This window comes from Pollutimonas bauzanensis, from assembly GCF_900129885.1.
In the GTDB taxonomy this organism is placed as follows: Bacteria; Pseudomonadota; Gammaproteobacteria; order Burkholderiales; family Burkholderiaceae_B; genus Pollutimonas; species Pollutimonas bauzanensis.
Genome location: NZ_FQXE01000006.1, coordinates 136,742 through 252,084 on the forward strand (window position 1 = coordinate 136,742; position 115,343 = coordinate 252,084).

104 protein-coding genes and 1 tRNA gene (2 of these 105 running past the window's edge) are annotated in these 115,343 nt (G+C 62.2%); 54 read left to right on the plus strand and 51 right to left on the minus strand.

Annotation, left to right across the window (positions count from 1 at the left end):
• From BUB23_RS12890 to nusG, 15 genes are all read right to left on the minus strand, one after another.
• On the minus strand, positions 1-502 hold the start of the coding sequence (locus tag BUB23_RS12890; protein WP_073103602.1) for a DegT/DnrJ/EryC1/StrS family aminotransferase. 695 nt of this gene lie to the left of the window's left edge; 502 of the gene's 1,197 nt are visible here — the first part of the coding sequence; it begins with the start codon at positions 500-502; its stop codon lies beyond the left edge, outside the window.
• A 4-nt stretch (positions 503-506) separates the two neighbouring features.
• Positions 507-1,166 (minus strand): acetyltransferase, encoded by a 660-nt coding sequence (locus tag BUB23_RS12895; protein WP_073103604.1) that lies wholly within the window; start codon positions 1,164-1,166, stop codon positions 507-509.
• Positions 1,163-1,795 (minus strand): sugar transferase, encoded by a 633-nt coding sequence (locus BUB23_RS12900; protein WP_073103606.1) that lies wholly within the window; start codon positions 1,793-1,795, stop codon positions 1,163-1,165. The genes BUB23_RS12895 and BUB23_RS12900 overlap by 4 nt, the downstream gene beginning before the upstream one ends.
• A 12-nt stretch (positions 1,796-1,807) precedes the next feature.
• Positions 1,808-2,941, minus strand: a complete 1,134-nt coding sequence (locus BUB23_RS12905; RefSeq protein ID WP_073103607.1) for a glycosyltransferase family 4 protein — start codon at positions 2,939-2,941, stop codon at positions 1,808-1,810.
• The gene (locus BUB23_RS12910) at positions 2,938-4,155 is read right to left on the minus strand and encodes a hypothetical protein (RefSeq protein WP_073103609.1); all 1,218 of its coding nucleotides are present in this window, start codon (positions 4,153-4,155) and stop codon (positions 2,938-2,940) included. Before BUB23_RS12910 ends, BUB23_RS12905 begins: the two co-directional genes overlap by 4 nt.
• A gap of 5 nt (positions 4,156-4,160) precedes the next feature.
• On the minus strand, positions 4,161-5,543 hold the full coding sequence (locus tag BUB23_RS12915; protein WP_073103611.1) for a phenylacetate--CoA ligase family protein: 1,383 nt from the start codon (positions 5,541-5,543) through the stop codon (positions 4,161-4,163).
• 31 nt (positions 5,544-5,574) lie between these two features.
• Positions 5,575-6,717, minus strand: coding sequence for a glycosyltransferase family 4 protein (locus tag BUB23_RS12920; protein ID WP_084136005.1), 1,143 nt, complete (start codon positions 6,715-6,717; stop codon positions 5,575-5,577).
• Positions 6,718-8,676 carry an asparagine synthase (glutamine-hydrolyzing) gene (gene asnB / locus BUB23_RS12925; RefSeq protein WP_073103613.1) on the minus strand — a complete coding sequence of 653 codons (1,959 nt, stop codon included), beginning with the start codon at positions 8,674-8,676 and terminating at the stop codon, positions 6,718-6,720.
• Between the two features lie 21 nt (positions 8,677-8,697).
• Positions 8,698-9,843 carry a glycosyltransferase gene (locus BUB23_RS12930; RefSeq protein ID WP_073103614.1) on the minus strand — a complete coding sequence of 382 codons (1,146 nt, stop codon included), beginning with the start codon at positions 9,841-9,843 and terminating at the stop codon, positions 8,698-8,700.
• Positions 9,844-9,865: 22 nt separating this feature from the next.
• Positions 9,866-11,032 (minus strand): polysaccharide pyruvyl transferase family protein, encoded by a 1,167-nt coding sequence (locus BUB23_RS12935; protein ID WP_073103616.1) that lies wholly within the window; start codon positions 11,030-11,032, stop codon positions 9,866-9,868.
• A gap of 56 nt (positions 11,033-11,088) precedes the next feature.
• On the minus strand, positions 11,089-12,564 hold the full coding sequence (locus tag BUB23_RS12940; protein WP_073103618.1) for a lipopolysaccharide biosynthesis protein: 1,476 nt from the start codon (positions 12,562-12,564) through the stop codon (positions 11,089-11,091).
• Between the two features lie 3 nt (positions 12,565-12,567).
• Positions 12,568-14,799, minus strand: a complete 2,232-nt coding sequence (locus BUB23_RS12945) for a polysaccharide biosynthesis tyrosine autokinase (protein ID WP_073103619.1) — start codon at positions 14,797-14,799, stop codon at positions 12,568-12,570.
• A 46-nt stretch (positions 14,800-14,845) separates the two neighbouring features.
• Positions 14,846-15,289: a low molecular weight protein-tyrosine-phosphatase gene (locus BUB23_RS12950; protein WP_073103621.1), complete on the minus strand. Its 444-nt coding sequence runs from the start codon at positions 15,287-15,289 to the stop codon at positions 14,846-14,848.
• Positions 15,290-15,300: 11 nt separating this feature from the next.
• The gene (locus BUB23_RS12955) at positions 15,301-16,464 is read right to left on the minus strand and encodes a polysaccharide biosynthesis/export family protein (RefSeq protein ID WP_245801258.1); all 1,164 of its coding nucleotides are present in this window, start codon (positions 16,462-16,464) and stop codon (positions 15,301-15,303) included.
• 289 nt (positions 16,465-16,753) lie between these two features.
• Positions 16,754-17,317 (minus strand): transcription termination/antitermination protein NusG, encoded by a 564-nt coding sequence (gene nusG / locus BUB23_RS12960; RefSeq protein WP_245801259.1) that lies wholly within the window; start codon positions 17,315-17,317, stop codon positions 16,754-16,756.
• A gap of 677 nt (positions 17,318-17,994) precedes the next feature.
• Here nusG and BUB23_RS12965 point away from each other — a divergent pair.
• Positions 17,995-18,291: a hypothetical protein gene (locus tag BUB23_RS12965; protein WP_073103624.1), complete on the plus strand. Its 297-nt coding sequence runs from the start codon at positions 17,995-17,997 to the stop codon at positions 18,289-18,291.
• A gap of 114 nt (positions 18,292-18,405) precedes the next feature.
• On the opposite strand, the gene BUB23_RS12970 is transcribed toward BUB23_RS12965, so the two are convergent.
• From BUB23_RS12970 to BUB23_RS12985, 4 genes are read right to left on the minus strand one after another with little or no spacing between them, the layout of a single operon-like run.
• Positions 18,406-19,401 (minus strand): ABC transporter substrate-binding protein, encoded by a 996-nt coding sequence (locus BUB23_RS12970; protein ID WP_073103626.1) that lies wholly within the window; start codon positions 19,399-19,401, stop codon positions 18,406-18,408.
• A gap of 26 nt (positions 19,402-19,427) precedes the next feature.
• The gene (locus BUB23_RS26695; protein WP_073103628.1) at positions 19,428-20,243 is read right to left on the minus strand and encodes an ABC transporter ATP-binding protein; all 816 of its coding nucleotides are present in this window, start codon (positions 20,241-20,243) and stop codon (positions 19,428-19,430) included.
• A 3-nt stretch (positions 20,244-20,246) separates the two neighbouring features.
• Positions 20,247-21,032: an ABC transporter permease gene (locus BUB23_RS26700; protein WP_073103803.1), complete on the minus strand. Its 786-nt coding sequence runs from the start codon at positions 21,030-21,032 to the stop codon at positions 20,247-20,249.
• Positions 21,033-21,073: 41 nt separating this feature from the next.
• A complete protein-coding gene (locus BUB23_RS12985) occupies positions 21,074-21,850 on the minus strand; it encodes a GntR family transcriptional regulator (protein ID WP_073103630.1) in 777 nt (258 codons plus the stop codon).
• A gap of 398 nt (positions 21,851-22,248) precedes the next feature.
• Here BUB23_RS12985 and BUB23_RS12990 point away from each other — a divergent pair, with 398 nt between their 5' ends.
• The 6 genes from BUB23_RS12990 (at position 22,249) to BUB23_RS13015 (ending at position 27,697) form a co-directional block, all read left to right on the plus strand.
• Positions 22,249-23,217 carry a Bug family tripartite tricarboxylate transporter substrate binding protein gene (locus tag BUB23_RS12990; protein ID WP_084136006.1) on the plus strand — a complete coding sequence of 323 codons (969 nt, stop codon included), beginning with the start codon at positions 22,249-22,251 and terminating at the stop codon, positions 23,215-23,217.
• A gap of 15 nt (positions 23,218-23,232) precedes the next feature.
• Positions 23,233-24,159 carry an amidohydrolase family protein gene (locus BUB23_RS12995; RefSeq protein ID WP_073103633.1) on the plus strand — a complete coding sequence of 309 codons (927 nt, stop codon included), beginning with the start codon at positions 23,233-23,235 and terminating at the stop codon, positions 24,157-24,159.
• 64 nt (positions 24,160-24,223) lie between these two features.
• A complete protein-coding gene (locus BUB23_RS13000) occupies positions 24,224-25,129 on the plus strand; it encodes a LysR family transcriptional regulator (protein WP_245801260.1) in 906 nt (301 codons plus the stop codon).
• Between the two features lie 330 nt (positions 25,130-25,459).
• The gene (locus tag BUB23_RS13005; protein WP_073103635.1) at positions 25,460-25,975 is read left to right on the plus strand and encodes a thiamine pyrophosphate-binding protein; all 516 of its coding nucleotides are present in this window, start codon (positions 25,460-25,462) and stop codon (positions 25,973-25,975) included.
• A 13-nt stretch (positions 25,976-25,988) separates the two neighbouring features.
• On the plus strand, positions 25,989-26,672 hold the full coding sequence (locus BUB23_RS13010; protein ID WP_073103637.1) for a thiamine pyrophosphate-dependent enzyme: 684 nt from the start codon (positions 25,989-25,991) through the stop codon (positions 26,670-26,672).
• Positions 26,669-27,697 (plus strand): hydroxyacid dehydrogenase, encoded by a 1,029-nt coding sequence (locus BUB23_RS13015; RefSeq protein ID WP_073103639.1) that lies wholly within the window; start codon positions 26,669-26,671, stop codon positions 27,695-27,697. The genes BUB23_RS13010 and BUB23_RS13015 overlap by 4 nt, the downstream gene beginning before the upstream one ends.
• 144 nt (positions 27,698-27,841) lie before the next feature.
• Here BUB23_RS13015 and BUB23_RS13020 read toward each other — a convergent pair.
• Positions 27,842-27,915: transfer RNA gene (locus BUB23_RS13020), tRNA-Cys, on the minus strand.
• Between the two features lie 103 nt (positions 27,916-28,018).
• The gene (locus tag BUB23_RS13025; protein WP_073103641.1) at positions 28,019-28,879 is read right to left on the minus strand and encodes a BUD32 family EKC/KEOPS complex subunit; all 861 of its coding nucleotides are present in this window, start codon (positions 28,877-28,879) and stop codon (positions 28,019-28,021) included.
• A gap of 299 nt (positions 28,880-29,178) precedes the next feature.
• Between BUB23_RS13025 and BUB23_RS13030 the strand changes: the two genes are divergently transcribed.
• On the plus strand, positions 29,179-29,364 hold the full coding sequence (locus tag BUB23_RS13030) for a hypothetical protein (RefSeq protein ID WP_073103642.1): 186 nt from the start codon (positions 29,179-29,181) through the stop codon (positions 29,362-29,364).
• 63 nt (positions 29,365-29,427) lie between these two features.
• On the opposite strand, the gene BUB23_RS13035 is transcribed toward BUB23_RS13030, so the two are convergent.
• The gene (locus BUB23_RS13035) at positions 29,428-29,973 is read right to left on the minus strand and encodes a TetR/AcrR family transcriptional regulator (protein ID WP_073103644.1); all 546 of its coding nucleotides are present in this window, start codon (positions 29,971-29,973) and stop codon (positions 29,428-29,430) included.
• A gap of 76 nt (positions 29,974-30,049) precedes the next feature.
• On the minus strand, positions 30,050-30,676 hold the full coding sequence (locus tag BUB23_RS13040) for a pseudouridine synthase (RefSeq protein ID WP_073103645.1): 627 nt from the start codon (positions 30,674-30,676) through the stop codon (positions 30,050-30,052).
• 229 nt (positions 30,677-30,905) lie between these two features.
• Between BUB23_RS13040 and BUB23_RS13045 the strand changes: the two genes are divergently transcribed.
• The 7 genes from BUB23_RS13045 to BUB23_RS13075 all read left to right on the plus strand — a co-directional run bounded on the left by BUB23_RS13045 (position 30,906) and on the right by BUB23_RS13075 (position 37,674).
• On the plus strand, positions 30,906-31,697 hold the full coding sequence (locus BUB23_RS13045; RefSeq protein WP_073103647.1) for an SDR family NAD(P)-dependent oxidoreductase: 792 nt from the start codon (positions 30,906-30,908) through the stop codon (positions 31,695-31,697).
• A gap of 70 nt (positions 31,698-31,767) precedes the next feature.
• Positions 31,768-32,727 (plus strand): Bug family tripartite tricarboxylate transporter substrate binding protein, encoded by a 960-nt coding sequence (locus BUB23_RS13050; RefSeq protein ID WP_073103649.1) that lies wholly within the window; start codon positions 31,768-31,770, stop codon positions 32,725-32,727.
• 13 nt (positions 32,728-32,740) lie between these two features.
• Positions 32,741-34,024, plus strand: coding sequence for a CaiB/BaiF CoA transferase family protein (locus BUB23_RS13055; protein ID WP_143160972.1), 1,284 nt, complete (start codon positions 32,741-32,743; stop codon positions 34,022-34,024).
• Positions 34,021-35,160, plus strand: a complete 1,140-nt coding sequence (locus tag BUB23_RS13060; protein ID WP_073103653.1) for an acyl-CoA dehydrogenase family protein — start codon at positions 34,021-34,023, stop codon at positions 35,158-35,160. Before BUB23_RS13055 ends, BUB23_RS13060 begins: the two co-directional genes overlap by 4 nt.
• Positions 35,161-35,196: 36 nt before the next feature.
• Complete coding sequence (locus tag BUB23_RS13065) at positions 35,197-36,018, plus strand: enoyl-CoA hydratase/isomerase family protein (protein ID WP_084136008.1); 822 nt, start codon at positions 35,197-35,199, stop codon at positions 36,016-36,018.
• 12 nt (positions 36,019-36,030) lie between these two features.
• Positions 36,031-36,873: an N-acyl homoserine lactonase family protein gene (locus BUB23_RS13070; RefSeq protein ID WP_073103655.1), complete on the plus strand. Its 843-nt coding sequence runs from the start codon at positions 36,031-36,033 to the stop codon at positions 36,871-36,873.
• An 18-nt stretch (positions 36,874-36,891) separates the two neighbouring features.
• Positions 36,892-37,674, plus strand: a complete 783-nt coding sequence (locus tag BUB23_RS13075) for an enoyl-CoA hydratase (RefSeq protein ID WP_073103657.1) — start codon at positions 36,892-36,894, stop codon at positions 37,672-37,674.
• 38 nt (positions 37,675-37,712) lie between these two features.
• On the opposite strand, the gene BUB23_RS13080 is transcribed toward BUB23_RS13075, so the two are convergent.
• Positions 37,713-38,783, minus strand: a complete 1,071-nt coding sequence (locus BUB23_RS13080) for a PA0069 family radical SAM protein (protein WP_073103659.1) — start codon at positions 38,781-38,783, stop codon at positions 37,713-37,715.
• A 102-nt stretch (positions 38,784-38,885) separates the two neighbouring features.
• A complete protein-coding gene (locus BUB23_RS13085; protein WP_178372311.1) occupies positions 38,886-40,040 on the minus strand; it encodes a winged helix-turn-helix domain-containing protein in 1,155 nt (384 codons plus the stop codon).
• A 195-nt stretch (positions 40,041-40,235) separates the two neighbouring features.
• Here BUB23_RS13085 and BUB23_RS13090 point away from each other — a divergent pair, with 195 nt between their 5' ends.
• The 7 genes from BUB23_RS13090 (at position 40,236) to BUB23_RS13120 (ending at position 46,762) form a co-directional block, all read left to right on the plus strand.
• Positions 40,236-41,363: an aminotransferase class V-fold PLP-dependent enzyme gene (locus BUB23_RS13090; RefSeq protein WP_073103810.1), complete on the plus strand. Its 1,128-nt coding sequence runs from the start codon at positions 40,236-40,238 to the stop codon at positions 41,361-41,363.
• Between the two features lie 57 nt (positions 41,364-41,420).
• Positions 41,421-41,801 (plus strand): RNA-binding S4 domain-containing protein, encoded by a 381-nt coding sequence (locus BUB23_RS13095; RefSeq protein WP_073103661.1) that lies wholly within the window; start codon positions 41,421-41,423, stop codon positions 41,799-41,801.
• Positions 41,802-42,013: 212 nt separating this feature from the next.
• Positions 42,014-42,991, plus strand: a complete 978-nt coding sequence (locus BUB23_RS13100; protein ID WP_073103663.1) for a tripartite tricarboxylate transporter substrate binding protein — start codon at positions 42,014-42,016, stop codon at positions 42,989-42,991.
• A gap of 22 nt (positions 42,992-43,013) precedes the next feature.
• Positions 43,014-43,652, plus strand: a complete 639-nt coding sequence (locus BUB23_RS13105; RefSeq protein WP_073103664.1) for a GntR family transcriptional regulator — start codon at positions 43,014-43,016, stop codon at positions 43,650-43,652.
• 73 nt (positions 43,653-43,725) lie between these two features.
• On the plus strand, positions 43,726-44,763 hold the full coding sequence (locus BUB23_RS13110) for a Bug family tripartite tricarboxylate transporter substrate binding protein (protein WP_245801262.1): 1,038 nt from the start codon (positions 43,726-43,728) through the stop codon (positions 44,761-44,763).
• 25 nt (positions 44,764-44,788) lie between these two features.
• On the plus strand, positions 44,789-45,850 hold the full coding sequence (locus BUB23_RS13115) for an isocitrate/isopropylmalate dehydrogenase family protein (protein WP_073103666.1): 1,062 nt from the start codon (positions 44,789-44,791) through the stop codon (positions 45,848-45,850).
• Between the two features lie 60 nt (positions 45,851-45,910).
• Positions 45,911-46,762 carry an amidohydrolase family protein gene (locus BUB23_RS13120; RefSeq protein WP_245801263.1) on the plus strand — a complete coding sequence of 284 codons (852 nt, stop codon included), beginning with the start codon at positions 45,911-45,913 and terminating at the stop codon, positions 46,760-46,762.
• 22 nt (positions 46,763-46,784) lie between these two features.
• Here BUB23_RS13120 and BUB23_RS13125 read toward each other — a convergent pair whose 3' ends face one another.
• Complete coding sequence (locus BUB23_RS13125; protein ID WP_245801264.1) at positions 46,785-47,780, minus strand: Bug family tripartite tricarboxylate transporter substrate binding protein; 996 nt, start codon at positions 47,778-47,780, stop codon at positions 46,785-46,787.
• Positions 47,773-49,068, minus strand: a complete 1,296-nt coding sequence (locus BUB23_RS13130) for an amidase (protein WP_084136009.1) — start codon at positions 49,066-49,068, stop codon at positions 47,773-47,775. The genes BUB23_RS13125 and BUB23_RS13130 overlap by 8 nt, the downstream gene beginning before the upstream one ends.
• A gap of 114 nt (positions 49,069-49,182) precedes the next feature.
• Here BUB23_RS13130 and BUB23_RS13135 point away from each other — a divergent pair, with 114 nt between their 5' ends.
• Positions 49,183-50,097 carry a LysR substrate-binding domain-containing protein gene (locus BUB23_RS13135; protein WP_073103668.1) on the plus strand — a complete coding sequence of 305 codons (915 nt, stop codon included), beginning with the start codon at positions 49,183-49,185 and terminating at the stop codon, positions 50,095-50,097.
• A gap of 144 nt (positions 50,098-50,241) precedes the next feature.
• Here the strand turns inward: BUB23_RS13135 and BUB23_RS13140 are convergent, their stop codons facing one another.
• Positions 50,242-51,165 (minus strand): LysR substrate-binding domain-containing protein, encoded by a 924-nt coding sequence (locus BUB23_RS13140; protein WP_073103670.1) that lies wholly within the window; start codon positions 51,163-51,165, stop codon positions 50,242-50,244.
• 312 nt (positions 51,166-51,477) lie between these two features.
• Between BUB23_RS13140 and BUB23_RS13145 the strand changes: the two genes are divergently transcribed.
• The 6 genes from BUB23_RS13145 (at position 51,478) to BUB23_RS13170 (ending at position 58,372) form a co-directional block, all read left to right on the plus strand.
• On the plus strand, positions 51,478-52,608 hold the full coding sequence (locus BUB23_RS13145) for a mandelate racemase/muconate lactonizing enzyme family protein (protein WP_073103672.1): 1,131 nt from the start codon (positions 51,478-51,480) through the stop codon (positions 52,606-52,608).
• Positions 52,605-53,696 carry a mandelate racemase/muconate lactonizing enzyme family protein gene (locus tag BUB23_RS13150; RefSeq protein WP_073103674.1) on the plus strand — a complete coding sequence of 364 codons (1,092 nt, stop codon included), beginning with the start codon at positions 52,605-52,607 and terminating at the stop codon, positions 53,694-53,696. The genes BUB23_RS13145 and BUB23_RS13150 overlap by 4 nt, the downstream gene beginning before the upstream one ends.
• Before the next feature lie 79 nt (positions 53,697-53,775).
• Positions 53,776-54,969 carry an ABC transporter substrate-binding protein gene (locus BUB23_RS13155; protein ID WP_218598978.1) on the plus strand — a complete coding sequence of 398 codons (1,194 nt, stop codon included), beginning with the start codon at positions 53,776-53,778 and terminating at the stop codon, positions 54,967-54,969.
• Positions 54,970-54,985: 16 nt separating this feature from the next.
• Positions 54,986-55,843 (plus strand): branched-chain amino acid ABC transporter permease, encoded by an 858-nt coding sequence (locus BUB23_RS13160; RefSeq protein ID WP_073103676.1) that lies wholly within the window; start codon positions 54,986-54,988, stop codon positions 55,841-55,843.
• Positions 55,843-57,660, plus strand: coding sequence for a branched-chain amino acid ABC transporter ATP-binding protein/permease (locus BUB23_RS13165; RefSeq protein WP_218598980.1), 1,818 nt, complete (start codon positions 55,843-55,845; stop codon positions 57,658-57,660). The genes BUB23_RS13160 and BUB23_RS13165 overlap by 1 nt, the downstream gene beginning before the upstream one ends.
• Positions 57,641-58,372, plus strand: a complete 732-nt coding sequence (locus BUB23_RS13170; RefSeq protein ID WP_073103678.1) for an ABC transporter ATP-binding protein — start codon at positions 57,641-57,643, stop codon at positions 58,370-58,372. Before BUB23_RS13165 ends, BUB23_RS13170 begins: the two co-directional genes overlap by 20 nt.
• A 55-nt stretch (positions 58,373-58,427) precedes the next feature.
• Here the strand turns inward: BUB23_RS13170 and BUB23_RS13175 are convergent, their stop codons facing one another.
• On the minus strand, positions 58,428-59,366 hold the full coding sequence (locus BUB23_RS13175; protein ID WP_073103679.1) for a LysR family transcriptional regulator: 939 nt from the start codon (positions 59,364-59,366) through the stop codon (positions 58,428-58,430).
• A gap of 124 nt (positions 59,367-59,490) precedes the next feature.
• Between BUB23_RS13175 and BUB23_RS13180 the strand changes: the two genes are divergently transcribed.
• Positions 59,491-61,044 carry a CoA-acylating methylmalonate-semialdehyde dehydrogenase gene (locus BUB23_RS13180; protein WP_073103820.1) on the plus strand — a complete coding sequence of 518 codons (1,554 nt, stop codon included), beginning with the start codon at positions 59,491-59,493 and terminating at the stop codon, positions 61,042-61,044.
• A 59-nt stretch (positions 61,045-61,103) separates the two neighbouring features.
• Here the strand turns inward: BUB23_RS13180 and BUB23_RS13185 are convergent, their stop codons facing one another.
• The 3 genes from BUB23_RS13185 to BUB23_RS13195 form a co-directional block, all read right to left on the minus strand.
• Positions 61,104-61,964: an HpcH/HpaI aldolase family protein gene (locus BUB23_RS13185; protein WP_073103680.1), complete on the minus strand. Its 861-nt coding sequence runs from the start codon at positions 61,962-61,964 to the stop codon at positions 61,104-61,106.
• Positions 61,965-62,004: 40 nt separating this feature from the next.
• Positions 62,005-62,742, minus strand: coding sequence for a PIG-L deacetylase family protein (locus tag BUB23_RS13190; RefSeq protein WP_073103682.1), 738 nt, complete (start codon positions 62,740-62,742; stop codon positions 62,005-62,007).
• Between the two features lie 142 nt (positions 62,743-62,884).
• The gene (locus tag BUB23_RS13195; protein WP_084136010.1) at positions 62,885-63,880 is read right to left on the minus strand and encodes a tripartite tricarboxylate transporter substrate binding protein; all 996 of its coding nucleotides are present in this window, start codon (positions 63,878-63,880) and stop codon (positions 62,885-62,887) included.
• A 102-nt stretch (positions 63,881-63,982) separates the two neighbouring features.
• Here BUB23_RS13195 and BUB23_RS13200 point away from each other — a divergent pair, with 102 nt between their 5' ends.
• Positions 63,983-64,897 carry a LysR family transcriptional regulator gene (locus tag BUB23_RS13200; RefSeq protein WP_084136011.1) on the plus strand — a complete coding sequence of 305 codons (915 nt, stop codon included), beginning with the start codon at positions 63,983-63,985 and terminating at the stop codon, positions 64,895-64,897.
• A 16-nt stretch (positions 64,898-64,913) separates the two neighbouring features.
• Here the strand turns inward: BUB23_RS13200 and BUB23_RS13205 are convergent, their stop codons facing one another.
• Together BUB23_RS13205 and BUB23_RS13210 are read right to left on the minus strand one after the other, a co-directional pair.
• Entirely contained in the window at positions 64,914-66,959 is a 2,046-nt protein-coding gene (locus BUB23_RS13205) for a heavy metal translocating P-type ATPase (RefSeq protein ID WP_245801265.1), read from the minus strand.
• A 13-nt stretch (positions 66,960-66,972) separates the two neighbouring features.
• The gene (locus tag BUB23_RS13210) at positions 66,973-67,251 is read right to left on the minus strand and encodes a metal/formaldehyde-sensitive transcriptional repressor (RefSeq protein WP_073103684.1); all 279 of its coding nucleotides are present in this window, start codon (positions 67,249-67,251) and stop codon (positions 66,973-66,975) included.
• A gap of 325 nt (positions 67,252-67,576) precedes the next feature.
• Between BUB23_RS13210 and proP the strand changes: the two genes are divergently transcribed.
• From proP to BUB23_RS13235, 5 genes are all read left to right on the plus strand, one after another.
• Positions 67,577-69,109, plus strand: a complete 1,533-nt coding sequence (proP, locus tag BUB23_RS13215) for a glycine betaine/L-proline transporter ProP (RefSeq protein WP_073103686.1) — start codon at positions 67,577-67,579, stop codon at positions 69,107-69,109.
• Between the two features lie 231 nt (positions 69,110-69,340).
• Positions 69,341-70,318 (plus strand): Bug family tripartite tricarboxylate transporter substrate binding protein, encoded by a 978-nt coding sequence (locus BUB23_RS13220; protein ID WP_073103688.1) that lies wholly within the window; start codon positions 69,341-69,343, stop codon positions 70,316-70,318.
• Positions 70,319-70,329: 11 nt separating this feature from the next.
• On the plus strand, positions 70,330-71,448 hold the full coding sequence (locus BUB23_RS13225; protein ID WP_073103690.1) for a mandelate racemase/muconate lactonizing enzyme family protein: 1,119 nt from the start codon (positions 70,330-70,332) through the stop codon (positions 71,446-71,448).
• Positions 71,449-71,469: 21 nt separating this feature from the next.
• Positions 71,470-72,447, plus strand: a complete 978-nt coding sequence (locus BUB23_RS13230) for a Bug family tripartite tricarboxylate transporter substrate binding protein (protein WP_084136014.1) — start codon at positions 71,470-71,472, stop codon at positions 72,445-72,447.
• Between the two features lie 62 nt (positions 72,448-72,509).
• Positions 72,510-73,658: a mandelate racemase/muconate lactonizing enzyme family protein gene (locus tag BUB23_RS13235; protein WP_073103694.1), complete on the plus strand. Its 1,149-nt coding sequence runs from the start codon at positions 72,510-72,512 to the stop codon at positions 73,656-73,658.
• 15 nt (positions 73,659-73,673) lie between these two features.
• Here BUB23_RS13235 and hpaR read toward each other — a convergent pair whose 3' ends face one another.
• The gene (gene hpaR / locus BUB23_RS13240; protein WP_245801266.1) at positions 73,674-74,162 is read right to left on the minus strand and encodes a homoprotocatechuate degradation operon regulator HpaR; all 489 of its coding nucleotides are present in this window, start codon (positions 74,160-74,162) and stop codon (positions 73,674-73,676) included.
• 169 nt (positions 74,163-74,331) lie between these two features.
• Between hpaR and BUB23_RS13245 the strand changes: the two genes are divergently transcribed.
• The 7 genes from BUB23_RS13245 (at position 74,332) to BUB23_RS13275 (ending at position 80,133) form a co-directional block, all read left to right on the plus strand.
• Positions 74,332-75,003: a fumarylacetoacetate hydrolase family protein gene (locus BUB23_RS13245; protein ID WP_073103696.1), complete on the plus strand. Its 672-nt coding sequence runs from the start codon at positions 74,332-74,334 to the stop codon at positions 75,001-75,003.
• On the plus strand, positions 75,000-75,773 hold the full coding sequence (locus tag BUB23_RS13250; RefSeq protein WP_073103698.1) for a fumarylacetoacetate hydrolase family protein: 774 nt from the start codon (positions 75,000-75,002) through the stop codon (positions 75,771-75,773). Before BUB23_RS13245 ends, BUB23_RS13250 begins: the two co-directional genes overlap by 4 nt.
• Positions 75,774-75,857: 84 nt before the next feature.
• A complete protein-coding gene (hpaH, locus tag BUB23_RS13255) occupies positions 75,858-76,661 on the plus strand; it encodes a 2-oxo-hept-4-ene-1,7-dioate hydratase (protein ID WP_073103700.1) in 804 nt (267 codons plus the stop codon).
• A 15-nt stretch (positions 76,662-76,676) separates the two neighbouring features.
• On the plus strand, positions 76,677-77,483 hold the full coding sequence (hpaI, locus tag BUB23_RS13260) for a 4-hydroxy-2-oxoheptanedioate aldolase (protein ID WP_073103701.1): 807 nt from the start codon (positions 76,677-76,679) through the stop codon (positions 77,481-77,483).
• A gap of 27 nt (positions 77,484-77,510) precedes the next feature.
• Positions 77,511-77,987 (plus strand): RidA family protein, encoded by a 477-nt coding sequence (locus BUB23_RS13265; protein ID WP_342743843.1) that lies wholly within the window; start codon positions 77,511-77,513, stop codon positions 77,985-77,987.
• A 127-nt stretch (positions 77,988-78,114) separates the two neighbouring features.
• On the plus strand, positions 78,115-79,164 hold the full coding sequence (locus BUB23_RS13270; protein WP_073103703.1) for an NAD(P)-dependent alcohol dehydrogenase: 1,050 nt from the start codon (positions 78,115-78,117) through the stop codon (positions 79,162-79,164).
• Positions 79,165-79,209: 45 nt separating this feature from the next.
• Positions 79,210-80,133 carry a DMT family transporter gene (locus BUB23_RS13275; RefSeq protein WP_245801267.1) on the plus strand — a complete coding sequence of 308 codons (924 nt, stop codon included), beginning with the start codon at positions 79,210-79,212 and terminating at the stop codon, positions 80,131-80,133.
• Positions 80,134-80,232: 99 nt separating this feature from the next.
• Here the strand turns inward: BUB23_RS13275 and BUB23_RS13280 are convergent, their stop codons facing one another.
• The 7 genes from BUB23_RS13280 to BUB23_RS13310 form a co-directional block, all read right to left on the minus strand.
• Positions 80,233-80,850, minus strand: coding sequence for a hypothetical protein (locus tag BUB23_RS13280; RefSeq protein ID WP_073103705.1), 618 nt, complete (start codon positions 80,848-80,850; stop codon positions 80,233-80,235).
• Between the two features lie 454 nt (positions 80,851-81,304).
• Complete coding sequence (locus BUB23_RS13285) at positions 81,305-83,593, minus strand: FAD-dependent oxidoreductase (RefSeq protein ID WP_073103707.1); 2,289 nt, start codon at positions 83,591-83,593, stop codon at positions 81,305-81,307.
• A 165-nt stretch (positions 83,594-83,758) separates the two neighbouring features.
• Positions 83,759-84,052 carry a hypothetical protein gene (locus BUB23_RS13290; RefSeq protein ID WP_143160974.1) on the minus strand — a complete coding sequence of 98 codons (294 nt, stop codon included), beginning with the start codon at positions 84,050-84,052 and terminating at the stop codon, positions 83,759-83,761.
• A gap of 597 nt (positions 84,053-84,649) precedes the next feature.
• The gene (locus tag BUB23_RS13295) at positions 84,650-85,621 is read right to left on the minus strand and encodes a tripartite tricarboxylate transporter substrate binding protein (protein WP_073103710.1); all 972 of its coding nucleotides are present in this window, start codon (positions 85,619-85,621) and stop codon (positions 84,650-84,652) included.
• 38 nt (positions 85,622-85,659) lie between these two features.
• Positions 85,660-86,643, minus strand: coding sequence for a quinone oxidoreductase family protein (locus BUB23_RS13300; protein WP_073103712.1), 984 nt, complete (start codon positions 86,641-86,643; stop codon positions 85,660-85,662).
• A gap of 23 nt (positions 86,644-86,666) precedes the next feature.
• Positions 86,667-87,476 carry an enoyl-CoA hydratase gene (locus BUB23_RS13305; protein WP_073103714.1) on the minus strand — a complete coding sequence of 270 codons (810 nt, stop codon included), beginning with the start codon at positions 87,474-87,476 and terminating at the stop codon, positions 86,667-86,669.
• Positions 87,476-88,666, minus strand: coding sequence for a CaiB/BaiF CoA transferase family protein (locus tag BUB23_RS13310; protein ID WP_073103716.1), 1,191 nt, complete (start codon positions 88,664-88,666; stop codon positions 87,476-87,478). The genes BUB23_RS13305 and BUB23_RS13310 overlap by 1 nt, the downstream gene beginning before the upstream one ends.
• Before the next feature lie 177 nt (positions 88,667-88,843).
• On the opposite strand from BUB23_RS13310, the gene BUB23_RS13315 reads away from it, so the two are divergent.
• Entirely contained in the window at positions 88,844-89,524 is a 681-nt protein-coding gene (locus tag BUB23_RS13315) for a GntR family transcriptional regulator (RefSeq protein WP_073103718.1), read from the plus strand.
• A 40-nt stretch (positions 89,525-89,564) separates the two neighbouring features.
• Here the strand turns inward: BUB23_RS13315 and BUB23_RS13320 are convergent, their stop codons facing one another.
• Positions 89,565-90,014 carry a MarR family winged helix-turn-helix transcriptional regulator gene (locus tag BUB23_RS13320; protein ID WP_218598981.1) on the minus strand — a complete coding sequence of 150 codons (450 nt, stop codon included), beginning with the start codon at positions 90,012-90,014 and terminating at the stop codon, positions 89,565-89,567.
• Positions 90,015-90,106: 92 nt separating this feature from the next.
• On the opposite strand from BUB23_RS13320, the gene BUB23_RS13325 reads away from it, so the two are divergent.
• The 9 genes from BUB23_RS13325 to BUB23_RS13370 all read left to right on the plus strand — a co-directional run bounded on the left by BUB23_RS13325 (position 90,107) and on the right by BUB23_RS13370 (position 103,545).
• The gene (locus BUB23_RS13325; protein ID WP_073103720.1) at positions 90,107-91,048 is read left to right on the plus strand and encodes a quinone oxidoreductase family protein; all 942 of its coding nucleotides are present in this window, start codon (positions 90,107-90,109) and stop codon (positions 91,046-91,048) included.
• Positions 91,045-92,499, plus strand: a complete 1,455-nt coding sequence (locus BUB23_RS13330; protein ID WP_084136015.1) for an efflux transporter outer membrane subunit — start codon at positions 91,045-91,047, stop codon at positions 92,497-92,499. Before BUB23_RS13325 ends, BUB23_RS13330 begins: the two co-directional genes overlap by 4 nt.
• Positions 92,496-93,620, plus strand: a complete 1,125-nt coding sequence (locus BUB23_RS13335) for an efflux RND transporter periplasmic adaptor subunit (RefSeq protein WP_073103722.1) — start codon at positions 92,496-92,498, stop codon at positions 93,618-93,620. The genes BUB23_RS13330 and BUB23_RS13335 overlap by 4 nt, the downstream gene beginning before the upstream one ends.
• Positions 93,621-93,631: 11 nt before the next feature.
• Entirely contained in the window at positions 93,632-96,694 is a 3,063-nt protein-coding gene (locus BUB23_RS13340; RefSeq protein WP_073103723.1) for an efflux RND transporter permease subunit, read from the plus strand.
• A gap of 135 nt (positions 96,695-96,829) precedes the next feature.
• Complete coding sequence (locus BUB23_RS13345; RefSeq protein WP_073103725.1) at positions 96,830-97,492, plus strand: response regulator transcription factor; 663 nt, start codon at positions 96,830-96,832, stop codon at positions 97,490-97,492.
• Positions 97,489-98,880, plus strand: coding sequence for a sensor histidine kinase (locus BUB23_RS13350; RefSeq protein ID WP_073103726.1), 1,392 nt, complete (start codon positions 97,489-97,491; stop codon positions 98,878-98,880). The genes BUB23_RS13345 and BUB23_RS13350 overlap by 4 nt, the downstream gene beginning before the upstream one ends.
• 511 nt (positions 98,881-99,391) lie before the next feature.
• A complete protein-coding gene (locus BUB23_RS13360; RefSeq protein ID WP_073103729.1) occupies positions 99,392-100,192 on the plus strand; it encodes a MipA/OmpV family protein in 801 nt (266 codons plus the stop codon).
• A 1,076-nt stretch (positions 100,193-101,268) separates the two neighbouring features.
• On the plus strand, positions 101,269-102,324 hold the full coding sequence (locus tag BUB23_RS13365; protein ID WP_073103730.1) for a LacI family DNA-binding transcriptional regulator: 1,056 nt from the start codon (positions 101,269-101,271) through the stop codon (positions 102,322-102,324).
• Positions 102,325-102,591: 267 nt separating this feature from the next.
• Positions 102,592-103,545: a tripartite tricarboxylate transporter substrate binding protein gene (locus BUB23_RS13370; RefSeq protein WP_073103732.1), complete on the plus strand. Its 954-nt coding sequence runs from the start codon at positions 102,592-102,594 to the stop codon at positions 103,543-103,545.
• Positions 103,546-103,591: 46 nt separating this feature from the next.
• Here the strand turns inward: BUB23_RS13370 and BUB23_RS13375 are convergent, their stop codons facing one another.
• The 8 genes from BUB23_RS13375 to BUB23_RS13410 all read right to left on the minus strand — a co-directional run bounded on the left by BUB23_RS13375 (position 103,592) and on the right by BUB23_RS13410 (position 114,063).
• Positions 103,592-104,905: an amidase gene (locus BUB23_RS13375; protein WP_073103733.1), complete on the minus strand. Its 1,314-nt coding sequence runs from the start codon at positions 104,903-104,905 to the stop codon at positions 103,592-103,594.
• Between the two features lie 242 nt (positions 104,906-105,147).
• Complete coding sequence (locus BUB23_RS13380; protein WP_245801268.1) at positions 105,148-106,461, minus strand: amidase; 1,314 nt, start codon at positions 106,459-106,461, stop codon at positions 105,148-105,150.
• Positions 106,439-107,488 carry an ABC transporter substrate-binding protein gene (locus BUB23_RS13385; RefSeq protein WP_073103736.1) on the minus strand — a complete coding sequence of 350 codons (1,050 nt, stop codon included), beginning with the start codon at positions 107,486-107,488 and terminating at the stop codon, positions 106,439-106,441. Before BUB23_RS13385 ends, BUB23_RS13380 begins: the two co-directional genes overlap by 23 nt.
• 84 nt (positions 107,489-107,572) lie before the next feature.
• Positions 107,573-108,637 carry an ABC transporter ATP-binding protein gene (locus BUB23_RS13390; RefSeq protein ID WP_073103738.1) on the minus strand — a complete coding sequence of 355 codons (1,065 nt, stop codon included), beginning with the start codon at positions 108,635-108,637 and terminating at the stop codon, positions 107,573-107,575.
• Positions 108,638-108,699: 62 nt separating this feature from the next.
• Positions 108,700-110,409, minus strand: coding sequence for an ABC transporter permease (locus tag BUB23_RS13395; RefSeq protein WP_073103833.1), 1,710 nt, complete (start codon positions 110,407-110,409; stop codon positions 108,700-108,702).
• A gap of 12 nt (positions 110,410-110,421) precedes the next feature.
• Entirely contained in the window at positions 110,422-111,465 is a 1,044-nt protein-coding gene (locus BUB23_RS13400) for an extracellular solute-binding protein (RefSeq protein ID WP_073103740.1), read from the minus strand.
• Between the two features lie 160 nt (positions 111,466-111,625).
• Positions 111,626-112,855, minus strand: coding sequence for a pyridoxal-phosphate-dependent aminotransferase family protein (locus BUB23_RS13405; protein WP_073103742.1), 1,230 nt, complete (start codon positions 112,853-112,855; stop codon positions 111,626-111,628).
• A gap of 32 nt (positions 112,856-112,887) precedes the next feature.
• The gene (locus tag BUB23_RS13410) at positions 112,888-114,063 is read right to left on the minus strand and encodes a mandelate racemase/muconate lactonizing enzyme family protein (RefSeq protein WP_073103743.1); all 1,176 of its coding nucleotides are present in this window, start codon (positions 114,061-114,063) and stop codon (positions 112,888-112,890) included.
• 1,189 nt (positions 114,064-115,252) lie between these two features.
• Here BUB23_RS13410 and BUB23_RS13415 point away from each other — a divergent pair.
• Positions 115,253-115,343, plus strand: partial view of a helix-turn-helix transcriptional regulator gene (locus tag BUB23_RS13415; RefSeq protein WP_073103744.1) — the beginning only. 173 nt of this gene lie beyond the right edge of the window; the window shows 91 of its 264 coding nt (coding positions 1-91); it begins with the start codon at positions 115,253-115,255; its stop codon lies off the right edge, out of view.

Here is a 115,343-nt window from a genome sequence, read left to right on the forward strand (position 1 = left end):
GGCCTTTGTACAGGGCGCCGTGGGCCTGGGCGCAGTCTTCGATCACATGTATGCCGCGCTCGTCGGCCAGCTCCATGATGGGGTCCATGTCGCAGGGCCAGCCGGCAAGATGGACGCAAATGATGGCCCGCGTGCGCGGGCTGAGGACGGGGAGTATGGTCTCGGCGCTGATGTTTTGCGAGTCGCGGTCGACATCGGCAAAGATGGGTGCGGCGCCCGCGTTGACGATGCATGAAACCGACGCCAGAAAGGTGCGCGGCGTAACCACCACCTCGTCGCCGGGGCCAACCCCCAGGGCCTTGAGCGCGACATCCAGGGCGAGCGTGCCATTGCTCACGGCGACGGCGTGCGCGCAGCCGGCCCAGCGGGCGAAGTCCTGCTCGAACTGGCGGCATTCCTGGCCGGTCCAATAATTCACCTTGTTCGATAGGACGACATCGCGCACGGCATTGGCTTCTTCCTCGGTAAAGGAAGGCCAGGCGGAAAAGGAGGTATTCAACATACTCTTACTTCCTTACAAGACGGGTAGCGGGATTGCCGACGACGGTGGCGCCGGGCGGCACGCTGCGCGTGACGACCGCGCCCATGCCCACGACGGCGCCGCGCCCGATGACCAGCGGCCGGTCGGGCTTGCCTTGCTTGATCACGGCGTCGGCGCCGATATAGGCATGGTCATGGATGTGGATATTGCCGTTGCATTTGACGCCGGGCGCGAAAGTGACGAAATCGCCGATGACGCAATCGTGTTCCACGTAGCTGTAGAGGTTGGCGTGAAAATGCCGGCCTATGCGGATGTTCGAGGTCAGGGTTACGAAGGGGCTGAGCGCCGCGCCTTCGCCCAGCGTGACGTCGTCCATGGTGATGACGTTGGCGGCGCGCACCGTCCAGGGCTGCACGCCATCGGCGGCGCAGCGCTGCGCCAGTTTTTCGCGGACGACGCTATTGGCGATGGCCAGGATCGCATAGCGCGACCCGGCGTCGTGGGCCAGGAATTCGTCATAGGTCAGCACGCGGTGGCCGTTGATCAGCCCGGCCGCGGGCGAGTCGTCGATGAACACCAGCCTTGCGGCATCGATGCCCTGCTCATGCAACTGGGCTTTGGCCAAAGGCATGATGCCGCGGCCGCAGCCGCTGGCGCCGTAGACGGCATACAAGGGTGATTTCATGTCTGGCGCCTTTTCTGTTCGGACGGCGCCCCGGAAGGCGCCGAGCCCGTGTAGCGGGCCACTGTGGCTTCGCCGTCGGCGCTGATGCCGTCGCGGGCCAAAACTTTTTTTATCGTCAACAAAAGTATCCTCATATCCAGCCAGAACGATTGATGCTCCACGTACCAGACATCCAGCCTGAACTTGTCCTCCCAACTCAAGGCATTGCGGCCATTGACCTGGGCCCAGCCGGTCATCCCGGGGCGCACTTCATGGCGCCGGTACTGCTGCGGGCTGTACAGGGGCAGATATTCCATGAGCAGCGGGCGGGGGCCCACCAGGCTCATGTCTCCCTTGAGGACATTCCACAAGCCGGGCAGCTCGTCCAGGCTGGTCGAGCGCAGGAAATCGCCGAACGGCGTAAGCCGCTGGTCATCCGGCAGCGCCTGGCCGTCGACATCGGAGGCATCGCGCATGGAGCGGAACTTGATCATTTCGAAGGGCTGGCCATGCCGGCCCGGACGCAACTGGCGAAAGAGCACGGGCGAGCCCAGCTTGCGGCCGACCTGCCATGCCACCACCCCCATGACGGGGGCAAGCAATAGCAGGGCGGATGCCGATACCGTTATATCGAGCAAGCGCTTTAACATTTACTTCCTTTTTTAATCATCGGCGATATTCATCTCGCGCAGCATGATGGCGTTGACCTTGTGCACGTCGTACTTGCTTTCGGCGATCTCGCGCGAGCGGGCGCCCATATCGCGCGCCATTTGCGGATCGTCCAGGAAACGCTGCATGGCGGCGGCCAGCGCGTCGACCGATCTGACCGGAACCAGATAGCCATTGACGCCGTCGACGACGGTTTCGCGGCAGCCGGGCGCATCGGTGGTGATCACCGCCCGTCCCATGGCCATGGCTTCGAGCACGGTGCGCGGCGTGCCTTCGCGATAGGAAGGCAGCACATAGACGCTGCATGCCGCAATGGCGGGCCGCACGTCGCTCAAGCGGCCCCAGTAATTCAGCGTGCCCTGGCTGGTCCAGGCTTCCAGTTCGGCCGGGGCAATCGCATCGGGGTTTTCATCTATCCATCCCGCCAGGCTGAATATCACATCGGGGCGCCGGAGCCGGATGCGGGCCGCCGCCTGGGCATATTCGCGCACCCCCTTGTCGCCCAGCAGGCGGGCGATCAGCAGAAAGTGGGGCGCCGCGGGCAGGGCCGCGGGCTGGTGTTCGGCCACGTCCACGCCCGAGCCGTTCACCACGCAAGCGCGCGCGCCGGGGCGAAGAATCCCCAGCTTCCGGAACAGGGCTTCGTCGTCGGGATTCTGGAAGAACACCTTGCGCACCCTGCGCAGACCCAGCGCATACAGCCCCTGGACCAGGGAACGCAGCAGGCGGCGCGCGCCGGCGTCCTCCTCCCGCCCCTGGAAGGCATAGCCCAGGCCGGTGATCAGGGCGAATCGCCGCGGCACGCGCGCCAGCCAGGCGGCCAGCGAGCCATAGATGACCGGCTTGATGGTATAGCCCAGGACAAACTGCGGCCGTATCCGGCGCATGAGCCGCCACAGGTACAGCATGCATTTCAGGTCGGCGGCGGGATTCATGCCCGTGCGGCGCAGCGGGATATCGTGCACCACCAGGCCCCGGGCTTCCAGCCGCTGACGCATGGCGTCGCCCGCGGGAAGACCGGGGGCCGCCACATGCACCTGCAGGTCCGCCGCGAGCAGCGCATCGATCAGGGGGCCGCGAAACTGCAGCAGCGAGTCCGGAAAACCGGCGATCAGCAGGAATTTCATGATTCGGGCACCGTCGCCGCGCGAGTGCCAGCGCCTGCGCCGGAGCTGGGCGGAAGCTTCCTGGCGGGCGCGGCGGCTTGGCGCCGCTGCCGCGATTTGCCCAGCAGGGAAATGAACAGGAAGATCAGCATCGGGGCGAACATCCATTTCTGCCTTACCGAAATGCCGAGATTCGCGGTGGTCATGGACAGGATCACCCATGCCAGTATGGAATACAGCCACAGAAAGGCGCGATTGCTGTCCGACGCATGCTTGCGCCGCTTGAGCATCTTCATGCCGCCGGCTATGAAGAGGAACAGCAGGATCATATTGTCGGCCGAGGCCGCCAGGGCAAACACGCTGGTGGCTTCGAAGGGCAGGGGCCTGAACAGATAGCTGTACAACTGCAAGGGCAGGCTCATCGAAGCGATATCGATGCTGCTGCCGCCCTGGGTGTTGACCGATTGCCGCTGCTCGACATAGCTGACCAGCTCGTCCGCGCCGGCGCCTTCGCCCACGCCGGCATAGTTCAGCGCGAAGGGAATCATGGCCGCCGTGGCTCCCAGCGCCAGGCCGCCCAGCAGCAGGCGCTGCGGCAGCGGCATCTTCTTCTGGATGACCAGCGAGCCGGTCAGCGCGATGACCATGGTTCCGGCGATGTGCGGCCTGACCAGCAGCATGACCATGACCGCGCCCGCCATCAGGAGCGCGCGGCGCTTCATGTTCATGGCGGCCCACAGCGCCAGGCCTGTCGCCATGAAGGCCAGGGAATCCTTGCCCAGCGCGCCCGACCAGAAACTGATGGACGGCAAGAGCACGATCAGCGTGGCGAAGCGGCGTATCAGCCGCGACTTGTCGGCGGTTGCGCTGCGCAGGCTGGCGTCGAAGGCCAGCAGGCCTATGCTGCCGAAGATATTGAACAGCAGGCAGGCGCCCAGGAAGGACAGGTTCAGGCCGGTCACGAACAGCGTGGCGATGCTGACCACCGCGCCAGTTCCCACCGACAGCATGAATTCCCCGTTGGCTGCCTTGATGTAATACACCAGGGCGTCGGCGCCGTTGGTGATGGCGTAGACCGCATAGAAAACGCAGAACAGGGAATGCCATACGTACAGCAGGAAGCTACGCCGGTTGGGGATCCGCAGCCGCTTGCCGACCGCCAGCGCTATAAACAGCCCGGCGAGGTACACCAGCAGGGCGCTGGCCAATTGGGCGGGGGAATCGATCAAGGACATGGTGATCAGCTTCCCCGCATCGCTGCCGGGCGCATCGACTCCGGCGCCAGCAGGTTCTTGACTATCCGGAATTTTCCGCTGGGCTCGCGCGGTATCTCGTCGACCAGAGCCAGATGCACGGCAACCGATTTACCCAGCCGCAATGCCATGGCGTCCAGGAATTGCCGCTGCTGCGCCGCCGTGAACTGGTCGTTGGCGACGACGGCAATGCTGACCGTGTCGGGCTGCTTCTGCGTTACCTGGAAGCACACGATGCCGTCGACGTCCTTGGTGCAATTGCTGATATTGCCCAGATTCACCTTGCCGTTCTCCGGCGACCAGATGAAGTCCGAGGTCCGGCCATCGATGTGTTCCACGACGGGGAAGCAGGAACCGCAAGCGCATTGGAAGGAGGGCGGCGCGAGCTTTATGCGGTCGCCGATGCGGTAGCGTATCAGCGGCGTGCCGTGGGTGGTGAACGCGGTCACCAGGATTTCGCCTTCCTGCGCCGGCCGCATGTTCTCATCGACGACTTCGAACACGCCGGTCAGCGGATGGATATGCAGCGAGCCCTGCGGGCATTGCAGTATGAAGGGCGCGCCTTCCGAGGCGGCGTATTGATCGACGACCTGGCAGCCCAGCACTTGGCCAATGATTTCACGATATTTTGGCAGCACGGTTTCGGCGGTGGGGAAAAAGGCCTTGACGCTGCCCTCATAGGTCAGCTTGCGCTCCAGGGCCATGGTGCACAGGTCATAGACGCTGGAAGGAAAGCCGACGATATATTCCGGCTTGAAATCGCAGAAGGCGCGCCAATAGGCGTCGAAGTTCTGCTGGCTGATATGGAAGGTGGAAAAGAAACGGATCTTGTTGATGTAGTCGTCCCGGGAAACATTGCCGCTCGCCAGGTCCTGCGGGCGCACCAGGCTCTTGCCGCTGAACCACGCGACCTTCTTGCCCAGGCGGTATCCATACCTGGCGCGGAAATGGTCCTTCAGGGCGAAGCGTTCCTGCATGTCCTCATGCGCGTAGATCACTTTCATCGATGCGCCGGTCGTGCCGCCCGTCAGGCTGACTATGCCGTCCTTTTCCTCGATGCTGCGGATGGCGTCCATATGCGCCAGCAATTGGGCCTTTTCGAGTATCGGGAATTCCTCCAGGGGCTTGCCACGCTGCGGTGCATACCAGGGCGATGCCTGCGTGGCGGCCTGCAGGAATTCGGCCTGCCGTTTGCGCGCTTCGCGCGCCACCTCGTCCGCGCCGGCCGTTTCGAAGCGGCGGTAGTATTCCCGATAGGCCTTGTACCGGCCCCGGTGGCGCTGCTTGTACAGATAGGTGTTGTAAAGGCTGATGCCTATGTTCTGCGCGAAGACGGGCGCGTACTTGAGTATGAAATCTTTCAAAGCCATTTTTACCAGAAAGCGGGTTGGCAAGCGCTGGTCAAGCTTGCGGTCGGTATAGTGTCTCGAACTTGGCTACGGCGTGTCCGAGGGTGAAGTGCTGTTCGATGCGCAGCCTGGCGCGCGCGCCCAGATCCTTGCGCTGCTCCGCGCCGCGGCTGGCCATGTCGAGCAGTGCGCCGGCCAGTTCCGCAACCGAGTCCGCTGGAACGATCAGCCCCGTTTCGCCGAGCAATACCGCGGCGTCGCCCACATCCGTCGCGACGCAGGGCAGGCCGACGCACATGGCCTCGCCCAGGACATTCGGAAAGCCTTCGGTTCTGGAGTGCAGGCAGAAGACGTCCATGGCGCTCATGCAGGCCGCCACGTCGGCGCGCTCGCCCAGCAAGGTGAAGCGCTCCGGAAAGCCGGTCGCATCGATCAGGCGCATCAGCGCCGGGTTGTGCGCGGTCAGGTCGCGGCCCACGAGCAGGAAGCGCAGCCATTTTTCCTCGCGGCCCAGCATGCCCGCGGCGCGTATGAAGCTTGCATGGTCCTTGGCCGCGCTGTAGCGGCCGACAGAGCCCAGGACCACGGTGTCCTCGCCTATGCCGAGGCGGCCGCGCAGCGCCTGCCTGCCGGTTTCGGAATGGCGGAAGTTTTCAGGGTCGTAGCCGTTGTGGATCACCAGCATGCGCGAGCGGTCATAGCCGGCCGCGGCATGCACCGCGAGCGCCGAGTCGGCCACGCAGACGATGCCCGTCGGGACGGCATGAGAGCACCAGGCGCAGGCCTTGCGGATCAGCCGTTTCAGGCGCGTGCCGCCCGATTCGAAATGCGAATTGCGTATGCCCCAGAGTATGTTCTTGACGCCCAGCCGCCGGCCGGCGAATCCGCCCAGCAGGTCGGCGTAATACATCCAGCACTGCAGGACGTCCGGCTTGTCGCGGCGCAGGGCGCGGACCAGCCGGAAATAGATTTTCGGCGCATCGAACAAACTGCGCATATTCAATGCGCTGACGGGCACGCCCATCTTTTCCAGGCCGGGGCCGAGCGCGCCCTTGGTGGTCAGGGATATCACCCGGTGCTCGAATTCCGGCCTGCCCTGGTGCGCCTCGATCAAGCGGCACAGAAAGCGTTCCGCCCCGCCCACGTCCAGGCCCACGATGACATGGGTGATCTTGATTCTGTCGGTATTTGTCATTCAATCCTGCTTTTCAAGCCAGGCCTGGAACATCAGCGGGGACCACAGCCGGGCCGAACAGTCCTGCTTGCCTTCCAGGTGCAGGCGCCATGCGCGCCGCAGCGGCTCCGGGTGAAAGTAGCCTTCCCGCCGCAGGCGGCCCTCGTCCAGCAAGGCCTCCGCCCAATCGCGCAAGGGGCCGCGCAGCCATGCGCCCAAAGGGATGGAAAACCCTTTCTTGGGGCGTTCGATCAGCTCGCGCGGGACGTGGCGATAGAGCACTTCGCGCAGCAGCCACTTGCCTTTGCCGTCCCGCAGTTTCAGCGCCAGCGGCATGCGCCAGGCGAGCTCGACGACGCGGTGGTCCAGCATCGGGATCCTGACCTCCAGGCTATTGGCCATCGCGGCGCGATCGACCTTGGGCAGGATGTCGTCGGCCATGTATGACTGCGTGCCTACGGCCATCATCCAGTGCTCGAAACTGTCGGTCTCCGGCCAGGCCTGCGGCGTGTCGAGCAGCGTCGCCGGTTCGCGGCAGCCAATCACCACGTGTTCGGGCTGCTCCCAGTGGCTGCTGAGCCGGTGGTAGAACGCTTCCTTGCTGTCCGAGGACAGTAGCCCGGCAAGCTTGTGGAGCCTTTCGCCATTCAGCGCGCGCGCGAATCTGTCTGGCATGAGGGCGCGCAGCGGCCTGAACACGGCGTCCCATGACGATGCGGGCAGGCCCGCCAGGCCGGCCGCCGCCGCACGGCGCAGCGGCGCCGGCAGGCGGCCGATCCTGCGCCACAGGGCGGGGGCGAACTGATAGGTGTTATAGCCGCCGAAGAGTTCATCGCCGGCGTCGCCGCTCAAGGACACGGTGACGTGCTGCCGGGCCAACTGGCAGACCAGGAAGGTGGGTATCTGCGAGCTGTCGGCAAATGGCTCATCATAGATATCGGGCAGCCGCGGGATGACGGCCAGGGCATCTTCGGCGCGCACATACAGCTCGGTGTGCTCGGTGCCCAGGTGCCTGGCGATGGCCTGGGCGTGCTGCGCCTCGTTGTAGCGCGGGTCGTCGAAGCCTATCGTGAACGTGCGCACCGGGCGCGGGCTCTGCGCCTGCATCAGGGCCACGATCGCGCTGCTGTCTATGCCGCCGCTCAGGAAGGCGCCCAGCGGCACATCGGCCAGCATCTGGCCGCCTATGCTGGCGGACAACTGCTGCTCCAGCGCATCGGCCGCCTGGTCCGCCGTCCCGGCAAAGGGCTGCGCCAGCCCGGCATGAATCGCATCGTTCATCCGCCAGTAGGCCTTGGACTCGGCCGAACGGGCCGCGCCCTGGCCGGCCAGGGGGATATTGATGTAGTGGCCGGCGAGCAGCTTGTGCACATTCTGGTAAATGCTGTGCGGCGCGCCGATATAGCCATGGCGCAGCAGCAGCGCGATGGCGTTGCGATCGACCGCGGCATGGAAGGCGGGATGCGCTTTCAGCGCTTTGAGTTCCGATCCGAACAGCAGGGCATCGCCTTGCCAGGCCCAATACAGTGGCTTCTCGCCCAGGCGGTCGCGCGCCAGCGTCAGGACTTTGGCGTGCCGGTCCCAAAGGGCGATGGCGAACATGCCCGCGGTGGCCTGCAGCGTCTTTTCCACGCCCCAGGCGGCGAAGCAGGCCAGCAGGGTCTCCGTGTCGGCGTGGCCGCGCCAGGCCGGCTGCTTGCCTTCGCGCTCCAGGCGCCGGCGCAGGTCGAGATGATTGTAGATTTCGCCGTTGAAGGCGATCACGTAGCGCGTGCAGGCCGAATGCATGGGCTGGTGCCCCGCGGGCGACAAGTCCAGGACCGACAGCCGGCGGTGCGCCAGCGTCAGTCCGGCCGCCTCGTCGCTCCACACGCCCGCGTCGTCCGGGCCGCGGTGGGCGATCGCATCGGCCATCCTCGAGCCTATGCCGGCTCTGGCGCCGCTCGCATCATGGGAATAGAAGCCTGTCAGGCCGCACATAGGGGTCCTTGGGTGGAAATGTCAGGAATGGCGCAGGCGTTCATCGGGGTCCAATACATGCAGATAGGCGTCCACGGCGTTGGCGACGCTGAACGCCCGCGCGCGGGTTTCGACATCGGGGGGCGAGGCGTCGGCCAGCGTATGCTTCAGGGCGCCGGCCAGGGCGCCGGCGTCGCCCACGGGAACCAGGCGGCCCCATCGGCCTTGCTCCAGTATTTCGGCGGGGCCGCTGGGGCAGGCGGTGCTCACGACAGGCGTGCCGCAGGCCATGGCCTCGACCAGCACATTGCCGAATCCTTCCCATCGGGAAGACAGGACAAACACCGAAGCGCCGCGCATCCAGTTGTACGGATTGGCCTGGAAGCCGGCCAGCAGTATGTCGTCTTGATAAGGCGAGGCGTTTTTGAGCGATTCCAATAAGGGCCGCTCGCCGCCTTCGCCCAGTATGACCAGGCGCGCCCTGGTGGAGCGCCGCAACTGATGGAAGGCGTCGATGAGCATGGGGAAGTCTTTTTCCCTGCTCAGGCGTCCGACGCCGATGATGACGGGCGGCTCGCCCGGGGCAAACCAGGGATGAAGCAAGGCTTCCCGGCTTCTGGCCGCCAGCTCCACGGTTTCGATGGGGTTGTGGCAGGTGCTCACGGTGTCGCGGGCATAGCCCAGCGTGGCGCTCAGGTCATCGGCCACGCCGTCGGACACGGCTACGATGGCGTCGGCCCTGGCATACGATTTTTTCATCAGCCAGGGCAGCACTTTGGAGACCGGCCCTTGCGTATCCGCCACGGCCTGCGACAGGTTGGCATGCTCGGATATGACCAGCCGCGCGCCGCTGCCCGAAAGAAAGCGGGCCCATATCGCCACCACATTGACATAGTTCATTGCCGACAGCATGGCGCGGGGCCGCTCGCGCTTCAGGTAAGCGGCCAAGGCGAACAGGCTGGTCAGCGCGCGCCTGCCCTGCAAGTCTATGATTCTGACCCCGGGGTCGACCTGCGGCAGGTAAACGCCGGCCTTTTTCACCAGCACCAGATCGACCCCGATGCCTTGCCTCGCAAAGCCATTGGCCAGGGAAACGATGACGCGTTCCGCGCCGCCGCCGTTGAGCGATGGAATGAACAGCGCAAGCCTGCCGCTGTCCGCCTTGCCCGGGTTGCTTGTGTTTCGCATATGCCTGATCGGAGCCGCCGGCTCAGGCGCCGACGGCGCAAAGAAAATCTTTTCGGAGGCTGTCGCGGATGGCGCCGATGCGCGCGGGCGTTTCATCCAGCAAAGCCGCGGTGATGTCCTGCGCGGAGCGCTGCCTGAACTCTGCCATGGAGATGCAGGATTCCCGTTTGCCGCAGTAGGTGAACATATGCAGGACCTTGGGGTCCCACTCGAAGCCGATGACAGGCACTTCCAGGGCCATCGCGGTGACCGCGGCGTGCATGCGGTAGGCGGCCAGGACGCGATAGCCGCCGATTTTTGCCATCAGGTCCGCGGGGCTCCTGACGTCGGCGCATACGGAAATGCCCGGGTATTTCGGCGCCAATCTGGCCCAGAGTTCCAGCGCGAATTCATTGTCCAGGTTCGAGCCGTTCGAAATCAGCTCTATCTTGGCCGCGCCTATGCGGGCGGCAAGCGATTCGACCACGCCTTCCCACCAGGCCAATGCGTATTGCCGGTTAGACATGGGATGCTCGGGCGTGAGCATTTTCAGGATGGACGGGGCGATGACGCCCAGTCCCACGACGTCCTGCGTTTTCTCGCGCGCGCCGTCTCTTTCCAGATAAAGCGCGCTGTCGAAGCCGGACTTGACCTTGTGCGCGTGGCGCGCGCCGGCGGCCGCGCTCACAAGCTGGTAGGAATGGCTGTCGCGGCACATCACGCAGCTGACCGCCGGCGATTTCACGATCCGGGCTACGATGCTTCTGGCCAGCCAGCTGTATTTTTTCCCCGCTCCCACCGAGAACAGCTTCACCGGCGTGCCGTTGCGCTCGCATTGCTGGACGATGCGCAGAATCAGCAAGGGGAAATTCAGGAAGTTGTCCATCAGCAGGTTGCCGCCGCCTATGACCACCTGGGCGTATCGCCGGGTTTCATAGCTCGCGGCGATCTTCCTGTACCGGGTGAAATAGAACAGTACCGAGATGGCGTAATTGACCGCGCTGGACTGCAGCAGGACCGTCTTGAGCGCATTTTTTTTCGGTTTGCCGTGGGCCAGGGTTAAGCTGGTTTCGCCCACCGGGTTGCCGAAGAAATCCTTGAAATCGGCTTCTATATCGTGGTCGCGACACAGCTTCTTGAGCGCCAGCTTGATGATGCCGTCGCCCACGTTCCTGGAGGAATATTCTCCAGCGAACAATGTCTTGTTCATTCTTCTTTCCTTTTCATGCTTCTGTCCTCCGGCCCGCGCCCGGGCGATGCAGCCGGTCAGGCCTGGGTCTTGGGTTGGGCCTTGCGCAGGCGGCCCGCCAGGAGGGCATGCGATTTGTTCTTGATCAGCGCGTAGCCTTCGACATTGGCGAGGTGGCTGATGGCGAGATACAGCGCCGCGAATGCCAGGCCGCCGATGACGGCCGCCCACGGGGCCGAGGCGCCCAGCGCGTTGAGCAGCAGCCAGGTCGCCGCGACGGCGAGCGTTGCGGCGATCACGGGCTTGAGCATGTCCTTGAGCTGTTCGCCCAGGGTGTAGCCGATCAGCGCCGCCGAGTAATACATATAGGGCAGGCACGACAGCGCCATGGCGATGATCTGCCCGGCGAGGATGCCGGTGATGCCATAGGGCACCGAGGCGGCCAGCAGCGCAAGATGCAGGCCTTTCTTGATCAGGCCCAGGTACAGGATCAAGTCGGTTCGGCCCTTGACCTTGAGCATATTGAAGTTGACCGTATGCACCGGAAACAGGATGCCCGCGATGCATAGCAGCTGCAGGTAAGGCACCGCCGGCAGCCAGCGCTCGTTGAAGGCGATCTGGAACAGCGGCTGGGCCAGCAGGGAAATGATCAGCAAGGCCGGGGTGATCACGAAGAACAGCAGCTGGATGATGAGGCGGTACATTCTTTTCAGGTCGGCGTCATCGTCCTGGATAAGGGCCATGGCGGGATAGGTGGCTTGCTGGACGGCGCTGTTGGCCTGGTCGACGATCAGGTCGCGGATCCGTTTGGCAAAGTAGTACAGCCCGGTGATCTCCGGGCTGAACAGCTTGCCGATCACGAGGATGTAGGAGTTTTCATAAAGGACATTCAAGGTGCTTTCCAGCGTCAGCTTGGAGCCGAAGCCAAACATATACTTGAACGAAGCGATGCTGAACGAAAAGCCGGGGCGCCATGGACTGGACAGCCACAGCATGCCGGTCGACACGGCGGCCGACACCATGAATTGCGCGACCAGGCTCCAGACGCCGAAGCCGGCATACGCCATGCCTACCGCCACCAGCCCGGCGGCGACCGTCGCTATCGAGTTGACCCGCATCAGGGACTTGAAGTCCATATGGCGATTGAGCAGCGCCAGTTGCACGACCTTGAGCGAATTGACGAAAAGCACCAGGCCCGTGACGCGGATCAGGCCGACCAGCTCGGGCTGTCCGTAAAAGCCCGCCGCCCATGGCGCCACCAGGAACACCAGCAGATAGGTGATCAGGCTGAATGCCAGATTGGTGAAGAAGGCTGTCGAGAGATCGATGTCGGTGAGCTCTTTTTGCCGGATGATGGCCTGGCCAAAGCCCGAGGTCATCAAGGCGTCGGCCAGCGCATAGCAGATGGCGATCATCGCCATCAGGCCGAACGCTTCGGGCGCCAGGAATTTCGCCAGGAATAGCGTGAACACGACAGACGCGCCGCGGCTGATGAACATATTGGCCATGTTCCAGACGATGCCGATGCCGATTTTCTTGTTCAGGCTGTTCACGGTTTAAGGCCTCTCAGCCTCGTATTCGTAGTTGGTGTAGCGGTAGTTGCCGTATTTCGAACCATAGCGGCGGCTCGTGGCCGCCAGGTCATTGAAGATGACCCCCTTGACCTGCGTGCCCGCCTGCGACAGGCGCTTGGTCGACTCTTCCAGTTCCCCCAGCGTGCTGACGCCGGCCCGGGCCAGCAGGAACACCGTGCCGGCATGGGGCGCGAGCACCATGGCGTCCGACACGGCCAGGACCGGGCTGGTATCCAGCAGCACCATGTCGTAGTTTGCGGCCAGCCCGCGCAGCACGCTGGCCGCCGCCGGCGACATGAGCAGTTCGGCCGGGTTGGGCGGCAGCACGCCTGTGGCGATGAAGTCCACATTGGGCACGACATCCTTGTGCAGCGCCTGCTCCAGGGGGATGCCGCCGGCGATCAGCTCGCTCAGGCCATTGCGGCGCTCGAGGCCGAAATACTGGTTGACGTAGCCTTTGCGCAGATCGGCATCGATCAGCAGGACGCGCTTGCCGCCGGCGCCCAGCACGGCGGCGAAATTGACGCTGGTGAACGATTTGCCGATGCCGGGCGTGGGTCCGGTGAACAGCACGATATTGTTGGCGGCGTCCAGCATGGCGAACTGCAATGCGGTCCTCAGGCTGCGCAGGCTTTCGACCGCCGGATCGCGCGGGGACGCCTGGGCCAGCACATGGCTGCCCTTGACACGGCTCGAGACGAGCGCGTGCAGCCTGGTCTGCGGCATGGAATGGGGTATGGTGGCGAACACATGCAGGCCCAGGGTCGATTCGATATCGCTGGGGTCTTTGATGCCGGGGCGCAGCATATTGCGCAGCAAGGCGAGGCCTATGCCCAGCGCCAGCCCGAACAGGGCCGCTATGGTCAGTATCATCGGCCGGTTGGGCTTGATCGGCGTTTCCGGCGCCACGGCGGAATCCACCACGCGCACATTGCCGACCTTGCCTTCCTTGACGAGCCGCAATTGCTGCGCGCTGTTGAGCAGGTTCACATAAAGCTCGCCGTTAACCTTGACATCGCGCAGCAGGTTGAGCAGTTGCTGCTCCATGTCGGGCAGCTTCTTGATCTGGCCCGTCAATTGGTCGATTTCTTTCTTGATGGCGGCGATCTGCTGGTCGATCACGCGGACGCTGGGATGTTCCGCCGTGTACTGGGCCATCAGTTCGCGGCGCTTCTGCTGCAGGTCGAACAATTGGGTCTGCAGGCCTACCGAGGTGTTCAGCGACAGCGAGCCTTCGGTGCCCAGGTCGAATGTGCCATGCGCGTCGCGGAACTTGGTGTATTTGTCCGCCGCTTCGTCCATTTTCCTTTTCAGTTCGGGCAGGAAGTCATCCAGGAAGGCCAGCGATTTTTCCGCCTCGGCCGCCTTGCGTTCGACATTCTGCCGCACGTAGGCCGAACCCACGGCGTTCAGCGTCCGGGTGATCTTGCCCGGATTGGTGCCGGCGAGGGTGATGGACAGGACACCCGACTGCTTGCCTTTCTCGGTAATGACCAGTCCGCTTTGCAGGCCATTGATCATGGCCAGGCGCGAACGGCGCACCAGGGTGAATTCGGCGCCGGGCTTGCCTTTCAATTCATTGACCAGGATGCGCCCCGGAGCGCCGTCCGCCTTGAAGTCGCTGGGGACGCCCACCTTGCCTTCGGCCAGCTTCAGTCCGTCGGCGTCCAGCAGCTCATAGCCGCCGGCGGTGGCCAGCAAGGCCAGCGTCTGGCCTTCGAGCGCCGGCGGAACGTCCAATTGCCCCAGCCGTATCGATTCCGTGCCTGATACGTAGCCGCCCAGGCCCAGGAAGCCGGGCTCCGACAGGGCGGTGGCCCGCCCCGCCAGCCACGACCCGATGAAAGGCAGATACTTGGGGCTTGCGCTCAGATACAGCTGCAGATTGTCCACGGCATGGCCTACCACCAGGCGCGAGCGCAGTATCTCGATCTCGGCGGACGCCGGCGATTGCACATCGAACAGCGTGGACATTTCGCTCAGCAGATTGCTGCTCGTGCCCTGGCTTTGCTCCACCTGTATCAGGCTGTCGGCCTCGTACACCGGCTGGCTCAGGAAGGCGTAGATGCCGCCCAATAGCGCGGTGCCCAGGGTCACGGCGACAATCAGCCAGCGGGCCTCCAGGACCACATCGAGCAGGCCCAGGAAATCGATGTCGTCTTTGTCCCGGAGCTCGGATAAAGTTGGCGAGGTATTGTCGTTGGATGTATTCATTCGATGGGAGATAAGCTGCTTTATGTGGGATGGCGGTGCTGTGGTTTCAGCTCAATAGCCTGATGCGGTCGGCCCAGTAGCTGACGCCGCGGCGTATGGCCTCGTGGGCCGCGGCGAAGGCTGCGCGCGGCTGCCGGTATGGATCGGCGATCTGGAAGGCGTCCTCCACCCCCAGGTCGCCCAGGCAATGGATTTTTCCGCGCGCCAATGGGTGCTGCTGTTCCAACTGCTGCCTGTGGCCGTTTTCCATTACCAGTATCAGGTCGGCTTGCCTGCACATCCAGCTGGTCAGCTGCTGCGCGCGGTGCTCCGACAGGTCCAGGCCGTGCTCCGCGGCGATGCTCTGCGCCAGCGGGTCCGCCGGCTCGCCCACCAGGGCCGAGAGGCCCGCGGACCAGATCTGCTTGCCGGGGAACTGGGCTTTGAGCATGGCTTCAGCCACCGGGCTGCGGCAGATATTCCCCACGCAGACAACAAGAATGGCATTCATGACGGCGCTGTCTATCTCGTGGTGTTTCGGGTGTTGACGAACAGGGTGTTGTAGCTGGGCAGCACATTGCTGATCACGCGGTTCCAGCGGACGACTGGCGCGGCGTCGATGAACACGACGTCGCGCGCCTTGAGTTCGAAATCATTCGCCAGCATGAAGGCGGTCGGGGTTCCGGCATCCAGGTGATAGATCTCGGCCTTTTCTTCGCCTTCGTCCTTGTCATGCGGAACCTTGCGTATCACGTATATCTGCCGCGGGTTCGAGGTGAGCTGGCTGGCGCCCCCGGCTTCGCCCAATGCCTCGGTGAGCGAGAGGCGGCCGTCGCGCATCTGCAGGGCGCGCGGCACCGTGACTTCCCCCAGGACGAAAATCTTGGACTCGTCCCTGTTGACCACGCGCAGAAGGTCGCCGCCGGCCAGCAGGATGCGGTTGGGATTGACGCCCAGGCGGGTCAGTTGCGGCAGGTTTATTTCGGTGGAGATATTCTTGCGGGTGAGAATCACCGACGAACGGTCGGCCTGCGGGGTGAATCCCCCGGCCCGGTTGATGGCCTCGGGCAAGGTCATCGGGACGTCGTCCATGGTCTGCAGGCCGGGAACGCGCACTTCGCCATCGATATAGACGCGGTCATGGCGATAGGCCTGCACCCGCACGGTCAGCTGCGGGTCGCGGATGTACTTGGCGATGCGATTGGTCAGGAGTTCGCGCGCCTGATTCTCCGTCAGGCCGGCGATCTTGACCGGGCCGAGGAATGGAAACTGGATCACGCCGTCCGGATTGACATTGTAGCCATTGCCGACGTCCGCCTGGCTGGACGAACCCGTGCTGCGGTTGGACGTGGCGGGGGTGAGCGCCATCTCGGGATGGCCCCAGACCACGATATTGACGATATCGCCGGCGCCTATCCTGTAGGCCCTGCCCGTGCCGAACAGGCGCTTGACTTCTCTTTTCACTTCCGTCGCCCGCTCCGCGCGCTGCCGGACGATCAGTTCGCTGCTTATCGCCGTGAGGGCGCCGGCGGGAGCCGCGTCGCCGCCAAGCGACTCTTCGGCGGCTTTCGGGCTGCCCATATACATCCCGGGCGAAAGGGCGCAGGCCGACAGAAGCATGGCGGCGCTGATCGCTGCGCATAGCGTGATGCAGCGTGCGGGAAAATTGGAAATCTGGCTCGGCACCTGAACTCTCATCAATGAATTGAAAAACGAAGATCGAGAACCCGGGTTCTCGACTTGAAGCATGGCGGCCGGGCAGGCTACCGCAGTGTTTTTTGCCTGAATGCGGCAAGAAACACTGATCTCGCGCCCCTTTTTTTATTGCGGCACGGTGGAACGGCGCGTCTACATCGCGCTCTGTTCCGGGGCGATGTGCGCATCTCTTGCGCAAAATGGCGGTCGGGGGGCGCCTTACGCAAAGGCGGCGGGGCTATGCCTGGCAGAGCCGTATCTGTGGGAGGGTCACGATGCGCTAAACAAGTTCGACCTGCCCATGTTTCACCTTGACCGTCTTCTGTTGACCCAGAAATTCCATCAGCAGGATGACGCGCCTGGCCCTTACGGCCTGGACCACGCCCTCGATGCCATTCAGGGCCGTATTGCGCAAGCGCACCCGGCGCCCCGGCTGGAATGGGCTGATTGCCTGCAGCCCGGCGCGGTTGCGCTGGTCTTCAAGCTTCCTGATGGTTTGCAATACATCGGGAGACACGACAGCCAGCTCGGTGCCGAACGTCACCAGGCTATTGACGCCCCGGCTCGAGCGCGCCGCGGCAATGGATTGCTTGCGGCTCGATGGCCTGAAGAACAGATAACGCGGAAACATCGGCTCGTACGCCGTCAGGGCGGCTTCGCCCTCATCCGCGCCTGCGCCAGGCCCTTGCGCGCCGCTGTCGGCAGCGGCCAGTTGCGCCGACGGCTTCTTGAGTATCTTGAACAAAGGGAGATAGGTCTGGAAGGCTTGCTGGTTCAGGTTGACCTGGGCTACGTATTCCTGGCGCGGCTTGGTGTAAGCCACGTACCAGCCCGCGTCCGTCACGCAGTCCGCCGCCCGCGCCGTAGCGGCGTGGCGTGGCGTGTCTATATCTATAGCTTGCCTGTCCTGTTCACAAAGCAAATCTCGTCCGTCCTATTCAAAGCGTTGCGTCTCCGTTGCACGCATCAATAAGTGTCTAGTGCCGTTGCACTTTATCAGAGGAGATGGAAGGCCCTGTAACAAACCGCGTTTGTTTACAACGGAAAAGAAACGGCGCCGCGGCCCAAAAAAAGCATTCGTTATGTTGCATTGCAACAAGTTACGCATTACAAATATATGAAAATAACAATTTCAAATTGTGACGCTTACATTTTCGCGCGGGCCCGGAATCCGTCCGTAAACGCCCCTATGTTTGAGTCCTATTTAGGGAATTTGGCCGATAGGCGATGGCCTCGGCCTAGGCTGAAATACCTAAAAGTAACAGGCCATATGTGGTATTATTGGCGGAAGATACGACATGTGACAGCCTTTTCCTCTATAAAAACGGTTGAAGAATCAAGGGTTCAGGCGAGGATGCTCTTGCCGCTGTTGCTTCTTGTAGTTCTATATTGGTATAAACCCGGCCATTTGGCGACTATCCATTCTGTTCGCCGCATGATTATCTGTGTTTTGCCGGTCGCCGTGCCTGGCACGGTATATTCGTTTGCCCCTCTCCTGAAAGCACCGTGGCGGAACATTCCATGATCAATTCCAAGCTTGGCATCGCATATAAAGCTCCATGGGGAGCCGTCATCTTCAAAGCGAGAGACCGCATGGGCGCGCGGACACTGCAGATGTTGCTCCACTTCCTGGCGGGCATGGCCGTGGCCGCTTATCTCGTTCCGGAAGGGGCCGCCATCGCCCTGGCCTGTCTGCTGCTTGTCGCGGGCGCGAAAGCCCTTTACGACTATGTCGACGCCGGCGCCGTCCAGCTAGGCAGCTCCGCCGCGCTCTTGGCGGGCGGGGCGCTCGCGCTGGGCCTTGCCCATTTCATCTAGCGTCCGCGCATCGGCGCATCGCCCATGGGCCTCCGTTCCTTGAGGCGGAGCCCGCCGCGGCGCCTTCATCGCTTCCGCTGCGGCATGTCGCGACGTGACGTAAGACCGTGTGCTTCATTCTTTCACGGTTTCCAGATATAGCGACGGGTCGAAGTAAATGGATGCCGGAATTGCATCCTGGATATTGGCGAAGCCGATAAAAAAGTCGGTGACCTGCTGCAGCCACTTGGTGACCGTGCCATCCGCATATTGCTTGCGCCATTCCGCGGATGAAAAAATCTTTTGCGCGCGGAACTGCTCTTTGATGTCCTCCAGCGGCACATCCGGATAGTAATTCTTCTGGAGCGTCTCGATCGCCTTTTCCGGCTGGCTTACCATGTAGTCATTGGCCTGCGCCCAAACCCGGATGATGCGCTTGAGCGTGTCCTGATTCTTTTCATAGTAGTCATTGCGCGCCGCCCATCCGCCGACGATGGCCGCCTCGGGGTAATAGCGGGATGCGTCGACCAGCATTTTCGCCGCCGGAACGCGCTTCTTGACCGAAATATTGAAAGGCACCCATAAAGCCACGGCCGGCACGGCCTTGGAGATGAACGCGGTCACCGCGTCGGGCATGCGCTGGTTGACGATATCGACGTCTTTCTTGGGATCCAGGCCATTGGCGCGCAAGGCTTTGTCCAGGAATACGTGGGCTGTCGTGCCGGTGGTTGTCGAGATTTTCTTGCCCTTCAGATCGGCGAAGCTGCTGATGCCCATGTCCGGGTGCACCCAGAGCTGCGCGGTGGCGAATTCCACATCATTGATCAGGAAAACCTTGCCGCGGCCGCGCGCCGGGAAATTGGACATGACAGCGCCCGTGCTGAGGACGTCTATGCTGCCTCCGCTCATGGCCTGGAACAGTTCGAGCCCGGTCTGGAACTTGATGAACTCCATGTCCAGGCCTGCCTTTTTCCATAAGCCCATAGAGTCGGCGAGCCAGATCTGGCCATCTACCGCCAGGGTGTGCAGATAGCCTACTTTGACCTTGGTGTCCTGCGCGAAAGCCAGGCGCGGGCCGGCTCCGGCAAGCGCGGTGGCGGCGGCGAGTTCTATAAAGGTACGGCGTTTCATGACGAGTCTCCTGGAAAGGGGATAACTTATTTCAGCGCCGTTTTGCTTAGCGCTTCCTGGGCCGCGTATTCGAGCATCACGGAATCGTAGATGCGCGAACGCAAGGCGTTGAACTGCGGATCCGCCAGTAAAGACCGCTGGCGCGGGTAGGGAAAAGGGATGTCGATGACTTCCCGGATGCGCGAGGGCCGCGCTGAAATGATCACCACCCTGCTCGACAGATACACCGCCTCCTCCACGGAGTGCGTGATCAGCAGCACGGTTTTGTCTTCCTTGTACAGGACCTGCAGCAGCAGGTCGTGCATGGCGCTGCGTGTCTGGGCGTCCAGCGCGCCGAAGGGCTCGTCCATCAGGATGAATTCAGGATGCACGGCATAAGTGCGGGCCAGCGCCAGCCGCTGCCGCATGCCGCCCGAAAGCGTCTTCGGAAAGGCGCGGCGAAAGTCGGCCAGGCCCATCAGCTCCAGATAGCGCTCTATGGCCTGCTTCTTGTCCCGGGCGTCCATGCCGCTGTTTGCCTTGAGGTTCAAGCCGAACGCGATGTTCTGTTCCACCGTCAGCCAGGGAAATACGCCGTATTCCTGGAACATGACCCCTCGCTCAGGTCCCGGACCGGCGATTTCCTTGCCGTCCAGCGTCACCGAGCCGCTCGTCGGCTTGATGAAGCCGGCGGCCATGTTCAATAATGTGGTCTTGCCGCAGCCCGATGGCCCGACCAGGGAAACGAATTCTCCCTGTCGGATGGATAGCGACATATCCTCGACGACCCGCAGCGTCCCCGCCGCGGTGTCGTACCGCATGGAGACGCTGTCGAAGCGTATGCGCTCTGCCGGCTTTTCCATCGTCTATTCCGTCCCTTTTTCTTGCCACCTGACGAGCTTTTCGGACACTTTGCGCAGGAGCAGGTCCATCAGCAACGCCAATACCCCTATGCAGATAATCCCCAGATAAATGGTGGTCAGGTCGAAGAATGCCGAGGCGTCCTGGATCATGGCGCCCAGGCCTTCCTGCGCCGCCACCAGTTCCGAAGCGACCAGGGTCGCCCAGGCCACGCCCAGGGCGACCCGCAAGGCGGTCAGCATATGCGGCACCGACATCGGCATCATGACTTTCGAAAAAATCTCGAAATCAGTGGCGCCCAGCGTGCGCGCCACGCGTATATAGACGGGGCTGATCTGCGTCATGCCTTCGTACATGACAATGACGGCGGAGAAGAAAGCGGCATAGAAAAGAATGGCTACCTTCGCGACTTCGCCTATGCCCAGATAAACAATAACCAGTGGAATCAGCGCGATCGGCGGCAATGCGCGGAAAAAATTGATAAGGGGATCGACGAAATGGCGCACCGGCCTGTACCAGCCGATCAGGAAGCTGACCGGTATGGCCACCAGCATGCCCAGCGCCAGCCCGAATACGACGCGCTGGGTCGACATCACGATGTTGATCAGCAAATTGCCCTGCGTCAGGCGCGTCCAGAACTCGACGAGCACACTGAGAGGCGAGGGCAGCAGCCCCGGATTGATCAGGCCGGACGCCCGCAACAATGCCCAGCCCGCGATCAGGCAGGCAAACGGAAATAATGCCCAAAAGGCGGTGTGGGCCCACAGATTGCGCTTGCTGCCTTTCGTCATGGTCATCATCCCGTGAGTGCGCTTGCGGTTCATGGCTGCGTTCAGGCCTTGCGCTTGGGCGAGGGCTTCCTGGACTTGCGCGTGCCCTGCATCAAGTCGACATCGAGGTAGATCATCTGCGCCGGATACTGGATATGCGCGTAATAAACGATCCGTTCCTGGTTATTCCACAATGCGCGCGACACATCGGCGATTGGATCGCCCACGCCGATATCGAGGTGGGCCGCAGTGTCCTCGTCGGCCAAGGTGATCCGCAGGATCTGCCTGGCGCGGGCTGAATCCATATCCGGCCGGGCCGCAAGTTGCGGGATGACCGGCTTGTTGCTGAAGCCTGCCGGATCGCCATCGAAAACTTCTTTGTCCAGGTAGATGTCGATGAGGCAATATGGAATGTCCTCGTGGTAATGCACGCGCTTCAAGCGCTGATAGGCGGGCGCGGCATTGCCGGACTCGAATGGCGGGGCCAGGGCCGGCGTGGTCGGGCCGACCGGCAGCAACCGTATCTTCAAATCGGCTACGGCGTCCACCAGTTGATCCAGGTTGTTTGGCAACTGGAACCAGCGTTGCCGGGAAAGGTCTTTCGCCACGAAAGTGCCCAATCCGCGCGTTCGCCGAATGATCTGTTGTTCTTCAAGCTGGCTGAGCGCCGCCCGCAAAGTGATGCGCGAGACCTTGTATTCCTGTTCCAGTTCGTCCAGCGTGGGTATTTGTTCGCCATACCGCCAGCGCTGCTTTTCGATCTGCTGGCGCATGAGGGTAGCCACTTGCAAATACAAGGGCATGCGGCTCTTGCGGAGTATGGACGGCGCTTTGTTCATAAAGTCATTATATTAAGCAGAAACAAGCTGTCAACAATATATAAAGACGCTTAGGCTATAAAAAAGCTTGGTATGTTCCCGGCGCCGTGCATGCCCCGCGGGCGTAAAAAAACCCGCCATGAGGCGGGCTGATTTGTCTCTTTGCCGCTATGAAAGGCGACGATCTAACGGGAAACACGATTGAACCGATCATCGACCCTCAGGCTTTCACCGTGAAACCTGCCGACGATGTGCGGCGTGGAAAGGCCTTCATCAAGACTATTGATATGCGGGCTCGATGGGCCGTGTGCTGCCGAGCACAAAAAGCGCTGACTTGATGAAATTTCAATGCTGCGGGGAACGGGCTCAATACAATCATTCATACATTAAAAATAAATAATCCACAAAGGAGAGATCTAATGGATCGGAGACAATTCTGCATCTCAATGGCGAGCGTGCTGCCTGCGCTGTGTCCGGGCTACGCCCGCGCCGCCAAGCTCGGCGATCAGCCTATTGTGCTTGTGGTGCCTTTTTCTCCAGGAGGAAACCTGGATATGGTGGCGAGAGTGGTTTCCCCCGCGCTGTCGGAGATACTGGGCGTGTCGGTGGTGGTGGAGAACAAACCGGGTGCGGGGGGAGTGATCGGGGCGGGCTATGTGTCGCGTTCCACGCCGGACGGCCATACTTTGCTGGTGACCACGCCGAATGCCATCACGGTGGCGCCGTTGATGACCACGGCGGCCTACTCTCTGGCGAATTTTGCCGCCGTCGGCCAGATTGCCTGGGCTTCGCTGGTGGTGGTCGTTCATCCGGAAAGCCGCTTTCAGACTATCGAGGCTTTGCTTGATGAGGCGCGCCGGAATCCGGGCACTGTGGCGATAGGTCATGCGGGCCTGGGCACGACGAACAATATTGCCATGCTATCGCTCGAAGGGGCGGCGCAATGCAGATTCACCGCGGTCCCGTACAAAGGGTCCGCGCCCGCGCTCACAGACCTGATGGGCAGGCAGACAGACGCCGTCATCGACCAGTTGACCAGTTCTCTGTCCTTCATCAAGTCCGGCAAGCTGAAAGCACTGGCGGTTCTCACGGCGCAGCGCGATCCGCTGCTTCCGCAAGTTCCGACGATAGCCGAAGCGGGCCTTAGCGGTTTCTCCGCGCAGACCGAAACGGGTTTGCTGGCGCCTGCGGGCACGCCCAAGGCCATCATTGAGCAGTTGAATGCGGCTTTGCTCCAGGCGCTGGATAGGCAAAAGCTGCGTGATCTACTCCAGACAGCCGGCTGCACGGCGGCTCCTTCTTCTCCGGGTGACTTTCAGCGGCTGCTGGAGGAGCAGAATAGGAAAGCCCGGGATTTGCATGCCGAGGGCAAGCTGACCGCGGGTTAATGAAGAGGAATGGAAATGAGCAAGAAATGCCTGGACGCGCGGGAGGAAGTCAGCGCCGTCGCGTTCGAAATGCCGGCTGGAGCATGTGATGCCCATGCGCATGTCTTCGGCCCCTACGATGCCTATCCTCTGACCGAGGACCGCAGCTACACCCCGCGGGAATATCTGCCGCGTGACTTCATGCGGCACCTGGAGCAGATCGGGGCGGAGCGCGGGGTGCTTGTGACAGGCAGTGCCAGCGGGCTCGACAATGGCTCTATATTGAATGCCTTGTCCGAGTACCCTGACCAGTTGCGCGGCGTTATCATTCCTTCAGCCGATTTCACCGATGCGCAACTGGACGACTGGACGGAAATGGGGGTGCGCGGTGTGCGGGCGAATCTCTACCAGGTCGATGGCCGCAAGGTCTATCGCAGCGGCGCGGGACTCGAAGCCGTAGAGGCATTGGCGCCCCGCCTCGCGGAACGGGGATGGCACCTGCAGGTCTGGATCCATGCGCCCGACCTGGCGGGGCTCATGCCCCGGCTCGAAAGCCTGAAGCTGCCGCTGGTGATCGACCACATGGGGCGGATGAGCACATCCCGCGGCGTGGACGATGCGGGTTTTCAGCGGCTGTGCGGGCTGCTGGCCGAGGGCCGGCTGTGGACGAAGATTTCGGGCGCCGATCGCAATACCCGGGAAGGGCCGCCCTACTCGGACGTGGACCCATACGCGCAGGCCATTCTTCGCGCCAACAGCGAGCAGGTTGTGTGGGGCACGGACTGGCCGCACATCAACTACTACGATGCTGCGCATATGCCTGACGACGGCGTGCTGGCGAATCTTCTGGCCCGCTGGATGCCGGATCCCGCCATGCGCAAGCGCGTACTGATAGATAATCCGGCCCGGCTTTATGGGTTTCCGGCAGGCGCTGCGGCGGGGACTTGCCCGGAAGTTCCCTAGTGTCCGGCATGAGGGAATGATCGCTATACTGTCGCGGTAATCGGTACCTTGGTGAATGTAGGCATTGAATATCGATCTGGACGCCCTCAGAACCCTCGTGGCAGCAATCGAGGAACGCAGCCTGGCCCGTGCGGCCGAGCGCGAGGGGCTCGTCACGTCCGCGGCCAGCAAGCGCATCACGGAACTCGAACGCAGCCTTGGCACGACGGTGCTGCAGCGGCATAACAGGGGGGTGCTACCAACGCCCGCCGGTTCCGCCCTGTACTACCGGGCCAAGGCGATTCTGGGGCAGATGGCCGGCCTCACCAGTTTCGCGGAGGATTTCGCGAGCGACGGCAGCCCCAAGATCCAGCTGGCCGCGAATCGTTCGGCCATCATCCTTTTCCTGCCTCGCGAACTCAAGCTTTACCAGGAACGGCAGTCGCAGCGCCTGCGCGTCGACCTGCTCGAGGCATACAGCAGCGACATACCGCGCCTGGTCGTGGAGAAGAACCTCGATCTAGGCATCTACCATGCCGTCGGCCCGGCCCCTGGCGTGCATTCGCTGCCTTACCACCGCGACCGCGTCGTGCTGGTCGTGCCCAACGGCCACCCTTTGCAGCGGGAGAGCGCGGTGCATCTGGACCAGGCGCGCGAATTCGATTTACTGGGCTATTTCCCGCGTCATTCCTTTGAGTCTTTCATGGAACTGGCTGGCCACAGCCTGACCGGTCCGTTGAACGTCAAGATCCAGGTGTCCAACTACGAGGCCCGCTGCAAGATGATCCGCGAAGGGCTGGGGATAGGCATCATGCCGGAAGGCATCGCCGATACCTACACGGCCCAGATGGGGCTGGCCAAGGTGGTGCTCAAGGATGGCTGGGCGCTGCGCCAGTTCTACCTGTGCGTGCGCGATCCGGAAATCCTGCGTCCATCCAGCCGCAGCCTTTTCGACTTTTTCGCGCAGCAGGCGGCGCTGCAGAACCCCTGAGCCGTCGGCGAAAGCCAGCAGCAACGCGAGCTGCCAGGCAGAGCGGAGATTTCCCGGGCCGGCTCGCGGACTGCGCGCAATGGCGCCGAAAACGCCGCCTTGATGGATTTTCACTTCTGGCGGGATCAAAGTCCGTATCATCATTATTCATGTCCTCCGTTTTTCGGCTGGATCGTCAACTCCTATGGCCTGCTCCACGAGTCGGCGTCCGTACGGAGTGATGGAATGAATATATGACACAGGATCTACCGGAATTCATGGAAGAGCGTTTGCCCACCCTCGACCCCTGAAAGAACGCGCACCCGAATCGCCACCATTGGAGAAAAATAGATGACCGTCGATACCTCCCTCGCCTGGGAAGACAAGCTCATAGCGTCGTTCAAGCGCAATGATGTGCGCCTGATCGCCTATGTGCCCGACAAGGTTCTGGCCAAGCTCATCCGCAAGCTGCAGGCCGACAGCTTCTTCACCGTCCTGAATCCTTCGCGGGAGGAAGAGGCGGTGGCCATCGTCGCCGGGGCCTGGATGGGCGGCACGCGGGGCATTGTGCTGATGCAGACCAGCGGTTTTGCGACGCTGCCCAATGCGCTGGCCTCGCTCGCTATTCCATACCAGATTCCCGTCCTGATGCTGGTGTCCGAGCGCGGGACGCTGGGCGATCATCAATTGGGCCAGGTGATCGTATGCCGGACCTTGCGTCCGATCTTGAACTGCCTGAACATCGAGAACCACGCCCTTGAGGCCGTTGAAGACGTCGAGTTCATTGCCGACAGGACCATGCAGCAGGCTTTCTCGACGCAGGCGCCGGCCGCCCTGATCATCTCTCCCAAACTCTTTGCGCGATAAAAGAGGAACACTCATGGATAAGTTTTCCAACGCCAACAAAAGCTCCGACCTGGCGCGCGGGGACGTGAAGGTCATGAACCGCAGCGACCTGACGCGCCGGGTGAAGGCGGCGCTGAAGAAAGAGGAAGCCGTCATCGGCGGAATCGGGCATACCAATTTCGATCTCTGGGCGGCGGGGCATAGGCCGCAGAACTTCTATATGCTGGGCAGCATGGGGCTGGCTTCGGCCATCGGGCTGGGCGTTGCCCTCGCCCAGCCCCGGCGCCGCGTGGTGGCGCTGGACGGTGACGGCTCGCTGCTTATGCAGCTGGGTACTCTCGGCACGGTCCGCGCGTCGGGTGTGAAGAATTTAGTTATCGTGATCTGGGACAACGGCAGCTATCAGATTACGGGTTCGCAGCCCACGCTCACCAGCGCGGGCGTCGATCTGGTGCAGGTTGCCCGCGGCCTGGGGATCACCCAGTCCAGCTGGGCGCGTGATGAAGCCGACTTCGAAACCCTGCTTGCGAAAGCGCTCTCCGAAGACGGCCCCTGGCTGATTGCCGCGCGCACCGACGATCAGCCGCCGGCGGGCGTGACGGATCGGGACCCTGCGCAGATCCGTGACCGCTTCATGCGCGCCCTGGGCGCCAAGGAGGAGTGGGGCGCCGCGCATGACGGTACCCTGGCCGAGCGCAGCGGCGAGGTGACCCGATGAGCATCAAAGTGCTGCGCCTCGATCGCTGGATCGACCCCTGCTTCGATCAAATCCTGGGCGCGGAGCCGGGCGTGGACCTGTCCGTCATGAAACTGTCCGACCCCGATGACGTCAATTGGACCAAGCTGGCCGAAGCCGACATCTATCATGTGTCGGCCGCCAAGGACGAAGTCCCGCAAAAATGGCAGGTCACGCCGGAACTGATCGCCCGCTGCCCGCGCCTGAAGGTGGTTTCCAGCACGGGCGCCGGCTACGACACGGTGGACGTCGAAGCCTGCACCCGCGCCGGCATCCTGGTGGTGAACCAGGCCGGCGGCAATGCGAACTCGGTCGCACAGCATACTTTTTCGCTCCTGCTGGCGCTGGCGAACCGCATAGTGGAATCCGACCATCTGCTCAAGACGGCATCCGGCCTGCTGCGCGAAGACCTCATGGGGCGCGAGCTGACCGGCAAGGTGCTGGGCATCGTGGGCATCGGCCATATCGGCGCCCGCGTCGCGCAACTTGCCTGCGCCTTCGGCATGCAGGTCCTGGCCTGCGACCCGTATGTGGACGAAGCCACCGTCTGCGCCCGGGGCGCGGCGCCGGCGCCGATGGAAGAACTGCTGGCCGGCAGCGACATCGTCAGCCTGCACTGCCCACGCAACAAGGAAACTCTGGGCATGTTCGGCGGCAAGGCATTCCAGAGCATGAAGCGCGGTGCCTTGTTCATCTCGACGGCCCGAGGCGGCATCCACGATGAGACCGCCTTGTACACGGCACTTGAATCGGGCCATCTGGGGGGCGCCGGGCTGGACGTCTGGATGGTGGAGCCGCCGCCGCATGATCATCCGCTGCTCACCTTGCCCAATGTGGTTTCCACCTATCACACGGCAGGGGTGACGCACGAAGCCCGCCGCAACATTGCGACGATCTCCGCCCGGCAGATCCTGGATATCTGCGCAGGGCGCACGCCTCCGCGCATGATCAATCCCGAGGTCCACCCTGCGATTCCCGCGCAGTTCCAAAGCGCAGCATCCATCTGAACCAGAGCTTCCCCGCAATTTTTTCATGGGCGGTCGGCCCGTAAAAAAGCCCGCGCGCGGCGGGCTGATTATCGTGGTTTGCGGACCGAACACGATTTTGCGGACGGGCATAATTATTGGATGCCTCGAGTGCCGCATGTTTGCTGGAGGCGCAACTCGGAATCGAACCGGGGTACACGGATTTGCAATCCGCTGCATGACCACTCTGCCATTGCGCCGCAGACAAGCCCACAAGTATACGACATTCTGCCGGAATCTGCTGACAGAATGCCGTTAAAGGGCTATGCGGCGGGCCGGCTTGATCGCCCTGGCCGGGACATATCAGCGCTTGTACTCCGATATGCCGTCGGGCGCCGTGGCGTCGTAGCCATCCAGGGCTATGTCCAGGATGGACGCGAACATGAGCGCGCGCTGCAGATCCCGATTCCGGCGCAGCCGGGTGCCCAGCCAGCGTTCGATGCGGCCGATGCGCCTCAGCCAGTATTCCAGCCTGCGCAGTGATTCAACCACCTGTGTCGAGCCTGCAAGATGGAGGTAGCGAGCCAGGAGGCGCGCGCCGAACTGGCGGTCGCCGTCCAGGTAGTCCATCATGGAATTGAAGGCCAGCAGCACATCGTAGGCCTGGGCCAGCGGCAGGGGCAGGGCGACGCCGGTGTTCTCTTCGAAATCGATGCGATACAGGCGGCCCTGCTTCATCGTCAGGTTGCGCAACTGGGCGCCGCCATGCCAGTGCCCGCGGCGGTGGAACTCGGCCAGGTCGTCCACCACGGCCAGGAGCAGGTCATTGCGCTGCGCGCCCCGCAGTTCGCCCAGCAAGGCTTCGACGGTAGGGCCGCAATACTCGAAGAGCAGATGATCGGCGGTCAGTTGATAAACCTCGGGCACGGCGCAGCCATGCGCGCGCAGGCGCTGGGCCTCCTGGTGGATGCCGCCGGTGCGCAGTTGCCCGGGGGAGGGGAAAACGCCGAACAGCATGCCGCAGAGCGCGGCGCTCAGACAGGCCCGCAGTCGCGCTCCGCGCTTGGACCGCTGGCATTTCACGACGTAGCGGCAGCCATTGAATTCGAAGATATGCACGCCGCCATGGCGCTGCGCGGCCACTTGCCCGGCATAGCTTGCCAGGCCCGTGAGGTCCTTGCCGGGGGGGCGCTCCGGAGCGGCGGCTTGAGCCTGCGGATCCAAATTTGTTTCGCTGCGATGGTGAGATCTCGCTGCTGCCATAAATCACCCCCAATTTTCGGCTTCTTGACCGCTGCCGCATAGTGTCGCGGCCTTGATGCCGCCAGGCAAATCTACCAATGCAGCCGTTAAAATCGTGTATAAGCTTGAGTTAAATGATACAGTGTTGTTTCATTATAGATGCTTTCCATTTCAGAGAGTATCCGCCACCCGTCCCCGGTGAAATCGTCATGGCTCCTGATGCAGCAAACCCAAGAACTCCCGCCCATGCCGCCACGCTGCGGCCGGCCAGGGGGAAATGCATGAAATGGCTGCAAAAAATATTGCTATGGTGCGGCGCCTTCCTGGGCGTGGCGGTGTTGCTGGCAATCACCGCCGCGCTCTTTCTCTTCGCGCTGAGCAGCCCGGTCGAACTTAGAAGCGCCGATGCCTCCGATACGCCCCACGAGATGCTGAGCGCCGGCAGGGCCGCTCCGGGCGCCAGGTGAGTGGCGCCTGCCGGTGATCAGCAGCTTGCGTTCCCGGGCTCTCATCCACCCGGGCAACCCAGGCTACCTGGACATGCCGCGCCATAGCAGGCTGAAGACGCTGTGTACGGCGTCATGGCGGGCCAGCCGTCCTGAACGGATCATGGCCGCGGCGCTGCGCAGCAGGGCGGACATCGACTCCACCAGCCAGGCCGCCGGCAAATCGACGCGCAGGTCGCCGCAGGCCTGCCATTGGTGGAACAAGGCAACGAAGGATGCCCTCAATGGCTGCGCGCGGGCCTCCAGGGCCGGGTCGCCATGTTCCCGCTCCCAAACGAACACGTACAGTTCCGCAATGGGCAATAGCTCATCGATCAGGCGCGTGACGGCTTGTTCGACAGGTCCTTCGTTCGGACAGGCGCGCGCGAACGCGAGTTCAGCGCTTGTCATGGCCTCTTCGGACATGGCCTGCAGCATTGCGTCGCGCGATGCGAAATGGCGGCATAGGGTGGCGCGGCTCAGCCCCACCATACAGGCCAATTGCTCCATCGAAGCGCGGGGCTGGTCCGATAGCGCGTTGGCCAGATTCAAAAGCAAGTCCTCCCGGTCGCGAGGCCTGGGTGCTGTCATAACGTCTCCCTGACGTTTGCTGATCTCAATTGAGGCGTAATTGTCCCACACTGGACGGGCTTGTTCCGGATCCGCCCTAGATCCAGGGGGGAGGGATGTCGCGCCATTGGCCGGGCGGCAGTCCGTCCAGGCTCCAGGGCCCGATGCGGATGCGCACCAGGCGCAAGGTGGGCAGGCCCACCGCGGCGGTCATGCGCCGCACCTGGCGGTTGCGTCCTTCGTGAATGACCAGCTCCAGCCAGGCTGTCGGGATGCTCTTGCGGAAGCGCACGGGCGGATGCCGCTCCCATAGCTGCGGCTCGTCGAGCAGGCGCGCCCGGGCCGGCAGGGTAGGGCCGTCCTTGAGTTCGACGCCGGCGCATAAGCGTTGCAGCTGTTCCCGAGTCGGCTCGCCCTCCACCTGCACCCAATAGGTCTTCGCCATCTTGTGCTTCGGGTCGGCGATGCGCGCCTGCAAGCGGCCATCGTTGGTCAGCAGCAGCAAGCCTTCGCTATCGCGATCGAGGCGCCCGGCGGGATAGACGCCGGGCGGCATGACGAAGTCCTTGAGCGTGGCGCGGGCCTGGTCGTCGCTGAACTGGGCCAGCACGCCGTAGGGCTTGTTCAGCGCCAGCAGCCGGGGCTCCTCGGGCGGCGCTTTGGCGGTCCGGCGCGCGGCCGATTTGCGGGAATGAAGAGGGGATGCTGAGCGAAGAGCAGGCATGCGCTGACCACCGGCGACGAGGGAAAGACAGTGTAACCGGCTCTCATCAAGGGGCTGTATTCAAGGGGCCCGCTACGCCGGCGGCGGCGTAAATGCTTGTCATGTCCTTGTTTTCAAGAGACCGAAATGTGGGCGACCCGATATGTTACGCCTCTTGCAAATATGGTCGAACTGGCTATAATAGAATAAGCGTTCTGCACAGCAGACCACAAAGCCGAGGGAGGAACCCATGGATTTTGATCTTGCGAGGCAAGTCATACTTATTACCGGCGCGGGTAGCGGCATTGGGCAAGCGATTGCCTTGGCCTTCGCGAAGGAGGGAGCACAAATACTTGTCAATGATCTCGACGAAGAGCATTGCGGCGAAACGATCGCAATGTTGCGGCAATTAGGCGCTCGCGCCCATGCCGAGCCTTTCGACGTAAGTGACTTGGCTGCGGTCCGGGCGGCGGGCGCCGGCATTGCGGCCAGGCACGGCGGCGTCGATGTGCTGGTCAACAATGCCGCGGTACTGTTGGCGAATCAACTTTTTGTGGATACTGATCCGGCCGATTGTGATCGCGAGATCAAAGTCGGGCTTTACGGCACGCTGCATTGTTCACGGGTATTTCTGCCCAACATGATAGCTCGCGGCGCTGGAAAGGTTATCAATATAGTTTCCGACGCGGCCAGGGTGGGGCAACAGCGGGAATCCACCTATTCTTGCGCCAAGGGCGGCGTCATTTCTTTCACGAAGTCCCTCGCGAGGGAAGTGGGGGGGCATGGCATTACGGTCAACGCGGTGTCGCCAGCAGCTACGGATACTCCCTTGCGCCAAGCGATGCTGCGAAGCATGGCGGAGAAATTGGGCGAGGCCGCCGTTGCGTCGCGTGAAGAGAAAATTCGGCGGGCGTATCCATTGAAGAAAATCGGCACCGGATTGGACGTCGCCAACGCAGTCGTGTTCTTGGCGTCCGCGGCCGCCGGCCACGTCACGGGACAAGTGATTTCAGTGAATGGCGGTTACGTCATGGGAGGCTGACCCGGCATTTTTGCCTCAAATACAGTATCAATCAACAAAACACAATTATTAGATAAACAGGAGACTTTTAATGAAATTTTTACGTAGATTCGCCATGCTTGCCGTCGCCGCCACGGTATCGGTTTCGGCGTCCGCCTCATATCCCGACAAACCCATTCGAATGATCGTGCCATTTCCTGCAGGCTCGGGCACGGACACCATGGTACGGATCATTTCCGAACCGCTCTCGGAAGCGCTGCATCAAACCATCATTGTCGACAACAAGCCGGGCGCGGATGGCTCGCTGGCGGCCGCCTCGGTGGCACGCGCCGCCCCCGACGGGTATACCTTGCTGATGGCAACCAACAGCCCGTTGTCGGCGGTGCCGGCCATGCGCAAGAACCCTCCTTACAATGCGATCGCCGACTTCACCCCCATCACCGACGTAGGGCGCTATCGTTATTTTGTACTGGTCCATCCCAGCCTGCCCGTGAATTCGATCAAGGAACTGGTCGCATATGCCAAAGCACACCCCCAGGAGCTGAATTTTGCCAGCGGCAACACTTTTGGCCAGGTGTCCACATTCCAGTTCATGCGCAGCAATGGCTTTGAAATGATGCATGTGCCCTATAAGGGCGAGCCGCCGGCACTGATGGACTTTGTCGCCGGGCGCGTGCAATTCATGTTCGCCACGCAAAGTACTTCGCTGCCATTCGTAACGACCGGGCAATTGCGCGCTTTGGCGACGACCAGCGGCGAACGCTTGCCGCAGCTGCCTGATGTTCCGACATTGAAAGATGTGGGCCTGCCTGATATGCCGACGCTGCCATGGGCCGCGCTGTTCGGCCCTGCCGGCGTGCCCAAGGATATCGTGATGCGTTTGAATCACGAGATGAACAACATTTTGGCCCGCCCGGACATTAAAGCCAGATTGGCCGAACAGGCATTCGAGCCTTCAGGCTCCACACCTGAACAACTGGCGGATATGATCAAGAATCAGATCCAACTATGGAAGACAACGCTAGCCGAGCTGGGCATTCAACCTCAATGAAGTAAGGCTGCCGGTGCCGCCGCGCCGGCGCCCTGTGATTAAGGAGCACAAGGTGAGTAATGAAACCAACTCGAGAGGACTTCCGCTCGCAGGCATCCGCGTCCTCGATATGTCCCAATATGAGGCCGGCGCTGCCTGCACGGAAGTGCTGGCATGGCTGGGAGCCGATGTAGTCAAGGTGGAAAACCCCAAGGGAGGAGACCCCGGACGCCGTTCATACAAAGACGAGAGCGACGCCGATTCCTGGTATTTTTTGCTGTTCAATGCGAACAAGAAATCTATCACTATCGATGCAAAGTCCCCTGACGGCCTGGCTCTGATAAAGTCCCTGGCGGCCAAAGCAGATATCTTTGTCGAGAATTTCGCGCCTGGCGTAATAGAACGATTAGGGCTTGGCCCGGATGTCTTGCGTGAAATCAACCCCAGACTTATTTATTCCCAGATCAAGGGATTCGGGCGTGGAAGCGCCAACGAGCAGACGCTGGCGTTCGATATGATCGCGCAGGCGGCAGCGGGCTTGACGAGTATCACGGGTTTTGCCGGAGGACCTCCGGTCCGGCTAGGCGTCACCTTGGGCGATACCGGCACAGGGATGCTGCTGGCCATCAGTATTCTTGCAGCGCTGCACCGCCGAGCGAATACGGGGCACGGCGAACATCTGCACGTCGCCATGCAGGACGCCATGCTGCACTACAACCGTATCGGTTTTTCAGCGCAGGCGCTGCGGGGCAAAGCCGCGGCACGAGTGGGCAACAAGCTGGTATCCGGGGCGAACCCGCCTTGTGGCTTGTATCACTGCAAACCATTCGGAGCCAACGACTATATTTGCGTCTACACCAGCCACAATAACCCCGATCATTGGCGCCGTGTCCTGGAAGTCATCGGACGTTCCGACCTCATAGGCGACCCGCGCTACAGTACGCATGCAGCGCGTGTCGAGCATGAAGCGGAAATCGACGACTTGATTTCCACCTGGGCTGCCCATCACGACAAATACGAAGCGGAGAAACTCCTGGGGTCGGCGGGCATACCCGCCGGAGCCGTTCGCGACACTCAGGAGCTGCATAACGACGCCAATTTCGAGCAGCGCGGCATCATGCAATGGGTCGACCATCCGCAGCGGGGACGATTCAAGATGCCGGGCTGGCCGGTTCAGCATGATGGCGCAACTACCGAGATTCATGCCGCGCCATTGCTGGGCGAGAACGCCGATGCAGTTCTTGCGGATTGGCTGGGCGCGGGCCCGAATGAAACGGCAGCAGAGGAATCCCAGTACGAAGGAGATGCAAAGCAATGAGGCAGTTCACAGATGAGCAGATAGCTATTCGGGATATGGCGCGGGACTTCGTGCGCCATGAGATCATTCCTCACGCCGCGGACTGGGACCGCGACGAAACGATTCCGCTGGACACGGTTTACCGCATGGGCAAATTGGGATTGTTCGGCATTTGCATTCCAACCGAATTCGGTGGGAGCGGCGCCGATTTCATGTCGTACATCCTCGTGACAGAAGAATTGGCATATGGAGATGCCGGCGTCTGCAACATGATCAATGCGACGAATTCGTTCGGCATCAAAGTGCGCGACTTCGGTACTCCTACACAGATAGAGCGATTTTTGCGGCCCGTCGCCAGCGGTGAACAGATTGCATGCATGCTGCTTTCCGAGCCGCAGGCCGGTTCGGATGCCTCGAATCTGCATACGCGGGCAGTCCTCAAGGACGATCGATATGTGGTGAACGGGTCGAAATGCTTCATCACTTCCGGCCGCTCGTCTTCCGCTGCGGTGCTGGTGGCAGTGACCGACCCGCAGGCGGGCAAACGCGGCATTTCGGCTTTTGCCATCCTGACATCGGCTCCCGGCTACCGCGTGCTGCGCGCGGAGCATAAGTTGGGACATCGCACTAATGACACATGCCAGATCGCGCTGGAAAATATGGAGGTTCCCGCGGAGGACATGCTCGGCAAGCCGGGCGACGGCTTAAAGGTGGCCTTGTCGGGCCTCGAAAGTGGCCGTATCGCCGCCGCTGCGCAGTCCGTCGGCGTGGCGAGAGCGGCACTTGACGCCGCATTGTCTTATGCAAAAGAACGGCAAGCTTTCGGAAAGAGGATTTTTGACCACCAGGCGGTCGCCTTCAATCTGGCCGAGATGGCGACCGAGCTGGAAGTGGCACGGCAAATGTGCTATCACGCAGCCGCGCTGAAGCAGGCAGGGCAGCGTTGCGTCAAGGAGTCCTCCATTGCCAAGTTGTTCGCATCGCGTATGTGTGAGCATGTATGTTCGGCGGCGATCCAGGTCCATGGGGGATATGGCTATCTGAATGATTTTCCGGTAGAGAAGTATTACCGCGACGCCAAAGTATTTCAAATCTATGATGGTACGAACGAAATCCAAAAGATACTGATTTCGCGCGAATTGGCTGCCGGTTATTAACTATCCATATTCTGGCTGGAATTTTGAAGGACGATCATGTCGAACTCGATTGACGAGACAACACCCCCCATCTTGATTGAGCATGACAGCCAGGTTTGCCTGATAGCATTGAATCGGCCCAAATCCTTCAACGCTGTGACTTTCGAAATGCTCGATCATTTAAATCGAGTCCTGGATCAGGAAGAGCGCAACCCTGCAGTACGTACGATAGTGCTGACAGGGGCGGGCCAGGGATTCTGCGCGGGCGCCGACCTTAAAGATCTCAAAAAACGCACCGAGGGATTGTCTGATAGCGAGGCGGCGGAGGCAAATGGAAAATTCAGCGCCGAGTTCGGCCGGTTTCTGGCGCGCTTGGAATCCTTTCCTAAGCCGGTCGTAGCGGCAGTCAACGGCGTCGCCGTCGCTGGCGGCCTGGAAATCCTGCTGTGCTGTGACTTGATAATCGCTGCGCGCAGCGCCCGCATTGGCGATGCCCACAGCAATTATGGCCTCTTGCCCGGAGGCGGCGCCACCGCGAGATTACCGAGGCGCGTCGGCGTCAGTTTAGCGAAGTATCTGCTGTATACGGGCGATATCCTTCCGGCTTCCGAACTGGCTGCGTCGGGCTTGCTGCTCAAAGTGGTTGCGGATGAAGACCTTCCGGATGCAGCCCGCAGTCTGGCGAAACAGCTCGCATCGCGTAGCCCTCTCGTGCTGCGCAAGCTAAAGGGCCTGGTCGATGCCGGCCTGCAAAGCCCTCTTGATATTGCGCTGCGCAATGAATATGAAGCCAACCGGTTGCATGCCGGTTCACATGACAGGCGCGAAGGCCTGGCAGCATTCAGCGAGCGGCGGCTACCCACATTTACCGGCAACTAGGCAAAGAATACGATGATTCCTGCATCACCCGATATTCCAAATTATGAAGTTTATGCGATCCGGTACGCTACGCGGGGCGCCATGCGATCCAGTCATTTCATGGGTGGAGACGCGCACGACGGCCCTATGGACATGGACTACTTTGTTTGGGTGGCTGTCGGAAATGCGCGTACTTTTCTCATCGATGTCGGCTTCTCGCCGCTTGCGGCGAAAAAGCGCAAGCGCGCCTTTCTGTGCGACCCTATCGAGTCGCTGAAACTGATTGGCGTCGAGCCGGCCCAGATCAAAGACGTTATTCTGACTCATCTGCATTATGACCACGCGGGGAATTTTTCGGGCTTGCCGGAGGCGCAGTTTCATTTGCAGGAAACCGAGATGCATTTCGCCACCGGACGCCACATCAAATACCGGTATTTCTCCGCTGGCTTCGATGTCGAAGACATCATCAACATGGTGCGCCTGAACTATGATGGGCGCGTCAATTTCTACGATGGACGTGTCGATCTGGCGCCCGGCATCATACTTCAGCCCACGCCGGGCCATTCGGCCGGGCAACAGGCCGTATGTGTCCATACCCAGCGCGGATGGGTAGTTCTGGCGTCGGACGCCGCTCACTATTATGAAAATTTGCAGCGGCACCGGCCCTATCCCGCCGCTCTGCATGTGGACAAGATGCTCGAATCCTTTGACCATATCATGCAGATGGCCGGCGATATCCAACATATCATCCCCGGCCATGACCCTCTGGTCATGCAAGTCTATCCGGCGCCCCGGCCTGAGCTGGACGGAATAATTGCCCGGCTCGATGTGATGCCGAAAGAACTTCCACCAAGGCCGATCCGCAAGCCCACCTGAGAATGTCATGAGACACATATGGCTGAACTGATCATCGAACGTAGCGCTTCCATTGGCCGGCTTTTGATATCGAATCCGGACAAATACAACGCAATGACCCTCGATATGTGGGAGAACTTTCCCGCAATGCTTGCCGCGCTGGAGCAGGACTCATCGGTACGCGCGATTTGTATTGAAGGGGACGGCGCCAAGGCGTTTCTGTCCGGATCCGATATATCGCAATTCAAGGCCGAACGTTCGGATAGCTCGGCGCAGGCCCGCTACAATGCGGCTGTCGACCAGGCTATGTTGGCGCCGATCCGGTGCAGCAAGCCTGTGCTGGCGAAGATACGGGGGATCTGTATGGGCGGGGGCGTGGGAATAGCGGCGGCCTGCGATATCCGGATATGTGCAGACAACGCGCGATTTCGTATACCGGTGGCCCGTCTGGGGATAGGCTATGGCGTCACACCTTTGCAGCGGCTGATCTCCCTGATTGGCGAGCAGAACGCGTGCGATGTGCTGTTTTCCGCACGCATTTTTGATGGGGCAGAGGCGCGGGCATTGGGTTTCGTGGCGCATTGCGTCGAGCTTTCCCGACTGGACGAGTTCTGCGAAGAATGGTTGAGTCAGGTTTCCGAAAATGCGCCGTTGTCTTTGAAATCCATCAAGCGATCGATGGCCGAACTAAGAAAGGAAAAACAGGACCGCGATCACGCCGCCATGGAAAATGGGATTGCTGCCTGTTTCTCGAGCAAGGACTACAAGGAAGGAGTGGCCGCATTCGCAGAGAAGCGGAAGCCGATTTTTACAGGGAGCTGACTCACCCCACCGGTTCATTCTTTGCAGCGCGCTCATGATCAAAACAGCTTCAGCTGCGGCTGATCTTCGGGCGGAGGGCGAAAAAGATCCGTGCTCAAGACATGGCGGGTCTGATTCAAGCCCGCCTTGGCGCATGCTCTTCTGAACCGCTGTTCGAGGAGGTCGGCAAAGACCCCGGTGCCTCTCATCCTGGTCTTGAAGTCCGGGTCGTAAATCTTGCCGCCGCGCATCTGCTTGACCAGGTTCATGACATGGGCTTCCTTCAAGGGATGATGCGCCGCCAGCCACTCGCGAAACAAGTCGGCGATTTCCAGCGGCAGCCGCAGCAGGACGTAGGCGGCATTCCTGGCTCCCGCGTCTTTGGCGCTGAACAGGATTTTCTCCATGTCGTGGTCGGTCAGAGAAGGGATGACGGGCGCCACGATCACCCCTGTCGGAATCCCTGCCTGGCTGAGCGCGCGAATCGCGTCGATGCGCGCGCCGGGCGTGCTGGCGCGGGGCTCCAGTGTTCTCGCGATGCTTCTATCCAGCGATCCGACGGACATGAACACTCTGACCAGATTCTTGCTGGCCATCCGGGCAAGCCGTTCGATATCCTGCGTCACCGACGCGGATTTGGTCGTGATGGCGACGGGATGGTTGAATTCCTCCAGGACCGCAAGAATCCCGGCGCTTATCCGCAGCCGCCGCTCGATGGGCTGATAGGGATCGGTGTTTGCCCCCAGCGCGATAAGCTTCGGCACATAAGACGGCTTGGACAGTTCCTTGCGCAGCAGTTCCGCCGCGTTGCGCTTGGCGTACAGCCTGGTTTCGAAATCCAGGCCGGGCGAATGGTTCAGATACGCATGGGTGGGCCGCGCATAGCAGTAAATGCAGCCATGCTCGCAGCCCCTGTACGGATTGATGGATTGCTCGAAATGAATATCCGGCGAGTCATTGCGGGAAATGATGGACTTGGCCGTCTCGAGAGAAACCGTGGTGGCCGGCCTGGGCGCGGCGTCCTGGTCGGGCTGCGCCCATTCGTCGTCGAATGGCTCGCGTTGAAGCTGCTCGAAGCGCGAGGTCCTGTTCGAGACGCTGCCCCGGCCTTTGATCGGCGTTGCTTGCATGGCGTCACCTTACATATATACTGTTTAAATGTACAGTATATCGCGCCGCCCACTGTCATGCAGAGCCGAAGGGCGCGCCGAACCCCGCAAAGGCGGCGGCGCTCACGGCGCGAACTGGAACCGTTCAAACTGGTGGAGCTTTTCCTCTATCGCCCTTTTGTGCAGGGACTGTTCGCCTTTGCCGACCCAGGTCCATTGCTGCAGCAGCAGTTCGCGGCGGGCGCGGTCCGCCTTGATATCCACCACGGCCACGATCTCGCCATCGACCAGCACGGGCAGCCCCAGATAGCCATGGACGCGCTTTTCCTTGGGCACATAGGCTTCGAACAAGTGCTCGTAGCCGAAAAACAGCTTCAGCCTTTTGCGTTGAATGATCAGCGGATCGAAGGGTGTAAGTATATGGACGCCGGCGGCCGCTTCCGGTATGCCGGCCAAGGCTTGCGGGCAGGCCCAATGCTCCAGCTTGCCCGCGCCGTCGATGGCGACGGGAACGAGACGCCCCCGGCGCACCCTGGCTTCTATAAGCTGCCGAAGCAAGGGCTTGCGCTTGGGGTTCAGGTGGCAGATCGAATCCAGGCTGGCCAGGCCCTGCGAGCGCAGCGCCCTGTCCAGCAGATAGTTGGCGACCTGGTTCTCCGATGCTTTCCTCGGCCGGCTATCCCACTGGAAATGCCGGTCCATGAGTTCATAAGTCTTCAACATGCCCGAGCGCTCGCTGATCGTCAGCTTTCCCGCGTGGAAAGCCAGCTGCAGCGCGCGTTTGGAGGGCTTGCGGCTTGCCCAGGCATGGTCTTTCTCGACCAGCACGTCGTCGTCGATGTCGCGTATCGACAATGCCCCATGGTCGCGAATGCGCGCGATGACCTTGCGGAGGTCACTGGCGGTCACGGAGCTGAACCAGCTTTTCGGCGACTTGCGCTGAAGCTCCATGTCGGCAATGAAAAACCGCAGATCCTTCGTCGGAATATAGGACAAGGCGTGCGTCCAGTACTCGAAGACGGTCTTGTCTATGGTTTGCGCTTGCCGCAGGTGATCCCGCCGGTACGCCGGAATTCGCGTCCAGAGAATATGGTGATGGCAGCGTTCGATCACGTTGATGGTGTCGATCTGCACGTAGCCAAGATGCTCGATCGCGGCGAGCGTGGCCTCGGGCCCGCTTCCGAACGGCGCCGCCGCGTCGAGCTTCTGGGCGTGAAGCCAGATGTGCCTGGCTTGCAATTGTGTCAGCGGAAATGGGGTAATGGAATGTTCTGGCATGCGAGTCCGGGATTGCTGTTCAAGACGCTGATCCATATGGAATTCTGCACAATAGCGAAAATCCGTAAAGTTTGTCCAGACGGCGCCGCGCCGCGGGGTTTGCCGCAGCCTGTGGGCTGGCGAGAAAACCGGGCCGCGCTTATCATCGGACGACTATGGTCTAAAATCTTCCATTCTTTCCTCATGGAGAAGAACTTGCCCAGCCTACTGCCCAACATCGATCCCGACGGACTCCTGGAATACTCGGTGGTTTACACCGATCGCGCCATAAACCACATGTCGCAAACTTTCCAAGGGGTGATGAAAGACATTTCCAGAACCTTGAAACAGGTCTATAACGCCCGGTCGGCTATCGTCGTGCCCGGCAGCGGCACCTTCGGCATGGAAGCGGTCGCGCGGCAATTTGCGACGAACAGGCAATGCCTTGTCATTCGCACCGGTTGGTTCAGTTTTCGCTGGAGCCAGATTTTCGACATGGGCGGCATACCCGCCGGCACGACCGTGCTCAAGGCGCGCCCCGTGAGCGACGGCAGGCAGGCGGCCTTCGCGCCTCCGCCTATCGAGGAAGTGCTTGCCGCGATCAAGGCTGACAAGCCTGATGTGGTCTTTGCTCCTCACGTCGAAACCTCGTCTGGAATAATGCTGCCCGATGAATACATGCGCAAGGTCGCCGACGCGGTGCATGCCGAGGGAGGGCTGTTCGTGCTGGATTGCATCGCATCCGGAACCCTCTGGGTCGACATGCAGGCGATCGGGGTGGACGTCCTGATCAGCGCGCCACAAAAGGGCTGGAGCGCCTCCGCGTGCTGCGCCTTGGTGATGCTTAGCGCCCTGGCGCGCGAGAAAATCGAAACGACTGTCAGCACCAGTTTCTCCTGCGATTTGCGCAAGTGGTTGCAAATCATGGAGGCTTACGAGCAAGGCGGCTTTGCCTACCATGCCACCATGCCCACGGACGCCCTTGCCGTCCTGCGCAAGGTCATGGCGGAGGCCGAAGCCTATGGCTTCGATAAAGTCCGCGCGGAGCAGCAGGAGCTGGGCGACAAGGTGCGCGCGCTGCTGCTCGAAAAAGGCTACAAGAGCGTGGCTGCGCCGGGCTTCGAGGCGCCTGGCGTGGTGGTCAGCTACACCGACGACGAAGCCATACAGTCCGCCAGGAAATTCACGCTGGCAGGCGTGCAGGCGGCAGCGGGCGTGCCGCTGCAATGCGATGAGCCGGCTGATTTCAAGACCTTCCGTATCGGGCTGTTCGGTCTGGACAAGCTGCATAACATCGAACGGACGGTGGGGCGCCTGGCCCAGGCGCTGGACGAAATCGCCTAGGCGGTTGCGGCGCAGGCCGGAAGCGGAATTTCTGAAAAGCCTTTGAGGGCTCGCGTGATGGACAAGATTCGGCTCGATAAATGGCTATGGGCGGCCCGCTTCTATAAAACCCGCAGCCTGGCGGCGCAGGAAATCGGCAAGGGCAGGGCGCTCGTGAATGGCCAGATCGTCAAACCCTCGCGTGAAGTCGCGCCGGGCGACCTCGTGCGCATCCGTAAGGAAGACCCTCCGATCGAAGTCCAGGTGCGCGCGGTGAGCGGCGCGCGAGGTCCGGCTCCCGTGGCGCGCCAGCTGTATGAGGAAACGCCCGAAAGCGCGGCCGCGCGGGAACGCGCCGCCGAGATGAGGCGCCTTGCCCCCGAACCCGCCCATGAAATCGCCGCGGGGCGCCCGACCAAGCGCGATCGGCGCCAGATCGACCTCGTGCGGGGTAAATGAACGCTGGAGCTCCAGCGCTTGGCCGGCGCGAAGGCATAGGGAAACCGCGGCGCCGGCGAAGCGGGAGTTTCAATGCATGCGAGCGTAGCGGCCCGGCGGCTGGCCGACGCACCGGCGGCACGCCTCTGCTTGTTCTTGCAGTATATATTTTTGTATGCAAAAATATATACTGATTTGATTCGCAGCCGCAATGGCGCCTCAGCAGGAAGACAATGAAACAAAAAACAAATTGGCGCGCGCTTCTCGCGTCGCTCTTCATGGCCTCGATCGCATCGGCCGCCCATGCGGAGGCCGGTGCAAGCTGGCCGCAACAGCCTATTACCGTCGTGGTGCCGTTTGCGGCTGGCGGCGGGACCGACAGCATTGCGCGGGAATTCGCCCTGGAGCTCGGGAAAGAACTGGGCCAGACCGTCGTCGTCGAGAACCGTGGCGGAGGCGGCGGCTCGATCGGCGCCGCGCGCGTGGCGCAAGCCAAGCCGGATGGCTACACGCTGCTGTTTGCCACGTCCACTTTCGCCACCAATTCAGCATGGGAAAAAAGCGCCGCCTACGATGCCAAGACCAGTTTCACGCCCATTGCCCTTCTCGGCAGCGGCCCTCTGATGCTGGTGGCCAATAAGGAACTGGGCGTGGCCACTGTCGCCGATCTGCTGAACAAAGCCGCAGCCGAGCCGAACTCCATCAACTATTGTTCCGCCGGGCCGGGCAGCATCAACCACTTGTCCGGCGCATTGTTCCAGCAACTGGCCCATGTCGATATCACTCATGTTCCGTACCGCGGCAGCGGGCCGGCCACGTTCGATCTCCTGGCGGGCCGCGTCCAGATCTTCTTTTCAACAATGCCGACGATGCTGGCAAACGTGAAGGCCGGCAAGGTGCAGTTGCTGGCCGTGACGACCAAAGAGCGATCGAGCCTGTTTCCGTCGGTGCCCGCCCTGGATGAAGCCGGCATCCCAGGATACGATATTTCGACTTGGTGGGGAATTCTGGGGCCAGCGCGCATGCCCGCCGCCATTGTCGAAAAGCTCAATGCCGTCGCGAACAAGATCACCGGCGGACAGCTGCTGCGGGACCGCCTGGCTTCAGAGGGCGCCACCGTATTCAAAGGCAGTCCGGGCGATTTCGAGAAGAAGCTGCACAGCGAACTGGCCATGTGGGAAAAAGTGGTCGGCGGCATAGAACAGAGATAATTCAGGAAAGGTAAACCACGCCATGCCGATTTCCAAAAGCAATACGCAATTCCACAAGGCGTACAACGACATCAAGCAGAAGATACTCAGCGGTTTCTTTTCCGCCGATGATCGCCTGCGCGAAGTGGATGTCGCCAAGTTGATAGGCATGGGCCGCACGCCGGTGCGGGAAGCGCTCAAGCGCCTGGAGGACGAGCGCCTTCTTACCCATGAGCCCCGCCGCGGCCTGGTGGTGACCAAGATGGACCAGCAAGGGGTAACAGAGCTTTATGCCATGCGCGAGGTGCTGGAAGGCGCGGCCGCCGAATTCGCCGCGAGGCATGCCACCGAGGCGGAAATCGACAATATGGAATCGATATTGTCCGAGCACGACAAGCCGGGAGCGGATCCCGTCGCCTTGAACCTGGCGTTTCATGAAGCCATTTATGGCGCGGCTCACAACCAGCACCTCATCCGCACGCTGCAGTCTTCCACCGATACCACCTACCTGCTGGGCCGCAGCACCCTGGATTCCGCAAATCGGGCTCAAAAGGCGCTGATCGAGCATCAAGAAATATTGGCGGCCATCCGGAAAAGAGATCCCGAGGCGGCGAGCAAAGCCGCCAAGAAACATATACGCCAAGCCTTTCTGGAACGCCTGAAAATGCTGCGGGAACGATAGACAAGGCGCCGCCCGGCAGCGCTCGCCGCAGTGGGCGGGCCTGGGCGCATCCCTACAAAAAAGGAGTATGAATATGAACACGAGCCTGAGCGCAAGCCTCAAAACGTTCGAACAGCAGGATCTGAAAATGAGCAAGCGCGGTTTCCTGGGGCTGGGCTGCGCGGGAGCTTTGGCCGCCATGTTCGGGCCGCGGCTGGCGCATGCCCAGGCTGGCTATCCTTCGCGCCCTGTAAGCGTCATCGTCCCGTATGCGCCCGGCGGGCAAGGCGATGTCTTTGCGCGGTTCTTGTCGGAGCCGCTGGCGGCCAAACTCAAGCAGGCCGTGGTCGTCGAAAACCGCCCCGGCGCTTCCGGCATGCTGGGCACGCGCCTGATCATCCGCGACAAAGGGGACGGCTATCAATTGCTGTTGGGGCAGACTGGCGAGATAGCGATTAATCCCACCGTCAATAAAAACGCCGGCTACGACACGCTGAAGGACTTGGCCCCGATTGTATTGGCGGGCGATTCCCCGCTCGTGCTGATCGCCCCCCGGAACGCTCCCTACGATACGATCCAGGAGCTGATCGGCCTTGCCGATAAATCGCCGGAATCGGTATCCTATGCCTCATCCGGCACCGCGACTCCCGGCCATCTGGCCGCCGCGGCCCTGGCATTGGGCACAAAGACGAAAATGATCCATGTGCCTTATAAAGGCGCGGGGCAAGCCCTGACGGATGTCATCGGCGGACAGGTCAATTGCTTCTTTTCGAGCGCATCGGCGGCCATGGGCCACATCAAGTCAGGGTCCGTCAAAGCGCTGGCGGTGTCGTCGCTGGAACGGCTCAATTCCTTGCCCGATGTGCCTACCATCGCCGAAACGGTCTTGCCGGGATTCAACTTCAGTCTCTGGGGCGGCTACTTCGCTCCGAAGCGTACGCCGAAGGCCATCATCGAACGCTTGAACACGGAAATCAACGACATCCTGGAACGCCCCGAAGTCCGGGCTCGTTTCGAGGCTGACGGAGCGGCCGTGGCGCGCAACACGCCGGAGCAATTTAGCGAGTTCGTCAAGGCCGAGATCGCAAAATACCGCGACCTCATTGCCGCCGCCGACATTTCTCTCGAATAAACTTTAATCCTGTACGAAAATTCCAATGAAAATCATAGTTCTTCCCGGCGACGGTATCGGCCCAGAAACAATGGCGGCAACGGTTGAGGTGCTGGAAGCGGCATCGCGGCGTTTCAGTCTTGGCCTGGAACTCATCCCCGACGAGGCGGGCCACGACAGCCTGGCGCGGCATGGCGCAACCGTGACCGATGCCTTGCTGGACAAAGTGAAATCCGCGGATGGCCTCATGCTGGGGCCCATGGCGACTTACGACTTCAAGGACGAATCCAAGGGCGAAATCAATCCGTCCAAGTTCTTCCGGAAAAGCCTGGACCTTTATGCCAACATCCGGCCGGCCCGCACCTACAAGGGCATGGCGGCCCGCCTGGGCGAATTCGACCTTGTCGTGGTGCGCGAGAACACCGAGGGGTTCTATTCCGACCGCAACATCGAGTCGGGCAGCAGCGAAATGCTCATTACGCCGGACGTGGCCATTTCTTTACGCCGCATTACCAGGCAGTGCTGCGAGCGTATCGCGCGCTCGGCGTTCGAATTGGCCCGCACGCGCAACAAGCATGTCACCATTGTGCACAAGGCCAACGTATTGAAGATTGCCGATGGCATGTTCATCGATATCTGCCATGAAGTCGGGCGGGATTTCCCCGATGTCAGCATCGACGACTTCATTGTCGATGCGATGATGGCCCACGTGGTCCGGGCCCCGCAGCGTTTTGATGTCATCGTGACCACCAATATGTTCGGCGACATCCTGTCCGATCTCACCGCGGAGCTTTCCGGCAGCCTGGGGCTGGGCGGCTCGCTGAATGCGGGCGACAGGTATGCGATGGGACAGGCCGCGCACGGTTCCGCGCCCGATATCGCGGGGCGGAATATTGCCAACCCGTTTTCATTGGTATTGTCTGCCGCCATGCTGCTGAACTGGTATGGCCAGAAAAATCAAAAGCCTTCCTTCCTGGCCGCCGCCAAAGCCATTTTCGATGCCGTCGCAGCGGCCATCGAATCGGGCGAGGCAACGCGGGACGTGGGCGGCAAGCTGGGTACGCGCGAAACCGGCGCGGCGTTGGCCCAGCGCTTATCCGCTATTTAGGCTTGCCTGCCGGCCGCCCATACGCGCCGCGGACAGTCCCGCGGCAATGAGGAAACGTTGATGAAATTGCCTGCTCTGGCATGCGACTGCCATGTACACGTCATTGGCGACGAGGCTTCCTACCCCATGGCGCCGCAGCGGCACTATACGCCGGGACCCGCGGGCCATGATGACTTGCTCGCCCACATGGCGCGGCTCTCGCTCGAACGCGCGGTCCTGGTCCAGCCCAGCGTCTACGGTTTCGACAACCGCTGCATGCTCGACAGCCTGAAGCGTATGGGCGGCAGCGGCCGCGGTATCGCGGTGTTGCCCGAAACCGTCGACGAAGACGAACTGGCGCATCTGGCCGGCAACGGTGTCACGGGCATACGCATAAACCTGGAAAGCGCGTGCAATCGGGACGCCGGAGCCATGCGGGATGGGCTGGCACTATGGGCCGATCGCGTGGCGGACTTCGGCTGGCACATTCAGCTGTATGCCTCGTTCAACGTGATCGAAGCCGCGCTGGATTCGTTCAGGAACCTGCCGGTGCCCATCGTGCTCGACCATTTCGCCATGATACCGGCGGCCGCCGGCCTGAATGAGCCCGGCATACGGCGGCTGCTGCGCCAGTTGGGCGAGGGCAAGCTTTATGTGAAGCTGTCGGCGGCTTATCGGATTAGCGCTCGTCAGGACCAGCACAGGGTGCCCGGATTGGCGGCCGCGTTGATCGATGCCAATCCGGAACGGGTGGTATGGGGCAGCGACTGGCCGCACACCAGCCGCGATCCGGGAATAGCGGCAACCCAGGTGAGCGCCTATCGGCCCATCGGCGCGCAGGATCTTGCCGATGAACTGGGCGCATGGCTGGGCACGGAAGCCTTGGCGCATAGAGTGCTGGTCGACAATCCCGGCCGCCTGTACCGGTTCTGACGCGAGGCTTCGCCGCCCCCTGCTAGTTCATGCTGGCGCCAGCCCGCGCGACGGTTTCCTTCCATTGCTGGTATTCGGCTTCTTGCAATGCGGCAAGTTCAGCGGGGCCTTCGCTCATGACGGACATCCCCAAACCCTGGAAGAGCTTTTGCGTGTCGGGATCGGCCAAAGCCAACTGCGCCGACTTGTGCAATTTGTCGATAATAGGCTTTGGAGTCCCGGCGGGAGCATAAAGGGCCACCCACATTTCACTTCGGAAGTCCGGAACCTTTTCGCCAATCGCCGGGACGTCGGGGAGCACGTCTGCGCGTTTCGCGCTCGACACGCCCAAGGCCCGCAGCTTGCCCGCCCGGATATTTTCCAGCACTGACGACAGGCTGCCAAAGACAATAGGCACGCGTCCGCTCAAGACATCGGCCATCGCCGGCGCAACTCCGCGGTAAGGTATGTGCTCCATACGGGTGCCGAGGGCGTGCGTGAGCATCTCGGGGATGAGGTGGTTCAATGTGCCGCCCCCCGCGGATGCGTACTGGTACTCTCCGGGATTCTTCTTGATCAGCGCCAGGAATTCGTCGAGGTTTTTCGCTGGAAAGCCGGGATGGACGGCGAGCACATAGGGAACGACGCCCAGGCCCGCGATAGGCGCGAAATCGTTGATCGGATCGAAATTGGCATTCTTGAACACCCAGGGAACGATCAACTGGTTGCTGTTGGCCGTCACGAAAAGACTATATCCGTCGTTTTTTTCCCGCAGCATCGCCTGATTGCCAATGACGCCGCCGGCGCCAGGCTTGTTGCTGATCACGATCGCTTGTCCGAGAATCGACGACAGCTTCTCCGAAACGATACGCGCCACGATATCGGTTCCGCCTCCGGCCGCCGTCGGGGTCGTTACCGTAATAGGCCGCGCGGGGTAGTCCGACGCAACATCGGCATTGGCGGGCGCGGCCATGCAAAGGCCTGCGCTCGCGACCGCGACTGCCGCGGCCTTGCCTAGAATCTTTCTGGTGTCAATCACTGCGCTCTCCTTTAGGGTTTAACTTTTCTTCTATCGTTGCGGCCAGATCAAGCAGCCTGAAGTCGTGGTGCCAATTTGCAATGAGCTGCACGCCGATGGGTAGCCCGCCCGCGGCGACCGCTACCGGAAGATGCAGGCATGGCCAGCCCAGCACCGACCACATCTTGTTGAATGCCGGGGCGCCCGTATGGGCATGGCCTAGCGGTGCAGGGCCCGAGGCGCTGGGAGTGAGAATGAGGTCAGCGCCATCCGATAATTCATGCCAGGAGCCTCTGAGTTCCCGCTGGACGGCGCGCATTTCGAAATACAGGCTGTCCGGGACCGCAAATCCTTCCGCTACGTTGTTCAGAAGGGCAGGGCTCAATATGTGGCGGTCGTGGCGCACTACCGGGGCGAGGTTGCGTGCGAACTCGTATTTCATGATGGCGGCATGCGCTTGCGCCAGGAGATCGAGTTCCTTGCCCATGAAAATATCGGCGCACTGCGCTCCCCCGCGTTCTAGCGTTTGCTGTACATGCCGCAGCGCAGCGACCGCTTCCGCATCAGGCGACTGCGCGGCGCCGTGCAGCGTGATGGCGACCTTGAGGCTGCGAAAATCGCCGCTAACCATATTGGGCATCCGCGGCAGGAGCGCATGGGCGAATGCCTGTGCATAATCCACGGAAGCGGCATGCCAGCCGATGACGTCCAGCGATTCGCTCGTCAGTTTCAAGCCGTCCCGGCTCAGCAGTCCAAAAGATGGCTTGAAGCCCACTACACCGCAGTAGGCGGCGGGGCGGATGATGGAGCCGCCTGTCTGCGTGCTCAGGGCGGCCGGCACCATGCCTGCGGCCACGGCCGCGGCCGACCCGCTGGAAGAGCCCCCGGGCGTATGGGCGGGGTTCCACGGATTCCGCGTTGGCCCGGGATTGCGGAAGGCATATTCGGTCGTGACGGTTTTGCCGACAGGAATGCCTCCCGCCGCCCGCAATTGTTCGACGCACGCCGCGTCGTATCGCGCCAAGGGTTTGCCGGTTCCCGCCACGCCGCATTGCGTGGGCAATCCTCCGACATCGATCACATCCTTGACTCCAAACGGCAGCGCTCCAAGGGGTTTCGATGCGGCTTCCGATATGTCGCTTTCAAGCTCTTGCCCGGACTTCAATATCACCCATGCCCGCACATTCGGGTCTTTTTGCTTAATCGCCTCCAGGCTGTGGTGAAGGGCGAAATCCGGCGCGCTTTGGGACAGCGCTTTCCTGCCCGGAAAATACCCGGTCAGCCGTTCGAGGTCCTGCTCAGCTTTCATATCGACGCTGCCCTTTTTGCCGCGCTCGGATCAGCGCATCATGTTTACGTTCTAGGAAGCGCAAATGTTAAAGTGCATATTGATACCCGTCCAATACCATTTTTGGCAGAATTGATGACTATTTCGGAAATTATGAAGTTCGATGGACGCGCGCTGATCGCCTTTTGCGTATTGGCCGACGAATTGCACTTTGGCAGGGCTGCCTGTCGGCTCTCCGTCAGCCAGCCGCCGCTTAGCCGCCAGATCAAGCGGCTGGAAGAATGGGTGGGCACGCCCTTGTTCCTGCGCTCGACGCGGGCTGTGCGTTTGACGCCTGCAGGCATGGTCATGTACGAACAGGCTCGGCGGATATGCACTGATCTGGAAGCCATGCTCCAGGCAACTCGCCAGATAGCGCGGGGCGATGCCGGTTCCCTGTCCATCGGCATTACGCCAAGCGCTGCCAACTCGCCCCTGGTGGAGTCGCTTCATTCCTTCCGGCGCAGCCATCCCACCATAGAGCTGGATCTTCGCGAAATGGATTCGGTCGACATGACGGCAGCGCTGCTGGCACGGCAGCTCGATGTGGCGCTTATGCGGCCCATCGTCCAGAGCGACAGGATACGCACGGTAACTGTCTACGAAGAGGCTATCGTGCTGGTATCGAGGACAGATCATGTCTTTGCAGGCAAGGCCGCCACACTGGAAGAAATAGCGCGCCACCCTTTGATTGGCTATGACGAGGAGGTGTCTCCTTACTTTGCCGAAATGCTTCAAGGCTTGTTCGCCGAGGCGAACATAACGCCGAATATCGTTCAGAAAAGCAGGCTCCCTTCGATCCTGACGCTGGTCGAGGCAGGTGTCGGCCTGGCCATTGCTCCCGCGTCCATGGCCCGGGCACATACCGCATCCATGACATGCAGTTCGATCAGCGCCACGAACCTGCCCCGGGCGCAAGTCGTAGTCGCTGTTTCGCTGGAGGCATCAAATCCCGTCATTCACAGCTTTGTCGGCGCTTTGTTGGCTGGAGGCACTCCAGCCCGCTCGTGAGGCCCCCGCGCGCACGGCATAAGGCCTGCTGATCGGCTTGCTCCGTCATTTCCTGCTCCCGCCCGGCGCCGATTGCGAATGCGGTATTTCACGCTAGCGGCGTTCGTGTCCGCGATCTGCCGTGACCTTGGACAAGGCGATGGCCTAGCCCGTCGGCAAACGCTCGTTCAGCGCCACCGCGGTCTTCTTCAGCGCCGCGACGAACAATTGCGCGGGCCGCGACAGCGACGTGTTGTTTGGCAGCAGCAACTGCGCTTTCACCGGCGTGCGTGGCTCGTAGCGCACGGTGGCCACGCCCTGGTTGCGTCCCGTCAGCAGATAGAAGGGATCGATGATCGCCACGCCCGCGCCCGAGCGGGCGAGCGAATACGCGACGGCGGTGAGCGTCACTTCCAGCGCGATCTTGCGCTTGACGCCGGCCATCCGGTAGCTTTCTTCGACCAGCGCGCCCAGCGGCAGGTTTTTGTTGAACGAAATCAGCGGATAGGGCGCGAGATCCTGGGGCCTCAACACCGGCAGCCTGGCCAGCGGGGATTCTTCGGGCACCACGCACACCAGTTCGGCTTCGCACAAGTCTATCAATCGGCCCTCGATCATGCGGCCGTCCTCGCTCAACGGCGCCAGCACGATGCCGAAGTCCACGCGTTCCTGGAACACGTGGTCGGAGACGCTGACGTTGTCCGTGGCGATCACCGAGATCTGGATCTGCGGCCATTCCTCGCGGAACTTCACGCTGGTGGGTGTGAGCAGGTTTTCGGCGATCGTGGGCACGGTGGCGATCTGGATCGTGCCTTCGGTCAGCGTGCGCATGTCGCCCACCAGCCGGTTCACGCGCGCAATGCCATCGAAGAGGCGGTTCAGTTCGCCCATGATTTCCAGGGTTTCGCGCGTGGCTTGCAGGCGTCCGCGCTTGCGCACGAAGAAGGGGAAGCCGGCCTGCAGCGCGCACTCGCGCAACATCAGGCTGACGGCGGGCTGCGACACGCCCAGCGCCGACGCGGCCTCGCCTACGCTGCCATGCCGGCTGACGGCGCGTATGACCTCCATCTGGCGTACGGTCAAGTGCATGCGGTACTCCTTGGCTTTTCATGTACGGGCCGGGCTTGAGTGGACGGGCCGGGCTTGAGTGGACGGGCCGCGCCGAGCATAAGGCCAGCTTATCTTTATATTAGCCTGCTTCGATTGTTTTTGTCCCATGCAGCTTCTACACTGGCCTGCAGAAAAACATTGCATTGAAGCAATGCACCCCTCGGTCCTGAACCAGGAGGAGACTAGAGTGAAGAACGTCGCCACGGCTTTCCCCACCGCATTTTCCGCAGCTCCATCTGGCCGTCTGCCGGCGTCGGACGCAGGCGTCCGCAAAACCTGGAGTGTCTGCGCATGAATATCGTGTCGGTGGAATCGTCCGTGGTGTCCTTGCCGTTCGACATGGGAGGTCCGTACTGCCGTTTCGCCGGCAAGCTGTGGGACAGGCTCGAGATCCTGCTGGTCCGTGTGGAAACCGAGGATGGCCTGGTAGGGTGGGGCGAGGCCTTTGGCCACGCGTCCATACCCGCGACACGGGCGGCGCTGGACACCATCGTTGCGCCCCTGGCCATAGGGAAAGACGCCAGCGATATCCTGGCACTGACCCGCGAGGTATTGCATTCCACGCATCTGCTGGGGCGTAACGGAAATTTCGTGTATGCATGGTCCGGCATCGAGATCGCGCTTTGGGATCTCCTGGGCAAGCGCGCCGGCATGCCGGTGTACAGGCTGCTGGGCGGAAGCCGCCATCGCGAACTCGAAGCCTATTCCAGCCTGCTGGCATATGGCGTTGCGGAAATCGCGGCGCGCAATACGCTGGCCGCCGCGGATGCGGGCTATCGCTATATCAAGCTGCACGAAACCACGCGCGAGGCGCTGCTGCATTCGCAGCGGGCGGTGCAGGGCCGCGGCGTGCAGATCATGCTGGACGTGAATTGCCCCTGGGATGTGCCCACGGCGCTCGAGATGGCGCGGTCCATGCGCGATGACGGCATGTACTGGCTGGAAGAGCCCGTGTGGCCGCCCGAGGATGCCGATGGCCTGGCGCGTGTGCGCGAATGCGGCATACCGATAGCCGCCGGCGAGAACGTCGCGGGCGTGCATGGGTTCAAGGCCCTGATCCAGGCGGGCGCCATCGATATCGCGCAGCCCAGCGTCACCAAGCTGGGCGGCATAGGCGAAGCGATGAAGGTGGCTCAACTGTGCGCGGCGCACGGGCTGCGGGTCGTGCCCCATTCGCCGTATTTCGGTCCGGGCTTCATCGCCACCTTGCATATCGCGGCGGCATTGCCGCAGGCGCCGCTGGTCGAGGTGCTGTGGATGGATATGCAGGCGAATCCTTTCGCGCCCTATGTGCATGCGCGGGGGGGCAAGTTGCAGGTGCCGCAAGGCCCCGGGCTCGGCTGCGATCCCGATCCCGATGTGCTGGCGCGATACCGCGTCGGCGAAGTGCATTGCATTACGGGGCAGGAGGTCGCCGCATGAAGGTCGCGAAACTCGAAACCCGTCCCTTGGTCATCAGCCTGGAGCATCCGATACGCAGCGCGCTGGGGCCCATCGACACCTGCGGCGTGGTGCTGGTGCGATTGCATACGAGCGATGGCGTGGTGGGCGAGAACATGGTGTTCACGCTGAACGACCGGCGCACGCGCGTGCTGCACCAGATGGTGGATGAGTTGGCGGACTTGATCGTGGGCGAGGACGCGGGGCACATCGCCGGGTTCTGGAGCCGCGCATGGAAGGACCTGAATTTCTTCGGGCAAAAAGGCATACCCGTAATGGGAATATCCGCCATCGACGGCGCGTTATGGGATGCGGCGGGAAAGACCGCGGGCCTGCCGCTCTACCGCATGCTGGGCGGCGCGCAGGACCGCGTTCCCGCGTATCACAGCGGCGGGCTGTGGCTGCATCGCAGCATCGACGAACTGGCGCGCGATGCGCAGGAGATGGTGGAGGCGGGCTTCAAGGCGGTCAAGATGCGCCTAGGCCTTCCCGATCCGGCCGCCGACATGGAACGGGTCAAGGCCGTGCGCGACGCGATAGGCCCGCAAGTGAAGCTCATGGCTGATGCGAACCAGGGCCTGAATGAGGCGCAGGCGATACGGCTGGGCCGCATGCTCGAGGAATATCAACTGGCCTGGTTCGAAGAACCGCTGCCGGCCTGGGACCTGGAAGGGCTGGCGCGCGTGGCGCAGGCCTTGGACACGCCTATCGCCAGCGGTGAAACCGAATATGCGCGCTATGGCTTTCGGCGCATGATCGAATTGCGCAGCGCCGATGTGTTGATGCCGGATCTGCAGCGGGTCGGCGGCGTGTCGGAATACATGCGCGTGGGCCATATGGCCGCGGCGTACGACATACCGGTGTCCAGCCATCTGTTTCCCGAAATGAGCATTCAGGTGCTGGGCGCGCTGGAGAACGCAATGTTCCTGGAATACATGCCGTGGTTCTCGGATCTGTACCGGGAACGCCTGGAGATCCAGGACGGCATGGCTGTCGTGCCGCAGCGTCCGGGCTGGGGCTTCACCTTCGATCTGGACCGGATCGCGCACCTGGAGAAACGCGGCCGCTGATCCGGCGTCGCGTGATTTACCCGGCCACGCTCGGGCACGAGCGCGGGGCCGCTCAAACAGAAAACCAAAGGAGACAACCATGACCATATCTCGCCGTGACTTCGTATTGGGTTCCGCGGGAGCGCTGGGCGCTTCCGCGCTGGGTATTCCGGCGCTGTCCCTGGCCGCGAATGAAGATATCAAGATAGGCTGGCTGGCCGCGCTGACCGGCCCGAGCTCCGCGCCCGGCGTGGGGTTCAATCGCGGTGTGGAATTTGCCGCGCAGTCGATCAATGCCGCCGGCGGGGTCAAGGGCCGCAAGATCGTGATCGTGACGCGGGATACCCAGGGCGATCCCACGAAAGCCGTGAACGCCACCCAGGAAATGATCAATTCGCAAAAAGTTCAGGCGATCTGGGGGCCCACGAATTCGGGCGAATCGCTGGCCGTCACGCCCATCATGGCGCGCGCGAAGATACCTAACATTCATCCTTGCGTGATCGACAGCCTGGTCAACGTCGAGAAGTATCCAAATGCATTCCGGATCTCGCCGTCGAATTCGCAGTGGGACGACGCTTGCCGCAACTATTGCCTGAAGGTGCAGAAGCTGACGAAAATCGCCGTGATCGGCGACACGACCGGATATGGCGTGAGCGCGACCAAGACCTGCGTGGAGAACTTCAAGAAGGACGGCGCGCAGGTAGTGTATGCGTCGAACATCGACGCGACTCAGCCCGACATGTCGCCGGACCTGACGCGGGCGCGGGATGCGGGCGCGGAGGTGATCGTCGTCTGGAGCGTTTCCACGGGCATGGAGGCGCGGCTCTTCAACGCGCGCGCGCACATGGGTTGGGATGTCGCGTTCGCGGGCCACCCGTCCTTGGCGTCGGGCGAAATCCGGACCCTGATCGAGAAGCCCGAGAACTGGGACAAGGTCTACGCCGTGGGCTACAAGAGCGCGAGCTATGACGCCGACGGCAAGCTGCCCGCGCATTCGCAGGAATTCGTGGACAAGATCAAGGGCAAGGTCAGCCTGGAAGACACCTTGTACTGGTGGGTGTCGGCGGGCTATGACGCGATCGCGCTGGTGGCCAAGGCCATCGAAGCCACTGGCTCCACGCAGCCCAGGGACATCATCGAATACTGGAACGGGCTGAAGGCCTACCCGGGGTATTTTGGCAGCTACACCTATACGCCGGCCGAACACAACGGCTATCCCACGCAGGAAGTGGTCATGTCCGAAGCCAGGTCGGCGCGCAACGGCACGTTCGCCCTGGCGCCGGGTTACCAATAAGCAGGGGGATGCGGTCATGCTGGCTTCCATCATCAGTTCCGGTCTGGCGGTAGGCTCGGTCTACGCATTGATAGGCATTACCTACAACATCATGTACTCCACGTCGCGGGTCATGAGCTTCACGGCCGGGCAGTTGGGCATGCTGGGCGGGGTCTTCGGATCCCTGTTCATGCTGCGCATGGGCCTGCCCGGCCCCGTGGCCTTCGTGCTGACGCTGGCCTTGTGCGCGCTGGTCGGCGTGGTCACCGAGTACGTGGCGGTGCGGCCCGTGTTGAAAAGCCTGGACCAGCACTTGTACGTGCTGTCCACGCTGGCGCTGGCGCTGATGATCCAGCAGGTCACGGCGATCAAGTGGGGCACCGAGCCCCAGCCGTTTCCACGGCTGTTCGCCTTCGGGTCCGGACCGCTGGATGAGCGCTTCTGGTTGCCGGTGGCGGCGTGCATCGTAGTCGTGCTGGCGCTCGAGTTCGTTTACCGCCGCACCTTGATCGGATTGGCGTTCCTCGCCGTCGCGGAAAACAATTTCGCGGCGCGTTCCATTGGCTTGCCGGAACGCCGGCTGCGCGTCATCAGCTATGCGCTGGCGGGCGTCATCGGCGGCCTGGCGGGGTTTGCGGCGGGGCAGTTGATGCTCGCATTCTTCGCCAACGGCCCCTTGTTGAACTTCTACGGTTTCGTGCCGGTGGCGCTCGGCGGCCTGGGGAACAATCGCGGGGCCGTGCTGGGCGGGTTGGCGCTGGGCCTGTTTCAGCAGGCCGCGAATTTCACGGTGGGCGGCATCTTTGCGTCCATCGCGGTCTTCGTGCTGTTCATCGTGGTGCTGCTGGCCGTGCCGCAAGGCATCTTCGGTTCCAGCACCGCGCGGAGGGTCTGATGGTGGCGGACGCGAAATCCTATAGCCCGGCAGCGCGCGGCATCGACGGCCCCGCGCCTGTCCGCATGCCATCCTGGACCCGCGCCTTGCCCTTCATCGCGCTGCTTGCGGCGGCGCTCGCCTTGCCGGCGCTGGGCAACAACTATTGGACTGTGATCGCCACGCGCGCAGCCATCTATTGGGTGCTGGTATCGGGCTTGAACCTGATCGTTGGATATGCGGGCCAGTTGGCCATCGGCTATGTGGCGCTGCTGACGGTGGGCGCGTATACGGCAAGCGTGCTGGCGGCGGGCAATGTGTCCGCGGCCTGGGAGCCGTTTCCAGCGCTGATCGCGGCAGGCGTCGCGGGCGGCCTGTTCGGCCTGATCGTGGGCCTGCCGGCATTGCGGCTGCGCACCTTTTACTTCGCCATGGCGACGCTGGGCTTCGCGACCATCGTTACGCAGATCGCGCTGGCCTGGCAGCCCGTGACCGGCGGCGGCATAGGCGTGCCCGGCCCGGCATTGCCCGCGCCGTTCGATTCCGACATGGGCTTGTACTATCTATGCCTGGGTATCGCCGCGGTGGCCACGATACTGACGGCGAACATCGCGCACAGCCGCTTTGGCCGCGGCCTGATCGCGATACGCGACGCGGAAGTCGCGGCGGAAGCCTGCGGCATATCCAAGGTGAAGCTGCTGTCGACTATCTTCATCCTGGCCGGCGTGCTGGCGGGCGTGGCGGGCGGTCTGTTCAGCTCCCTGCAGACCTACATTACGCCGGAAGCCTTTACGTTCGAGCTGTCGGTACTGTTCTTCATTTCCATCCTGATCGGCGGGCGCAGTTCGATACTGGGCCCGCTGCTCGGCACGCTGATCCTGACCGCGCTGCCGGAGATTGCCGCGCCCTTGGCCGCCTGGTCCAACTTCCTGTATGCGTTCCTGCTGCTGGTAATCGTGCTGGCCATGCCGGGCGGGATAGCGTCGCTGCTGGATTTCGGCGGACGCAGTCCCTTGCCCGCCAATCGCCGCATCGTGCCGGAGCCGGCGGCGCTGCGCGAAGTGCTTGCCGGCGTGCCGGGCGGCGGCCATATTTCCCTGGAGAACCTGCATCTGTCGTTTGGCGGCGTCAAAGCGATCAACGGCCTGGACATGGACATACGCGCCGGACAGGTGCATGGTTTGATCGGGCCGAACGGCAGCGGCAAGACGACGACCTTGAATGTCATCTCGGGCTACTACCGTCCGCAGATGGGCCATATGCAGGAGAACGGCGCCGTGCTGCCGGTGGGTGAACCCTTGGGCCGCGCGCGCCGCGGGTTTGCGCGCACATTCCAGACGCCGCGCATCATCGGCGACACCTCGGTCCTCAAGAACGTGATGGCCGGCGGCTATACCCGCGCCCAGGGCTCTTTCATGGAAGCGCTTTTTCAGCTGGGCCGGCACCGCCGCGACGAGCGCAGCTTGCGCGCCGCGGCCGAGCTTGCGCTGAGGGCCGTGGGCCTTTCCCGCATGGCGCAGGTGCGCGCCGACCGCCTGCAGCACAGCGAGCTGCGCTTCCTGGAACTGGCGCGCGCGCTCATGCTGCGGCCCGCGTATCTGCTGCTGGATGAGCCCGCGGCGGGGCTGACCGGCGAGGAAATCAAGCGGCTGGGCGAGATCATCAAGGAGATCAGCCGTTGCGGCACCGCGGTGCTGCTGGTGGAGCACCATGCCGACCTGATCTTCGATATTTGCGATCACGTCACGGTACTGAACCTGGGATCCGTGCTGGCTAGCGGTACGCCGGCGGAAATCCGCAAGCACAAGGAGGTGGTGAGTGCATACCTCGGCGCCTGAAAACCTGTTGCAGGCGCAGGGCCTGGAGGCCGGCTACGGCAAGATCCGGATCCTGCACAATGTGGACTTGGCCGTGCGGCCCGGCGAAATCGTCGCCTTGCTGGGGCCTAACGGCGCAGGCAAGAGCACGCTGATGCGCGCGCTGTCGGGCCTGTTGCCCTGGACCGCGGGCGACGTGCTGTTCGACGGCAAGAGCCTGCGCGGCGGCACGCCGCGCGATGCGGCTCAAGCGGGCCTGGTGCATGTGATCGAGGGCCATCATGTGTTCACGCAGTTGTCGGTGCAGGACAACCTGTCGCTGGCAGGCTACGACGTGCGCAAACATGAGCGCGAGGAGCGCATCCGCGACGCCTTGGCGTTTTTCCCCGAAATCGAGGAAAAACGCCACGAACGCGCCGGCGCATTGAGCGGCGGCCAGCAGCAGATGCTGGTCGTGGCGCAGGGCCTGGTCAAGCGGCCGCGCTTGCTGATTCTGGATGAACCGTCCGCCGGCCTGTCGCCGGTGCTTGTGGACCGCGTGTTCGAGGTGGCGGCGCGTCTGCGCGATGGCGGCACGTCGGTGCTGCTGGTGGAGCAGTTGGTCGAGAAGGCCCTGGCCCTGGCGGATCGTCTCTACGCCATGGCGCACGGGGAAATCGTATTGCAGGCGGACACGAAAGAACCGGACCTGCAGCGCCGCCTGGAAGAGGCGTATTTCGGACAGCATGCATGATGCCCTTGGCGTATCCCGGCCCGCGGGCGGGTTCGCCGGCCCGGCGCTTTGGCCGCTAGCGCCGGTTCATGGCGCCGCCCTGCAGCTCGTCCTTCAAGTGCTCGACGAAAGCCCGGACGGCGCGCGGAACATAGGCGCTGTAGGGCCGGATCGCGTAAATGGCCTCGCCAAATGCGCCTACGGGTTTCCAATCGGGCAACAGGTGCACCAGGCGCTTTGCCGCGACGTCCTCCTGGGCCGTAAAGTCGGGCAGCAGCGCTATGCCTTGACCGGCCATCACCACGCCCCGCAGGGCTTCGCTGTTGTTGGCGCAGAAATTGCCGCGTACCGCCACGCTGTGGCGGTCGGTGTCGCGCTCCGCCGGAACGAAGCTCCATGCGGGCAAGGCCGCCGAACGCAGATAATACAGGCAGTTGTGCGCAGCCAGATCGTCCGGAGTTTTGGGGACGCCGCGCTTTTCCAGATAGGCGGGGGCGGCGACCAGCAAGGTCCGGGAGGGCCGCAGCAGCCATGCCACATGGGTTTCCGGCACGCTGCTGGTATGGCGTATGGCAAGGTCGAAGCCTTCTTGGGCCAGGGAACTCAGGTGGTCCGATAGTTCGATTTCGATGCGCACATCGGGGCAGGCTTCCAGAAACTTGCCGATCAGGGGAATGATCTGCTGCCGGCCCAGGGCGACCGGCGCCGTGACGCGCACCACGCCCCTGGGAATTTCGGCAAGATCGAGAATATTGTCGAAGCCGCGCTCGATGGCGGCGTAAGCCTGCTCGGTGCCGTCCACGAGGGCCTGGCCGGCTTGCGTCAGCCGCACGCTGCGCGTGGTGCGCCGCACCAGCGACACACCCGAGACCTGCTCGAGTTCGGCGATGCGCTGGCTCACCGCGCCCTTGCTTACCCCCAGGCGCCTGGCGGCGGCGGTATAGCTGCCCGCCGCGCCCAGCATGCCCAGCCAGTAAATATGCGACCACGGCAATTCCGTCTTGCGTTCCTTCATGGTTTTTCCGTCCTCTGTCATGCATTGTCTATTAAATTAAACAATGTATCCAGTGTTTTGGGCTTGTGGCGGTCCATCCCGCTGCCTATACTTTTTGCATCGGAACCACTTGAAGGACATGACGATGAAAGATCAGCAATCCAGTGCCGACCCAGGCCAGGCCAATACACAGGCTGCTTATACTGACGAAAATGACGTCGTGAATTTTATCGGCGGCCAGGTCCGCGCCAGCAGCGGCGACCGCAAGCAAGCCGTTTTCAATCCGTCCACGGGGGAGGTCGCCCGGCATGTCGCGCTGTCGGCCCTCGATGACGTGAACGCGGCGGTGGCCGCCGCCAAAGCGGCTGCGCATGCCTGGGCGGACACCCCGCCAGTGCGGCGCGCGCGCATCATGCATCAGTTTCTCCGCTTGATGAACGAGAACACCGACACGCTGGCGGCGATGATTACCGCCGAGCATGGCAAAGTATTTACCGATGCGCAAGGCGAAGTGGCGCGCGGGATCGACGTCATTGAATTCGCCTGCGGCATTCCCCAATTGCTCAAGGGCGACTATACCGAGCAGGTCGCCAAGGGCATCGACAACTGGACCATGCGCCAGCCCCTGGGCGTGGTCGCGGGCATCACGCCCTTCAATTTTCCCTGCATGGTGCCTTGCTGGATGTTCCCCGTCGCCATCGCCGCCGGCAATACTTTCATCCTCAAGCCCAGCGAACGCGACCCGAGCGTTTCTATCCTGATGGCCCAGCTGTTCAAGGAAGCCGGCCTGCCCGATGGGGTATTCAATGTCGTCCAGGGCGATAAGGTGGTTGTGGACGCCTTGCTCGAGCACGCGGACGTGGCGGCCTTGAGCTTCGTTGGCTCGACCCCTATCGCCCAATACATCTACGAACGCGGCGCGCACTTCGGAAAACGCGTGCAGGCCCTGGGCGGCGCGAAGAACCATATGGTCATCATGCCCGATGCCGATATCGAACGCACCGTCGATGCCCTCGTCGGCGCCGCTTACGGTTCGGCGGGCGAACGCTGCATGGCGATTTCCGTTGCGGTGCTGGTGGGCGATGTCGGCAGGAAGATCGTGCCCGCCCTGCAAGACCGGACCAAAGCGCTCAAGATCAGGGACGGCATGGATCTGGACGCGGAAATGGGGCCGGTGGTGACCAAAGAAGCATTGCTGCGCATAGAAAACTATATCGCCGCCGGCGTGGATGAGGGCGCCGAGCTGTTGGTCGACGGCCGCGGCTATAAGGTCGCGGGCCGCGAAAATGGCTTTTATGTCGGCGGCACCCTGTTCGACAAGGTCACGCCCGGCATGAGGATATACAAAGAGGAAATATTCGGCCCGGTACTGGTCTGCATCCATGTGGACGACCTGGGCGCCGCCATCGACCTCGTCAATAATCATGAATTCGGCAATGGGGTATCGTGCTTTACCAGCGATGGCCACACGGCCCGCGAGTTTTCACGCCGCATCCAGGTCGGCATGGTGGGCGTGAACGTGCCCATACCGGTCCCGATGTCCTGGCACGGTTTTGGCGGCTGGAAGCGCAGCCTGTTCGGCGACATGCATTCCTACGGCGAAGAGGGCGTCCGCTTCTACACCAAGCAGAAGTCCATCATGCAGCGCTGGCCGGAAAGCATCAACAAGGGAAATGAATTCAACATGCCGACCATGTAAGGCGTCTTGCCGAATTGCCATCGCCGCCGCGACCGGCCGCCCGGGCCGGTCGCGCGGGGTCAGCGGCCGGCGGCGCTGCGGCCTTTCTCGAGCGCCGTGAACGAGAAAGTGGGCGTGGGCATCAGCCAGCGGAAGCCCCGCGCCACTTCCTGCTCGATATTGCCGGCATTCACATGCGGGTGGCCGCAAGCCACGTTGTTGACCTTGCAGATCGCCAGGATTTCCGCCACCGCCGAAGCCACGGCGGGATGATCGTATTGCCGCGGAAAGCCCAGTTCCTGCGACAGGTCGCCCAGGCCTATCAGCACCACCCCGATCCCCGGCACCTGCTGCAGCATGTCGGGCAGGTTGCGGATGGCCTTGACCTCTTCGCACATGATGCCCACCAGGATCTCCCCCTTCGGGTTGAGCGGCCACACGTCGGCCCGCTCATAGTATTCCTGCTGAGTCAGGCCCCAGTAGCCGGGCGCGAACTTGGGGCCGTCGCCGCGCTGGCCGGCCGGTTCGAAGGCGGGCGCCGTGGACGGGCGAGGATAGCGGCAGGCGGCCACCGCATTGCGCGCCTCCTCCACCGTGCTCACGTGCGGCCAGATGACGCCGTATACGCCCAGGTCCAGCACCTGCTTGGCGAGGAACTGATTCATCTCGCTGCCATTGGCGGGAATGCGGGCGAACGGCGTCACTTTCGGCGCGAGGCTGCCGCTGGCGGCGATCTGCCGCCGGTCGAGCATGAACTGCATGGTGTCCTGCAGCGCACGGATGTCGTAGGGGCTGTGCTCCAGCTCGAACACCAGCGCGTCGTACGGCGCGGCGTTATAAGCGCGCACCATGTCCAGCTCGGGCGGAACGAAGGTGGTGAAGGCGGCCTGGCCTTGTTCCAGGGCGCGGATGACGCCGTTGAGGCGGGGAATGTCGGTCATGTGGGTTTCCTGTGGGTGGAGGGTAGGGCGTCGGCGGGCTTCAGGTCGGCAGTTCGTTCACGGTGGAGGGGAAGAGGCGCTGGAACGCCTCCGCATACTTCGGACGGCCGCGCGCCACAGCGCCGCGCTGGATCGCCATGTTGCGGTAGTAGTCCCACATCAGCGGCTGGCTGGGTATGCACTGGATGGCCGCCCACTTCTTCTCCCACACGCTGGTGATGTCCAGCAAAGTGTCGGGCTTGAAACTGCACAGTTCGGACTGATGCGGCTCGAACGAATAGACCTGCGGCGCGCCGATGGTCATGCCGTGCAGATGCGGCGCGCCGATGGCGGTGCCGCCGCTGCGGCCCACAGCCTGGGAACTCATGCGCGCCTCGAGGGCGAAGCGCGCCGCCACTTCGTGGTCGATGTTGCCCGGATCGTCGCGCGTGTGAGTGAGGATGACGTCGGCCTGGAGGTCGCGCAGGATGGCCACCGCGCGGTCGAGCATGGCCTCGTCGGTGTGCAGGCAGTAGTCGTCGCCGTCGAAGAAATGGATGTCGGCGCCCAGCACTTTGGCGGCCTTCTCGGCCTCGATCTTGCGCATCTCGCGGGCGCGGGGCTGCGTCATGCCGGGCTCCGCAAACAGTTTGGCGGCCTCGCCGCGCTCGCCGTAGCTCAGGCAGATGACGCTGACGCGCCAGCCCAGTTCGGCATGCAGCGCGATCGCGCCTGCGCAGCGCCAGACATAGTCGCCGGTGTGGGCGGCAATGACGACGAGGGATTTTTTCTTGTCCACGGTGGTTTCCTTGGGGGTGAAGAGGGTGAATCAAAGCGCGGCGCCGGCTGCCATGCCGTCCCGCGCGGTAGGGCCGCGCTGCCCGCGCGCCTGCGGCTTGCCGGAGAAGCCGGTGGCCGCCATGGCGGACAGCTTGGCGGTATCAGTTCCCGATGGTGATGTTGGCGTCGGTCACGATTTGCTTGGACACGGCCATCTCCTTGTCGAAGAACTTGGCGACCTGGTCCAGGCTCAGGTGAGCGGTCACGCCCCCGAGCTGGCGCGCCCGCTCTTTGACATCGGGCAGCGACAGCGCCTTGTCGATCTCGTCATGCAGCCGTTGCACGATGTCGGGCGGCGTGGCGGCCGGCACGAAGACACCGTGCCACTGCACCAGGTCGATCTGGTATTTGGGGTCGCCCAGCTCCTTGGTGGTGGGCACGCCGGGCAGCACGTCCAGGCGGGAATCTCCCGTAATCGCCAGCGCCTTGAGCCGGCCCGCGCTCACGGGCTGCGCGGCCGCCGGCGCGCTGCAGAACGTCACGTCCGTTTCTCCCGATATGACCGACATGATGGAAGGCGCGCAGCCTTTGTACGGGATGTTCATCGCGCGCATGCCGGTGGCGAGGCGGAAGCTTTCCGACGCTAGCAGATTCGAGGTGCCGCCGGTGGCCAGATTGAGGCCGTCCGGCTGCTTCCTGGAATAGGCCACCAGATCGGCAACCGTCTTCACCGGCAGCTTGGGATTGATCAGGATCACGTAAGGCAGCAGCGTCGTCAGGGAGATGGGCTTCAAGTCCTCGGCCTTGTACGGCATGCTGGAGCGCGTGGCGGGATTGACGGCCACGTTCGCGGCCGCCACCAGTATCATGTAGCCGTCGGGGGGCGCGTTGGCCACCACGGCGGCCCCTATCATTTCCTCCCCGCCCGGCTTGTTCTCCACGATCACGCTGACCTTGAGCGCCTCGGTGAGCTTCTGCGCCAGGGTGCGGGCCATCAAATCTGTCCCGCCGCCGGGGGCGGACGGCACGACGATGCGGATGGGACGGCTGGGCCAGTCGGCGGCGGATGCGGCGCCCGCCGCGGTGGCCAGCAGCACGGCGGCGGCGGCGAGCGACGCGCGGCGCCACGGCAGGAATACGGATTTTGGGCTTTTCACTGATGTCTCCCATTGTAGTTAGTAGTGTTTGAATGGGATTCTATCGATTCGGCGATGAAAGGAAAAGCGAATTTTTATGCCGTATTATGATAGTCTTTGCTTATGATAAACGCCACGCTCAATCAACTGCGCGCTTTCCGCGCCATCGTGCAAACGGGCAGCTTCCGCGCCGCCGGGGGCCTGCTGCACCTGAGCCAGCCCAGTGTTTCGCAGCGCGTGCGCGAGCTCGAGTCGGAGCTTGGCGTCGTGCTGTTCGTGCGCAACGGCCCCAAGATCTCGCTGACGGCCGAAGGCCATGCGCTGATCGGCTTCGCCGAGCGCATGCTCGACACCTCGGACGAAATGGCCGAACGCTTTCGCTCCGGCGACCCGCTGCGCGGCACCTTGCGCATCGGGCTGTCCGAGAACTTCGCGCTGATCTGCCTGGGCGAGCTGCTGCGCCGCGTCGAGCAGAAGTACCCGGCCATCAAGGCCTCGATGTTCATCGGCGATTCGGGCGAGCTCAGCCGCAAGCTGCAGGATCGCGAACTGGACGTGGCCATCGTCGCGCAGGCGGCGGTTCCCCCCTACGTATCGCAGGAGCCGGTGGGCTACAGCCAATTGGGATGGTTCGCCTCGCCGGGCCTGAACGCCGGCCCCCATGCGCTCACGCCGGCCGACATTGCCCAGCATCACCTGGTGATCGCGCCCCAGTCATCGCGCATGTACACCACCGTCGGAAACTGGTTCTCCGCCGCCGGGGTGACGCCCGCGCGCGTGAGCACCTGCAACAACGTGATGGTCACCCTGCAGGCTGTGCGCAGCGGCGTGGCCCTTGGTCTGCTGCCGATCCGCGTGGCCGAGGACGACCGGCTCGAAGGCAAGGTGAAGCTGCTGAAGGTCGCGCCGCGCATCCCGGCGCACAGCATCTCCATCTGCCACCAGGCCAGCGAAGCGGGCGAGGGGCTGCACGCGTTCATCCGCATGCTCAAGGAAGTGATCGCGGACCACCGGGTGTTCTCGGCGGCGGCAAGCTGAAGCGGCTGCTCTCGAGCTATTGCCGCACTCGCTGCGCGTCGGCCGCCCCGAGTTGTATTGTCCGTCCACCGGCGCGCGGCGGAAGCAACCTCGCCGAATTGAGGATGAAGGCCATTTCCGACGCCACATGGATGAAGGCGGCCAGCAGCGGATTGAGCAAACCGGCCGACGCCAGCGCGATGCCCAGCAGATCGATGCCTATGGTGCCCGCGAAATTGAACCAGATGATGCGGCGGGTACGGCGGGCGATCCCCAGTGTTCCGGCGAACTTCACCAGGTCGTTGCCCAGCAGCACCACGTCCGCGCTTTCGCGCGCGACATCCGTGCCCGAACCCATCGCGACGCCCACATGGGCTTCGACCAGCGCCGGCGCGTCGTTGACGCCATCGCCCACCATCGCCACCGTGCGCCCCTGCGAGACCAGATGCCGGATGCGCTGGCGCTTGTCCTCGGGCAGCAGTCCGGCCTCGACGTCGGCGATGCCTAGCTGGCGGGCGACCGCCGCGGCCACGGGGCCGCTGTCCCCGGTCAGCAGCACCGGGCGGATGCCCAGCGCCTTGATGTCGGCGATCGCCTGCCGCGCTTCCGCGCGCATCGTGTCCGCGATGACCAGGACGCCCAGCAGGGCGCCTTCCCTGGCGACATAGACCTCGGAGACTTCGGGGTGGGGCATCAGGCTTTCCGGGATGGCGATCCGCGCGTCGCGCATCAGCGCCAGATTGCCGACCAGCACCTGCCGGCCCGCCACGGTGGCTTCGATGCCGCGTCCCGGCGTGTAGGCGAAGTGTCCGGGCTCTTGCGGTGCGAGCCCCAGGCTGCGGGCATGGGCCACGATCGTCTTGCCCAAGGGGTGTTCGCTGCGCAGCTCGGCCGACGCGGCGGCCATGAGCAGGGCGGCCGGATCGACGCCGGCGACGGGCTCGACCGCCCGGACTTCCGGCTGGCCCAAGGTCAGCGTGCCGGTCTTGTCCAGCACCACGGTGTCGACCTTGCCGAGCTGTTCGAGAAACAAGCCGCCCTTGATGATGGCGCCGGCGCGCGCGGCGCGGCCGATGCCCCCCAGGATGGCCAGCGGCGTGCCCGCCGCGATCCCGCATGCGCCCGCCACGATGATGACCGAGATCGTGGCGCGAATGTCCCGCGTCAGCAGATAGGTGAGCACCGCCGCGCCCAGCGCGAAATAGACCAGATAGCCGGCCAGCCGGTCGGCCAGCCGCTGCACCGGCGCGCGCGAGCGCTCGGCCTGTTCGACCGCTTCGATGATCTTGCCGAAGCTGGTGTCGCGTCCGATGCGCTCGGCGCGGATCTCCAGCGCGCCGGACTGGTTGATGGAGCCGGCGAAGACCTCGGCGCCGGCGATCTTCTCCACCGGCATGGATTCGCCGGTGATGCGCGCCTGATCGACGAAGGAATGCCCGGCGATCACGGTGCCGTCCACCGGAACCCATCCACCCGGGTCGACCAGCACTGCATCGCCCACGGCCAGCGTATCGGCATGGATCTGCGCCACGCCGCCCGCGCGGCGCACCGCAACCTCGCGAGGCAGGAAATCCAGCAGATCGCGGATGGCGCGGCGTCCGCGCGAGACGGTCATGCCCTCCAGCGCCTCGGCAACCAGCACGAACAGCGTGATCACCAAGGCGGTGAAGAACTCCGAGATGGCGGCCGCCGCGATGATGGCGATCGACATGGACAGCTCCATCGTCATGCGCCGCGCGATGGCGTTCCCGATGGCTTCCTTGAAGATCGGCCAGCCGCCTGTCGCCAGGCCGGCGATGCCGATCACGCTGACCGAGGGGTATGGCTCCCACCATCCGGACCAGACCGCGGCGGCGGCAATAGCGACCAGGGCAATGCGCAGACCTTCCTGCCAGTCGAAGGGATGCTCGTGCTCATGGAGGTCCTGCCCGTCATCGTGGCCGAGGTCGCGATGATCATGCCCATTCCCGTGGCCGTGGTCGTCATGCAAACCGGCGGGGCGATGGCGGCGAGCTGCGGGCTTGACCTCCGCATCCGGGGTGGCGCCTGCCGACGCGGGCGAAGGGCGCTGGGGCATTTTCATCAGAAGGGGCTCCTTACTTCATGTAAGTGCGAAGCACCGCCACCAGCTCGGCGGCGCCTTGCTCGCGTTCGGCCGCGCTGGCGATGTTCGGGTCGGCGATATGCGAGTTGATGTGCCCCTCCATCACTTCCCGCATCAGGCCCGTCAGGGCGCCGCGCGCGGCTGCGATCTGATGAAGCACGTCGCCACATGATTTCTCGGCCAGGAGGGCGCGCTCGATGCCATCCATCTGCCCGCGGATGCGGCGAACGCGCGCCAGCAGCTTGTCTTGTTCCCGGATGGTATGGCTCATGCGATTATTGCTCCTTATGCTATAGGGGGGTATGGTACATGAAAAACGCCCAAACCGATATTACTGCTGCGGCTTTTTTCTGAGCAATTCCGCGCGTGCCACCGTGGCGGCGATCAGCTTGGCGGGATCCATCGATCTCGAGCTAAAGCGGCTCGGTCGGAAGTGGAATTTTCGCGTTGATGAGTGTTACGATCAAAGGCGCCGGCCGGCGGCGGGCTCCCTCCAGGGCATTCGCTATGCCGCAGTCATAGAGTCTCGGCGCGATGGTCAGTAGCAGTTTCGAATCCGTAAGCATTAGGCCTTGCATACCACGGGAAGCAGATTCATGACACAGACATCCCCAGCGCCACGACGAGCCCGGCCCTTGCAGGTCGACGATATCACAGTCATTGACGATACCATGCTCAAGAAGGCCGTAACGGCTGCCGCACTTGGCAATGCGATGGAGTGGTTCGACTTTGGCGTGTATGGTTTCGTCGCCTACGCGCTGGGCAAAGTGTTTTTTCCGGATGCCTCGCCCGAGGTCCAGACTATCGCCGCGCTTGGCACGTTTTCGGTACCGTTTCTGATCCGGCCGTTGGGCGGCGTCTTTTTCGGCGTGATGGGGGATCGTTTCGGCCGGCAAAAAGTGCTGTCGCTGACCATCATCATCATGGCCATCAGCACCTTCTGCATCGGGCTGATCCCGTCATACGAGACCATCGGCCTGTGGGCCCCCATCCTGCTGCTGTTGTGCAAGCTCGCCCAGGGCTTCTCTGTCGGCGGTGAATACACGGGAGCGGCCATCTTCGTTGCCGAATACGCGCCCGACCGACGGCGCGGCTTCCTCGGCAGTTGGCTGGATTTTGGCTCCATTGCCGGCTTTGTGCTGGGAGCGGGGCTGGTGGTGCTTCTGCAGACTATCCTCAAGGAGCCGGCTTTTCTGGATTGGGGCTGGCGCGTGCCGTTCTTCGTCGCGGGGCCGCTGGGGCTATTGGGCCTGTATCTGCGCCATGCCGCCGAAGAAACGCCCGCTTTCACGCAACAACTGGAGCAGATGGAGAAGGAAGACCAGGATGCCGTCCAGGAACGGCCGACGGTGTCCTTTCGCGAAATCTTTACCAAATATCGCAAGGCATTGCTGATCAGCATAGGCATGGTTCTGGTGACCAATATCACTTACTACATGCTGCTGACGTACATGCCCACCTATCTATCCAGCAGCCTCGGCTACTCCGAGGAACACGGCGTGCTTATCATCGTCGTGGTGATGATAGGGATGCTGTTCGTGCAGCCTGTCGTGGGCTTCTTCAGCGACAAGATAGGCCGGAAACCCTTTCTTCGGATCGGCAGCATCGGCTTGCTGCTGTTGGCGTTTCCTGCCTTTCGCTTCATAGGCAGCGACAATACCGGCCTGATCTTTCTGGGACTGCTGTTCATTGCCGTCGTGCTGAACTGCATGACGGGCGTGATGGCATCCACGCTGCCGGCGCTGTTTCCCACGCGCATCCGATACAGCGCGCTGGCGAGTTCCTTCAATGTCGCGATTATCGTTGCCGGCCTGACACCGACCATGGCTGCGTGGCTGGTGGAAGAGAGCGGGAATCTGATGATGCCCGCCTATTATCTGATGGTGGCTGCCGTCATCGGTATCATTACCTCATTCTTCCTTCCCGAGACCGCAAACCGGCCGATGCGGGGCGACACGCCCAACGCGTCGAGCAAGCATGAAGCCAAGGCCCTGCTGAAGGAGGCCTACGAGAATATCGAACAGACCGTGACGGATATCGAGGCCGAGATCGCGGCGATGGAAGAGCAGCTCGACGCCCTGCGGCAGCGCCGTCAGCGCCTTGTGGATCGTCATCCCCACCTGGAATGAGGCGGAGGGCCCATCGGAGCCCCTTGTCATGACATGCCCGCGCGTTCGTCCCCGGACCGTCCGCAATGGCGCCATTCCTTTGTACCTTGCTTGACGATCTTGGATGTTTGCCGCCTTGTCCGGACGATTCAATTCAAATCTGATTCGATTGAAATTTAATGGTATATTATTTAACAAGTTAAGTTAATGAGGGGCAGGCCTGGGGCGCGCCGCCGGGCCAGGGAGATCGATATGAGCAAATACACAGCATTGTTCGCGGCAACCGCTGCGTTGATGGCCACGGCCGTATTGCCGGCCGCGCACGCACAAGACTCTGCCGCCAGCCCGGTAAGGTTGATCGTGCCCTATGTGCCGGGCGGTTCCACCGATACGGTCGCCCGGTTGATCGCGCCCGCCATATCGAAAGAATTGGGTGTGCCTGTCGTGGTCGAGAACCGGGGCGGCGCCAATGGCACCATTGGCCTGCAGGCCGTGGCGCGGGCGGCGGCCGACGGCACAGTCTTCGGGATTACAGACTCTGCCTTCGTCGTCAGCCCCAGTCTGGTCAAGACCTTGCCCTATGACACGCGCAAGGATTTCAAGGCCGTGGTGCTGGTGGCCGCGTCGCCGCAGGTATTGACGGTCAATCCCGATGTGCCCGTCAAATCGGTGAAGGATTTGGTCGCCCTGGCCAAGCAGTCGCCGGGTAAATATTCCTTTGCCAGCGCGGGCGGCGGCACGGCGATCCATATCGCTGGCGAACAGCTCAAGCTGGCGGCGGGCATCGATCTGCTGCATGTGCCGTACCGCGGCCTGGGGCCCGCATTGATCGATGTCATGGGTGGCCAGGTCACCCTGGTTTTCGGCGGCCCGCACACCACCAAACAGCAAGTCGCCGCCGGCAAGCTGCGTGCCCTGGCCATTACCGGGCCGCATCGTTCGCCCGCCATGCCCGAAGTCATGACGTTCGCCGAAGCGGGCTATCCCGGCGTCGATATGGTCACGACCAATGGCATTGTCGCCCCCGCCGGAACACCGGATGCGATCATCAGCCGTGTGAACCGCGCGGTGGTCAATGCGCTGGCGACCGACGCGGAACTGAAGCGGCATTTCGACGAACTCGGATTGGAACCGCTGGGCGGCACGCCCGAGGCGTTCACCACCTGGATCGATACACAACTGGATAAATGGCAGCAACTGGTGCAGGCTGCCGGCATTCAAGTGGACTAGGCAGACAAGACATGGCAATTACTTCTATTCAGACGATTCCGGTGCGCATCCCTTTCGATGTCGACGGCCCCAAACAGGAATTCCTGGGCCGGCCGCGCTCCCATATCGAAGCGCTTTACTTGAAGGTCGAAACGTCGGGCGGCGTGGTGGGTTGGGGCGAGGCATTCGGTTTCAATCTGTGGCCTGTCGTGCGCAAGGCGATGGACGATTTCATCGCGCCCTTCATTATCGGCAAGAGCGAGGATACGTTTGCCGAGCTGATGACCGACCTGCGCCGCCGCTTCCATGTATTCGGCAGGTCCGGGCCGGTGAACTACGCGCTGTCCGGGCTGGACATCGCCCTGTGGGACATCGCCGGAAAGAAAGCGGGCAAGCCTTTGCATGCGCTGTTGGGCGGCGCCAAGCGCACGACCTTGCGCAGCTACGCCAGCCTGATGAAATATGGCGAGGCCGAGGCCCTGGCCCGCAATTGCGAGCGCGCCAAGTCGCTAGGGTATTACGCGGTAAAGATTCATGAAAGCACCGTGGCGCAGGCCCGCGTCGCCCGGCAGAGCCTGGGGCCGGAGACGGGGTTGATGGTCGACACGAATTGCGCGTGGAGCCTGGAGCAGGCATGCGATTATTTGCCCGACCTGCAGGCGCTCGATCTGTTGTGGCTGGAAGAACCGACCTGGCCGCCGGAGAATATCGATAACCTCAAGATTCTGCGTTCGCGGTCCGATATCGCGCTGGCGGCCGGTGAAAACGCGGCGACGCCGTGGGAGCTTGCGGCCATGTCCAAGGCCGGTGTGCTGGACGTGATCCAGCCCAGCGTGACCAAGATCGGCGGCGTCTCGGAAATGCATGCGGCCCTGACCGCGCTGAGCGCATTGCAGCAGACCGCGGGCACGGCAAGAGCCCAGCCGATCGCGCACTCGCCTTATTTTGGCCCGGGTCTGCTCGCAAGCCTGCATCTGGCTTCGACACTGGCGTGCGATACGCCGGTGGAAAAGCTGTTCTGCACCTTCGAGGCGCATCCGTTCGGCGACGCCATCGAAGCCGTCGACGGGCAACTTCGAGTGCCCGATGGCCCGGGACTGGGGATCGAACCCGATAGCCGGTTGCTGGACCAATTTTCCGTCAAAAATTAGTAATCATTCCTGGATATAAAAATGAAACTGCTTAAAAAAATTACCGCTGGTGTCATGGTGCTTGGCGCCTTATCGAGCGTTCAAGCCCTTGCCGCCGATGCCTATCCCTCCAAGCCGATCCGGCTCATCGTGGGCTTCGCTCCGGGCGGCGCCACTGATGTTCTGGCGCGTTCGCTGGCAAACCGCCTCTCGGCGAAGTTTCCCAAAGGCATCATCGTAGAGAACCGTGTCGGCGCCGGCGGCTTGATTGGCGCGAACGCGGTGGCCAAGGCCAATCCCGACGGCTACACCCTGGCGTTCGCCTCGACCGGTGCATTCTCGATCGCGCCGTATATCCAGAAGACCTTGCCTTACGATGCGATCAAGGATTTCACGCCGGTCGGGCTGATCGCCCAGAATACCCATGTGCTGGTGGTGAATCCGGACGTTCCCGCCAAGACGGTCAAGGAACTGGTCGACTACGCCAAATCCAACCCGGGCAAGCTTTCTTACGGTTCGTTCGGCAACGGCTCGACCAGCCATCTGCTGGCTGAACAATTCAAGACAGCGGCCGGTGTCGACGCGGTCCATATCCCCTACGCGGGCAGCCCTGCGATGGTGACCTCGACAATGGCGGGAGACACAGCATTCGCGGTCGATACACTGCAATCGTCCCTGCCTTATATCCGATCAGGCAAACTGCGCGCGCTGGCGGTGATTTCCGAAAGCCGCTCGCCGGTCGCATCCGACATTCCGACCTTCAAGGAAGGCGGTATCGACGGCATCGATCTGAAGAACTGGTATGGCGTGGTCGCGCCTGCCGGCACGCCGGAAAGCGTGGTGACGATGTTGTCCCAGGACATCGCCGAAGTAGTGGCCGATCCTGATTTCCGCGCCTTCCTGGCGCAACAGGGCAGCGAACCCGCGGCGGCCTCGGGTGAGGAATTCAGCAAGTTCCTGGCAGCGCAAAGCAAGCGTTGGGGCGAACTGGTCAAGGCGTCGGGCGCGCAGATCGACTAGGCGCGGCCGCGCGCCATCAGCCTGGCGCGCGCGCCAACCGTGAAACTGGAGCACCGGAAAATATGAACCCCCATGCCATCGCGGAAATTACCGCATTCCCCGTCTCATATCCTCTGCCTCCCGGCGCTCAGCCGGGAATGGGGACGGGACGGATCGTCAGGCGCGACGCGATTGTCGTCAAGGTCGTCACCGTCGGCGGTACGGTCGGATGGGGAGAGTGTTTTCATGCGCGCAGCCACATGGCCATCGCGACCTTGATCAATGCCTATCTCGCCCCACTGGTGGAAGGCATGGACGCCACCGCGGTGGTGGATGTCTGGAGCAAAGTCTACAACTATCACCTGGCCGGCTATGGCGCTGGCGCTGCCTGCTATATCGCATTGAGCGGGATCGATATCGCGCTGTGGGATATTCGTGGCAAAGTGGCCAATATGCCTTTATACCGCCTGCTGGGCGGCAGCCCCCGGCGCGTGCGCGCCTACGCCGGAGGCCTGTCCCTCGGCTTCGAGGCGCCGGACCGGCTGATCGAGCGGATCCAGGCGCTGGCAGGCGCCGGCTACGGCGCGATCAAGCTGCGGGTCGGCGATACGCTGGAAAACGATATCGAGCGCCTGCGCCGCATCCGCGAAAAATTCCCGGCGCTCGACATCATGACCGACGCCAATACGGCATACACCCTGGCCGATGCGACCAAAGTGCTTCCGGTCATGGACGAGCTGCGCATAGGCTGGCTGGAAGAGCCATTTTCCATGGATGACCGGGATGCCTACCGGCTGGCCTCGCAGGCGGGCAGCACGCCGCTTGCCGCGGGCGAAAACCTCTATAGCAAATTTGAATTCGTCCGGGCTATCGAGGACGGCAGCATACGGATACTGCAGCCGGATCTTTCCAAGGCCGGCGGCATCACCGAAGGGTGCCGTATCGCGGCCCTGGCCGCGGCCTACAAGCTGCCGGTTCATGTCCATAGTTCGATGACCGGCATTAACCAGGCCGCGTCCATCCATTTCCTGGCCAGTATCGAGAACGCCGGCCTGTTCGAGGCCGACGTCTCGGAAGGAAACAAGTTCCGGGACGAACTGGTGACCACGCCTTACGCGGTGGATCGCGACGGCTGTGTCGCGCCGAATGAAGGGGCCGGGCTGGGCATAGAGATCGACGAAACGTTCTTTGCCCGCTATCCGGCCGCGCACGGGCTGACCAATAAAGTTTGACGCGGCGCGCGGCGCTCAACGCCCGCAGTTCAACCGTGTCACGACATGCGTGAGCAGGCGTTCCAGTTCGCTCAGCTCTTGGTCGCCGATCAGCGCGGCGATTTCGGCGTATGACGCTTCGGACAGCGGCCCGATAATGGCGACCAGCGCCTTGCCGCCCCGGCTGATGGACAACTGGGCCGCCCGGAGGTCTTCATGCAGGGCGTGGCGCTGGATGGCATCGCGCGCTTCCAGCGTCTTGAGCAGCCTGGAAAGGCTGGGCATGCTGATGAACGTCTGTTCGGACAATTCGCCTGCGCGCAGCGGCACTTTGGACGCATTCAGGGCGCGCAGTACGCGCCATTGCTGCTCAGTCAGGCCATGATCCCGCAGCGTGGGGCGAAACTTGGCCATGACGGCTTCGCGTGCGCGCAGCAATGCCATGGGAAGAGAACGGGAAAAGGCGCGCAGCCCTTCTTCGGTGTCGGCTGGGCTTGCATTCAGGCTTGTTTGATTTTTTTTCACCTGGACATTTTAGGGGCCAGTCTCTTTCAAAGCAAGGCGACTAGCATAGCCGCCGGCGCGTTTCCATGTGTTTTGAAAGAGCAGGGTTATGTTATATTTAACTTGTTAATTATTTTGCGACCGCCATGCTCGATTCCAGGATCGGCGCATGCTGTCGCTATGGACAACAATGCGAATTCCTATTTCGTTTCCATCGGTCGTATACGGCACGCTTCTGAACGATCGCGCAACGCTTGAGCGTATGGCGCAGGCGATGGGCCAGCCGCCGTACAAGGCGCCGCCCGTTGCACCCGTGCTCTATATCAAGACGGCCAATACCTATGCCGCGCCCGGCGCGGATGTCGCCGTGCCGGCAGACCCGGGCGTGGTCCGGATCGATGCGGCATTGGGCGTGGTATTTCGCCGCGACGCCACGCGCGTGCGCGAATCGCAAGCGCATGATTATGTGGCGGGCTACCTGATCGCCAGCGACGTCACCCTGCCGCACGACAATTATTACCGCCCGCCATTGCGCGAACGCTGCCGCGACGGTTTCTGTCCGATGACGGCCTGCCTATCGCCCGGCGCGGATTTCGACGCTGATCATGCCGAGATAGCGATCGCCATCAATGGCAGGATTGTTCATCGCCGCAACCTGGAAAGCCTGGTCAGGCCTATCGCCAGGCTGATTGCCGATGTGACCGAATATATGACCATCCCTGCCGGCGGTGTCCTGCTCGTGGGGACTCCCGAGGACGCGCCGCTGGCGTATCCCGGCGACGAGGTCCGCATCGACGTCGCGGGCTTGGGCAGCCTCACGCACCGGCTGGTCGCGCAAATATCGGATGGAGAATCGACGTGAAGCATGCACGCATAATATTCGAAGGCAAGACACACGCCATCACTGCCGAAAAGAATGCCGGCATGGCCGCAGACGGCGTCGTGAGTTTGAGCGACGGCCGCCTCGTCGATGAAAAGGACGTGATCTGGCTGCCGCCGGTGGAATTCGGCACGATTTTTGTGCTGGCATTGAACTATGCCGACCACGCCAAGGAAATTGCCTTCAAGGCGCCCGACGATCCGGTGGTATTCCTTAAAGGCCCCAATTCGCTGACCGGGCATCGAGCGAAGACGCGCCGTCCGGCCGACGTCGCCTATATGCATTATGAATGCGAGCTGGCTGTGGTCATCGGCAAGCAGTGCAAACATGTTCCGAAGGAGCGGGCGTACGACGTCATCGGCGGCTACACCGTGGCCAACGACTATGCAATTCGCGACTATCTCGAAAACTACTACCGGCCTAATCTGCGGGTAAAAAGCCGCGATGCGTGTACGCCGATCGGCCCATGGTTCGTCGATGCGGCCGATGTGCCCGACCCCATGAACTTGCGCCTGCGCAGCTGGGTTAACGGCAAGCAGACCCAGGACGGAACGACGCGCGACATGGTGTTCGATATCCCGACGCTGGTCTCATACCTGTCCGGCTTCATGACCTTGAACCCGGGCGATGTCATTCTGACCGGCACGCCTGACGGCGTTTCCGATGCCGCGGTGGGCGACGAGATCGTGACCGAAGTCGAAGGCATCGGCCGCCTGATCAATACGATCGGCGGCGACGAATTGCTGGACTGATACGAGGAACCGGCCCGGCATAAATCTGTTTCGTATCGACGTCGGGCGCACGCGCCTGCATTTCCCTTTTCCATCGGAATCCTCATGCTTCATCAAGACATTATTACCGGGCTCGCGCGGCAACTGTACGACGCCCGCAAGACGCGCACCCAATTGCGCCATTTCTCCGCTGCGCATCCCGGGATGACCATCGAAGACGGCTACCGGGTCCAATCTGAGTGGGTGCGCCTGGAAGCGGCCGATGGACGCAAGGTCATGGGCTGGAAAATAGGATTGACTTCGCGTGCCATGCAGCAGGCATCGCAGGTTTTCGAACCGGATTATGCGCCGTTGATGGACGACATGTTTTTCGAGACGGGCGGCGATATTCCGTTTTCACGGTTTATCGCGCCACGCGTCGAAGTCGAGCTCGCTTTCGTGCTCAATAAGGCGCTGCGCGGCCCGGCCGTCACCATGTTCGACGTGCTCTCCGCCACTGACTACGTGGTCCCGGCGGTCGAGATCATCGACGCGCGGATCGAGCAGTTTGATCGCGAGACAAAAGCTCCGCGCAAAGTGTTCGATACCATTTCCGATTTCGCCGCCAATGCCGGGATCGTGCTGGGCGGGCGCCCGGTTCGTCCGGACGCGGTGGACCTGCGGTGGGTCGGCGCCATGCTCTACCTCAATGGCGTTATCGAAGAGTCGGGACTGGCGGCGGCCGTGCTCAATCATCCTGCCAACGGCATTGCATGGCTTGCCAATAAGATCGCGCCCCATGGCGAGCAATTGAACGCCGGCGATATCGTTCTGGCCGGTTCATTTACCCGTCCTGTCGCGGCGCGCCTAGGCGATACGTTTCATGTCGACTACGGCCCGCTCGGCGCCGTATCATTCCGGTTTTCTTGAGAGGCGCATCTGATCATGGATATGTCCCGCAATCTTTTCAAACAGGCCTTACGCGATAAGAAGCCCCAGATCGGCCTGTGGGTGGGGCTGGCCGACGCCTATGTCGCGGAACTGCTGGCCGGCACCGGTTTCGACTGGCTGCTGATCGACGGCGAGCATGCGCCTAACGATATACGCAGTATCCTGGCGCAGTTGCAGGCCGTCGCGCCTTATCCGTCGCACCCCATCGTGCGCCCGCCCATTGGCGACGTGGCGCTGATCAAGCAACTGTTGGATACCGGCGCCCAGACCTTGCTGATCCCTATGGTGGAAACGGCTGAACAGGCCGCATTGATGGTGGCCGCGACGCGCTATCCGCCGCGCGGCATACGCGGCGTGGGCAGCGCATTGGCGCGCTCATCCCGATGGAACCAGGTGACGGATTATTTGCACGTGGCCGATCGCGAGATGTGTGTATTGGTGCAGATCGAAAGCGCCGCCGGCTTGGCAAACCTGGATGCCATTGCGCAGGTCCCGGGTGTGGACGGAGTGTTTTTCGGGCCGGCGGATCTTTCCGCATCATTGGGATTTCTGGGGCAGCCGGGACACCCGGACGTGCAGCACGCCATTGCGCAAGGTATCGAAAGAGTCCTCGCCGCCGATAAGGCGCCCGGCATCCTGACGTCCGATGCCGGCCTGGCGCGGCAATACCTGGATGCCGGCGCGTTGTTCGTGGCGGTCGGCGTCGACACGACCTTGCTGGCATCGTCGGCGCGCCAACTATCGGCCAGCTTCAGGCCGCAGGTGGCAAGCGGCGCGGCGCGGCAGGACGGCGTTTATTGACAGCCGCCTGATCGGGCCTGTACGCCAGTGTCCGGTTTTTTCCAATGCGTCGCCGGGCCTATCATCGAGCGCCCGGCGACGCCTTTTAAAATCATTGACGGAGATATTGCCATGACGAGTCGCAAAGCCATTTATATAAAAGGGTTCGCGCACGATAACCCCATTCCCGCAGCCTGCCGGATCGGCAACACCGTCATGACGGGAGTGATCAACGGCGTGGATCCTGTTACGGGTGAATTTCCCGATTCACTGGAGGAACAATGCGTGTTCCTGTTCCAGCAAGTCGAAAGCATTATCCGCGCGGCAGGGGGGACCATGGACGATATCCTGAAGATGACAGTATGGATGAAAGACAGCAGCCAGCGCGCATCCTTGAACAAGGTCTGGCTGGCCACCTTCCCTGATGCGAACGATAGACCGGCGCGGCATACGCTGCAGGCCGCGCTGCAGGGGAAAAGGCTGATACAGTGCGATTTTACGGCTGTTATCGCAGACGGGCGCTAGCAATGCCGGCCACGCTTGTTCAACCGCGCTATGCATTTTTCTTTGGCTTCACATGGGCCAGCCTACCTTGTCGGCATGGAGCGCGCTATGATTGGTCGTTGCGCTGCGTTGAAGAAGGAGAAACGCTATGACAGTCAAAGCCTATGGAGCCCACGCGGGCGACCAGCCTCTCGAGGCCATGGAAATCATCCGGCGCGCGCCGGGTGCTCATGATGTGCAGATCGATATCGCCTATTGCGGCGTGTGCCACTCCGATCTCCATCAGGTGCGCTCCGAGTGGGCGGGCACCTTATACCCTTGCGTGCCGGGGCACGAGATCGTCGGCCGCGTATCGACGGTGGGTGCGGATGTGTCCGGCTTCAAGGCTGGCGATCTGGTCGGCGTCGGCTGCATTGTCGATAGCTGCCAGCACTGTGAAGACTGCAACGAAGGGCTGGAGAACTATTGCGACCATATGGTCGGCACCTACAATGGCCCGACACCGGATGCGCCCGGCCACACCCTGGGTGGCTACTCCCGGCAGATCGTCGTGCACGAACGCTACGTGCTTCGCATCCGCCATTCGGAGGCGCAACTGGCCGCCGTGGCGCCGCTATTGTGCGCGGGCATCACCACCTATTCACCGCTGCGCCATTGGAAGGTAGGGCCCGGCCACAAAGTTGGCGTGGTCGGCATCGGCGGCCTGGGGCACATGGGCATCAAGCTGGCGCATGCCATGGGCGCGCACGTAGTGGCATTCACCACCTCCGAATCCAAGCGCGAGGCGGCCTTGGCCCTGGGAGCGAATGATGTCGTGGTTTCGCGCAACGCCGACGAGATGGCGGCCCATGCCAAGAGCTTCGATTTCATTCTCAACACCGTGGCTGCGCCGCACGACCTGAACGCTTTCTTTGCCCTGCTCAAGCGTGACGGCACGATGACTCTGGTGGGGGCGCCCGCCACGCCACACCCTTCGCCGCAGGTGTTCAGCCTCATCATGAAGCGCCGCAGCCTGGCGGGCTCGTTGATCGGCGGCATTCCCGAAACGCAGGAAATGCTGGACTTCTGCGCCGAGCATGGCATCGTGGCGGACATCGAAATGATCCGCGCGGATGAAATCAACGAGGCCTACGAACGCATGCTCAAGGGCGATGTGAAGTACCGCTTTGTGATCGACAACGCCAGTCTCGCCGCTTGATTGGCACGATATACTGGCGCAACTCAAGGTTAGAGCCTGGGTGACTTGCACGGATCAGGACTCGGAGGGATCGCCATCTATAAAGCCTATGGCCTTCTGGCACTGACAACGCTCTTCTGGGCCGGTAATTCGATCGCGGGCAAGTGGGCGGTCGGCCACGCTTCGCCTATGGTCATTGTCGCTATCCGCTGGGCGAGCGTGATGGTGCTGCTGTATTTGTTCAAGAGACGACAGATTGCCGCCGATTGGCCGGCAATCCGGCCACGGCTAGGCTATCTGCTGTCGCTGGGCGCCCTTGGTTTCACCGTCTTCAGCGTGGCGCTTTATTATGCGCTCGTGTATACCACTGCCATCAATGCCAGCATCTTGCAGGGGGGCATGCCGCTGTTCGTATTTGCCGCGAGCTTCATTTTCTTTTCCAGCCGCATAGGCTGGGAGCAGGCGCTCGGCTTTGCATTCTCTTTCATGGGAGTGATCGTCATTGCGGTGCGCGGCGAGTTTATCAATTTGATTGCCCTTGACATCAACTTCGGCGATGCGCTGATGCTGGTCGCCATTATTGCCTACGGCGTCTATACCGCCGCGCTGCGCAGCAAGCCGCAGATGCACTGGACCAGCTTGATATTCATCCTGTGCTTGGGGGCCACTTTGGCGTCCCTGCCTCTGTTGGCTTTCGAAGCGGCTCAGGGAAAGACCGTCTTTCCGGATATCCGAGGCTGGGCGGCAATCACCTATATCGTCATTTTTCCATCCCTTATCGGCCAAGTCTTGTATATCCGGGCTGTGGAGCTGATCGGCGCGAACCGGGCTGGCCTGTTCATCAACTTGCTGCCGGTATGGGGCGCATTGCTTGCGGTCACTATGATCGGAGAAGAGTTCCGGTTTTATCACGCAGCTGCTCTGGCGATGATCCTGGCGGGGATTGGCTTTGCCGAGTATGGCGGGCGCAAGCCTGTTAAGCAAAAGTAGAGGGTTACGGCCGGTTTTCAAGACCCTTGACGCACAGGAGCGTTCTATGCAATCAGTCGATATCAAAGCCATTGATAAGTCGGTATGTGTCTTCAGGTCCTACCGCTCATCGGCGGCTCGCAGCCATCGCAGATAGGCCGATCGGGTCACGGCAGACACTGATTCCAGTACTTTTTGATGATTGCTCTGATGCCGCAGCTTCAATCGTGCGTCGGCTACGGTGCGCGATTTGCAAAACCAGTGGCAGCTGTGCTGCAGCAGATACAACTCCGCCGAAAGGTGATAGGCGCGATTTTTCGCATCCCAGCGGTCTTTGTTGTCCACCACATGGCGCAAGCCGGCAGCGTGGATGTGCAGCAGCTCGCGAAAATCCCGCGTCGCCGCGGGAAGAAAGCGCTCGATGTAAGGGATGCAGAACGAGAGCGTGCCCATGCCGGTGGCCTGGGCGCTTTCCTTCTGCATGGCGTGGGCCAGCGACTGTGCCTGGGCCGCCACCGCGCATTCGGTCTGGGCGAAGGTCTCCAACACCTGGATCTGGCGCGTTTCAGCCTCGTCATGGATGGCGCGGATGTAGCCCTGCGTCAGCGTTTCCATGTGGCGTTCAAGCTGGAAGCTGGCCAGATGACGCCCCAGCAAAGCAATATGAGCGCGCTGGTAACGCATGCTCAGCGCCAGCCATGCCACGGCGACCACCGATAGAGTTAATGCAATGTCCATTGCCCGTGTTCCTTCATAGTCAAGCGAAATGCTGCGCACAAAACAAAAAGCCCAAACCGAAGCCTGGGCTTTTTAAAATTCCGGAGCAGGAAACGGGAACAAAAAATTCCAATTTCCCCTCTTGTTTTACAAGAACTTTCCCATCCCGCTAATAAGAGAGGTGAGCCTGATTTTGTGCCCATCGGGACAGATAATACACACTTTCGCGGCAGTGGTGTCTACCCAATGCCGCCAAGGACTGCCGAGATAGATTCCATGGGCCGATCCACATCGAAGGAGGCGCCCATCGTTGGGCAAGCGGATGACCCAATAGTCCTGCTGGTCCCCATGGCTGCGCAGGAAATCCAGTCCTCGCCGCGCTATTGCTGTTCTCCAGCAGCGTTTCGCCAGAAGCAGCCGCCAAACTGGCAAAGCAGGCCCACGTCATACCGATGGACTTGCCCCGCAACTGTGTTCAGCTTCTCGTGCTTGGCGGGGGGCCTCCTGTCGAAGAAGACGATGCCAGGGTTGCTTTCGCCAGGGCGTAGCCCTGCGCCTGATTGTTTTGAATGGCGACATCGGAGAAGTCATAGTCGCGCGACGCCGGTTCGTCGGGCGGCTGCGTGCGGACGAACCGCGTGATCTGGCTCTGGACGCCGTTGCCCATGAGCTGGATGTAGCGTGGAAACCGCTGGATCCTGTCGCGCAGGGCCGGTTCGACCTCTTGCAACAGGCTTGCGATCAGGCCGCGGTAGGCGTCGGTCAGTTCCCGGGTGTGCAGGTCGCTGCGCACGCGCTCGGTATAGACGATCTCATCGCGCCGCGCCAGGACCTCCGCGATGTTGGTCGGCAGTTTCTTGTCGCCGGAGAACAGATCCACGATGTAGACGCGTTTGCCATCCGGCCCGCAACGGTCGATGACCAGGTCCAGCGGGGAATTGCTCACGATGCCCCCGTCCCAGTATGGCTTGCCGTCGACGAACGTCCAGGAGAAACCGGGAGGCAGGCTGCCGCTGGCGAGAATGTGCTCAGGCGTGAAATCATCGACGTAGCTGTCGAAGGTCTCGAACTTCGCGTTCAGGACATTCACGGCCCCCACGAGCAGGCGCACGGGGCTGTGCCTGAGCGCCGGGAAGTCCACGTACTGGGCCAGCAGCCGCCGCATGGGCGAGGTGTCGTAGAGGCCGGTCCAGTTCCACGGCGGCTCCCAAGCCGCGTCGAACGAGGGCATCCAGCGTGGCCGGAAGAATTTCTCGACACCGAAGAGCATGATCTGCGCCGCCGTGATCGAGCGCCGTATCTGCTCCGTCGGCGCCTGGTGCGATACCACCTTGATATCCGACCAGAACGATTCGAGCGCCTCGGCCGCATGCTCCGGATGGCTGGCGATGATCGCCCCGTTGAAGGCCCCGATCGAGATGCCGGCCACGATGTCGGGAAAGATCCGGTATTCCTCCAGCGCCTTGACGACGCCGCACTCGAAGGCGCCCAGCGCGCCGCCGCCTTGCAGGATCAGCACGTTCTGCATGGGCAGGGAGTGAAGCCGGAATGCGGGGTCCTTCAGCAGGTGCTTCTCTTTGCGCAGGTTGGTCCGGAAGCGGATCAGGCCTTCGGCGGCGCGGATTTCGTCGGCCGGGCGGCCGAGCGTGAAGACCGCGCGGGCGATGTCCTCGTCCAGGTAGAACAGGGAGAACGAACGCGCATCCAGCGAGCCCTGGGCGATGCTTTCGTGCGTGCCCGCCGGATCGCCCAGGAGGTTGAAACCGAGATCGCCGACCTCGCAGAAGAAGTAAGAGACTTGATCATAGCGTACTCGCCGCCCCAGCATATTGCGCGCGGCAAGCTGCCCTTGCTTGATCGCGTTGTCCCAGTGCTCGACATGTCGCCGGCGGGCGAATATTGGATCCAGGAAGCCCGCTACGTCGCCCGCCGCGAAGACGTTCGGGGCGCTGGCTTGCAGCCGCTCATCGACGGCGACAAAGCCATCCTCCAGCAGGAGGCCGCTGCCCTCCAGGAATTGCGTCGCCGGTTCGACGCCGATGCAGACCACGACCAGGTCGCAGGGGATTTTCCCGCCGCTTGCGATTTCCACCTCCCTGACCTTGCCCCGTCCATGGAACGCCACGACCGATTCGTCAGTCACGACAGATAGGCCTTTGTCCTGTTCGGCATGGCGGCGGATGAAGTCCGAGAGCATTGCCGATTCCAGGTGCTTGAGGATCCGGCTTTCGGTTTCGATGACGGCGACGTCCAGGCCGAGTGCGCGCAGCGAGATGGCGGTTTCCATGCCAAGGAAGCCGCCACCGACGATCACGGCCCGCTTGGCCTTCGCGGCGGCCCGGCGAATCGCATCGGAGTCGGCCCGGGTTCTCAGGGTGTGGATCCCGCCGAGCGAGGCTCCCGGCACGGCCAGGGTCCTGGGGCTGGTTCCGGTCGCAATCAGCAGCTTGCCATAGTGGATCCGCAATCCCGTCGATACCGTGACCCATTGCCCCGCGGTATCGACCGCCACCGCCTGAGCCTCCAGCGCAACCTCGATCTTTTGATCACGGTAGAACTGTTCCGGGTGGATCAGGATGCGTGCTTCATCAGCCTTGCCCAACAGGTATGACTTGGACAGGAAAGGCCGGTGATAGGGCAGGGCCGGCTCGGCCGAGAGAATTAGTACGGAGCCCGTGGCGCCTTCCTGACGCAATGTTTCCGCGGCCTGGGCACTGGCCAGGCCGCCGCCGACGAGAAGGAAGTCGATTTGCTGTGAGGCCATGCCATACCCTTTGGTGTTGCGGTGCCCGGCCGGCGCCGAAGATGCCGGCGTGTAATTATTGCATGAACCCGCTGTGGTTCACGATAAAGGACTGTCAGCGCCGCACTCGGGAACCGTCAGGCAGTATCCGCAGGGCGCCTTGCGGTGTGGGCCGCGAGGGAATGCTCAGACGGATATCAGCGGCAGGAACAACCGGCGACTGCCTGAGCCCAGCAGCGAGAAGCCGAATTGCTCATGGACGCTTTGTGCCTGCTCGTCGAGAGCATCGACAGCCATGGCATAAATAGCAATCTCGTCGCTGACTGTCAGCGTGCGCTGGGTGGCATTAACCAGCAGCATTCTGTCCACGCCATGGCCGCGAGCCTGCTGATCGACGGCAAGCCGGCCCAGCAATGCGGCGGGGATCGGATTCTGAGAATGTGCGGGCGCAATTGAAGCAGCTCGGCTGGCATCTGCCAACCAGCGTTCATTGATAGCAGCAAGCTGGTGTTGTGAAGGTGACCCTGCACGACAGGGCCAGAACGGACCTAGTGTCATCACCGGTATGGAGTTCGGGAGAGGACGGGCTAGGGCTGCAGTTTATTCTAGCATGCGTGGGTTGAAACTCCAGAGACAACAGCACCAACAGCCGGGCCACCTAGTCGCATCCTGCCTGCGTGGATTTAAACAGCAACCAACGCCCATGAAGCATAAACTAGCCGAAATCTCATGGAGAATCTGGGTAAGACTCAATAAACTCAATACCAAGCACTGAGCATATCTTGATCAATGGTTCAAAATAAAGCATAAAGTGGCCAAAAAACATAAGCAAAAATGCAGGGATTTTTTGACTTTCAAGCCTCGCAGCCACCAGCCTGCAGCAGACCGGCGCCCTTACAAGGCGTAGGTCAGTCTGGTCGAAACAGCCCCCAACCACAGCAATCAAGTTCCGGCCAACTCATCTGGGGTCTGCAAGCACTCGAAGGTTTGTCAGCAGTCTGAAGTGCCCACAGGAAGGTGTGTCGGCTGATGCTTGCGGCAAGCCGCCGCACAATAAGCTCGCTCCCATCCATCAAATCAATTGACCGCAATATCCGCGCTCTTCGCCAGATTCACCCAGAACTTGTCTTCTTTGGCTAGAAACTCGTCAAAGTCTTCAGGCGATTTCGACACGGATGTCTCGGTGCCTTCACGCGCCAAGCCTTCTTTCACTTTTGGGTCGCTCATGGCGATCACAGCGGCGTCGTAAATTTTTTGCACAACGGGAGCCGGCGTGTTCGCCGGTACGAAAATGCCATACCAGAACTCCAGGTTGTAATCCGGAAGCCCGGCTTCGCGCATGCCGGGCAAGCTAGGCACCAAAGCCGAGCTTTCTTTGGTGCTGACGGCTATGGGGCGTAGTTTTCCGCTTTCCGCTTGAGCCAGGACTGAAGGCGCGGTGCCAAAGCTCAAGTGCGTATCGCCAGCCATGACTGACTGGATAGCCGGCGCGCCGCCGCGGTAAGGAACGTGCGTCATCCTGGTGTTTGTTAAAAGTGTAAACAGGGCGGCGCCCAGGTGAGGTGCTGAACCATTGCCCGAGGTTGCATAGTTCAAATAGTCGGGTTTGGCTTTGGCGATCCTGATCAGGTCGGCCACGCTGTGGATATCGGTTTTCGTGCTGACTGCCAGCACCAGCGGCGAGGTCGTGATTTTTGTTACTGCCTTGAGGTCTTTCGCTGTATAGGTCAGCCCGGGGTTCAGCGCTGGATTGATAGAGATACTGCTGGGGCTGGCGATTAACAGGGTATAGCCATCGGCGGGTGCCTTGACGACATAATCCGCGGCAATGCTTGAACCTGCCCCTGGCTTGTTTTCCACGACAATGGTCTGCTTCAGTGCTTTACTGAAGGATTCGCTCATAATGCGGGCAACCGTATCGGCAGCTCCGCCGGGCGCAAACCCCACGACTACCCGAACGGGACGGTTGGGATAATCAGCAGACTGTGCGGAAGCCTGCGCAGCCATGACGCTTAGCGTGCATGCGAGGACAAAGCGGATGGTTTTCATGATATTGTCTCCTCGGTATTTTTATATCTTGGTGGTGTTCAGGCCGCGGATATCCGCAGTACTATCTTGCCTGCGTGATGGCCTGCCTCCATGCAGGCCTTGGCTGCCAGCAGATCTTCAAAATCGAATTGTTTGTCGACCTGCGGTTTTATCGTTCCAGCCTCGAAGTAGGGCAGTACTTCAGAGGTAAATCGCGGGACGGCGGCTGCGCGTTGCGCCTTCGTGCGCATTTTGTTCGACACGCCGAACAGTGTGAGTCGCTTGGCATGGAAAGCTTCAAGGTCGAAGTCGCCATGAAGCTGACCATCGACATAACCGACAATGGCTAGCCGGGCTTCGAATGCGGCTGCTCGAATATTCTCCGCAAAGACGCTTCCTCCGACGGCATTGATGATGAGGTCGGCGCCGTGCTGGTCTGTTGCCGTCATGACATCGGCGGCAAAGTCGGCGGCGCGCGTGTGCAGGGCAACGTCCAGCCCAAGGCCTTTCAGCCTTTCCAGCTTTTCCGCCGAGCCGGACGTGCCGATCACGTTCGCGCCCATGGCCTTGCCCAATTGCAGCGCGGCGACACCCACACCCGACGACGCCCCATTGAGCAGTATCCATTCGCCCGCTTTTAGCCGCCCCTGTAGTACCAGCATGTCGAAAGCGACCAGGAAGGTCATGGGCAGGCATGCCGCCTCTTCCCACGACAGGCTGTCCGGCTTGGGCATGGCTTCCGCAAGATCCATTAAAGCGTATTCAGAGAAGGCGCCCGCGCACCTGCCCATGACCTTATCGCCGGCCTTGAATCCGGTCACCTCTTTTCCCGTGCTGAGCACCTCGCCCGCACCCTCTCCGCCGATCTGCTTCCAGGTGCCCGCTTTGCCGTGCAATCCATGACCCAGCACGAACTCGCCGCGGTTCAAGCCGGCTGCATGCATGCGCAGCAATAATTGCCGAGGGCCTGGTTCAGGGATTTCAGTTTCACGGCACTCCAGAAGGGTGTCCGTTTCGGTCATTTGCATCCAGTGGCTTTTCATTCTTTCTCCTTGGTCCGGTGTGCTTATTTGCCGACAAATACCGGTTTGCGCTTTTGCATAAAAGCGGTTCTTCCTTCTGCGTAGTCCTGGCTATCGAAGCAGGCGCGAATCAGGGCCGTACAACGCTCCCGATCGGTATTGGGAGGCGACTTGAGGATTTCAGCCATGATGGTTTTGCCTGCGGCAATGGTTAGCGGCGCGTTATCGGCCAAGGCGCTCGTATACTCTTCAAGCAGTGCCGGCAACGCTTCCGCTGTACTGGTCCGGCTAATGAGCCCCAGCGATTTCGCCTCGGCGGCATTGATGCGGCGCGCGGTGAAGAAAAGATCTTTAGCCGCGCCCGGTCCGATCAAATCGACCAGGTTCTTTATGGCCGAATAGCGGTATCCCAGGCCCAGACGCGCGGCAGGAATGGAAAAGACGGAGTTGTCGGACGCGATCCGCATGTCGCAGGCGATGGCTACATTCACGCCGCCGCCTATGCAATAACCGTTGATGCAGGACAGTGTCGGCTTCGGGAAGTCCTGAATAGCGGCAAGCGCATCCTCGGCCATGGCTTCGTAACGGGTTACCGCGGCGCGCGCGGCACGCATATCTTCGAACTGCGAAATATCCGCGCCTGACACGAATGACTTGTCTCCGGCGCCCGAGAAGACCACCAGGCGCACGCTGTCGTTGTCCTGGGCATATTGCAGCAACTGCGGTATGGCTTCCCACATATCCACCGACAGCGCGTTGTGCCGCGCCAGGTTGTTGAATTGAATATGCAGCGTTGAATGATCGAGCCAGGTCAGAACGCGTTCTGTCGGAGTATGGGGTTCCGGATATGCCATTAATAGACTCCTAGTGATTTCATTTGGACCAGGACCGCATCGTCATAGCCCAGAGTTTTGAGAATTTCCTCGGAATGCTCGCCGCGTAAAGGCGCCGAACGCACTATGGTGCTGGGGGTGCGGGTAAGCTGAACCGGCTGGCCCACCATGCGTTGTTCGCCCAGCCTGGGCGAAACCACAGTCTTGACGATATTCAGGTGCTGGGTCTGCGGATCCTTGAAAACCTCGCCCATGTCGTTGATGACGCCGCAGGCGACGCCGCCTTCGTTGAACTTGGCAATCCAGTAGCTGCGATCCTGGGATGCCAGGCGCTCGTTGATCTGGGCATTGAGCGAGTCGCGGTTTATTGAACGGGAGGCCTTATCGTGATAGCGCTCGTCGGAGACCCATTCGGGCGCGCCCATGATGTTGCAGAATCGCTCCCAGATTTTGGAGCCGAACACGGCGATATTCATATAGCCGTCACGGGCTTTATAGACACCCGTCGGAATGCTGGTGGGGTGGAAATTTCCAGCCTGTTGGGCGACCTCGCCGTCAATCAGGAACCGTGAAGTCTGGAAGTCCAGCATGTAGATCATGGATTCAAACAAAGACGTATGCAGCCATTGCCCTTTTCCGGAGGACTCACGTTCAAGCAGTGCGACCAGTATCCCCTGCGCGGCGAAAATGCCGGCGCACAGATCGGCGATGGGAATGCCAACCCGCATGGGGGCTTCACCCGGCACGCCGGTAATTGACATCAGCCCTGACATACCTTGCGCGATCTGATCGAAACCAGGGCGTGTCGCGTAAGGCCCAGTCTGCCCGAAGCCTGAAATGCTGGCATAGACCAGGCCGGGATGGTCGGCGGCCAGTGATTCGTAATCGATACCCAGCCGGTATTTCACATCGGGACGGAAATTTTCGACCACCACGTCTGCGGTAGCAATCAGCCGCTTGAGTGCCGCAATACCTTCGGACTCTTTCAGATTCAGGGTGATGGATCGCTTGTTGCGATGGGTGTATTGATAATCAGATCCGTCCTGCCCGCCCAGCGTGTCGTCACCGCGCATGTGCTCAGGCATCTGCACCTGAATCACATCGGCACCCCAATCGGCCAACTGCCGGCACGCGGTGGGCCCGGCTCGAACCTGGGTCAGATCAATCACGCGAAAGCGCTTCAGTGCTTCGGATGCGGCTAGATGTCCCACAGTATTGTCTCCTGTAAGTGCTGGCTGAATAGTCGATTTTCGGCTAAAGTGTCTACAATCTTATAGTATTAGTAGACATTTAGTCTATGGATTTTTAATGGAACCTCAAAAAGAATCAGGGTTCAGGAGCCTGGGTAGCCAGACGTAGTCAGTGTTTCTTAAGGTAAAATTTTTCTTATGGCCTTTACTCCTCCTTCTTCTTCTGCACGATCCGCCGTCCTCTCGCAAACCGTGGCAAGCGAACTCAAGCGTCTGATTTATTCGGGGGAGTTCCAGCCCGGCGAGCGGCTTAGCGAAGCCGCGCTCGCAGCACGAATGGGTACCAGCCGCGGTCCCATACGCGAAGCCATGAAAGTGCTTGCCGGCCTTGGCTTGCTTACCTCAGTGCCCAACAAGGGGGTGTCCGTCAGGCAGCTGTCGGTGCGCGACATGATCGAGGTCTATGAATTGCGCGCCTTGGTGTTCGCTTATGCAGCAGAACGCGCCTGCGAGCATTTTTCCGAGAAGCATGCCGCTCAGTTCGAGCAGCTTCTGAGCCAGATGGATGAGGCCTGCGCAGCCAACGACGGCACCACCTATTACGAATTGAACCTGAGCTTTCACGAACTGATTCTTGATTTGTCAGGCAACCACAGGGCAAAGCAGGCCTATGACGACTACGTAAAAGAATTGCACCTGTTCCGGCGCAAGTATTTCAACGCCAGCGGCAATATGCGCCGATCGAATGCCGAGCACCGGAAAATTTACGAGGCAATTGCTTCTGCCAACCCAAAGAAGGCCTGGGTGGCGGCCCAGCGGCATGTACTGGGCGGAAAGTCGAGATTACTTTCTACCCTGGAAGAGCCCTGGGTCGGGTGACGGGGCATTGCACTCGCCTCGCGAGGAACCGCTCCGGCCTTCAACCCTTCCGGGTTTCCAGCATGCGCTGAAGCAGCTCCTGAAGGAGCTGCTGATCTGACGCGCTGAGCTGTTCAATGAGCGGTGCCAGTGCCCGTTGCCCCTGGACATGCAGCCGCTTGACGAGCTTGGCCCCATCGCTCGTCAGAAAAACGTCTGTCGCTCTGCCGTCTTCTTTGTTCGGTGCGCGCGCCACCAGCCCTCTCTTTTCTGCTCGGGCGATGAGCCCCGACATCGTCTGCTTCTCCAACCCGAGGTAGTCGGCGAGCTCAGCCATGCGCGGGCGACGGTCCCACAGGATTCCCAAGACGCGGATCAGCGAAAGCGACAAGTCGTTCTCGGCGCCAATCTTGTTGATTACGGCCATCGTGACAAAGGCGGTCGTCGCAAGTGCATCGGCCAGCCCTTCGCGGGGCGCGGAGGCTTGTTTCATGGATATTTGCTTTTTCATGGTGGCTCCATCTTGACATAGTTCGTATTACGGATCAATAATAGATCGTATTACGAACTTTATGGGTCGCGTGACCACCAAAGGAGAGCCCGATGAAAGCTGCTGTCATATCCTCGTTCGACCAACCGCCGCACTACGGCGACTACGCCGATCCCGCGCCCAAAGGGCCGGGAGAAATGCTCGTCGAAGTGCTCGCGGCCGGCCTGCATCACGTCACTCGCGGCCAGGCTTCAGGCGTTCATTACTCCAGCAGCAGGGGGCTACCGCTCGTCCCCGGCATCGATGGCGTCGGGCGCGGTACCGACGGCAAGTTGCGCTACTTCGTGCAGGGTCCCGGGCAGATCGGCACGATGGCTGACAGGACGGTGATTGAACTCGACCATAGCATCGAACTTCCGCTCGACAGCGACGCCGTCACCGTTGCCGGCGCGATGAATCCCGCGATGGCGTCTTGGCTCGCGCTGCGTTGCCGCGTGCCGTTTCAGAGCGGGCAGAAGGTGCTCATTCTCGGTGCCACCGGAAGCTCAGGAAGCATGGCCGTGCAGATTGCCCGGCACCTGGGCGCATCGCAGGTCATCGCCGCGGGTCGTGACGAGGAGAAGCTCGCAAAGCTGCCCGCGCTCGGCGCCACGGAGATCGTGCCGCTGGGGGATGCCCGATTGGGTGCCCTCGCTCGCGAGGTGGATGTCGTGCTCGATTTCGTCTGGGGGGAAAGTGCGGTTCGCGTCATGGAGACCGTACTCAAGCAACGGGCGGATCGCAGCTTGCCGATCACCTGGATACATATCGGCTCGATGGCGGGGGAAGCCGCTGCCATTCCGGGCGCCTTTTTACGCTCTGCAAATTTCCAGATCGTGGGCAGCGGGTACGGCTCGGTGTCGGGTCGCGAGATTCTCATGGAGCTGCCAGAGCTGGCGAAAGAGATCGCGCGCGGAACGTTCCGCATCAAAGTGAGAGCCACGCCGCTGCGCAATGTGGAGCAGGCGTGGTCCGAGGCTGCCCGCATCAGCGAGCGCATCGTCTTCACGCCATGATGAACGGTCACCTGTCCTCCCTGGCCGCGTCCTGCGGGCTGGTCCTGCTGTTGGCCGCCTGCGCCAGCCCGCGGTTGCGCGCGCCTGCGGCCGTTGACCTGCCCGAGGTCTGGCGCGCGCCCTTGCCTCATGGCGGATCGACGGCGGCGCTCGCCGATTGGTGGCAGGCCTTTCCCGACCCGATGCTCGTCACGTTGATCGAGCGCGCCCAAGCCGCCAATCCGAACCTGCAGGCGGCCGCCGCCAGGCATAGGCAGGCGCGTGCCTTGGTCACCCAGGTCCGCGCCAGCCTGCTGCCACAACTCGGGGCGAGCGCAACATCGAGTCGGGGCAAGAACCTCAACAACACCCCTGGCGTCTCCACCCAGTCTGACTCCCAGTTCAATGCCAGTTGGGAGATCGACCTCTTTGGCGGCAAGCGCGCCGAGGCCGAAGAGCAGGCGGCGCAGGCCGACGCCGCGCAGCACGACTGGCACGCCGCCCGCGTGACACTGGCGGCGGACGTGGCCGCAGCCTACGTGAACCTGCGGCTGGCGCAGGCGCGCGAAGAGGTTGCGGAACTCGACGGTCTGCTGGCGGCCCAGCTTGCCGCGTGGGGACGCCAGCAACAGGCGGTCGGCCTCATGAACGCCAGCGACGCGGCTCTATTGCGCACCGATGCTTCGCTCGCCACTGCCCGTCGCAGCGCCGAGCGGGCCGAGGCGCAGGTGGCCCTGCAGGAACTGGCCGTGCTGCTCGGCGTGCCGGCGGCCCCGTTGGCGGCCGAGCTGCAAGCCCCCGCCTTGCCCGCCGCCTGGATGTCTCCCCGCCGCTTGCTTCCCAGCGTGCCCGGCTTTGCGGTCCGCACGATGCCGGCGCAGCTGCTGGCGCAGCGGCCGGACGTGGCCGCGGCCCACCAGCGCTGGTGGGCCGCGCAGGCCCATCAGCGCAGCGTGGACGCCCAGCGCTATCCGCAGCTCAGTCTGGGTGCCCTGATCGGGGATGCGCGTCTGAGCGTGGGCGGACAGAGTTCGGTGAGTTCCCTGTGGTCTATCGGCCCGAGCTTGACGCTGCCGCTGTTCGACGGCGGGGCGCGCCGTGCCCAAGGCCAGGCCGCGCTGGCTGCGGCCGATGAAGCGGCCGCGGCTTTGCAGGCGAAGTGGCAAACCGCGGTCGCCGAAGTCGAAGAGTCGCTGGAGCGCATGGCAGCCACGCGCGACCGCCTGCGCGAAGCTGAATCCGTGGCGCGTGAGTGGCAAGGCATTGCACAGCGTGCCGTCCTGCAGGCGCGGGCGGGCCTGCACAGCGGCCCGCAGCGCGCCATTTCCCAACGCAATGCCTTGACCGCGCACGATGACTTACTTGCCGCGCAGGCGGATCAGGCGCAGGCCTGGTTCCGTCTGTACCGCAGCCTTGGCGGTGGCTGGAACGCCGACCCAGGTCCCACCGATCAAGTGGCTGCTCAACCATGAAGCGTCACCTTGTCTATCTCTTCGCCGCGGTCGCTTGCCTTGCCGTTGCCTTCGCTGCGCTGCTCATTACCACGCGCAGCGCCGCCCCATCCACGCCGTCCGCCGCCGCGCCACCGGCGCTGACGGTCAAGCGCATCTTTGCCGCCATACAACAATGGCCCCGGACGCTGAACGCCGTCGGCACCATTGCTGCCTGGCAGGAAGTCGTGATCGGCGCCGAGATCGGCGGACAGCGCCTGTCGCGGCTGCTGGCCGATATCGGCGACCGGGTGGAGCAGGGGCAACTCCTGGCGCAACTCAGCCCAGGCACGCTCGAAGCCGATCTGAACGCCAGCCGTGCCGCGCTTCAGGAGGCCGGGGTCAACGCCGCAGAGACGGGCCGCGCAGCCGATCGCGCCCGGGCGCTGCGGGGCACCGAGGTCTTGTCGGCCCAGGCCATCGACCAGGCCCTGGCGGCCGGCGATGCCGCGCAAGCCCGTCTGGCCGCAGCCCGCGCGCGCGTGCAGGCCGACACGCTGCGACTGGCCTACACCCAAGTGCGCGCGCCGGACGACGGTGTGATCAGCGTCCGGCCCGCGGTTGAGGGCGCGCTCATTCAAGAGGGCGCGGAAATCATGCGCCTGCAACGCCAGGGCCGGCTTGAATGGCGCGCCGAATTGCCGGGTCCGGAGCTGGCGCTCGCGGCACCCGGCCAGGCCGTGCTCATCAAGCTGGGCGGCACGCAGGCCATCGAAGGCCGCGTGCGCAAGATCTCGCCGCAGGTCGATCCGCAAAGCCGCAGCGGCATCGTGTACGTGGACCTCCAGCCCGACGCTGCGGCGCGAGCCGGCTTGTTCGCCCGTGGCGAGCTTCTGCTGGCCCTGCGCACGGTGCTGACGCTGCCTGAAACCGCGGTCCTGCTGCGCGACGGTTTCAGCTATGTCTTCCGCATCGAGGGCGACAAGGTACGGCAGCAGAAGGTGACGCTGGGCGCGAGGCGCGGCGACCGGGTGGAGATCCGCGAAGGGCTGGCCGCCGACACGGCGGTCGCCGAGTCCGGGGTCGGCTTCCTGGCGGACGGCGTGACGGTGCGCGTCGCCGCCGCAAGTCCGAATACGCCCGCCCAGACCGCCACACGCTGAAGGGGACGGCCGTGAATTTCTCCGCCTGGTCGATCCGCAATCCCGTACCGGCCTTCCTGCTGTTCGTCATGCTCGCAGCGGCGGGGCTGTTCGCCTTCCGCGCCGCCAAGGTCCAGAACTTCCCGGACGTTGACCTGCCCATGATCACCGTCATGGCCAGCCTGCCAGGCACCGCCCCGGCCCAGATGGAAACCGAGGTCGCGCGCAAGTTAGAGAACGCGATGGCCACGATGAAGGGGCTCAGGCACCTGCACACGACGGTCCAGGACGGCACGGCCATAGTCTCCGCGGAGTTCCGCCTGGAGAAGCCGCCACAGGAGGCCTTGGACGATACCCGAGCCGCGGTGGCCCGGGTGCGGGCAGACCTGCCCGCGGCCTTGCGCGATCCCATCATCAGCAAGATCGAGTTCAAGAACGATCCGATCCTGACCTATACGGTGGCCTCGCCGCGCATGGACGACGAAGCACTGTCGTGGTTCGTCGATGACCAGATCACCCGGCGCCTGCTCGCCGCGCCCGGCGTCGGCGCCGTCACCCGCGTAGGCGGCGTGAGCCGCGAAGTGCGCGTGGAACTGGACCCGGATAGGCTGCTGGCATTGCGCCTGAGCGCGGCCGATGTCTCGCGCCGGCTCGTCCAGATGCAGCGCGAGGCCCCGGGCGGCCGTGCCAGGCTGGGCAGTGGCGAACAGACTGTGCGCATGGTCGTCGCCGTACCCTCGGCGGCCGCTCTGGCGGCCATTGAAATCCCATTGCCCGACGGGCATGTCGTGCGCCTGGATCAGGTGGCCACCGTGACCGATGCGCTGGCCGAGCGGCGCAGTGGCGCCTTCCTCAACGGCAAGCCGGTTGTCGGCTTCGAGATCCTGCGCACCACAGGCGCCGGTGACATCGACGTTGCCAACGGCGTGCGCCAGGCGCTTGCGGTAATAAAGACGGAACAGCCGGACATCGAGCTTACCGAGGCGTTCAACGCCGTCGATCAGGTCGCGGAGAACTTTGAGGGCAGTATGTCGCTGCTCATCGAAGGCGCCGTGCTCGCGGTGCTGGTGGTGTGGCTCTTCCTGCGCGACGTCCGCGCGACCTTCGTCAGCGCCGTGGCGCTGCCGCTGTCCATCATCCCCACCTTTCTGTTCATGCAATGGATGGGGTTCACGCTGAACCTCATCACCTTGCTGTCGCTGTCGCTGGTGGTCGGCATCCTGGTGGATGACGCCATCGTCGAAATCGAGAACATCATGCGCCACCTGGCGCAGGGCAAGGAGCCGCTGGTGGCCGCCCGCGAGGCGGCCGACGAGATCGGACTGGCGGTGATCGCCACCACTTTCACGCTGATCGCCGTCTTCCTGCCCACCGCCTTCATGAAAGGTCTGGCTGGCAAGTTCTTCGTGCAATTCGGCTGGACGGCATCGATCGCCGTGTTCTTCTCGCTCGTCGTGGCGCGCTTGCTCACGCCCATGATGGCGGCCTACCTGCTGAAGAAGCCGGCCCGGCCCCGCGCCGAGCCGTTCTGGATGCCGGCCTATCTGAAGGCTGCACGCTGGGCATTCACGCACAAGGGCGCGACACTGGCGATCATGGCGGCTTTCGGCATCGCCAGTTGCATGCCGCTGTTCACGGGCGCGATCAAGGGCGACTTCATGCCGCCGGAGGACCTGGGCCAGACCCGGATCAGCGTCGAGCTGCCGTCGGGCAGCACCTTTGAACAAACGCGCGCCATCGCCGAGCAGGCAGGCGCCGCCGTGACAGCGCATCCGCATGTGACGATGGCCTACACTGCCATTGGCGGCGGCAGCGCTGGGGACAGTGCGGTGAGGCGTGGGGCCGAAGTACGCATGGCGGCCCTGACGCTGAACCTGACGCCACGCAAGAAGCGCCCGGGCCTGAGCCAGCAGCACATCGAGCGCGAGTTGCGCGCACGTCTGCAGGACGTGGCCGGCGCCCGCGTCAAGGTGGCCGCGAATGAAGCCTACACACTGGTGCTCTCCGGCGAGGACAGTGAACTGCTGGCGCGGCACGCGGCCACGGTGGAGCAGGAACTGCGCAGCCTGGCAGGGATCGGCCAAGTGACCAGCGGCTCAAGTCTGCAGCGGCCCGAGTTGATCGTGCGCCCGGACACTGCCCGCGCGGCCGATCTGGGGGTGAGCACCGACGCCATTGCGGAAACGGTGCGCGTGGCCACCCTGGGCGACTACGAGCAGTTCCTGCCGAAGCTGAACCTGAGCCAGCGCCAGGTGCCTATCGTGCTGCGGCTGCCCGACGACGCGACGAGGGATCTGGAACTGCTGCGTCAGCTCACAGTGCCGGGTGCCCGCGGCCCCGTGCCGTTGCGTGATGTGGCAGAGGTGGAGATCGCCAGCGGTCCTGCACAGATCAACCGCCTCGACCGCCTGCGCAACGTGAACTTCGAGATCGAACTCAACGGGCAGGCCTTGGGCGATGTGCAGCAGCGCGCCGCCGCGCTGCCCAGCCTTTCCCATCTGCCACCTGGCTTGGTGAAGAACGACATCGGCGTAGCGGAAACGTCCAACGAACTCGGCCAGAGTTTCCTGCTGGCGATGGGCACGGGCGTGGCCTGCATCTATGTCGTGCTGGTGCTGCTGTTCCACGCCTGGGTGCAGCCGGTGACGATACTCGTCGCGCTGCTGCTGTCGATCCCGGGGGCGATCCTGGCGCTTTTCGCGACCGGCACCAACCTCAGCATGCCCGCCATGATCGGGATGATCATGCTGATGGGCATCGCCACCAAGAACTCCATCCTGCTGGTGGAGTACGCCATCGTGGCGCAGCGCGATCACGGCATGTCCCGGCTCGATGCGCTGCTCGACGCCTGCCACAAGCGCGCGCGTCCCATCGTGATGACCACCCTGGCGATGGGCGCGGGAATGCTGCCCATCGCCCTGGGCTTCGGCGCCGACCCGAGCTTTCGCGCGCCGATGGCCATCGTCGTGATCGGCGGCCTCATCACCTCAACCTTCCTGAGCCTGCTGGTGATCCCTGTGCTCTATGAAGTCGTGGATGACCTCGTTCAGCGTTTCACGCCGAGGCGTTGGGTGGCGAGAGGGGGAGGAGCTTGACCTGGAGTTGCGCCATCTCCGCTGTTGCGTCACGGTCGCCTCGGCCGTCCACCCTTAATAAAAAATTAAACTGGTTATCCCATTATTCTCATCATTTCGGAATAAAACCGATGTGTACGCATGGATTGATATGACATGAAGCTGCTTCTCGTAGAAGACGACCAGATGCTGGGCGAGACCATTTGCGATGGCGCGCGCCAGAGCGGATGGCACATCGACCGCGTCGGTGATGCGAATGCCGCGCGCAACGCGCTGGTGGATCACGCCTACGCGGCGGTTCTGCTCGACATCGGCCTTCCGGGAGACTCCGGACTGGCCGTCCTGCGCACCATGCGCACACGTTATGACACCACGCCCGTGCTCATCCTGACCGCAAGGGGGCAGTTGAGCGAACGGATCGCCGGCCTGGATGCGGGCGCCGACGACTACCTGATCAAACCGTTCCAGTTCGATGAACTCTGGGCTCGTTTGCGCTCGGTCATCCGCCGCAGCCAGGGACGTGTCGTTCCGGTGTTCACCTATGGGGATGTGCAGATCGACCGCAGCCGCCGCGTGGTGACGAAGGCGGGCATCGAAGTCACCCTCAGCGCCCAGGAATACCGCACGTTGCTGGCACTTGTTGAGCGCCCTGGCCATGTGGTGACGCGCGATCATTTGCATGACATTGTCTATGGCACGGCCAGTAATGTCGAGAGCAATACTATTGCCGTTTTCATCCACCAGTTGCGCCGCAAGCTGGGTGATGACCTGATCCGGACCGTTCATGGGCTCGGCTACGTAGTAGGGCAGCCAACATGAAGTCGCGATCCATCAACGCGCAGTTGATCCTGGCGATCATCGGGGTCACCGCGTTGTTCTGGATGATCGTGGTCGCAGTTGTTCTCACAAAAACCTCGATCAACCGCAGCAGCACTTGGGACGAACGACTTGAGGCCATCACCACACAATTGCTGGTCACCATCCCCGCCGACAGTCACTTCGACAAGCGCGAGGGACCAGGGTTGACGTTGCCGCAATCCCTGGATGCCCTGCGTGGGCCACTGGTCTTTCAGATATGGATAGATCGAAGCAGACTGCTCGCCAACACACCTGGGGGGCCGGAGACTCCACTCCGGCCCGATTTCGCCGATGGACCTGTGTCGACCCACGTTGAAGGGAAGAAGTGGCGCGTCTACTCCGCGTCGGACAGTAGCGGAAGGGTGACGGTCCAGGTAGGCAACCTGCAAAGTGTCGTGGATGCCGACTTCCGCCACAAAGCAGCGGACGAGGTGATCCAGACGACCATACTGCTCATGATCGTGGGCGTCATCATGTGGATCGTCACCCTCAGCGCGCTCAAGCCGGTGCGCGCCCTTGGCGCGGCCATGCATCGCAGGCCACGCTTCGATTTCACGCCTCTGCCGCTGGATGGCCTGCCCCGGGAGTTGCATCCATTGGTCGACTCCTTCAACCGCCTGCTCCAGCAACTCGACGAGGCCATTGAGGGCGAACGCCGCTTTATTGGCGATGCGGCTCATGAACTGCGCACACCGCTGTCGACATTGCAGGGGCAGGCTGAGATTGCCCTTCGCGAGACGAATCCGCAGGAGAAGGACGCAGCCCTAAGGAAGCTGCTCGTAGTGGCCCAGCGCGGCACCAGGCTGTCCGAGCAACTGCTCGACCTCGCACGCATCAACGCCGGCACCAAGCCCCCCAAACACACAGCAGCAGACTTGAGCAAGCTCGTGCAGCATGTCGCGCAGGAGTTCGAGATCTGCGCCAGCCAAAATCGGCGCTCGCTATTCCTGAATGTATCTTCCTGCATGATCCAGTGCGACATCGACGAGATCGGCATCCTGCTGCGCAACCTCTTGCATAACGCCATGCGCTACACCGCTGAAGGCGGCAACGTATTGGCGCGCTGCGGCTATGCGCCACCCGCGCAGGCCGGGGAAGCATCCAGCGTCTTCCTGGAAGTCGCCGACAATGGCCCAGGCGTTCCGGCCGCGGAGCGCGACACCATCTTCGAGCGCTTTCACCGTGTGGCGAGCAATCCCGTGCGTGGCAGCGGGATCGGCCTGTCATTGGTCGCGAGCATTGCCGAGTCGCACAACGCCACTATCCAGACGGGCGCCGGACTGGAAGACCGGGGTTTCATGGTGCGCGTGGTCTTTCCAGGAATAGCCTCTGTACGGCGTGCAGGCTGATCCGCCGTTTCTCAATGCGAGCAACCAAGGACCGCCCGTGCATTGCGCACTGGCGGCGCCGGAGCAATGGAAGCGCGAGCGCGCCTCCGCGCCTTCGGAGATCACTGTGGACACCAGCGATTTGATTTGTCGCCGAGGCGCGTTTCTTAAAGAATTCCTAAAAAGTCTAAAAAGCGGCTAATTCCGCCTGGGTAGTATCCGGCCTCATAGGTGTGTCGTGTCGACGTGCCACCAGATTCGGAAAGTTCGATGTTGGATCGCCCACCAAACCCTCATACCACGCTTCATCTCATCAGCCCGCTGCCGCTCCCGGGTCGGCCATCGCCACTCCAGCCGCCCAAGACCGGTGGCGCCAATTGAGCGCGCGGACCTTTTCGACGCCGTAGGCATCTGGCGGCCCAAGATGCCGGCGCCCTCCTTGAATCCCATCGATGGATGCTAGACCGCGCAGTTGGATGCGCCCGTAACCACAATGTTTTCTCTCCTGATATTCCAAAGAAAGGACTTAACCATGTCGCGATTCTCGAAACTCTCGAAGATACCCACCCCGTCGAAAGCGGGCCTGATTACTGCCATTGCTCTGTGCGCATCATGGGCTTCCGTCTCCGCCCAGACCCAAACTTCCGCAGAGCCCGACAAGTCGTCGTGGGGATTGGGTGTCGGCGTTGTCGCCATTAAAAAGCCATACCGCGACATCGATACCAAAACCTTGGGCTTGCCGGTGGTCAGCTACGAGAACAAGTGGATCAGTGCCTCCATTCCGACGTTCGACGTCAAGCTCTATAGCGGCAATTCGCTGTCCTTCCGGCTGCGTGCGCGCTATGCCGGGGGGGATGGCTACGAAGCCGATGATTCGCCCGTCCTGGCCGGCATGGAGGAGCGCAAGGCCAGCCTCTGGGCCGGTGCCGCCGTGATCTGGAAGACGGATTTCGCCAATTTCACGGGCGAGGTCCTGGCTGACACCATGGGCAAGAGCAAGGGCAAGCGCGCCCGATTGCAGGTGGATCGCCGCTTTGCCGCCGGCAGGTTCGGTTTCACTCCGCGCCTTGCCGCCGAATGGATCGATGACAAGTATGTCGACTACTACTACGGCGTTCGGCAATCCGAGGCGACCGCGACGCGCACATTCTACGAAGGTAAGTCCACCACCAATATCCTTGCCGGCGTGCGCGTCGATTACACGCCGGCAAAGCATCACACGCTGTATCTCGACCTCGCTGCCAGCCGCTTCGGCAGCACAGTCAAGGACAGCCCGCTGGTCGACAAGCCGAACCAGACCTCAATCGGGCTTAGCTACGTGTACCGCTACTAAGCCAGGCACTCCCTTCTGGCAATCACTTGTGCTTCCGGAAATCGTACTGATCCTCACTGCATGCGCCAGCAACGCCGTCGAGCAGCAACCCGCTGCAGCGTCGAGCGGAGATGGCAATGCCGTCGCCATAACCGGCATCGACTCGCAGGGCGTCCGCACCGGCACATCAGTCCGAGCCTTGGTCGACTGCACCAATCCGCCCGAGACGCCGCAGGTTGAGCAGGACGCCGAGGATCTGTACGGGACACCACCTGTGCGCGATCCCTGGGCGCGCTCGACCCGGCCACGTACTTCGGCATTCCTCGGCGTGATGCCGCTGCTCGGACCCCGCACGACTGCTTCCGATGGAGCAGGTCCGCAAGGGTGCAATCGATGACTACGCCTTCGCGCGGGATGCCTGGGCACAGCGACGCAATCGCCAGATAGAACAGGATCTGCCGAGCAATCGTGACTGACTGGCATTGTTCAGCCTGCATTGTAGGCATGGCGGATGCCGCGACGGTGATAGCAGTGGCCCTGAGCCATATGATAATCGGCGGCTTGCACGCGGGCACGATATCCGATACCTTTAGCGCCAATCTAGCTCCAGAAAGTTTAAGTCTTATCTGCCCGCTCCACTCGTTCCAGATACTGGATAACAAGGCGGCGACACCGGTTGATGAGGCGCTTGGGGACCGAGGTGATCGCAATCTCATTGGGCTAGGGAACAGAACGCAAGACAATGTTTTCGAGGAGATCAAAGATGGCCTCTTTCAAAGATGGCCTCTTCGGCAGTTGCGACACTCACAGCCCCGGCGAACGGCGTGTTGCATTCCCAGGCGCATCTCTAAGCCAGGACGACGGTAGGGTGCATGAGCAGCACCCCAAGAGCCTTCGGCGACGTGTCGTAGCGCCTGCCATGCGGTCAGCTCACTGGGATATTCCAATATATTCAGATTAACTGACCGACAGCAATACCTCCGTTCCTATAATAGCTTGGCAGATGAGTCATAATACCCACGGCCGCTGAAAGCCGAGGGGCTAATGAATACAATCCGGCTCTCGGATGGGAGGTTTGCTTTCTCTTTATGAATCCAATGTCTAAAAACCGTCGGTCGGCCGGGCGCAATGGGACCACAACCCTGGCCGATGTGGCCCGGGCGGCCGGGGTATCGATCAGCACGGCGGGGCGGGTCCTGCGCGACGAGGGCTGGCCGGTGGACCCCGCGCTCAAGGAGAGAGTGCGCCGCGCCGCCAAGGAACTGTCCTACGTGCGCAACGCCATGGCCCGCACCCTGCGGGCGGGCTCGCCCGCGATGGTGGGCCTGATCGTCGGCAACATGCTCGATCCCTATTACGGCGAAATCGCGGAATCTGTCACCCGCTATGCCGAGTCGACCGGCCAGATACTGGTCGCAGTCTGCAATATGCAGCGCGACCCGAAACTGGAAATGGTCTATTGCCAGCGTTTGTGGGAACACCGTGTCGGCGGGCTCATCCTGGCCGGCGGCGGGTTTGATCAGTTCACCTACCATGCTGACTTGCGCCAGTTGCTGGACGGCATGGCGCGCAGCGGCGTGGTCGTCACCACGCTCAGCCCCAGGGATCTCGATTTCCCGAACTTCAATGTAGACAATGTCGAGGTGGGCCGCCTGGCCGCGGGCGAATTGCTCAGGCATGGACATCGCCACATCGGCATTGTGGTCGGTCCCCTGCACAACCGGGTGTTGCGCCAGCGGGTCGAGGGGGCCGCTGCATGCTGCCGGGATGCCGGTGTCGCCTATTATCTGGCCGAGGCTTCGGAGTTCGGACCCCAGGGTATAGATCGCAGCGTCGCGCAGATGTACGAAAACGCTCCCGACATTACGGGCATCATCGCCGCCTCCGGCGTCACATCCATCAGCATGGTGCATGCGGTGATGGCCACCGGGCGGACGGTGCCGGGCGATGTATCGGTCATCGGCGTGGGAGGCTCGGCCATCGACCGGTTCTCCACCCCGCCGCTTCATCGCATCGATCAGGCGCTTGCTACTTGTGGCAGGGCGGCTCTGGACCATATCGCGGCATGCGTGGCGGGCACCCCGCCATCGAAGGATTTCCTGCTGCGGCCGTCTATCGTCCCGGGTCGGTCGATTGCTCCCTGGCGGGCCTAGCCTGGCTTTTTAACACTCCGTGCATGCCCGGTTCTCCCTGTTTCTTCGTCTTCGAGGCGCCTGTGGCAGACCGGGCGGCGCCATGCCGGACAACAATTTAGGCGCTAGCTACAGAAGTGAACAAAACATGAATTTCTAACGCTGCGAGTGCGGTGAATAGCTTGACAAATAAGCAAAGACAACGTTATCTTAGGACAAGACAACGTTATTTTCGTTTTTTGAAGACACGGGCCGCTACTGGTCGAAACCGTGCACAAGGAGAGACAAATGCCAATTCTTCGCATATTTGCAGCGTTTTGCCTGGCTGCAGCATCGGCTGTCCATGCCCAGGATTATCCGGCGCGTCCACTGACGCTAGTGATACCATTTTCGGCCGGGGGGGCCGCCGACATGGTGGGCCGGATTCTGGCTCAGAAATTGACCGCTACGCTGGGGCAGGCGGTGGTGGTGTCAAACCGCCCCGGTGCGGGCGGAAACATCGGCACCGAAGTTGTGGCGCGGGCCCAGCCCGATGGCTATACGCTCTTGCTGACCAGCAGTGCCTTCGTCATCAACCCCAACCTCTATGCCAAGATCCCATACGACGCCCTGAAAGACTTCCGGCCGGTTTCGCAGCCGGCCATGATGCCCAACGTACTGGTCGTGCCCAAATCGCTGCCGGTCAAAAGCGTCGACGAACTGGTGGCCTACGGCAAAACCCACCCGCTGTCCTATGCCTCGGCCGGCGTCGGCACGGGCACGCATCTGGCGGGAGAGATGTTCAAGCTGGCCACTGGCCTGGATCTGATCCACGTCCCCTACAAAGGGGGCGCCGCGGCCAACACTGACTTGCTGGCCGGCCGGGTGGCGCTCAGCTTCGCGACCTTGCCGTCGGCGATCCAGTACATCGAAGAAGGGCGTTTACTTGCCTTGGCCATGACCACCGCAGCACGCTGGCCCGGCTTGCCCGAGGTGCCCACCATGCAGCAGGCGGGCTTCAAGGACTTCGACATCAACACCTGGATTGGCCTGCTGGCGCCGGCCGGGACCCCGGACGCGGTAGTGCAGCGGCTGCACAGCGAAGTGGTGCGCATCGTGCGGGAACCCGACGTGCGCGAACAGTTCCGCACGCTAGGCATGCTGCCGGTAGCCGATTCGCCTGCCGAGTTCGGTGCCCAGATCAGTGCGGAACTGTCGATGTACAAAAAGCTGGTCGAAGCCTCGGGCGCCAGGCCGGATTGAACACCCAGGGCGGCGGCCAGGCGCCAGCCCGGCGCGCCTGGCGACGCTAGGCCTGCGCGGCCAGAATACTGTTTTCGTAGATGGCCGGGGCGCAAGCTTGGGCGATCTCGAGCAGTTGCATGTCGGAGAAGCGCGGTCCCACCAATTGCACGCCCAGCGGCAGCGCACGCGGGCTCGCGCCGACCGGGATCGCCACACAAGGCGCGTACAGCAAGGTCCACAGGCCATTGAATACCGGATCGCCCGTGCAGGCCAGGCCTTCAGGCGCCTCGCCGGGCGAGGACGGGGTCAGCACCGCGTCCAGCTGCGCGCCGAACATGGCATCGAAGCTGCGGCGGCATTCGGCTGCCAGATCATAGGCCGCAATCAGCTGAGCCGGCGTGATTCCGGAGACATTCTCGACGACGTCCAAGTAGTTTCGCATCAGCAGGTGGCGTTTCGGCCCGACATACTCGGACAGGAAGGCCGGGCCGTTCTCGGCGCGCGCAATCAGCTGCTGCGCTTTGATCAGGCCATTGAATGGCGCAGGCAGGTCCAGCTCGAACACCGTCGCACCGGCTGCTTCCAGCCTGCGCCCGGCTTCCAGCAGCGCGGCGCGCCCGTAGGGATCGGCCACTTCCCACGCCGGGCTGCGGCATAGGCCTATCTTCAGTCCGCGCAGTTCGACCGGCTTGGCGGCCTCCGCGCCCAGCAGCCGGAAGGCGCGCGCGACCAGTTGCAGGTCCTCGACCGAGCGGCCGAACCAGCCCAGGGTGTCCAGTGTGTGCGAGGCGCTGCGCACGCCTTCGCAGCTGACCGCGCCGTGGGTCGGCTTGATGGCATAGGTACCGTTGTAGGCGGCCGGCCGGATCACCGACCCGGCGGTCTGGGTGCCGAACGCCAGTTGGACCTGTTTGTCGCCTACCGCGGCTCCGGAGCCGGAAGACGAGCCGCCGGGCGAGTGCGCCGGGTTGTGTGGATTGTGGGTGGCGGCCTTGCGCCCGCTGGAGGCGAATTCCACCGTATCGGTCTTGCCCACGATGAGCGCGCCGCTGTGGCGCATCACCGCCACGCAGGCCGCATCCTTGCCGGGGCGGTGGCCGACGTATAGTGGCGAATTGTACTGGGTGGGCATATCCGCTGTGTCGATGATGTCTTTCACGCCGAAGGTCAGGCCATGCAGCGGGCCGGCCGGCGGGGCCTTGTCCAGTTCGCGCGCGTTGCGCAGCACCTGGCCCGGATCGATGTAGCTCCAGGCGCGCACCGTCGGCTCACGCGCTTCAATATGCGCCAAGGTCGAACGGGCCAGCTCTTCGCAGGACAATTCTTTGGCAGCAATCAGCGTGGCGGCTTCGGCAGCGCTCAGTTCATATGGTTGCATAACAATTCCTCGCAAGCGTCGGGCCTTGGGGCCGCGGGTGGTTCATTCACTGGGTGTAGGAAGATCGTGGCCGGCTCGCGGCCCTTGGCCGGCTCGCGGCCCTTGGCCGGCATCCGGAGGATAGCCATGCCAGTTTTTGAAATGGTAGCAAACAGTTTGTGCATGGCGTCCTCTTCAGCTCACTCCTTTTCCGCCGCGCTTGGCCGAAAGCGCCGCGCGGGCGGCAATGGTGTCCGGAAATGTCAGCCCAGCCGCTGCCACACCCAGTGCGCGTACCGCAGTGTGCGGGCGTCGGCATGGCGCGGCCCGACGATCTGTACGCCCAAGGGCAGGCGCGAAGGACCGGTGCCGCAGGGAATCGTCACGCATGGCAGGCCCAGCAGCGTCCAGTTTTTGTTGAACAGCGAATCGCCGATCGGCTGCCGCCATCGGGGCGCTTCCCCATGCGCGCTGGGGGTGAGCAGGATGTCATAGCCTTCCATCTGCGCGGCAAGCATGATGCGCGCCGCTTCCGCATGGTGCTGCGCTGCGTCGTAGTCTTCGCAGGAATACCGCCAGCCTTGTTCAAGCCGGCCGGACAGGGCGGCACTGATTTTTCCGGGAAAGCGGTGGAACTCGTAGGCCAGGGCGCGCGCCGTTTCGAAATAGACGATGGCGTCCTGTTCCGTGTACAGGCCGGCAACTTCGGGGGGCAGCGTGAAGTCCCGCACCTTGGCGCCGGCGCGGGCCAGCCGGGATGCCGAGGTTTCCAGCAGGTTCCGGGTGGCCTCGTCGGCATGTTCCCAGTATGGGCTGCGGCAGAAGCCTATGCGGGGCGGGGGAGGCTGGTCGTCGAAATCGGGCAGGCGGCGGCCCGAGACGGCATGGACGAACAGCGCCGCGTCCTCGACGCTGCGCGCGATGACGCCGATGGTGTCGACTGATTCGGCCACGGCCTTGAGTCCCGCGCGGTTGATCGCGCCGAAGGTGGGCTTGTATCCGACCACCCCGCAGAATGCCGCCGGCCGAATGATCGATCCCCCGGTCTGCGTCCCGATAGCCAAGGGCACCATGAAATCCGCCACGGCTGCCGCCGAGCCGCTGGATGACCCGCCTGGGGAACGCTGCAGGTCGCGCGGATTGCGCGTGGGAGCCGGATGATTGTTGGCGAATTCCGTTGCCATTGTCTTGCCCAGCGCGATGCCCCCGGCATGCCGGGTCGCCGCGACGCAGGCCGCGTCCCAGGCCGGCCTGTGCCCTTGGTAGATGGGCGAATTGTAGGTGGTGGGCATGTCGGCGGTGTCGAGCACGTCTTTGACCCCTACCGGGATGCCATGCAGCGGGCCACGCAAGCCGGGCGCCATCCGGTCGAGTGCGCGGGCTTGGCGCAGCGCCGATTCGGCGTCGTAATAGGCCCAGGCGCCGATCTGCGGCTCACGCTCGCGGATCCTCCGCAGGCAGGCCTGGACCAGCGCTTCGCTGGTCAGGCGTCCCTCCTTGATTTCCCGCGCTGCCCGGGCGGCGCTCATGCTGCAGGGGTCGGTGGCCGTCCGGTCAGGTGCCGAAGTACTTCGCATAGTTTTGCTTGATGGTATCGATTTCCCGTTCCAGGGCATCGGGGTCCGCATGGAGCAGCTTGATTTCCGACAAAGGCTTGCGCCCGGCGATTTCCTTCACGTCGGGGTGGAAGGAGCGCATCTTGCCGGCGTCGACCAGGATTTGCTGCCCTTCTTGCGAAAACAGGTAGTGGTAGAAAAGCCGGGCCGCATTGGGATGCGGGGCCTGTTTGAGCACGCCGGCGTGCTCGGTCAGCAGGGGTGAACCTTCGGCCGGATACACCTCCTGGATAGGCGCGCCTGCCGCCTTCAGGATGAAGACGTTGTAGTCGGTGCCGTCGGCCATGACTGCGCGTTCGCCCTGCGCCACCTTCTGCGGCGTAGCGGTGGCGGACTGGATCTGCATGACGTCCTGCCGGCCCAGCTTCTGGAAGTAGTCCCAGCCCAGCGTCTTGCCAAGCGCGTAGGTGGCGGTCATGATGGCGCCGCTGTAGGCGGGGTGCGCCTTGACGATCTTGCCCTGCCATTTGGGATCGAGCAGGTCCGCGTGGCTCCTGGGAGCGTCCTGCGCGCTGACCAGCTGCGTGTTGTACGCAATGATGGAAAGAAAGGCATAGGAGCTGGCGAACAGGCCTTCGGGGTCTTTTTCTTCGGCGGGCCATTTCGCGAGATCATCGGGCACGGCGGGCGCGAGCCAGCCCTGGCGCTTGAAGTAGGAAAAATGGAAGGCATCGGGCGAATCGATGACATCGATGTTGTAGATCTTGCTGCCATATTCCTGATTGATGCGCTGGAAATTGCGCTCGGAGCCCCCGCGCTCGACCTGGACAGTGATGCCGGGATACTTCGCCTGGAACGCGGCCGCGAGCTTTTCGGCAACCTTGAGGTCGACCGATGTATAGAAGACGACCTTCCCTTCCTTCTGGGCGGCTCCGACCAGCTCGGCAGAGGCGCCGTAAGGCGCGGCCGGCTGTGCCATGGCGAAGCCCGACCCTATCGACATGGCCACGGCGGCGGCGGCAAGCGCTTTTTTTCCAATCAATTGCATTGTTGTCTCCTTTTCCATCAGGGAACTTCTGAATCATATGAAACGGCGAGGCCAGATTCGATGCGCGCCGCGGCGCCGGCTCTCTCACTGCCGCATCGCCCGGCAGTGTTCTGGCGGGAAATACAGTCCGACCTCGCTACCATTCTCCATCTGCATGTCGCTGGGTGTCGAAACGCGCAAAGTCTTGCCAGAGGCCAGCATGACCTGATAGTCGTGGTACTGCCCAAGGTAGGACTGACGCACTATGGTGCCCCTCGTCCGGTTCGGCTCGGCGGCCGCCGATGGGGCTGGCAGAATGCGCGTGTCGTAGTGGCGGATGGAGACCGCCGTTTCGCCGTCCCGGGCGAAGCTGCCCGAGCCGCAACGCAGCACCAGCCCGTCTGCGTCGACTGATGCGTCGCCGTCCCATTTTCCCTTGAAGATGTTCGCGCCGCCGATGAAGCGGGCAACGAATTCGGACTGCGGCTTGCCGTAGATGTCCTTGGGCGTTCCCATCTGTTCGATGATGCCCTGGTTCATGACGACGATCTGGTCGGCGGTGGTCATGGCTTCGGACTGGTCATGCGTTACATAGACGGTCGTATATTGGTATTCGTCGTGCAGCCGGCGGATCTCGAAGCGCATTTCCTCGCGCAGATTGGCGTCGAGGTTGGAAAGCGGTTCGTCGAGCAGCAGGATCTCGGGTTCGATGACGAGCGCCCGCGCCAGGGCCACCCGCTGCTGCTGTCCGCCGGACAGTTCGCCGGGGTAGCGCTGCGAGAATTGGATCAGTCTGGTCACTTCCAGAATCTGCTCGGTGCGGCGCCGGATTTCCGGACCCTTCATTTTGCGCAGTTCGAGCCCGTAGGCCACGTTCTCGAATATGGTCATGTGCGGCCACAGCGCATAGCTCTGGAAGATCATCGACATATTGCGATGCTCGGGCGGGCGCGTGGCGCCGCAGGCGGAGACGCGCCGCCCGTTCACGTGGATTTCGCCGCCGTCCGGCTCGACGAATCCCGCAATCAGCCTCAGCGTCGTGGTTTTGCCGCAGCCGGAAGGTCCCAGCAGGCATACAAGCTTGCCCTTGTCGATGGAGAGCGATATATCGTTGACGACAGTCGATGAGCCATACCGTTTGGTCAGGCCCGACAGTACCAGGAAACTCATGGTTTTTCCTTAGTGCATGCATGCCGCCGTGGGCGGCATTGAAAATGGCGTGTTATTGACATTCAGATCTGGCGCAGCTGCATGGAACGGTGTCCCGGCAGCCTGTTGACCAGCGCAATTACCGTGACCGATACCCCCAGCAGCACGATCCCCAGCACGGAAATCGGCCCCAATCCGTTGCCGTTTTCATTGAGGTTGTAAATCATGACCGAAACAAGATTGGTATTGGCGGTGGTCAGAAGGATAGATGCCGACAGCTCCCGGATCGTGCTGACGAAAACGAAGCACCAGGTTGCGATGACGCTGGTCCGGATCAGGGGAGCGGTAATGCGCCTTAGGGTCTGCAGGCGGCCGGATCCAAGGATGCGGCTGGCTTCCTCCAGTTCGACATGCACGCCCTGGAAGGCGGCATGGACCTGCTGGTAGGCCGCAGGCATGGCGATAGTCAGGAAGGCCAGCAGCAGTATCCATCTGGTGCCGTACAGGCGCAGTTCGGGCTGGGAATAGGCCAGGAAGATGCCCACCCCCAGCACGATGCTGGGGACGGCTATCGGTATGGTGGCCAGCACGCCCAGGGCGGCGCTGCCGCGCACAGGGCTGCGCGACACCATATAGGCTGTCATCAGCGCGATGAACGTGCCCACGGTCGCCGTCAGGATTCCCAGGGAGAATGTGTTCCACATCGCCAACTGCGTGGGTGAGTATTCCAGGAACACGAACCGGAAATGCTCGAGGGTCAGGTTCTCGAACGTCAGAGGGTCCGATACCAAGCGCGTCAGCGCAGTCTTGAACAGCGCAAAATAGGGCAGGACGATCGCCAGGGACAGGATCAGCGCGGCATAGGCCATTGCCACCGGCTTCCACTTCCCCAGGGGGGTGATCCGTGCCTGACCGCTCTTGCCGCCCTGTATCGTGTAGCCCTTGCGGCCAAGGATCCAGCTCTTGCCCTGCAACAGCAGAATCGCTATGAGAAACAGCGGCATCGACGCGGCGGCGGCCAGCTCCGGCTTGGGCGGGTATTGAAAGAGGCTCCATATCTTCGTGGTGGCTACGTGGAATCCCGCTGGCAGGGCCAGAATGGCGGGTTCGCCGAACGCGGTGACGGTCTGCAGAATGGCGATCAGGGCGCCCGCCAGCAGCGCCGGCAATACCAGCGGGATGGTGATGCGACGCAGCGTCGTGGTCATGCCGCCCCCCAATATGGAGGATGCATCTTCCAGGTCGGAGGGAATGCGGTCCAGGCCATTGGCAACCAGGGTGAAGACGTACGGGAAGGTATAGCAGGTCATGACGAATGTCAGCCCCTGGATCGTGTAGATATTGACCAGGTGTTCATTGCGCTGTTGGCCGGCCAGGTGCCGGAACAATTCGTTGACCAGTCCGGTATTGGGCGCCGCCAGGATTTCCCAGGCGATCGCCCCCAGGAACGGGGGCGTCACGAACGATGCCATGACCAGCATGCGCAGGATCCTGCGGCCGGGCAAGTCCGTGCGGGCGGCGAGCCAGGCCAGGGGCGTCGCCACGATGCAGCACAGCAGCCCGACGCTGACGGCAATGCCGAGCGTGCGCAGAAAGGGCCGCAGCAGTGTTGTGTCCGTAACCAGCAGGCCGTAATTACCCAGCGTCAGGCCGCCGTCCTGGTCGATAAAGCTGTAGTAGACCAGCCAGGCCATCGGCAGCACGATCAGCAGGCCGAGCACCAAAGCCAGCAGAACGAGTCCCGTTTTTAAAAAATCCAGGTGCAACCAGGGACGGCCGCTCCGCAAATCCATGATGGCTGCCATTTAGTCGTTCCCGAGGTACGTTGCGTAGTGCTTCTTGGTGGCCTCGAAATCGCGTTCGATGTCGGCGGCAGACGATTGCAGCAGCTTGATTTCGGTCAACGGCTTCATCCCCTTTTCCTGTATGTCGGGGTGCAGCGAACGCATCCTGCCCATATCGACCAGAATCTGCTGCCCCTGCGCCGAAAACAGATAGTGGTAGAACAGCAGCGCGGCATTGGGGTGAGGCGCGTTCTTGAGTATTCCGGCGTTGGCCACGATGAACGGCGACCCTTCCGCAGGATAGATTTCCTGGATCGTGGCGCCGGACTCGCGCAGCAGGAGAACGTTGTATTCCGTGCCGTCGGCCGCGACTTCCCGCTCGCCCCGCGCTACTTTGGTGGACGTTTCCGTCGCCGACTGGATCTGCATCACATCCTGCTGGCCCAACCCTTCGAAGTAGCTCCAGCCCAGCGCCTTGCTCAGGTTGTAGGTGTCCACCATGATGGTTCCGCTGTAGGCCGGATTGGCCTTGATGATGCGGCCCTTCCATTTCGGGTCCAGCAGGTCCTTGTAGCGCTTGGGGGCGTCTTCGGGTTTGACCAGCTTGGTGTTGTACGACATCAGCGTCAACGTGGCCCGGTCGGCGGCGAAGTAGCCGTCAGGGTCTCGATCGGCGGCGGGCCAGGCGGCGACGTCTTCCGGGACGGCGGCCTTGAGCCAGCCCTTGCGCTTCATATAGGCGAAATGGAAGGCGTCCGGCGAGTCGATGACGTCCACGTTGTAGATGCGGCTGCCATATTCCTGGTTCAGGCGCTGGAAATTGCGTTCGGAGCCCGATACGTTCACTTCGGCGCGCACGCCCGGGTACTTGGCCTCGAAGCCCTGCGCCAGCGCCTGCGCCACTCGCATATCGATCGATGTGTAGAGAACGGCCTTGCCTTCCTTCTGTGCCGCCTGGATGATCTGCGGCGTGATCTTGTAGGGTTCGGGCGCCTGGGCCGGCGCGGCGCCAGCCCAGGCCATCAGGCTTGCCGATAAGGCAGCGTGCAGGGGTAGGTTTTTCATGATGACTGTCTCCTCGTGAGCGGTGGCTTTCCCGCCGCATGTCCTGCCGCGGGAAGCACCACGATTTATCGGTTCCCGGCGTTTCCCGGGGAAACGCTGGGCATTGCCGCGGGGCGTCGCCCCGCCCTTCGGGCCGGCGCAGTGCGCGGCAGTCCGCGCTTCAGGCGGCTGCGTCCGGGCGGAGGCTGGAAAAATGCGCCGTCAGCGCATCCACGCCGCTGCCGGCCAGTGGCACGCCGCTGAGTTTCAGGCCGGCCTCTACCGCTGCGGTCATGGCGATCAGCGTCAAATCATTGGTATTGCCCAAATGGCCCATCCGGAACATGCGCCCCTTGAGCTTGCCCAGACCCATGCCGAGCGACAGATCGAACCGCTGGTAAACCAGTTTCCGCAGGGCATCGGCATCGACACCCGGCGGTGTGATGACGCCGGTCAAGACCGGCGAATAGCATTCGGGCTGGGCGCACTGGATGGGCAGGCCCCACGCGGCGACGGCCGCCCGTATGCCACCCGCCCACCGTTCATGCCTGGCGAAGACCTGTTCCAGGCCTTCGTCGCGCAGCATGTCCAACGCTTCCGATAGCCCGTAGAGCAGGTTGGTGCTGGGTGTGTACGGCCAATAGCCGGTCTGGTTGGCGGCCAGAATTTCATTCCAGGCCCAATACGCTTGCGGAAGCCTGGCGGATTTGGAAGCTTCGAGGGCCTTGGGCGAGATCGCGTTGAAGCTGATGCCGGGCGGCAGCATCAGGCCCTTCTGCGATCCGCTGACGGTGACGTCCACCCCCCATTCGTCATGCCTGTAGTCGGCGCATGCCAATCCGGAGATGCTGTCCACCATCAGCAGGGCCGGGTGGGCGGCGGCATCGATGGCGCGCCTTACCGCCGCGATATCCGAAGTGACGCCGGTCGAGGTTTCGTTGTGGACGACGCATACCGCCTTGATACGATGCGCCCGGTCGCGGCGCAGCCTGTCCTCAATGAGATCTGCCTGCACGCCTCGGCGCCAGCCCGGCGCATCGGGAAGCTGCTCATCCGCGCCGTCGTAGGCCAGCACTTCGGGTTCCAGGCCCAGGCGGGCGGCCATCTTGGCCCATAAGGAAGCAAAGTGGCCGGTTTCGAACATGAGGACCGGATCGCCCGGGCTCAGCGTATTGGCCAGGGCCGCTTCCCAGGCGCCAGTCCCGGAAGCCGGGTAAATGATAACGGGGTGCGCCGTCTTGAATATCTCGCGGATCTCCGCCAGGATATTCATGCCCAGCGCACCGAACTCGGGGCCCCGGTGGTCGATCGTCGGCAGGCTGATTGCCCGCAGGACACGGTCGGGTACGGGGCTGGGTCCGGGAATCTGCAGGAAATGATTGCCGGTGCGGTGGAAATCAAGCTTTAGCATAAGACTCTCTCATTAATGGGCCAGGCCTTGCCTCAGGCCGGATTCCAGCGGCGTTGGCGCGGCCGGCCGTGACCGGAGATTTCCTCGCCGGTGTCGAAGGGCAGTTCCTTCAGGACGTCCCAGTTGATGTCGGTGCCCAGGCCGGGACCTTGCGGAACGTGCAGGTAGCCGTCCTCGAACTTGATGGGGTTGGTCAGCAAGGCGTCGCGCAGCGGATTTTTCGGGCTGGGGTCCCATTCCACGTGAGCCCTGACATGAGAGGGAATGGCGGCGGCGAAATGCACATTCGCGACCTGTCCCAGGCCGCTCAGCGTGTGCGGGGCGACCAGGATGTTGTGGGCGCTCGCAAGGTGAGCCACCTTGATGGCCTCGGAAATCCCGCCGCATTTCACTGCATCGGGCGTGATGAAATCGACGCCGCCCTGCTTGAAGAGATTGAGCACGTCGTAGCGGGAATACACATTGCCGCCGGAGGCGATGGGCACCAGGCCCGCGCGTGTCAACCGGCCGACTTCCACATGGTGGTTGGCAACGGTGAAGTCGAACGGGTCTTCCATCCAGAATGCCCCGACTTCACCCAGCCCCTTCGCCACCCGAAGCGCTTCGGGCCAACTGTAGCTGGCGTTCATGTCGATCATGACATCGACCTTCGGGCCAAGCAGTTCCCGGGCCGCGCGCACGACCTCGATGTCGCGCTCCACGCCTGCGCCGCCGCGGACCTTGATGGCCCGGTACCCCTGGTCCGCATAGCTCTTGGCTTCCTGCAGCAATTCTTCCAGCGGCTTGTGCCCCAGCACCATGCAGCCGACGTACGCGACGACTTTTTCGACGCCGCCGCCGCCGAGCAGCCTGGCGACCGGCTGTCCGGACACTTTGCCCAGGATGTCCCAGAGTGCGATATCGATGCCCGACATGGCGGAAACCGCCGAGGCGCCCAGGTAGACCGACCCATAATAAAGCTTTTCCCACACGCCCTGGATATCCAGGGCGGATTCGCCCAGCGCCATCGGCGCCAGCTTTTCGTCAATGATGGCCTTCACCGCCAGCGGAGCATGTGAATGGTAGGAGGAACCGAGGCCGTACAAACCTTCATCCGTACGCACGACGACCAGTAGTTCATCGCGTCGCGTCCCGGTCCCGATCCCGGTTTTCCAGATGACGTCGAGGGGGGAGGAGACCAGATACGTCTCGATAGCACTGATTTTCATCAAACACTCCTTAGTGCGGCAGCATCGATCTGCCAAGTTCTACAACGCGGCCTGTCAATCGTGGCAATCGACATTGCCCTGCGTTCCCAGCCCGCCGCGATCGGCTGTAGCGCTGATAAATACATAAGACAACGTTGTCTTTGGTAAAGATAACGTTGTCTATAGTGCTTTGTCAAGCAACTTCGGGATAAGATATTTCCGAGAATCGACTGCGTTGGCCCGCTCAGCCAGCCGCCGGCAAGCCACTTCGCCAAAAGCGGCGTAACGGTCTCGGCGTTGCCGAGCACGGCTTTCGTTTGGAATTCACTCTGGGGCGGCGCCTATGCCGAGCAGGGTGCGGCTTGGATTGCGCAGGGTCACGTTAGGATGGGTGCCCAGGAACACACGGTGTTGCGTGGCTTGCCAGCAGTAGCGAAAGAGCCTCGACTTTCGGCCTCGCGCCGAGACAGTCGGGAACGAACTTGAAACATCCATGCGCATCACAATCCAAGCATGGATAAGCTGGCAGCGAGTTCCGGCGCCATGTGCCGGCGGCTGGACGTGGCACTGCAAGTCAAAGTCGCGGGGCAGCGAATATAAATATATTGCGGGACAGCTGACACGGCGTCCTGAGGCTTTGCCGCCGGATCTTATGCTCTGTCATCGCAACAACTACGATATGCGATTCCGCAGCAGAATATCTGTCTTACCCTGATGTCAGGGCAAGAGGACTGCCTACTGCTAGGCGGTGGATATCCCCGGACTAGAGGAAGCGGCCTGCCCGACCGTCCGGAATCGAGTAGCGGTCCCTGCAAGGTGGCGTTGCTCGCCAATATCCGCAAAGGCATACCGTGATATCGCCTAGTTTCTGAAGGAGGCATGATCATGGACATGAATTCTGGAGCGGGAAACGAGACTTGCATCAGGCCTGCATCATGTTGATATTGAACAGGTTGTTGTTTTCTAAATGGGAATTCAGCCTTGATTTTGGCCTTGATCCAGGTGGTAGTGGCTGGCGATTGTGGATTGTAGCCACTAAGCATCAAAAATAGCTGATATTGATTATTTTGATGCTTGTTGGCTACAAAACTCTCTTTTGTGAGCTCTTTTCATCTTGAAGCAAGGTATTTTGGATGCAACGCTTGCTGTGATGTGCCTTGTGAGATACATTTTGGCTGTAGAAGCTAAATCTTGATGCCTGGGGGACACATTGACAACACTAGCTGACGTTGCAGACTTGCTGCGTAGCGTGCGCAGGGAAGCCGGCCTGAGCCAGGAGGCCCTGGCCCGACGCGCCGGGG

Bases quoted from the DNA above. Each gene is read 5' to 3' on its own strand.
- BUB23_RS12895 (WP_073103604.1), bottom strand. From the start codon at position 1,166: ATGAAATCACCCTTGTATGCCGTCTACGGCGCCAGCGGCTGCGGCCGC.
- BUB23_RS12900 (WP_073103606.1), bottom strand. From the start codon at position 1,795: ATGTTAAAGCGCTTGCTCGATATAACGGTATCGGCATCCGCCCTGCTA.
- BUB23_RS12905 (WP_073103607.1), bottom strand. From the start codon at position 2,941: ATGAAATTCCTGCTGATCGCCGGTTTTCCGGACTCGCTGCTGCAGTTT.
- BUB23_RS12910 (WP_073103609.1), bottom strand. From the start codon at position 4,155: ATGTCCTTGATCGATTCCCCCGCCCAATTGGCCAGCGCCCTGCTGGTG.
- BUB23_RS12915 (WP_073103611.1), bottom strand. From the start codon at position 5,543: ATGGCTTTGAAAGATTTCATACTCAAGTACGCGCCCGTCTTCGCGCAG.
- BUB23_RS12920 (WP_084136005.1), bottom strand. From the start codon at position 6,717: ATGACAAATACCGACAGAATCAAGATCACCCATGTCATCGTGGGCCTG.
- asnB (WP_073103613.1), bottom strand. From the start codon at position 8,676: ATGTGCGGCCTGACAGGCTTCTATTCCCATGATGCGAGCGGCGCCAGA.
- BUB23_RS12930 (WP_073103614.1), bottom strand. From the start codon at position 9,843: ATGCGAAACACAAGCAACCCGGGCAAGGCGGACAGCGGCAGGCTTGCG.
- BUB23_RS12935 (WP_073103616.1), bottom strand. From the start codon at position 11,032: ATGAACAAGACATTGTTCGCTGGAGAATATTCCTCCAGGAACGTGGGC.
- BUB23_RS12945 (WP_073103619.1), bottom strand. From the start codon at position 14,799: ATGAATACATCCAACGACAATACCTCGCCAACTTTATCCGAGCTCCGG.
- BUB23_RS12950 (WP_073103621.1), bottom strand. From the start codon at position 15,289: ATGAATGCCATTCTTGTTGTCTGCGTGGGGAATATCTGCCGCAGCCCG.
- BUB23_RS12965 (WP_073103624.1), top strand. From the start codon at position 17,995: ATGATCAATTCCAAGCTTGGCATCGCATATAAAGCTCCATGGGGAGCC.
- BUB23_RS12970 (WP_073103626.1), bottom strand. From the start codon at position 19,401: ATGAAACGCCGTACCTTTATAGAACTCGCCGCCGCCACCGCGCTTGCC.
- BUB23_RS26695 (WP_073103628.1), bottom strand. From the start codon at position 20,243: ATGGAAAAGCCGGCAGAGCGCATACGCTTCGACAGCGTCTCCATGCGG.
- BUB23_RS26700 (WP_073103803.1), bottom strand. From the start codon at position 21,032: ATGACGAAAGGCAGCAAGCGCAATCTGTGGGCCCACACCGCCTTTTGG.
- BUB23_RS12985 (WP_073103630.1), bottom strand. From the start codon at position 21,850: ATGAACAAAGCGCCGTCCATACTCCGCAAGAGCCGCATGCCCTTGTAT.
- BUB23_RS12990 (WP_084136006.1), top strand. From the start codon at position 22,249: ATGGATCGGAGACAATTCTGCATCTCAATGGCGAGCGTGCTGCCTGCG.
- BUB23_RS12995 (WP_073103633.1), top strand. From the start codon at position 23,233: ATGAGCAAGAAATGCCTGGACGCGCGGGAGGAAGTCAGCGCCGTCGCG.
- BUB23_RS13005 (WP_073103635.1), top strand. From the start codon at position 25,460: ATGACCGTCGATACCTCCCTCGCCTGGGAAGACAAGCTCATAGCGTCG.
- BUB23_RS13010 (WP_073103637.1), top strand. From the start codon at position 25,989: ATGGATAAGTTTTCCAACGCCAACAAAAGCTCCGACCTGGCGCGCGGG.
- BUB23_RS13015 (WP_073103639.1), top strand. From the start codon at position 26,669: ATGAGCATCAAAGTGCTGCGCCTCGATCGCTGGATCGACCCCTGCTTC.
- BUB23_RS13030 (WP_073103642.1), top strand. From the start codon at position 29,179: ATGAAATGGCTGCAAAAAATATTGCTATGGTGCGGCGCCTTCCTGGGC.
- BUB23_RS13035 (WP_073103644.1), bottom strand. From the start codon at position 29,973: ATGACAGCACCCAGGCCTCGCGACCGGGAGGACTTGCTTTTGAATCTG.
- BUB23_RS13040 (WP_073103645.1), bottom strand. From the start codon at position 30,676: ATGCCTGCTCTTCGCTCAGCATCCCCTCTTCATTCCCGCAAATCGGCC.
- BUB23_RS13045 (WP_073103647.1), top strand. From the start codon at position 30,906: ATGGATTTTGATCTTGCGAGGCAAGTCATACTTATTACCGGCGCGGGT.
- BUB23_RS13050 (WP_073103649.1), top strand. From the start codon at position 31,768: ATGAAATTTTTACGTAGATTCGCCATGCTTGCCGTCGCCGCCACGGTA.
- BUB23_RS13060 (WP_073103653.1), top strand. From the start codon at position 34,021: ATGAGGCAGTTCACAGATGAGCAGATAGCTATTCGGGATATGGCGCGG.
- BUB23_RS13065 (WP_084136008.1), top strand. From the start codon at position 35,197: ATGTCGAACTCGATTGACGAGACAACACCCCCCATCTTGATTGAGCAT.
- BUB23_RS13070 (WP_073103655.1), top strand. From the start codon at position 36,031: ATGATTCCTGCATCACCCGATATTCCAAATTATGAAGTTTATGCGATC.
- BUB23_RS13075 (WP_073103657.1), top strand. From the start codon at position 36,892: ATGGCTGAACTGATCATCGAACGTAGCGCTTCCATTGGCCGGCTTTTG.
- BUB23_RS13080 (WP_073103659.1), bottom strand. From the start codon at position 38,783: ATGCAAGCAACGCCGATCAAAGGCCGGGGCAGCGTCTCGAACAGGACC.
- BUB23_RS13085 (WP_178372311.1), bottom strand. From the start codon at position 40,040: ATGCCAGAACATTCCATTACCCCATTTCCGCTGACACAATTGCAAGCC.
- BUB23_RS13095 (WP_073103661.1), top strand. From the start codon at position 41,421: ATGGACAAGATTCGGCTCGATAAATGGCTATGGGCGGCCCGCTTCTAT.
- BUB23_RS13100 (WP_073103663.1), top strand. From the start codon at position 42,014: ATGAAACAAAAAACAAATTGGCGCGCGCTTCTCGCGTCGCTCTTCATG.
- BUB23_RS13105 (WP_073103664.1), top strand. From the start codon at position 43,014: ATGCCGATTTCCAAAAGCAATACGCAATTCCACAAGGCGTACAACGAC.
- BUB23_RS13110 (WP_245801262.1), top strand. From the start codon at position 43,726: ATGAACACGAGCCTGAGCGCAAGCCTCAAAACGTTCGAACAGCAGGAT.
- BUB23_RS13115 (WP_073103666.1), top strand. From the start codon at position 44,789: ATGAAAATCATAGTTCTTCCCGGCGACGGTATCGGCCCAGAAACAATG.
- BUB23_RS13120 (WP_245801263.1), top strand. From the start codon at position 45,911: ATGAAATTGCCTGCTCTGGCATGCGACTGCCATGTACACGTCATTGGC.
- BUB23_RS13130 (WP_084136009.1), bottom strand. From the start codon at position 49,068: ATGAAAGCTGAGCAGGACCTCGAACGGCTGACCGGGTATTTTCCGGGC.
- BUB23_RS13135 (WP_073103668.1), top strand. From the start codon at position 49,183: ATGACTATTTCGGAAATTATGAAGTTCGATGGACGCGCGCTGATCGCC.
- BUB23_RS13140 (WP_073103670.1), bottom strand. From the start codon at position 51,165: ATGCACTTGACCGTACGCCAGATGGAGGTCATACGCGCCGTCAGCCGG.
- BUB23_RS13145 (WP_073103672.1), top strand. From the start codon at position 51,478: ATGAATATCGTGTCGGTGGAATCGTCCGTGGTGTCCTTGCCGTTCGAC.
- BUB23_RS13150 (WP_073103674.1), top strand. From the start codon at position 52,605: ATGAAGGTCGCGAAACTCGAAACCCGTCCCTTGGTCATCAGCCTGGAG.
- BUB23_RS13155 (WP_218598978.1), top strand. From the start codon at position 53,776: ATGACCATATCTCGCCGTGACTTCGTATTGGGTTCCGCGGGAGCGCTG.
- BUB23_RS13160 (WP_073103676.1), top strand. From the start codon at position 54,986: ATGCTGGCTTCCATCATCAGTTCCGGTCTGGCGGTAGGCTCGGTCTAC.
- BUB23_RS13165 (WP_218598980.1), top strand. From the start codon at position 55,843: ATGGTGGCGGACGCGAAATCCTATAGCCCGGCAGCGCGCGGCATCGAC.
- BUB23_RS13175 (WP_073103679.1), bottom strand. From the start codon at position 59,366: ATGAAGGAACGCAAGACGGAATTGCCGTGGTCGCATATTTACTGGCTG.
- BUB23_RS13180 (WP_073103820.1), top strand. From the start codon at position 59,491: ATGAAAGATCAGCAATCCAGTGCCGACCCAGGCCAGGCCAATACACAG.
- BUB23_RS13185 (WP_073103680.1), bottom strand. From the start codon at position 61,964: ATGACCGACATTCCCCGCCTCAACGGCGTCATCCGCGCCCTGGAACAA.
- BUB23_RS13200 (WP_084136011.1), top strand. From the start codon at position 63,983: ATGATAAACGCCACGCTCAATCAACTGCGCGCTTTCCGCGCCATCGTG.
- BUB23_RS13205 (WP_245801265.1), bottom strand. From the start codon at position 66,959: ATGAAAATGCCCCAGCGCCCTTCGCCCGCGTCGGCAGGCGCCACCCCG.
- BUB23_RS13210 (WP_073103684.1), bottom strand. From the start codon at position 67,251: ATGAGCCATACCATCCGGGAACAAGACAAGCTGCTGGCGCGCGTTCGC.
- proP (WP_073103686.1), top strand. From the start codon at position 67,577: ATGACACAGACATCCCCAGCGCCACGACGAGCCCGGCCCTTGCAGGTC.
- BUB23_RS13220 (WP_073103688.1), top strand. From the start codon at position 69,341: ATGAGCAAATACACAGCATTGTTCGCGGCAACCGCTGCGTTGATGGCC.
- BUB23_RS13225 (WP_073103690.1), top strand. From the start codon at position 70,330: ATGGCAATTACTTCTATTCAGACGATTCCGGTGCGCATCCCTTTCGAT.
- BUB23_RS13230 (WP_084136014.1), top strand. From the start codon at position 71,470: ATGAAACTGCTTAAAAAAATTACCGCTGGTGTCATGGTGCTTGGCGCC.
- BUB23_RS13235 (WP_073103694.1), top strand. From the start codon at position 72,510: ATGAACCCCCATGCCATCGCGGAAATTACCGCATTCCCCGTCTCATAT.
- BUB23_RS13245 (WP_073103696.1), top strand. From the start codon at position 74,332: ATGCGAATTCCTATTTCGTTTCCATCGGTCGTATACGGCACGCTTCTG.
- hpaH (WP_073103700.1), top strand. From the start codon at position 75,858: ATGCTTCATCAAGACATTATTACCGGGCTCGCGCGGCAACTGTACGAC.
- hpaI (WP_073103701.1), top strand. From the start codon at position 76,677: ATGGATATGTCCCGCAATCTTTTCAAACAGGCCTTACGCGATAAGAAG.
- BUB23_RS13270 (WP_073103703.1), top strand. From the start codon at position 78,115: ATGACAGTCAAAGCCTATGGAGCCCACGCGGGCGACCAGCCTCTCGAG.
- BUB23_RS13280 (WP_073103705.1), bottom strand. From the start codon at position 80,850: ATGGACATTGCATTAACTCTATCGGTGGTCGCCGTGGCATGGCTGGCG.
- BUB23_RS13285 (WP_073103707.1), bottom strand. From the start codon at position 83,593: ATGGCCTCACAGCAAATCGACTTCCTTCTCGTCGGCGGCGGCCTGGCC.
- BUB23_RS13295 (WP_073103710.1), bottom strand. From the start codon at position 85,621: ATGAAAACCATCCGCTTTGTCCTCGCATGCACGCTAAGCGTCATGGCT.
- BUB23_RS13300 (WP_073103712.1), bottom strand. From the start codon at position 86,643: ATGAAAAGCCACTGGATGCAAATGACCGAAACGGACACCCTTCTGGAG.
- BUB23_RS13305 (WP_073103714.1), bottom strand. From the start codon at position 87,476: ATGGCATATCCGGAACCCCATACTCCGACAGAACGCGTTCTGACCTGG.
- BUB23_RS13315 (WP_073103718.1), top strand. From the start codon at position 88,844: ATGGCCTTTACTCCTCCTTCTTCTTCTGCACGATCCGCCGTCCTCTCG.
- BUB23_RS13320 (WP_218598981.1), bottom strand. From the start codon at position 90,014: ATGAAAAAGCAAATATCCATGAAACAAGCCTCCGCGCCCCGCGAAGGG.
- BUB23_RS13325 (WP_073103720.1), top strand. From the start codon at position 90,107: ATGAAAGCTGCTGTCATATCCTCGTTCGACCAACCGCCGCACTACGGC.
- BUB23_RS13330 (WP_084136015.1), top strand. From the start codon at position 91,045: ATGATGAACGGTCACCTGTCCTCCCTGGCCGCGTCCTGCGGGCTGGTC.
- BUB23_RS13335 (WP_073103722.1), top strand. From the start codon at position 92,496: ATGAAGCGTCACCTTGTCTATCTCTTCGCCGCGGTCGCTTGCCTTGCC.
- BUB23_RS13345 (WP_073103725.1), top strand. From the start codon at position 96,830: ATGAAGCTGCTTCTCGTAGAAGACGACCAGATGCTGGGCGAGACCATT.
- BUB23_RS13350 (WP_073103726.1), top strand. From the start codon at position 97,489: ATGAAGTCGCGATCCATCAACGCGCAGTTGATCCTGGCGATCATCGGG.
- BUB23_RS13360 (WP_073103729.1), top strand. From the start codon at position 99,392: ATGTCGCGATTCTCGAAACTCTCGAAGATACCCACCCCGTCGAAAGCG.
- BUB23_RS13365 (WP_073103730.1), top strand. From the start codon at position 101,269: ATGTCTAAAAACCGTCGGTCGGCCGGGCGCAATGGGACCACAACCCTG.
- BUB23_RS13370 (WP_073103732.1), top strand. From the start codon at position 102,592: ATGCCAATTCTTCGCATATTTGCAGCGTTTTGCCTGGCTGCAGCATCG.
- BUB23_RS13375 (WP_073103733.1), bottom strand. From the start codon at position 104,905: ATGCAACCATATGAACTGAGCGCTGCCGAAGCCGCCACGCTGATTGCT.
- BUB23_RS13380 (WP_245801268.1), bottom strand. From the start codon at position 106,461: ATGCGAAGTACTTCGGCACCTGACCGGACGGCCACCGACCCCTGCAGC.
- BUB23_RS13385 (WP_073103736.1), bottom strand. From the start codon at position 107,488: ATGCAATTGATTGGAAAAAAAGCGCTTGCCGCCGCCGCCGTGGCCATG.
- BUB23_RS13390 (WP_073103738.1), bottom strand. From the start codon at position 108,637: ATGAGTTTCCTGGTACTGTCGGGCCTGACCAAACGGTATGGCTCATCG.
- BUB23_RS13395 (WP_073103833.1), bottom strand. From the start codon at position 110,409: ATGGATTTGCGGAGCGGCCGTCCCTGGTTGCACCTGGATTTTTTAAAA.
- BUB23_RS13400 (WP_073103740.1), bottom strand. From the start codon at position 111,465: ATGAAAAACCTACCCCTGCACGCTGCCTTATCGGCAAGCCTGATGGCC.
- BUB23_RS13405 (WP_073103742.1), bottom strand. From the start codon at position 112,855: ATGCTAAAGCTTGATTTCCACCGCACCGGCAATCATTTCCTGCAGATT.
- BUB23_RS13410 (WP_073103743.1), bottom strand. From the start codon at position 114,063: ATGAAAATCAGTGCTATCGAGACGTATCTGGTCTCCTCCCCCCTCGAC.